The sequence below is a fragment of the Sphingobacterium sp. UBA6320 genome (assembly GCF_002440335.1).
Classification (GTDB): Bacteria; Bacteroidota; Bacteroidia; order Sphingobacteriales; family Sphingobacteriaceae; genus Sphingobacterium.
Genome location: NZ_DJTA01000014.1, coordinates 1 through 91870 on the forward strand (window position 1 = coordinate 1; position 91870 = coordinate 91870).

The window sequence follows — 91870 nt, forward strand, 5'->3', positions numbered from 1 at the left end:
TACGGAATCTTACTCTTTTTTTTGAAGTTTCCTTCGTTGTTTGGAGTGATGCAAAGGTAGAAAAATACCTGATATATGCCAAGTATATGTTGTGAATATTCTTTAAAACGTTTATTTTGAGGGAGAATATTTTTTAATTGACCATTTTAGCTCTTCTTTTTTGCTTGATTTTGTGCCGTTATGTACCCCACTATCCAATAATGTTGGAAGATTTATACTATAAAAGTGCTCCTTTTTCATTAAGATCGTTAAAAATGGATATCCCATATTCCAGCAGATCGTTCGAGCTCCACAAGTGCGGCCGCATTGTTAAAAAGTGTTTCGTAATAATGTTGCTGGATTTCTATATAGGCACGCTGTGCAAGCAGCACTTCTAATAAGCTGGATTCGCCTCGTTCATAACTATAGCGTTTTCCCTTTAAAATAGCTTGAGCATTTTGGAGTAATCCAGTATTAAACTGTTGAAGTTGCTTTTGTGTTGCTTCATATTGATAATAGGCGTTTATTACTTCTGTATGCACCTGAAGTTCGATCTGCTTGTATTGTACTGCGGATTGCTGTTGGGCATAATAAGCTTCTTTCAATTCTCCCTTTTGCTTATTTGAAAATTTTAATGGAATACTGATACCGATGTTGGTTGCTGTGAATGCAGGACTCGGTGCGATCTCATTACGGGCTGCAGCATTGCGGGTTAATCCCGTATTGATACCGAGATCAATGATCCGATTGACGTTTGCCAGTTTTAACATTTTTTGCGAAGCATCTTGATGCTGCAAGGCGTAAAGTAGATCGGAGCGGTACAACTGCGCTTGTTCGATCAAGTCATGCAGATGAAAATTCCTATTGAAGGTTGAAAAATCTCCGTTTGTTGACGTGACGGCTGCTATTCGCTTGCTGCCCATTAGCAAGTCTAAGTTTCCAAGAGCGGATTTCCAATGACCAATGGACTGGATAACTTGATTCCACATGGATGCCGCTTCGAGTTTACTTTGTGTGGCATCTATAGCAGTAATTGCACCTAATTTTTCACGGACACTGTCGGATTTTGCTAATTGATCCAGAGCTTCATAAGAGCTGAGTTGCAGTTTAACGAGTTGTTCCTGATGTAGAGCTGTCAAATAGTGCATGGTAGCTTCTGCTCGCAGACGCTGAAAAAAATCCTGCAATGCATATTGCGCTAATTCCGATTCACTTTTTGCCAGATCTATTCGAGCTTTTCGTTTACCGCCAAGCTCTAATGTCCAATCTAACCCGATATCATAACCATACCCCATTTTCATGTGCTGTTGATCGTTATTGAATAATCCGGTATTGAATGCTGGGTCAGGTATTATTTTAGCCTTTTCAATAGCTGCTTGAGCTATATTAATGTTTAATTTTTCTGCTGCATAGGATAGGTTGTTTTGAGCCACGGCTTCTATATAGTCCGAATAGGTCATTATTTTTTTATGAAAAGTGGTATCTACCACAACTTGAGCCTGAATCGGTGCAAGAGCCAAGAGCAACAAAGTCCAGTAGGTGGATAAGAGTAAATTTTTAACTATGGTCATATTGTTAAGCATGATTTTTATGATTTTTGGTGAAGGTTTTCATACGCTATTTGAGCTGCATTTTTCTTTTCCATGAGGTAGTATAATGATGGCAGCGCATATAGGGTAATCACTGTTGCAAAGAATAACCCATAAACAATTACTGTTGCTAAAGGCCTCTGTACATCGGAACCAATTCCAGTGGCGAGTGATGCCGGTAAAAGACCTAAGATCGCTACAGTTGCCGTCATGATAACTGGTCTAAAGCGGTGTTGTGAACCCATAGTAACAGCTTCCTGAAGTGAATATCCATTTTTCCTTAAGGTATTGAATTGCGTGATCATCAGTACCCCATTCTGGATCGCGATACCAAATAGGGCTATAAATCCTACCACGGACGATACATTGAGGGTCATTCCACGTACATGGAGCGCGAGCATCCCTCCAAAAATAGCAAGTGGTACGACACTCATAAGCAATCCTGCCTGGGCGAAACTCCCAAATGCTCCATAAAGAAGAATAAACATAATCATTAATGCCATCGGAACAATGACCGACAAATGTTGATAGGCGCGATGTTGGTTCTCAAATTGTCCTCCCCATTTTATTTTGATCTGATCATGATCATATCGGATATTTTTTTCTATCGCTAATTGCGCTTCTTTGAGAAAAGACGTCAGATCATTGCCTCGAAGGTTTAGCCGTACGGTTAAGTGTCTTTTGTTCATCTCACGAGCTATCGTACTCTCTCCGGTATGGAGCTTGATCGTTACAATTTGTGCCAAGGGGATCTTCATGCCTGATTCACTTGTGAGCATCAAGGCACCTATTTTTTCAGGTGTATTTCGACTCTCTTCCTGATAACGGCAGATGATATCGTATACTTTTCCTTCTTGATATATTTGTGAAATTGCCTTTCCTCCAATCGCAGTTTCAATAAGCTCTGAAACATCAGCTACATTTAAACCATATTGTGCTATTTTAGTGCGGTCTGCTTTAATTTGTAACTGAGGTAAGGGTGGTTCTTGGTCAATAGCCAAATCCACAGCTCCTTTAACTTGATGTAATGTAAACATCACTTCTTCCGCAATGCGGCGTATCTCTTTGAAATCCTCGCCATATATTTTTACGACCAGTTCACTGTGTGCTCCCGCTATTTTATCCATGACCCCATCGATCATCGGCTGAGAAAAAGCGACATCATATCCGGGCATCTCTGCATATGCGGCTGCTAATTCTTCGATGAGATCAGCCTTAGTCTTACCACCTTTCCACTGTTTATAGGGAAGTAAACCAATGCTGCACTCAAAATGTGAGGGCGTCCAAGCATCTGTGCCATCATCATTTCGACCTGCTTGAACCATCATATAGGTCACTTCATCAAATTGGAGTGTTCGTGTACGTAGTGCATCACTCATTTCTTTTGATCTCTCGACCGTGATACCCGGTGGAAGCGATACTTGCAACCAGATAGAACCTTCGTCCAAGGGTGGAAGAAAATCTTTACCGACGGTAGCGGTGAGCACTAGTGCACCTGAAAATATAATTACCAGAGGAAAAATGACGGTTTTTGGTTTCTTTAATAGTTTTTCGACTTGTCTATGATAGCCTGTTGTCAAATTTGCTAACCATCTATTGTGATATACTTTTTGCGGTTTGCGGTAGACAACGTAAGCTATTCCTGGGATCAGAAACAGCGCCACTAATAATGCTCCAAATAAGGCGTAACCTACAGTAAATACCATAGGGGTAAATAATTTCTTCTCTACACGCTCAAAAGCAAATAATGGGATATAAGCGGTGATGATAATAATGGTCGCAAAAAATATAGGTTTTGCCATTTGCTTGACCAATGAAGCTACACCTGATTCTGTTAACTCTGCTTGCTCATTCTCTTCTCTTTTTTTCAAAATAGCTTCCATCATGACAATGGCTCCATCGACGATAATACCAAAATCAATTGCTCCCAATGATAAGAGATTGGCAGGCACATGGGTAAAATGCATGAGAATAAAAGCAGTCAGCAAAGCAACAGGAATGGTAATCGCAACTAACAATGCCCCACGCCAGCTTCCCAGAAATACGATCAGTACAATAATGACCAACGCCATTCCTTCTAATAAGGTATGCGAAACGGTGTTTAGTGTGGTATTGATCAGATCTGTACGGTCCATAAAAGCATGAATCTGTACGCCATTTGGTAAAATGCTGCTGTTTAGTTCATCTATGGCTTCGTTGACTCCCTCTAAAACAAGAGATGGATTTTGACCTTTTAACAAGAGTACTATTCCTTCAATATTATCCGAGTAATTTGCTCTACGTTTATCTGAGTATCCCAAAGCGCCTTTTCTTTCCAGATTTCCATATTTGATCTGACCGATATCTTTCATGAAAATGGCTGTTCCCTGTTGTGATTTGACAACTATCTGGCCGATGTCTTCCAGTGTTCGGACCAATCCAATTCCTCGGACTACATAAGATTGGTCGCCTCTGTTCATGACACTTCCACCTGCATTGGTATTATTTGCTTCGATTTTATGAACGACTTCGCTTAAGGCAATACCATAGTGCTCAAGTTTCTGCGGATCGATCTCAATCTGAAATTGGGTGGTAATTCCCCCAAAATTGGTGACATCGACAACTCCGGACACTTGTTTGATCCGCGGAATAATAACGAAAGTCTGCAAATCTGTGAGTGCGCGCAAATCATGTGATTTGCTTTCGATGATATAACGAAATATCTCTCCTGTCGGAGAGGTAAGTGGGTCCAGACTGGGCACAGCTTGATAGGGTAATGCTAAGTCCGCCAAACGTTCCTGAATGCGTGTGCGTGCGAAATAATCGTCTGTTCCATCTTGGAAAACGATCGTAACCATAGAGAGACCAAAGGTGCTTTTGCTGCGCATGACATGCATGCCAGGTAAACCATTGATAGCACGCTCTATCGGAATAGTGATTTGTTGCTCAACCTCCTCGGCAGCAAGTCCAGGTACTTGGGTTACAATTTGTGAACTCACATCGCCAATATCAGGGTAAGCTTCAATCGATAATTGTGTCCAAGAGTAATATCCAAAGAAGGTTAGTAGAATAAAAAGTGCCAGAACAAGCCAACGTCTGGCAATGGTGTTGTGAAATATATTTTTCATCAGTATAAGAATCTATGGTGAGCACGGTCATCCGTTTAGCGGATTTTTTTTGCTTGCACGAGATGATATTAATAGGTATCGGTCTGTGTTATGCTATTTTGCATTTAGCAGATAAAAGGCGCCTTCACTGATGATGGTATCACCAACCGTTAGTCCAGATATAACCTGTACTTTGCCGTGATCGGTCATACCCGTCTTGACCGGACGCTTGAGGTATTGATCTTGACCAATCTGCACCAATACGTAACTTTGATCATGGTATTGTAGCAATGATTTTTCGGGAATAAAGATTACATCGGATGCTTTTTCAATAAAATTGACACTGACATACATACCGGGTTTTAACACGCTATCTAAATTTTGACAGGCTACTAGCACCTGAACACTTCTGGTATCTTCGTTTAGGATTTGGTCAATGTGCTCAATGGTTCCTTTTATTTTTTTATCAGGAAAAGCTGCAATGGCAATTTCTGCGATGTCCAGTTTGTTGATGAGGTTGAGATCCTGCTCTTTCACCATTCCGACTACCCAAACCCGATTCAACTCGGCAATTTTTGCACGGGAAGGTTCGTCAGATTTGATATATTGTCCGACGACGATATCGTGGCTAATGACTTGTCCGGCAATGGGTGAACGTACAATCAGGGACTGTCCTAGAACGAGTTTATTGATATCGATCTGGAAGATTTGGAGCGCAGCTCGTGCATTTTCATACTCTTTCTGTGTAATGTCATAGGTTGCTTTAGCTTCTTCTACATCCCGTGCGGTACCGACTCCGTTAGCTTTAAGATCTTGTTGGTGTTTTAAAATTAATGATGCATTTTGAAAGGCTGTCTTTGCCTGAAAGAATAGTTTTTGACTGTCCATAAATTCGGGTGATGCAATTTCGAAAAGCGGCATTCCTGGTTTTGTTTTCATCCCTAATTTGAGGTGTACCGCAGTTACACGGCCTGAAAAAGGAACGGTAATTTCGGCATATTGGTTTGGAATTGCTTTGACTGTTCCGGTGGTGTTCAGTTGCAGCTGATGCAGTTCTTTCTGCACGGTTATGGTCTTTAAGTACGATTTTACTTGAGCCGCTTCGTGGACAAAAATGGTATCACCGCGTAAAGTCATACTTGCTAGCTGTTCTTGATCAACTGGATTGTGACAGCCCAATAGAGGTAATGAAATAAGAGAAATGAAAAGGAGCCTTGTTAAAATGGTGTATTTATTTGTCATTGTTGCTTTCATCGATAAGATCTTTTTTTGATTTGACTTGAACACAAACTTCGTATCACTTCCCTTTTAGGAAGTGCCTATTTTTTTGAATAGGGCAAAGGTGCTGAGTCTATCGATGGTAAGCTGTTAGAAGAACAATAGAAAAAAATTAGAATTTTATTAGAAGGATATGGGGAGGGCAACTATTTTGTAAAACCTCATGTGAGCTTGGTCATTTAGGTGAATCTTTAGAAGAGGAAAGAAGATGAACTATTTAATAATGCCGCAAGGTGATCATGAAAGTAGTTCCCACGTTTTCCTCCGAAACAACCGTTATTTTACTATGGTGCAGTGTAATGATCTTTTCGGTCAGTGCAAGTCCAATACCATTGCCATAAGTATAATCTTTATTTTTGCCACGATAAAATGGGCTGAATAGCTGTGAGAGATCTTGTTCAGGGATTCCGATTCCTTGATCTTTAAATTTTAAGATGATGTTTTTATCTTCAAATAAGACCAAGACAGTACATCGATGCGGACTGGAAAATTTGCAACCATTTTCAAAAAGATTACTGAAGGCAACCTGCAATAAATATTCATTACCATTTACCGAAATTTGATCATCACTTTCGAAATCATCTTCAAAATGGATATCAATTTTATATTCAGGATTTGTTTGTTGAACCTGCTGTCTGGCATCCAATAATACTTCATCGATACGAACGGGCTTAAAAGTGATTTCACTAGGATCATAGCTGGCTTTGGCAAGATCTAATAGGCTGTTGGATAATCGGACTAACTTTTTTGAATCATTTAAAGCATGATGAATCGCTGCTTTATAGTCTGCAATACTGCGTTCTTTAGTTGTTGATAGCTCCAATTCAGCAATAATGGCGGCCAGCGGTGTACGCAATTCATGTGATATGTTTGAAACGAAGTGTTTTTGTGCATCGAATGAATTTTCTAAACGATTGAGCATTTCATTAAATGTATCTGCGAGTTCAGATAATTCATCTTTACTTTGATGGCTGTATAATCGAAGATCAAGATTTGTAGCCGATATATTTTTGGCTTTTTCAATCATCGCTCGTACCGGTTCAAATGCCTTTTTAGAGAAGAAGATTCCCGCTATGAGGATAAACAGAATGGAAATGACAAAAACAAAAATGCTGTTGTGGAGTAGATTGGCAAGTTTACTATAACCATATTCATCATAAGCGGCTGCGGTAACAATATAATTTTTGCCTTCATACCGGTAGGGTAGCCCCACGACTTGCCAGCCCTGTTGATAGAACCTAATTTCTCCTTTATGATTTATCTGATCGATCATCACTTTGGTTTCCTTGACAAAATCAATGTCGACCGCATCGTGATAAAGTAGGTCAAAGTGGGTGTCATAAATAGCAACCTCAACTTCATTCAAAATTTTTCGGTTGTTATGGTAGATATCTTGTAAGATCTTTTTGTCTACATGGGCATTTAAAAAAAGATTTGCTTTAGTAATCGCTTCTTTTCGGAGTAACTGGTAAAATTCGATCTCCCTATTCTCTTTGGCAGATAAGTAAATAATCGTAGCAAACAGTCCTAATATAATCGCTGTGATCAGTGTGAAAAGTATAATCAGCCGGGTTCTTATTTTCATGATTCTGTTTTCAAAATAAAGCCCATTCCAGATTTTGTATGAATGAGTTTGTGATCAAAATTGCGATCTATTTTTTTTCTAAGGTAATTGATGTAGACATCAATAAAATTGGTGCCGGTATCAAAATGGGTCTCCCACACCTTATCGGCAATTTCTACACGAGATAATACACGATCTGGGTTTTGCATCAAATAGGCCAAAAGTTTAAACTCTTTAGGAGTAAGGTTTATCTGCTGTTGATTTCGTTTGACAATCTTGGTATGCAAATTCATTTCAAGGTCTGCATAAGCCAAAATACCACTGATGTTACCGGAGTTTTTTTGGTTTCGCTTTAATAATGCTCTGATGCGAACTAACAATTCGCGCATTTCGAAAGGTTTCACTAAATAATCATCTGCTCCAGCGTCAAAACCCTCTACCTTATCGTCTGTCGTACCAAGGGCTGTTAACATAATGATAGGAAGATCTGGATTTGTTTGTCTGAGGTATTTGCAAAGATCCAGGCCATCCATTTTTGGTAGAATGATATCGGTGATCACGAGATCAAAATGATCTTGTGAAGACAATTTTTTGCCTGATAAGCCATCATAAGCTAAGGTCGTCACAAAACCCTGCTCTTCAAGTCCTCTTTTGATGAGTTCTGCTACACGTTGATCGTCTTCTACAATTAGTATTTTCATGGAACAAGTTGTTTTTTAGCTAAATGATGGTCATGAGTATCATGTTAATACCCTTGAAATTTAACTGATCTTTGATGTATATAAATGATAATCAGGTAATCAAAAAAACAAAGTCAAAATCGATTATTTTGACCTAGATCTACATACCCAAAACTATTTTTATAAATACAAACTTACAATTTATGATGGTATTATCGTAAAATTAGCAGCAGGACAGCTTATCGGGAATGCTATTTGTACGGATTATAATAGACTTTTCTTTCAAACATGCAGGTTTTTATTGTTGATTTTAATGAAACTATCGCTCAATAAAAAAGTGTTATGTAACACATAGTTATTTAAAATTAACTTTTAAGATTTTTTAATTGTATTTATAAAGATTTTAAGCTTAGTTTTACGTTGTTTATTGCATTGACTTAAACATGTGTTTTTTGATGAGCGTGTTTGAAGAGAGCTAAATTACCTATAGGATTGATAGTTGGTGTCGATGTATTATAAATTTTTATTATCGACTAGGGAATTCTCTTTTTTAGGAACTTATATTATATGGAACATCAAATTTTCATGATGTAGGTTAAAATTTTGAAAAAGATATACGTATAAAATTGTAAAGTTTTTTTATCGTTAACATCTTTTGATTATATTCATTATTTTTGAATCTTAATCGAATAATTAACTGTTCCATGGCACTAATATTTAAAGAGGGACGTCCTGTGGTCAGGTTAAGAGCGTTTCGTGCGATTGATGATCCTAAGACTTGTGAGCGTTTTATAGAGGGACATGCACATGTTTTAACAGCTATAGGTGTTAAAAAAGTGACATCATCCAAAAATGATTGGATGTATAACCCTGCAGCTTTTGTTTTAATTGTTGAATCTCTCGATGGGGAAAACGTATATGGGGGCGCCAGAATACATGTTTCTGGAGGATCGCAACCTCTTCCTATCGAGGAGGCAACAGGAAGAATGGACGCTAAGATCTTTGATCTAGTTTGGGATTATGCACAAGAAGGTACAGGAGAGGGCTGCGGATTGTGGAATTCGCGTGAAATTGCGGGTTATGGAATCGGTAGTATTTTCTTAACAAGAGCAGCGATTGCCATTGCACCTCAAATCGGTATAAAATCATTATTTGCACTTTGTGCTCCCTATACGATTAATTTGACAAAATGTGTCGGTTATCGTTTGGAAAGTGGAGTGGGAAATAATGGGACATTCTATTACCCAAAACTTGACCTTTTGGCAACAACCATGATTTTAGATGATGTCAATAATCTAGATTTAGCATCTGAAGAAGATAGACAAGCAATTTTAGAATTGCGTAATAGAGGTAACGTCGTGAGAATCGAGGAATTGCGATCTAAAGAGATTGAGATCCATTATATGCTGCAGTTGGATAATATGGAACGATGGGATTTGAAAGAGGTGATCAAACAGATGTCTAAACAGAAAAATAATGATGAACTTTTTGATGAAAATAATCTGAATATACTTTAATATAACATGTACGAAAAACATTATAATATAGATTATTTAACCGAAACACTAAAATTACTTAGTGGTGTTAAAGAGAAATCTTACGCATTTTTTAAAGATACTCCTGAAGGTGGAACTATTGTTGATCTGGGTTGCGGATCTGGACAGGATGTGCTCAATATGAGCCATATGTTTCATGCCAATAAATTGGAGTTTTTGGGTATTGACCACGATCCTGAAATGATTGCGGCAGGTAATAACGCGATAAAAGACGAGGATAATGTTAAATTTTTGGTTTCGAATGTACTGGAAGTACCATTGCCTGATACAGCTGTCGATGGTGTACGGATGGAACGTTTAGTTCAGCATGTTTCCGATCCGATATCTTTGTTTCAAGAAACGCGACGTATCTTAAAAGATCAAGGAGTGATTGTGATTGTAGAATCTGATTGGAATAGTTTATCATTTTATAACGGAGATAGCAGCACGACCGATAAATTGAACCAATATCTGACAGGAAGAAAAGTAAATAATGGAAAGGCTGCCCAATCCTTATCTGCTTATTTGATGGAAAGCGGATTCTCTGAAATAGCCATCGAAGTGTTTCCATTTGTGTTAAAAAGATATGAAGATGCATGTAAATATCTTTGGATAGATAAAATGATCGATGAGATGTATGCGTTGGATTTGATAGGAGCTCATGAACGAGATCATTTTATTGAAGCCCAAAAACATGCCGATCAATCCGGTTATTTTTCTTGTTCTATGAATATTGTAGTCGTTTCGGCTGTTAAATAGTATGATGTTATTTAGACTGCTATTATTTTTATTAATAGTACCCATCCCTGCATTTAGCCAAATAAAACTGGCTGATCATATTGAGTATGTTACACCAGACTCTAATTTAGATATTTTAAAATTAGAAAGAGAGGTGCAGCCTCAGGAGATCAAAGCGCTTCTTCATGAATTTACACCCAGTAATGCTGCCAATCCAAATCTGGGGATTAGTAAGTTTAGTGTTTGGGTTTCATTTTCAATTCAAAATCTCAGCAAGCGCTCACATTATTTATTAGATGTTGCCTATCCACTACTCGATGATGTCGAGCTATATGATTTGGACGATACAGGCAACCTCCGATCGCTTGGTCATTTAGGAAGTTTCAAAGCTTTTAAGCATCGTACTTATCAAAGTACAAATTATATTTTTGATCTCCACTTAAAGTCCTCGGAAACTAAGCAGTACTTTTTAAGAGTAAAAAGTTCAGAACAGATTATTCTTCCTATTGCTGTGGGTAAACCCGATGTTGTCTGGGAAAGATTATGGAAAGAGAATATTTTATTGGGGCTATTTTTGGGAGTGGTGCTCATCATGGCAATTTACAATTTTTTCTTATTCCTGTCCGTTAGGGATTCGGCATATCTATATTATGTGCTTTATATCTCTTTCTTGGGGCTTACACAGTTAGGAATTGTGGGCTTCAACTTTCAATTTCTTTGGCCCAATAATCCGGAATGGGAATCGATCAGTGTTGTTCTTTTTGCATGCTTGAGTAGTATCGCTGTCTTGTTTTTTTCCAATCAGTTTTTAAACCTACGTACCAACGCACCGATCATTCGTAAGGTGTTGTTTGTGTTATTAGGTTTGTTTCTGCTGAGTATGCTGTTCATGGTTTTTGGCTATCGTCAATTGGCATTTGAGTTGATGCAGATCACCACCTCATTGGAGACAGTTGCTCTATTTATCGCATCATTGTATGTATTAAAGAAGAATTATCTGCCAGCACGATATTTTTTTATTGCATGGTCTATCTTACTGATCGGAGCTTTAATATTTCTTTTGAAAGATTATGGAATATTGCCCTATAATTTGTTTACCAGCAATTCTTTTAGGCTAGCATCCATTATTGAGATGGCTCTACTTTCTTTTGCTTTAGCTTCTCGTATTAATATTTTGAAAAAAGAAAAGGAAATGTCTCAAGCTAAAGAATTGGCCACGTCACTTGAGAATGAACGTTTGATCCGGGAGCAAAATGTCGTATTAGAACAAAAGGTGGAAGAGCGAACAAGTGAATTGATGGAAGCAAATGAGTCCCTGCAAGCCACATTGACCCACTTGAAAGAAACGCAATCACAATTGGTAGAAGCAGAAAAAATGGCCTCTCTTGGTCAACTGACTGCAGGGGTAGCACATGAAATCAATAATCCAATCAATTTTGTAACTTCAAATGTGGCTCCTTTGAAACGGGATATTAGTATGATCTGGGATACATTGGAAGAGGTCGAGCACCTCGCTTTTAATGAAGAGCTCTCTCTGAATGAAAAGAAATCTCGTATCGAGGCATACAAAGAGGAAATAGATCTGGAGTACTTGAAAACGGAAGTTGACTTTTTACTTAAAGGCATGAGCGACGGTGCTAATCGGACTGCTGAAATCGTCAAAAGTCTCCGTATTTTTTCTCGAGTAGATGAGGATACTCTTAAATTTGCAGATATCAACGAAGGTCTAGAATCGACCATGGTCATTCTCAATAGCTTAATACAACAGGGCATCGAGGTAGAGAAAAATTACGGAGATTTACCAGCTATTGAATGTTATGCAGGTAAACTTAATCAGGTTTTTCTAAATATTTTAACTAATGCAATCTACGCTATTAATAAAAAGTTTGTAAATAAACCAGGGGGAACGTTAAAATTAGATACTGGAATAGATGAGGACGATTCTTTTATTTTTATCCGTATTCAGGATAACGGTATTGGAATTCCAGCAAATATTAGAGATAAAATCTTCGAACCATTTTTTACAACAAAAGATGTTGGGGAAGGAACAGGATTAGGCATGTCTATTGCTTACAATACAATTGCCAAGCATAATGGTAAAATTGTCGTTGATTCAGTTATAGGGGAAGGTACTAGCTTTAAATTAATCATTCCTATTCGACAAATTAATTAAGAAGGGGAATGTATTTATAGTAACAAATATTCTTACTTTTGTTAATGCGGTATGCATTGCTATATTATTAGATTATGATTAAAGACATAGAAATATTATATATTGATGATGAATTGAATAACTTATTTGGTTTTAAAGCCAATTTTAGATATAGCTATGTTGTGCACACCGCTTCCTCGACAATTCAAGCTGAAGAAATATTAATTAAAAATCCTAATATTAGGATTATATTCTGTGACCAACGTATGCCAAATGAAATGGGTATCGATTTCTTTTTCCGTATAAAAAAAGAATTTCCAAGACCTATTCGTATTCTACTAACGGCATATGCAGATATGGAAACCGTAATCGACGCGGTAAATAAGGGACACATTTTTCGATTCGTCCGCAAGCCTTGGTTGGAAGAGGAGATGATTTCTTGTATTGAAGAGGCCGATAAGTTTTATGCAGCCAACTCGATGTTGGATATTAAAAATGAAGAACTTGAAAAAGCCTATCATGAGCTAGATAAATTCGCGTATAGTGTAAGTCATGATCTTCGTGATCCACTTACAGGAGTTTTATCAGCTGTCAAACTTGCCTTGCAATTTGATGACATCAATCAAATTCATGAATTGCTGAGGCTAATGGATGGTTCCCTGACTAGGCTTGATTTATATATTGATAGTTTACGCGACTATTATTTGTTGAGGCGTGGAGAATTATTTTTGTCTAGTATCGATTTTAAAGAGCTTTTCAAGGATATTGCTGCATTTTACAATATGTACGTTCGCAATAACGATGTGCAGTTTATAATAAATGTTGATCAAGCGGAAGATTTTAAGTGTGACAAGACTGTTTTAGAACTGATTTTGCATAATTTGCTTTCCAACGCATTTAAATATCAACGCAAGGATAATGAGGATAAATTTGTAAAGTTGTCCGTTAAAGTAGCTGATGGATACGCTACTTTTGTCGTGAGTGATTGCGGAATTGGAATCTCTCCAGAATATATCAATGATATTTTTAAATTGTTTTTTAGGGCAAGTGATCAAGCCGAAGGCATGGGATTTGGGCTTTATAATGTCAAGAGTGCCTTAATGAAACTACAAGGAACAGTTGATGTGAAATCTGATATTGGAGTTGGAACAACTTTTACGATAGTTGTTCCAAGTAAGTAGTTGATGTATAAAAGCTAAGTAATTACTTAAGAAAGTAGTTTTTGACGCAGTAAAAATTCTAATTGTTCATTAGATAATTCCAGTTTTGAATACGTCTCCAGTAAATTCTTGCGTTCAGAATAGATATCATAGGCGCGATTAATGGTTTCGTCTAGTTCCTCTTCGCTCCATGGTTTGTTGAGATAATGAAAAATCTTTCCTTTGTTTACAGCATCTATTACTGCACCCATATCCGTATAGCCTGTTAATAAAATACGCATAGGCTCTGGATCGATGTTGATAATCTCTTCCAATAATTCAACGCCTGTCATTTCTGGCATCCGTTGATCGGTCACAATGACATCAATTTGATTTTTCTTGACAATATCAATGGCTTCAGAACCACTGATAGCAGTGAATATTTTATACTTGAAACGGAATGTCGCTTTAAAAGAAACGAGATTGTTTTCCTCGTCATCAACATATAATACAGTTATTTTGGGTTTTTTATTTTCCATGTTATTTGTTGTCATAAGTAAGAGATCTTAATAAAGTCGCCTTAACAATATATCAATGCTGTTATTATTGTAATAACAAAAGTTTAATACATTGGTTTGTATCCAAATATGCTTATTTATTTTTCAATAATAAATAGCTTTTTCTGTATTTAAACAAACAAGATGTACCTATAGATAGAATAGTTATTTTTATGTATTACAAAGTTAAAGAATTATTTGAATCTAATTTCAATCTGGAGAAGATTCATCAAAAATATTTTTGACCTCATGTAAGAGCGTAGCAGTGTGCATATCTCAATTGAATAAAGGGAGGCAAGGCCACCAAATCGTTTTCATCTTTATAGCGTATCTTTGCTACAAATGCTCTTGACCGACTCTTTATATGAAAAATGGACAAATAATCATAGGCTATGAAAATAGTCTTTTTATAGATTTTATAATCGATAGTAAATATCGTTGGATTCGACATATTCTATTGATAGCAGCCATCATAGGGATTCATTTTTTACCCAATAGTGCCCCTGCAGAGGTCGATAAGGACACGGAGATGTGGAATTTATGGGTCAAATTCATTTCAATCCTCATCCTTCTGGCGCTATTTTATATCAATCATTATATTTTAATTCCTTTTTTCATACTAAAAAGTCGATTCTTAGATTATGCCGGCAGCTTATTTGCCCTTTACACTTTCATATTTTTAAGTATGTTGGTACTAGAAAGTCAGGAATTGCAGTTTATTAAAAAACAGGATCAGTCTCTTTTAAATTGGAAGGACTTTATCGTTTTGATTATTCTATTTACTATTTTTATAGCCGCGGTAAGTAGTGTTAAGTTGTTTAAAATATGGATTGTTAATTTGATTCGGTTTAAAGAATTTGAAAATAATACATTAACCATTCAACTAGAACAGCTCAAAAGTCAGATTAATCCTCATTTTCTATTCAATACACTCAATAATATCAATTTTTTGATTGATGAAAATCCCAAATTGGCTTCAAAAGTTCTAGTGAAACTGAGTGATATTCTGCGAAATCAATTATATTTATCAAAAGGGGAGACGATTGAACTGGGAAAAGAAATCGTGGTATTGAGGAACATTCTCTTTCTGGAAGATATCCGTCGGGATAAATTCATAGTGGATTTTCAGGTTGATAGCGATTTGGAACAGATTCATGTACCGCCCTTTCTTTTTATACCTTTTATAGAAAATGTGGTCAAGCATGGTGCGCATCAAACCATGGAGGGAGGTTTACATGTCCAAATCCAGTTCTCCATAAATAATCAGCATATTTGTTTTACCTGTATCAATTCACAAAAAAAGAGACAACATACAGCAGCGTACGGGGGCCTAGGACTGAGTAATATTCGTAAAAGACTAGAAATCCTTTATCCTCAGGCGTATGATCTACAGATAGATGATGGTGGAGATATATTTAAAGTTTTTTTAAGTATTCCAATAAAAGGTTGATATGGCTAAAGATAAGTTAACGATAAAATATATTGTCATTGAGGACGAACCCTTGGCTAGGAGGGGGCTGGTGAAATTATTAAAAGAGTATGACTGCTTGGATTGTATGGGTATGTATAGTAATACAGAAGATGCCCGTATGATCATGGAAGGGCAGCAGATCGATTTGGTTTTTTTAGATATTCATCTGCCAGAGGAAAGCGGATTGGAGTTCGCAAAGCTTGTGCCGGCACCTGTCCAGATTATATTTACGACAGCCTATCCCCATTATGCTTTAGAAAGTTACGAATTGAATGCTTTAGATTATCTTTTAAAACCTATTGCCGAAGACCGTTTAAAAAAAGCTGTGGATAAAGTGATCAACTATTTTCAAAAAAATGTCACAGAGCAGGATGTCTTGCCAGAGACTGATCATATTTTTGTAAAAGCTGATCGTAAACTGTTTCGATTGGAATTGATTGAAATCCAGTATATTGAAGCCATGAAAGATTATGTAATGATTCATACAAAACATAAAAAATTAATGGTAGCCATGAATATAAAGACTATTTGTAATCAATTGCCCGGATCTGACTTTGTTCGGGTCAACAAGTCATTTGTTGTCAATTTGAATAATATTGAGAGCGTGGATAATCACTGGGTCACTGTGGCTGGTTTTGAGATGCCCTTGGGAGCTAGCTTTAAAGAGAATTTGTTAAAGCGTATTGAAAAGCACACTATTAATCGGTAATATGGGAACAGAGGAGGATGTTAAATGCCTAGAAGTATAACGGATGCTGACTCTGAGCTATAAAAACAAAGGAAATCTCCACTATGAAACCTCCTTTGTTTTATTAGAAATGGGTCAACCCACCCTTATGCTTTTGCTTGAATGGGTTTGTGCACTAAAATAACCAAATACATATGGGCTAATATTTGTTGGGGGATTGCTAGGGGTTATGCCTGCACCAGCAGATTGTTGCATGAGACTATACCAATACTGATAGACGTTTCTATCCATCCCGATCATCTCGACACGAATTTTATCTCCAGAAACAATATCGACATCTTCCTTGGGTCTTAATGTTATGCTAACTTGATTTCCATTGTTAAAATCGTCATTTACAGCATAGATATCATTGATTTGCTTCTCATTGACAAAAAGGATAAATCGATACTGATTAATTTGATCTTTTGGATCCTGGTAGAATACTTTTATATTCCGTGTATCTTTTTCTCCGAATTTAGGCTTTTCTGCAGCAATCGAATCTAGTGTTACCACTTGAGGCATCTGCGATATCGCCGTATATTTATTTTCATTAACATGAACTTCAAAACTGTAGGTTTTGCCGGGTATTCCTGTAAATGATTTTGCAATATAGGTGCCTGCACTCGTCTCGCTAAATACAAATTCATTTTTTTCATCATCCCGGACAATAACAGTAGCACCTGACACTGCTGGATAGTTGTTGCGATCTGAAAATGCGATATTTTTACTGAGCTTGATTTCCTGTTGTTCATCAGTATTGTTAATGGTACCTTCAATGACAAGCTTGCCTATATCATCGTCAACTTGAATATCAATGACTTTTTCACAAGAAGTCGCTAAAATAAAAAGCATCAGGATAAGCGAATATGGAATATATGTTTTCATGTTTGTTCTGATTTAAGATTAAAATTTAAAATTCCAGGTAACAGAAGGAATGGGAACTCCAAAAATACTGGTTTGAACAGCTTCCGTTGCATGAGGCACATTTTTGCTATCTTTGAATGTAATGCGATATGGATCTTTTTGTGCATATACGTTGTAGACGCCAAATGTCCAGCTCGATTGGAAGTATTTACCAGGCTTGCCTTCATACGTAGCTGCTATATCTAGACGGTGTGTGGGAGGTTGGCGATATGCATTTCTTTCTGAATAAGAATAGGTAGTGTGACCACCGACATGATATTTACCTGTCGGATAGGTTACGGCTTTACCAGTTCCATAAACAAAATTGCTGGAGAATGTCCATTGGTCATTATATTTGTAGATAGCCACTAAGGATAGGTCATGTGTCCTGTCATGGGTGGCAGGGTAATATCTGCCATCGTTGATTTCCTCAAATTTACGTTCCGTCTTGGACAAGGTATATCCAACCCATCCATTAAACTTTCCATATTTTTTCTTTAGAAATATTTCGGTACCATAAGCTCTACCAACGCCATATAGTAATTGGGATTCTACATCTTGATTGACGAGCAATTGTGCGGCATCTTTATAGTCGATTTGATTTTGTAGATTTTTATAGTAAAACTCTGCTGAAAATTCATAGGTGTTGTCCTTGAAATTTCTAAAATATCCCGCAGAAACCTGATCTGCAATTTGTGGTTTGATATTTTTACTGCTCATGACATACAGATCTGTAGGACTTGAACTCGTCGAATTTGTTAATAAGTGGATGTTTTGTGTGTTTCTATTGTAGGATGCTTTGATGGACTGCTGCTCATTGAGCATATAGCTTACACTGAAGCGGGGTTCTAAATTGAGGTAGTTCTGTACGACTTCGCCTGAATGGTACTTTTTGGAAACCGTGATATTACCTGCAGCATCATAGCTGCTGAAAGTGCCCGGTCCGACAAGCAACATCGAGCTTAAACGTAAGCCATATAGCATACTGAGTTTATCGTTTAATTTCCATTCATCGCTTATATATGCCGCCATTTCATAACCATAGCGATGTTCTACATGTTTGTCGTTGAAGCTCGAACTTGCAGTTGTAGTAATATCTCCAGGAGCAATATCATGCCGTGTTGCTTGTAAACCAAATTTTAAGTTATGGTTGTATGCCGCATAATATTGAAAATCTTGCTTGAGATTGAGGTCTGTAATTTTTGAAGTCGCTTTAAATCCATCATTGCGATCTAGTCCTTCAATGACATAGTTATAATTACTGTAGATGAAAGACGTATTTGAGAATAGCTTGTTGTTGAATACATGGTTAAATCTTACTGTACCTGTTGCATTGCCCCAGTTGGTCCCAAAGATATCCTGCAGTCCCAGTACATCTTTACCAAAATAACCAGAAAGATAGATCGCATTTTTATCGTTGAATCTGTAATTGGCTTTTGCGTTGATGTCATAAAAGTAGAGTGTACTTTTGTTGATGGTTGTATCTGATGAGGCTTTGAGAAATAGATCTGCATACGTGCGGCGTGCAGATATCATAAATGATCCTTTATCTTTTATAATCGGTCCTTCAACTTTGATCCGAGAAGCAATCATTCCTATGCCACCTTGGACCGTTATTTTTTTATTATTTCCTTCATTCATTTTTATATCTAGGACCGAAGACAGTCGACCTTCATATTCGGCAGGCATGCCACCTTTGTAAATACTGACATCTTTAATGGCATCTGAATTAAAGGTGGAAAAGAATCCTAATAGGTGAGAGGCATTGTATACAGTCGCTTCATCCAATAAAATTAAATTTTGATCCGAACCACCTCCACGAACGTAAAAGCCGGTATTGCCTTCTCCAGAAGTTTTTATTCCGGGCATGAGCGTGATACTTTTTAAGATATCTTGTTCACCCAATACCACTGGCAACTGATTAATCTGGCTCATATTGAGTTTTTCAATTCCCATCTGTGGAGATGAAATGTTTTTATTGTTTTTTCTGTTGACAGAAACGACTACTTCATCTAATGTAGATTGCGATTGCAGTGCAATAGGTAACACCATATCGCTATCTAAGGATACGGTATCTGTAAAGGTTTTATAACCTATATAAGAGCCGACGAGTAGGTATCGTCCTGATGGAGCTGAAACAGAATAAAAGCCATAAGAATTGCTTAAACTGCTTGATTGAGGTAATTCTTGTAGTCGGACCGTAGCACCGATCAGTGTTTCGCCGCTTGAGACATCTGTTATTGTCCCCGATATCGTATATCTCTTTTGAGCAATGGATAGATGCGAAAGCGATATAAGAAGGAATAAAAAAGATATTGATTTTAACATTTTTCGAATTTTCTACGAAAGTAGCCCTTTCGTGCAGTCCCATATTTTTTATTATAGGAATGCTGGTAGATATTATAGGAACCTATGATTTTAGGCTGTTTTGTTAGCGTTTGAAATGATAAATGAGATTTGTTTTTCTCTTCTTTCGAATCCCAAATATCTTTAAACAAAAAAAGCTAATCTTGCGATTAGCTTTTTATTGTGATCCCGCTGGGATTCGAACCCAGGACCCATACATTAAAAGTGTATTGCTCTACCAGCTGAGCTACGGAATCCTTTCTTTTTGGAATGTATTCCTTTTTTGAAAGTGATGCAAAGATAGAATTTCTATGCACATACTCCAAATAATTTTTGAACTAAACTTTTAAGTGCCTAATACACCGATATATTTATTTATATAGCGGTCACGATCTCGGGATTTATACTGTTGTATATAACGCGGATGCTCTAGAATTGTCAATTTTTCAAACAACTGCTCTTCTTTGTTTATTTTTTCAATAAATGTTGCATTTTTTTTCCCTAATACAAATGCTTCACTGGTATCTAGACCTAAGCTTATATGTTTTTTCAGCGAGGTTATCATAAAGGGTTTAACCAGTTCAAATAGATTTTTATCGTCGTAATAATTGGCGTTGATCCATTTGTTCTCTTTTGTTCTTCTGACAATGGCTAGGGGAAAAGGTGAATTGATATAATATTGTTTGTAAAAAGCTTGTGCGCCTCCAAATTCTGCGATCATATCGTAAAGGAAAACAGATGAAATTTCATGTGTGTGTGCCGATCTCATTGGAATACCACAAATGTGTTCCAAACGTTTGGTGTCCGTAAATGGTACTCCAGTGACACCAGCACCATGACGACTCGGATTAATGCCAATGATGAATTTACGACTCGATGTGTCGTTGTAATAGGTATGGTAGAATTGTTGCATAACGACCAAAGTTTCCGGATTTCCTAAATAAGGATTTAATACTTGAAAATCAGGGGGAAGATCACCTTGATACTGTAATTGTTTATTGAAGTCAATAATTTTTTCTGCTAAAGTTTTAGTGGTAACCATACAATGACGTCGCTAATTTTTTAATTTACAAATTTATTTTGTTCTATCGTTAAAGGATATTCAATTCAGTCCATGATAATCTTCTCGATCCCTATCTTAAGAGCAGTACACTTAAGCCTAGATGGCTTAAACATAGAGGATATCATATGATGTTGTATTAAAACAACAAAGCCGATCGAAAGATTGGCTTTGTTTGTCATTTTACCTGCTGTGTTGTGCATCAGGATTTTAATATTTTACCCATATGGGGGTAGGGGCAATCTGATTTTGATATCTAGTCTTTAATACTGTTATAAAACAATTTTAGTTCCTGTAGCCAATTTATTGTTTTTTGCAAATACACCACATAAATGGAATAACAATCGGGCACCTACATTACCATCCCAATCATCTTCTCCTGGTGCAACTTCAACCAAATCAATACCCACGATATTTTTATCGCTATTGGCCAATTTGCTCAACAAATAAGTTGCTTGCTCATAGGATAATCCGCCCGGTACAGGAGTTCCTGTATTTGGACAGTACCAGCGTTGTAAAGCATCGATGTCAAAGCTGACCGCTACATGTTGAGGTAGCTGCGCTAAGATTTCATCACACTGATCTTTCCATGTCTTTCCTTCAAAACTGTTCGCTTTTAAATCGGTATCAGTATATACTTTAACTTTATTCGAACTTTTTACAGCTTCCAATTCACCTTCACTGAAATCACGAATACCAACTTGAACGATTTTTTCGATCTGAGGAAGCTGAATAGCATTGAACATAATAGAAGCATGGGAGTATGTGAAACCTTCGTATGCATCGCGTAAATCCATATGCGCATCAAAATGTAATATGCCAAATGAATCGTGGTTTGCAGCTAAAGCCTGATAATATCCTAATGGGGTCGAATGATCACCACCTAAAAGAATCACCTTCTTGCCTTTATTCATCCAATATAAAGCACGTTCTTTTACTTCGTCATTGAATTGCTGTGAGGCTTTGTTAATCTCTTCTAAGTTATTTTTTAATTCGGGGATGCTATCGATATCCTCACCATTTTCTAAAGCCTCTATAATCGGTTGGGCTAGATTTTTATATTTTTCACTGTTTTCTAACCAGTGCTCAGGAGCCTCGTCCATGAAAATTCCTAATTTCCATAAATCCGGAAATTCTTGATGCAATAAATCTACTTGAAAAGAAGCATTTAAAATAGCATCAGGACCATTGCTAGCGCCACTACCGTAGCTGACGGTCACTTCCCAAGGTGCTGGTATGACGATAATATCACTTTCTTCTGCTGTAAAAGGAAGTCCATATATGCTTGAATCTGGTAAGCCAGGTTGTGATGGATCGAAATTTTCAATTTTTGTTTGCTTTGTCGACATGTTATGAATCACTAGTTGAACTGCAAATATAAAAAACTTAACTGCGTTAAAAAAAGATATGTTGACCGAGTATGTTGGCAGTAAATGAAAAAGAAAGGTTCAGTAATTTAGGGTACCTTTGCGGTCTACTAAAAGTATAAGAAATAAAATGGCAGAACAACGTATCCATATCTGGGCAGGAACATCAACTAAAACAGAAGATCAATTTTACAAATATTTTGATCAAAGCAAGTTTATTAAAGATTATCATCGATTTAAAACGGATGAAACTTATGCTAGAAATGCTCCTGACTTTAACCTGAGATCCCAGTTCAGTAAAGCAATTGACAAGCAGTACTATTACGATGTCGATTGGATCACCGTTTACTACAGTCGCAAAAAAATGAGCTTTCAGGCAGCCATTGAAGAACTACCGATATGGAATGACCAAACAGAAGTGGAGATTTATCAAGCATGCGTGGATAAAGGAATATCAACGGTAAATGCGATATTATGTTATGCCGATGCAGAACTTATCATAGACAAACCGCTCGGTAATTATAACGATATGATCTATATTGGAAGTTTCAACGTACCTGCATAATACATACCATAATCAGGATCAAAATAATGATGTATTGTATCTGTTTTGAATTCTGGTAGCCATCAACAAAAAAGCTAATCATAGGATTAGCTTTTTTTGACTTTCCATTTTTGGTGAAAGCAAGATAATTCCTACAGATGATGATGCTTTTTCAAGATCATATTTTCAAAACTTCAATCTAATCATCACTATTCATAAATTTTTCTAGTTCTTGAATAGACTCAAAACGATCTAAAAAACCTTGGAAATAAGTAGACCACTCATCATTCATGCCTGGATCCTCCTTACTTTCTTCTGTATTTGTAACTTGTCGAATTAATCTGCATTTTAACATATCAGGTGCGGCATAGGACATCATATGGGTCTGGGTTTCTGACCATACTCCTCCTTTATTCATCCATGTATAACTGAGGTTATTGCCTACAATCATCGTCATTTCTTTAAGAAAGTCATACTTCTCAATTTTCTTGTTATCAACATTGTAATTGTATCGGGTAGCAGTACCGTTGGATATCCTTACAATAACGGCTAATTTACTGTCTTTGCTATTTTTTAGCACTCCAGCCCAAATTCCTTCGTAAGAATTAGGAGTGGCAACATGTTGTCCTCTTGCAGTTAAGAAAAAGACAGCGCAGATGAGCACAAGTAACCATCTACAATAGTTGGGAGTTTTATAGATGGCGTTGAAATATAACCGTAATTTCTTCCTTTTTAAAAAAATACGGTGAAATCTGTTTTCAGAAATCAAGTCAGTTGAAATTGCTGTTTTCATAGGTAATCAAGTTTAATTGTACAATGAATAGGTCCTGAATTATCAATCCTCTTTGTCCGAATCTCATTTGTTTGGCTAACTGTTTTATTTGAGATTCCTATTTTTTACTCCTACACTCATAAAATTAAGGAGAAAGAACAACAGAAAAAATACTCCAATAGGAGTATATTACATCGAAATATAGGATGAATGGCTGTTGAAGACTACCTCTGAATGGGAATAAAAAATGCTCTTTGTAGCCTGATTACTCAAAAAGAAAAAGGCCTTAAATCTTCCGTATCCCGAGCTATAGGTACTCCATCGGGATCTAGAATCATCGATTCCTGAATAGCGGTTTTGTGTAGGGTAGCTCCGCTTGCAATCACTTTATATCCATTTTCATACTCAGTGAAATAGCCGCAAGGAAAAGCGTAATAGCCATTCGGTAGAAGAACCCGTGATTCATGTTGGAATCCCCAAGCGATTACTTTTTGATATAGGATATAGTGTTTAAAAGCTTCATCGTAAGTCATATGATGGATTTTTATGCACGCTGTATTATAAAATTTATTTGTCGTCCAACGTTAATTGCCAAATAATGATTTCCCTCTAAAATCCAGTGTTTGAAGTGTGACATCACTACCACTAAAATTTGCCATTCGTGTTAATTTTTCCCGCATTTCAGTACTGTAATCTGATAAATATAAAGTGATACTAGGCGCAGAATAACTTTCATCATTTGTATTTAATGTTACATAACCTTTTTCTTTGTCTGTTAGACCTAACATTGTTTTCTTAATATCGGACCAATACATTTTAACTTCATATTTGTCACCGTCATTTCGGGTTTCTGCCCGAATAAAACTATCGGTCATTTCTACCGTGAAATCCTCGCTGCTATAACCGCTAGGATTAACCATCGTAATATATTTCTTATGCTTATTTAGCCATTTTAGTGTTTCTTGTTTATTTTGAGCACTTACGCTTAAAAGCATAATAGAAAATAAGAATGTGAATACGTATTTCATAATTTTTAGTTTATAAGGTTTAATTTTTTATTGCCCGTTTCTTTTAAGTCGTCAACGAATGGAGTGCCATATTTTAAAAAGATCAATCTTTATCTCCTCATCTGTAGTACTGAATTCTTATTTCGGTTTATTATCGTGGAGAAGTATATACAGAGCAGTTTGGCAATTTTTCCTCTATTTTGATAATCTTTTCCAAGATAGCATCTCTGTCCGAATCGTCGTCTTCATCGTTCGGGGACACATAAAGCTCCTTTAATTTATTGAGGTTAGTCAACGCATCTACATCTTCCAATCGGATTTTCGTCTTCCAGACATCCAGGTATTCCAGATCGGTTAGTTTATTGATATCTGGCAAGCAGGCTTTGGTAATTCCTGCATGCTTCATCAGCGTTAGGGTTTTCAGTTGTTTAAAATCACATATGAATTTAATCCCAACATCCGTAACCTTTGTTTCTTTTAAATAAATATGATGAACAATGGAAACTTTTGCGGCAATCATACCGATGTATTCATCATCAACATCCATATCGTCAATCGCGGTAAAACCAGGCAACTCGAGAGGGATATGTTTGGAATCCGTGATGTGTCTAAAGTGCCACCAAAAATGTTTTTCTGCTCCTTTGAGTTTCATATCACCTTTTTATTGTTTTTAATTTATTTGACCAAAATGAATAGCTCGAGAATAAATGGTGATTGCAGGAGGTCACTAAGATAAAGTCTCATAGCGTAAACTCGACTTAAGATACCTCTACAAGTTCTTGAAATAATTCCTCTAACGTATCATAAATCTCATAACCATCATCTCCTTTCATCATGATATACATGACGACCATATCTGATTGGTCTCGACTGGTTTTACCACCTTGAACACTCGTTATATCTACACTATTATCGTCGAGTGTGAGTGCAAATAAGAATGCTTTGTTGCCCCGTTTTTTATCAAGCTCATCGTTCAAGCTTATTTTTTCAATCTTTGACGGATCAAAAGAATAGGTAAGAGTTAGATTCTCATAACCACTTCCCCAAGATGTCACACTGGTAAATGAAACCCATCCTTTCTTACTGGAATGTGCTGCAAAATTCATGTAAGTATGAGTAATGTGCGTAGGACTGTTTTCGCTGGTCATTATGCGAACGTTTTTTACATTTTGAAGCAGGTCATTGATGTTTTTAATGACCTCTGATTTGCTTTGCGCAAAAAGGTTGAAGGAGCATATAACCAATAGGAATGCCAATACTTTAGATTTCATAATGTTTAGATTTATTGATCTCAGATGTAATTACTTATGTTAATCAATCCTAATTGTCAAACTGAATAAGTTCGTTGATGTAGTATCACTTTTCAGATCTAACTTGATGCGGATATTTGTTTTCTCTAGGTAAATTAAAACAAAATTAAAAACAAAGTATAATGGATAAAATACCCCAAAAGGAGTATTTTTATTGGGCAATAAGAATAGCGTGTTATCATAATTTATTATAAGGGATTATTTCTATAGCTAATATCGATTTAACGATATTAAATCAATCCCTGCAGTGTGCATTGGTTGATGAGTTGCGTAATGTTTTTGCAATCTGTTTTTTCAAGAATATTTTGACGGTGTTTTTTAACCGTAATGGTCGCGATAAATAATTTTTCTGCTATTTCGCTGTTGCTCAACCCTTCGGCGATAAGTTTCAATATTTGTATTTCTCTTTTTGAAAAAGAAGCTAAAGCTTTTTCCGGAAGGCTCATATTTAGGAAAGAGGGTTCTCCATTGAGACCAATAAGAGATATCTTTCGTGTATTTAAGCTGCTCATATGATCAATTCGCGTATGGATGTTAAGCGATTTACCCGATCTTCCATCTGTATCGATGCTGAGCATGATTGCTTGATGATTTAATAAAACATATTCCCCATTTTTCATTCTGCTTCTGAAGCTATAATTCATTTTGTAACTGAGTAGTTTTTCTGTTGCAATCCGTTCACGAAAAAATCTATTAATAAAGGATTCCGCATTTGCTACAAAATCAACATCATCCGGATGAATGGTAAGCAATATATCATTGAACGTGACTACCGCCGGATCAAGACCATGAATCCCTTCAATATCACCGTTTACGTGTGATAAAGACATATCATAAAAATCTATCACATAATAATAAAAAGGTCCTGTACTGATTACAGCATTGGTGAGATTGTCAAAACCAATCATAGGGTAATCGGTGTTTTGATGTGCTCTGGTTTCCAGCCAAATGTTATGCAGTTTTTGTAGATCGGTAGTCATGGCTTGCGGTTCAATGGTTTTGTAGTATAAATTAAAAGAATAAATTTCATTTTTCAATACGCTTTTGAGAAAAAACTGGATCAAAGAAATATTGCCTGTCGAAGTAGCTTAACTTTGGCGATCGGTTCTCGCACAAAGCAGATCTAAAAAAGGACAGGTGTTATTTACTTTTGAATACACCCATCAACTTGTATAGCATATCGAATATATTTCGAATACCTTTTCTGTTGGCTAATTCTTCTTGCATAACTACTTCTAGTGCGTCCAATACTTTTTTACAATCGGCAATAGTGACTTGGGACAATTCTGATACTTTTTCTAGTGTTTCTTTTTTGTTCATTTTGTATTGATCTTAGTGACCTTACAAAATTATCGATCTCATAAACGTATTTTTGAAATACGAGACAGAACACTGGTTTTCTGCGATGAAAACCGATTCTTTTACTTGTAATTATCTTGAAATTGTAGAAATAGACGAAAACAAGCTTTTTTCATCTGCTAGAGTGGGGACGGCAATTTCCACATATGATCGTCGAGCTATCTGGGATCGAATACGGTCAACCTTTCTTTCGAATGCTATTGTCTTTAAACAAAAATACGGACCTTGTGAGTCACTTTTCTGATGATCCAAATATGAGGCTAATATCAACTCTTAATTCGTGGTCACGAACGATCTGATATTTTGTTTGATCGCCACATGTAGTTATTGAATGGGATAGGATGATAAGGCTCAATATTTAAGTGTGACATTTTTTTAGACTTTAATTGATATTATTTGAAATTTTATTTGGTAAAAAAACAAGGTAAAATTTCATTTATTTTTTTTAAAGTGTTAATTCATATTCCATGTCGTTGTCTTCTAAATCTACGACTTTTATAAATTTAAGACGTTCAAGTAACTTGATTGCTTTGAGATTTTCTTTTGATGTAATGGCCCAAATGCGTGTTAAGCCTATTTCTTTTAGTCCAAAATCAATTGCCAGCTGCATTGCGTTTGTCATAAAACCTTGTCCGCGAAACTGCGGTAGCAACACACAACCTAATTCGCCTTCGCCTTGATCAAGCCCTCGATAGTAACCGCAAGTTCCTACAATTTTATTAGTTACATGATCTATAATACCCCGATGTATGGAATTTCCCTGTCGAATATCCTCATCAATTTTTTCTTGCATAACAACTGCCATTTCAAATGTTGTTGCCTGAATGCCATCATAAAACGAAATATCCACAATGTCTTCAACGTCAGTGGGCATAATCTGGCGTAACGATATTTTGTCGTCTTTTATAATGGGGTAACTGTGATACGGAAGTACTTTCATTTTAGTGTTTTAGAATAACAGTCCATTTTTTTTAGCTTATTCAATGATTTTTTATATCTGCTTTGGAGAGGCTATGAACTGCTAATCATTGCTCTTTCCAGTACCGATATTTAATATTTATTTTAAGATCTGGTATTTTTACAGCCTTTCAATTTTCCTTGTAGCGATGGCGCTCGATATAATCTGTCGGACTGAGCCCATACATCTTCTTGAATAAGGTCGTGAAATGCGTCTGATTTGTAAAACCAAGGGCATAGGCTACCTGAGATATATTCATTTTTTTCTCCAACAACAGTTTTTCAGCTTGCTGTAATCTGATATTACGAATAAACTCGCCGGTAGAAATACCAGTCAGTGACTTCACCTTACGATGAAGTTGTACACGGCTCAGCCCCACTTCGTCCGCGAGAAACTGCACATTGAAGTCCGAGTTATCCAGATATTGGTTGACCGTTTTGAGTATACGTTCCATCAGCTGCTCATCGCTGGATTTGAAGCTGATCGTTTTTATTTTGCCTTCCTGCTGCTGGGCGCCCGAGAACTTTCCCTTTACTTTCATGCGATTTTTGATAAGATTGCGCACAACAAGGTGAAGTTCATCGACCATAAAGGGCTTCGTCAGATAAGCATCTGCTCCTAGTCCAATACCCGCCAAGCGGTCTTCCTGATTAGTTTTTGCAGTCAGTAGGATCACCGGGATATGGTTGGTTGTGCTATTATCTTTGATTTTTTTGAGCAAAGTATAGCCGTCCATGCACGGCATCGCGACGTCGGAGATAACGAGGTCGGGCTGCTCGGCAAGGGCGAGCTGAAACCCGTCGCCACCATGTTCGGCAATAAGTACTTGATAAGCCGAAGAGAGTTCGTGATGTAGAAACTTCAGGATGTCCCGGTCGTCATCTATAATGAGAATCTTATAGTCTTTTTTTGGATTGTCAGTTTTCCTAGATAGCACATCAGCAGAAATGCTTTTAAACGCTTCTTCAGACCGAAGGGCACCAATTGGTCCACATATCTCGATGTCTTCCTTTTGCAGGTGTTTAGTGCCCATCGGAAGACTGATCACAAAACGGCTACCGTTGTTGTCTCTTTTGTTTTCGGCATGTATCGTTCCACCATGCAGTTCGACCAGCACCTTGGTCAGATGTAAACCGATGCCCGAGCCTTGTCTTTGGTAGTTTGTACCGGCGGCGGACTGGTAGTATCGTTTGAATACATGTCGGATATCACTTTTGGCAATACCGGTACCAGTATCGCTCACAACAAGTTCCAATATTTTACGTTCCTTTTCCAGTTGCTGAACAGCCAGCGAAATTTCAATCTGCCCGCCATTAGGTGTAAATTTAAAAGCATTGGAGACAATATTGTGCATGATTTTTTCAAAACTGTTCACATCTACCCAGAGAGGGATATCGCTGGAATCGCTGTGCACCAAAAGCTGGATCTGATTGTCCAGAGCCTGATCCCCAAATACGCTGATCACCTGCTTGATATAATCCACCGCATTGACACGGGCAAACTTGAGGTTCAGGTGCCCACTTTCCAGCTTTCGGATATCGAGCAGCTGGTTGACCAGATCAAGGATTCGCTGCGCATTGCGATTCATATTTTGCAGCGTGGATCTGGTCTGCGGATCAGCGGCATTTTTCATGAGCTTGTTGATCGGGCTCATCACAAGGGTAAGGGGCGAGCGGATCTCATGAGACACATCGGTAAACAGCTGTAGCCGTAAGGCCTGCAGGCGCTCCAGCCGCCGCTCGTGCAGGTATTTCATAATGAGGAATAAGAGGCCGGCCGCTAATATGAAGTATACGAAATAGGCCGTAGTACTCAAATACCAGGGCGGGAAAATATGTAGCGTCACCAAGAGACTTGGTGAATAAACACCAAGTTTGCAGGCGCGTATTTCGAGCTCATGCTCGCCAGGGGATAGGTTGTTGTAGGTGATCAGATTGACACCTGGCAACGTAGCATTCCAGCTTTTGTTAATTCCCTTGATGCGGTATTCGTAGCGGACATTTTCGGGACTGTTGAAGTCCATCGTGGACAGCTCAAAAGTAAAGCTGTCGTCATTGCTATGGAAAAAGAACTCATTGGCGGCGATAAGATCGTTTTGATAGATGACCCTTCCGCTGGGGGCCATACCGGGCTTAATCGGCTGATTTTTGACATACAGATTGGTGATCATCACGGGGTGGGAGTATGTATGCAACTGTATTTTTTCGGGAAAAAATGATGTAATCCCTTGCCTTCCTCCATAGTATACTTTTCCTTGCGTATCCTGAAAGTGTACACCACGGTTGTAGGATCTATCAACCAATCCGTCCCCAGTATAGTAGTTGACAATTTTTTCGGTCTTGGGATTCAGGCAATTGATACCTTTGAAGGTGCTGCACCAAATGTTCCCTTGCTGATCCCAACCTAAGCCAGCTATAACATTGCTGGACAGGCCGTTATTGGTAGTGTAAATGTTGATCGATCCTGATTTTTTGTTGATCTGATATAGGCCGTTATAGGTACCTGCCCAGATATTGCCTGATCCGTCCTCTAATAAGGAGAGCGTAATCTGTTCGGATAGCCTATTAGCTGTGTATTGCGCAGGGAAGCTATTGTCGTCTGGGTCATAACAGCTCAGACCTTTATGGTGCCCCAGCCAGATGAGACCATCCTTATCGCACAAAACAGTTGAAATCCAATCGTTAGCTAATGTGCCTTTTTTTGAATTGCTAATATTCATGCTATAATTATGCGAGACTTTGGTCTCGAGGTCATATTCAACAAAACCCGAACCGAAAGTAGCGATGTAAACCTTATTGTTTTTGCCGAAGGCAAATGATTTTACTTGTCTTTTTTGGCAGATATTCAGATATGAGGACCGCCCTGTGCTGGGGTCAATCTGCCCCAATCCATTGTCATAAGAGCTGAACCAGATTGTTCCGTCCGCCGCAGTTTCCAGTTTATTGATATCCTGCACTGCATTTATTTGCTGGTGTGAGATGCCCTGAGGGTCAGTTTTAAATACGCCTTCGTTCTCTACGCCATACCAAATATTTCCTTGCTGGTCCCGCGTGATCGCGCTGATCATATTTTGAGCTGCTTTCTCCCGGCTTAGGATACGCCAAAACTCAAACTGCTTGCTCTGTACGGGAATAAAAACCAGGCCCCGCTGAAAGCAGCCGAGCCAGAGATTATTTTCTCGGTCCTGCAGCAACGTGCGTATCCGTCCATTTCGGTAATCATTGTCCAGATTAGGCAGCTCAGCATGTGCCGCAATCAGCGGAGTTTTTTCCAGATCCAGATACCAGAGGCCATCCCCCTCGGTCGTGATCAGCAGATGATTTTTGCTTGCTTTGGAAAGCTGGATCTCCGTAACAGTAGACCGGAGCTTTTCCTTGAATTCTACAGCTTCGAATGTATTTTTTTGCGGATCATGTCGGCCGATCTTCGACGGCGATGCGAATACCAGTTTGCCGTCAGCCTGCTGTATGATGTCGTAATTGCCGCCTTTAGGCATGGGGAGTAGGTCGGAAATAACACGCTTCACCTGCTTCTGGTCGGTAGAAACCTGAGAGACGCCCACGCGGTCAATGGCCACCCAGATGACATTGTCGCGGTCTTCAAAGATGCTGCGGGCAAACATACCACCCACCAGTGCATTGAGGCGTGGCAATGATACGGCCTGTTTGCGGTTTACTTGGATAGCGAAGATTCCCCAACCTGATGTGGCTACCCAGATCTGACCGTCTTTTTTATGAATGATATCCGTAATGTGGGGCGCGATCTGATCTGGAAAATTGATGCGTACAAATTTGTCGCTGTTTTCATCATAATACTGTAAGCCGTTGTTGCAGCCTACCCAGAGCTTTTTATCACGGTCCAGATAAAGGATGATGATATTGTTGCTGGATACCGAAGTACTGTCTTGCACATCATGAAGATATTGTACAAAACGAGTTCCGTCAAATTTGTTAAGCCCGTACTCGGTGCCTGTCCAGATGTAGCCGTGTTTGTCCTGACTGATACTGTTGGTCAGATTGGAAGAGAGTTCACCAAAGCCATAATCCCTATTGTCATAGATGCGCGTCGCTTGTCCGTGTACATAGAGTACAAAAGCAAATAATAATATGACTGTCGAAAAAAAATCCCTCCGCATTGGTTTTATTGGTTTATTCTGTTGAAGATACATATTATCGCGCAATCCTGAAAAGAAAAAGGAAGGCTTCGGTAATGAAATCGCTGCTTTTAGCGGTTGTGAAACAAATTGAAATAAATATGAAACATCACCGATTAGTGCCGTAACAAAGCCCAAAAGGAATGTAACATACATATATGCTGCTACCTGTAAGGATGACTAATTTTAAATTCCTGAAATGTGGTAATATCATTTGTCCGTTAATGTTACTGTAACACGATTGGCAGGGCTGCTGTATGGTACTGAATTCAGGTGAGCTAAAATACCAATTCTAAATATTGTAAATAAGATTATCATGTTATTTTTGAATAAAACTGACTGGTCTGCTTTTAGGATCTGTGCAAGCTTTTTGATCGGTCGCGGTCATCGTAACATCCTATTGGTCGCAGTGCTGATCTACTGTTTTTCGGAGACTGCTCACGCTATGCTGCGCAGCACAGCTGATACTGCCGCTACAGGCTTTGTGGTGCAGACCGCACAGCCCGGTTATCTTTCCCTGGTTAAGGATGGCGTGCCGCTACCCATGCTTGTCGATCCACAGGATCACAGGGGGGTACTGCGTGCTTTCGATAATCTAAAAAAAGATTTTGTGCGGGTCACGGGCAACAGCTCCCATCAAAAAGGGAGCGGTCAGTCCAAAATAATTATCGGCACCTACGGCCGCTCGGCTCTGATCGACAGTCTCGTGCGTAAAGGCCTTCTGGACAGCAAAGAGCTGGCCGGGAAGCGTGAAAAGTTTGTGATGACAGTGGTCAAACAGCCGCTTCAGGGAGTTGAATCGGCTCTGGTCATCGCCGGTAGCGACAAACGTGGCACGATCTACGGAATTTATGAACTTTCGGCCCAGATTGGCGTATCACCCTGGTATTATTGGGCAGATGTACCCGTGCGCAAAGCGTCGCAGCTGTATGTAAAGCCTGGAGTCTACACGCAGGGGGAGCCAAAGGTCAGATACCGCGGCATTTTTCTGAACGATGAAGCGCCGGCATTGAGTGGCTGGTCCAAGGCAACATTCGGCGGATTTAATGCGGATTTCTATGAAAAGGTATTCGAACTGCTACTGCGTCTTAAGGCCAATTACCTTTGGCCAGCGATGTGGGGGAGCGCATTTTATGATGATGACCCTAAAAACGGGGGGCTGGCTGACGAAATGGGTATCGTGATGGGTACTTCGCACCACGAGCCGATGGCGAGGGCACAAGCGGAATGGAAACGCTACGGAAAAGGTGGCAGCTGGGACTATGCTAAAAATAAAGCCGGACTACAGGATTTCTGGCGAGGCGGTATGGATCGAGCGCGAACCTGGGAGTCTATCATTACCATAGCCATGCGCGGTGACGGTGACGAACCCATGAGCGAAAAGGAGAATGTAGGACTACTGGAACAGATTGTCAGGGATCAGCGCCGTCTGATCGCTTCCGTTACAGGCCGACCTGCTGCCGAAACGCCACAGCTCTGGGCCCTTTATAAAGAAGTACAGGACTATTACGATAAAGGTATGCGAGTGCCAGACGATGTGACGCTGCTGCTCTGTGATGACAATTGGGGTAATGTCCGAAAGTTGCCAGAACTGGATGCCAAACCCCGAAAGGGCGGTTATGGGATGTATTACCACTTTGACTATGTGGGTGCCCCCCGCAATGCTAAATGGATCAATGTGTCCCAGATCCAGCGTGTATGGGAACAGATGAATCTAACCTACCGACATGGAGTAGACCGCATCTGGATCGTTAATGTCGGTGACCTCAAGCCGATGGAGTTTCCCATTTCATTTTTTTTAGACATGGCCTGGGATCCAGACAGGTTTAACGCAGGCAACCTTATGGCTTATACGTACGACTGGTGCCGGCAGCAGTTTGGTGAAGCCTATGCGGCGGAAGCCGCCGGAATGATCAACCGTTATGCCAAATACAACCATCGGGTTACACCCGAACTACTGAATGATAAGACGTTTAGCCTGATACATTATAACGAATTGGACAGCGTAGTCAACGACTATAAGACGCTAGCCATGGAAGCCTCGCGTCTCCATTACCTGCTACCGGATTCCTTGAAAGATGCATTCGACCAGCTCGTGGCTTTTCCAATCAATGCTTGCGCCAACTTGTATGAGATGTACCATGCCAAAGCCATGAACGACTACTGTTATGAGCGGAATGATCGCAGGGCAAATGACTGGGCCGACAGGGTAAAGGCCTGCTTTCGGCGTGATTCGCTTTTTACCGAACACTACAACCATAGCATCGCCAAAGGCAAATGGGTACACATGATGGATCAAGTACGCATCGGCTACAGCAGCTGGAATGAACCGGCGAAGGCAATCATGCCCAACGTTCGCTATTTGTCTGAGCCCGTCGCTGCTCCTGCAGCCAAGGTGTTTATGGAGACGGATGGTTACATAGCCATGGAGGCAGCGAGCTATAGCGCAGCAAGCAGTGCTCCCGGGGTGGAGTGGACGGAGATCCCAGATTTGGGAAAGACGGTATCGGCTATGACAACATTACCACCCACGGTCAGCCTGGGAAACAATACTGCCCTAGAGTACAAAATCCGTGTGAAAGAAAAGCGGCAGGCAAAGGTCATCGCATTATTTTCTCCTACGCTCAATTTTAATGGAAACAGAGGATTGCGCTACGCAATTTCCATTGACGGAGGGCCCGAAACGCTGGTCAACTTTAATGGACATTACAAGGGCGAGCTGGGGCAGTGGCAGGCACGCCGCATCATCGAAAGTGTTTCGTTGCACAACTTGCTACCGGGAGACCATACCCTCAAAATCCGCTTTTTGGATCAGGGTATCGTGCTGCAGCGCTTACTCATAGACCTGGGAGGACTGAAACCCTCTTACCTCGGTCCGAGGGAGAGCGCAGCGTTAAACAGCCGCCATTAGCGCGTCGCCAGTACCTAATTTTTATATATAGATGGTTAATACCCCTGCCCCGTGTCTAACAGTAGACATCGGGGCATGAATGGGTGTGGCAACCGAAAATTCGACGATGCGCTTGTGAATAACAATATCAATCAACAGCACGTGTTTGCTTCCTACAATAAAGATGTACGGTAAGATCAGCATTCCACGTGTTGCGGGACTGATCTACCGCAACATTTGTGGATAAACTTGTGGCAGAACAACGCCTGTAGCTAGACCTCAGTAATGGGGACAGCAATAGAGCTTATGTCGGAAATACATAGCACAAAGGCTTTCAACTCTCCTTCAATCGAGCTATGATCAACACTGTAAATGGGTGGAAATAAGAGGTAAGGTTTTAAAAGTCTACGAAACATGTTTTACAGATATTTTCTCCCAAAAATAATCCGCCCAGGAATTAGTGATAATTCTGGGCGGAAAGGATTGATAATGGAGGGATGATATGACTGATTTGTTATTCTAAATTTGTTAAGGGAACAAGCCTGAAGTTCGCCAGGTACATCTGGAAATTCTTTACGGCTTGTGGCGTATGGCCATCTTCGTTGAGATCGTAATTAACATAGCCCACTAAAGACTCGAAGCCATTTGTTTGCAGTGATGTCGAATAGTCTTTTAGCGAACTCATGGCTAGAGTTGGAAAGTCGCTAAATTTGAGTGTGATCGTTTTCCACCCATTGTCAAATTTAAACGGATTTAATTCGACACCGCCCGAAACTAATTTTTTCCATTCCCATGCTGTAATATTATAGAGATAGGCATAATTCACGCCACTTCTATTTTTATTCATTTTAAACGGAATAGCACCTGATATCCATGGTGACGGCATATAGAGTTCAAATTGTATCGCAAGATTTTCAATCGAGGTGGTTCCTTTTATATCGCCATTTTTTTCAATCAATGTGTTGAAAGCTTTATAAGCGTAAAATTTAAAGAAGTTACCGCTTATACCATTGTTTGCTGCTACAGGTATATCTGTTTTTGTAGCTGGGATAGCAATCACGTTTTCTGGATTGTGTTGAAGGCCTGTCAATGCTGCAATATCTGCTGGATTTGAGTAGATTCTGATCCCGTTATTGCCACCAGCAACCATGGCCTCTTCAGTAAAAGTCTTTAGAAAAATTCCATTCTGGAAAAACATATAAGGAGCTGACGAATATCGTTCATTATCGATATCAATTGTAATACGTCCATATTTTTGTCTATCGATGTTTTCTGGAACAATTACTTGTAAGATTGAATCATTGGCCGATCTTATGGTTCCTTTTGTTGAATCAGGAAAGGTGATGACACTAGCCTCTTTCAGATTTTTCCCATAGATCTCAATAACATCTCCAGCATAGGGCATGGTATAGGATATTCCACTGATCGATGGAATTTTATCTGGATCTCGAAAAATGAATCCCTCAAAACTGGTTTGACCTGTTGCGGTAACAAGCTGGATGGTGTTCAAACGTGTTTGGTCCGCGACGTCACTACCTGTCGGTATGGTCTCTGGGACGTTGATGATAATGTCAGTGTCGGTCACGTAAATAGGTATAAAAGGTACCTGCGTTCCGTTAAAATAGACGCGCTGTAGCCCAGTAAAACCATTGCCGTGAATACGTATCCAATTATTAAAAAAAATAGAAGATATCTGGGTGGTTTCTGTATTTCTGCTGTGTGACCAGATACCTGTCACCTGTATGCTGCTGCTAGATGAATCTTTTTTGCATGAAAAAAAACTATAACATATCAGCGCTAAGATAAATATATATGTAATTCTCAAATTTCTCATATCAAATTAGTTAAAGTCATAATTTATGGGAGCTGAGGTCAGTTCAGGATCGGTAGTTACATCTGCAGATGGATAGGGCAAACACCAAATATTGGAGGTTGCACCCACTGCATGCACATAAGATCCTGCTGGCAAGTTATGTACCACGGCCTGGGGTTTGTAACCACTCTGGGCGCGAGGAGAGTTTGTCCAGCCTTTGCCTGTCGGATAGAGTAGAGGATCGTACGTATAAGCCCAAGAGGCATAATTGGTAAAAGGGGTTTCCGCATCGCTATCTTTTAGCTTATTGTTTAGAAAGTTGAGGACCCAGTCCATGTCGTAAAAAGATCTTCTTTTAAGATCAGTCCAGTAGATCGTCTCATAAAAAAACTCCAGCCTTCTTTCCGTAAATAAGTTGTCTCGGGTAATAGTGGTTGCAGGTACGAAGTTCTGGATATTTTTGCTGAACGCTCTTTCCCTCACTTTATTAAAGTAAGCTAGCGCGACTGCATCATTAGTCTGTTGTTGTTTTCCGAGGGAAGCCTCAGCGTACATAAGATAGATTTCGGACATCCGTAACATAGGCGATACTAAACCAGTATTGCCTTGAACGGCTGCACCATCGGTGTCTTTACTACTGCCGACGACGAATTTTTTTAGATTGACTTTCGTTTTACCGCTAGGTACAGTCCAGCTTCCAGCGCTTAAGTGAGTTCCTATATAATTGTAATTCTGTCCAGGAACCGCAACACTTCCTCGCATTCTGGCCACTGCACCATCATCAACAAAAGACTTGAGCATATCATAGGAAACAAATATCGTCCCGCCTCCATTCAAGTTGCCTGTTAACTCCCTATTGTAGGCAAGATCATTCAATGGACTCGTATATCCCCATTCAGTAATACCAGGTATAAATTGAATGCCAAATAGTGTTTCCGAATTATTATTGTTTTGAGTTCGCCACAGTTGTTCAAAATCGGGCAACATGGAATAATACCCGCCTTCAACCACTTGTTGACAGAGTTTCTTTACCTGTTCGAAATAGTTATCTGCCAATCCGCTGTTGCTTCCTGCATTGTTCCGGCTTATATAATCGTTTGAGAAATGGTTGCCCATCGCATAATTTGCTGCCATGAGGTATATCCTTGCCAGCATCCCACGCGCACTATCTTTGGTCACTCGCCCTTTTGTATCGGCATCTTTGAGGTATTCGGATGCAAATATCAGGTCGTTAATGGCGTATTGCACCACATCTTCAAAGCGATGTGGTGGTGTCAAGGGATTTAATGTATGGTTTCGGGGATCGTCTATAATGGGTACATCATGCCATAAGTTGGCAAGGTACCAGTAAGCAGCTGCACGCATAAAACGCGCTTCAGCTTCACATGCTTTTGCCTCCGATTCGTTTACACCATTCTCTATCGCTGTCTTCACATAATCATTGATGATGTAATCAGCTTGGGTAATCACAAGGTATAAAGATGCCCAGGAGTTTGCGATATTATTGTAGTTGGCAACTTCAGAGAATAGGGCTGTTGTTATCAATTCACCTGTCACCCCGTCAACATATAAATTACCAGCTCTGGCTTCTGTAATTTCTCGTACTGATGTGTTGGTGGTATACCATGGTCGACAGTATAGAAATGCTGTTGCGCCACGTAAATCTGCTATGTTTTTAAATGATTGTGTTGCCTGCTTCTGTGTTTCTGATGTTACATCAAGGTATTTTTCGCAACTGGAAAAGCCTAATAGAGCAGCGCAGGCTAATGGAATATAATAAAATGCTTTTTTCATGATCAAATCGTTAAAAAGTGATGTCTAAACCTAATGTATATGTACGTGGTGAAGGGACAAAACCGCCGTCAACGCCGTAGCGAAGCATACTTTGACCCGAACTGGAGCCCACCTCCGGTGTATATCCTTTATACTTTGTGAAGATGAACACATTTTGTAGATTAGAATACACACGGATATTATTGATATTATACCTAGACAGGAATTTGGTCGGAAACCGATAACCAAGTGCAATATTCTGTACTCTCAGGAATGTGCCATCTTCTACAAAGCGGTCACTAAATATGCTATTTTGGGCATCTCTGACGGATATGCGTCCCAATTCTGGATCTGAGCCTGGTAACACGTAAGCATTCCATACGTTCGTGTTTTCTGCATTACCGTCGTGATAACCGATTTTTGCATAATTGGCAACATCTTTTCGGACGTTGCTATAAGTTCTGGGGTTATCCAACGAAGTCCTTAAAATATTAAAGATTTTATGTCCGAAGGAACCATTCAAAAATACGGTGAGATCAAAGTTTTTATAATTGAATGTATTGTTAAACCCAAAGGTGAATTTGGGCAGCGGGCTTCCAATCAATGTCATATCGGCGTCGTTGATGATGCCGTCCTGATTCAGATCTGCATACAGGATATCACCCACATAGGTAGAAGTTGCCAGTCCTTCATTATTGACAATATCACCGATTCTATTTTTAAAAGTCGCAGTGATCACAGTGCTAGTTCCGTCACCATTGTCTTTCAGATAGTCGCCAGCAGTGTTGATGCGGCCAACCTGTTTGTATCCGTAAAATTGCGAAATAGGCTGGCCCTGCATGGTCTGTGTGATGATGTTGGTTCCATTGGAATAATCAATCTGCTGGATTGTCGCTGTAGTGGTATTCATCCGGGTCACCTTATTTCGATTAAGGGTAAATACCAGTCCACTTCGCCAATTGAAATCTGGTTTTTTGATGTTATGTGTATTGAGGGAAAACTCAATTCCTTTGTTTTGTATAGCACCAATATTATAATAAGGAGGAGCAGCAGAACCAGGAGTATTGCCACGGGTACCAGTAAATGAGGGTAACGACAAACGAAGCAGTAGATCATCTGTGATTTTGTTGTAAGCATCAAAAACCAGTTCGACACGTCGTTTTAAAAAACTCAGGTCAAAACCTACATTCCAGGATCTTGTTGTCTCCCATGTGATATTTTCGTTCGGAATATTTGAAGTTGAATAACCGACACCCCAATTGTTGGTGAGGGTATTAGCCAAAATGGCCTGATAAGCAAAAGCGTCTACATTGGCATTTCCTACAGCGCCATAGCTTACTCTAAATTTGAGATCATCAATGGTGTTTTTCAAAGGAGAGAAAAATCTTTCCTGAGATACTCGCCATGCGAGCGCTGCCGAAGGAAAATTTCCCCATCTATGACCTCTTGCGAAATTGTGCGATCCATCTCGCCGAAATGTGGCTGTAAAAAGGTATCGGTCATCATAATTATAGGTACCTCGCGCCAGGAAAGAAACCCGTTTAGTTTCATTGGAATTCCCCGCATTCGAATCATACTCTGCGTCCCCAGCGTCGAGACCAGGGAGCTCGCTTGAGCCATATTGGCGCTCACCCATTAAAAATTCATATCGGGTGGCAATGACTTCATGCCCGAGCATTAATGTTGTTTTGTGCTTTTTACCGAAATCTTTGTTGAAATTAAAAAGGTTTTTGAGTGACCAGAAGGTATTGAAGGATTTCTCATGCCTGGTTTCGGCGTTGGATTTGATCGAAGCGCCAAAAGCATAAGCCGGTAAAAACTGCTGATAGTTATTTGTATTGCCTTCGCCAGTAAGCTCGGATCTAAAATTCATCCATGTCGTGGGTTTAAATTCCAGATAAAAATTTCCTCTTCCTCCAAATTGAGTACGATTACGTTGGTTGAGCTGTGCAATTGCCAAAGGGTTTGAAAATCCCAGATTATTGGCATCGTATTCGGAAGAAGGTCCTCCAAATGTGCCATCGGCGTTGCGAACAGGGATGGATGGTGTTTGAAGCAGGGAGCTTCCTACAACACTCCATGATGAAACTGCCGTAGCTTGCTTGGTGTAATTTCCATTGAGTACAGCTCCCATTTTTAACCAAGGACGTAATTCGGTTTCCTGATTCAACCGGAAAGTGAATCGCTTAAAACCTGACCCGTAGATCATTCCATCTTGATTGAGATAACCAGCCGAAACTGCATAATTGGAGATCGTGTTTCCGCCTCTTACAGCGATATCATAAGTTTGTAGATTCCCCACTCGATAGAGTTCGTCTTGCCAATTTGTTCCCTCGCCTAAGTACTCTGGGTGAGCAAAGTCTGTACGATGGCCATAGCCGAGCACATCGGAGAAAGCATTGTGGTGTACAGCATACTCCCTTAGGTTCATCATTTTTATCTTTTTTGGGAGCTCTTCCAAACCATATTTTGTATTGAAATTGATAATGGGACGAGCATTTTTTCCCTTTTTCATGGTGATAATAATGACACCATTTGCGCCCTGGGCCCCATAAATCGCCGAAGCAGATGCATCTTTAAGCACCTCGATACTCTCGATATCATTTGGGTTTATCCCTGCAAGTGCATTCACGTCGTTATTACCTGTCTGTCCGCTCATAATGACTCCATCGACGACGTAAATAGGTTCATTCGTACTGTTGATCGAGTTTATACCCCGGATTTGAATAGAGCTTCCTCCACCCGGAAGACCTGAGTTGGATGACATTTGCAAACCTGCTATTCGCCCCTGAAAGACCTGATCTATCGTCGTGGGTACCGATTGCTGTATACTCTCTGAGCTGATGGACGAAACAGCACCAGTAAGATCACTTTTTTTCATGGTACCATAACCCACGTTGACGACGACTTCGTCAATTTTCCTCGTGTCCTCTTGTAGAATAATGTCGATCGTCTTACGATTTGAAATCGCTACAGTGATGGATTGATAACCTACACTCGAAAAGCTCAGATTTGCATTTTTTTGTGCTCTTATTGTATAAAATCCATCTTTGTTCGTCTTGGTTACCGTACTGGAATTTTCGATTCCTACTGTGACGCCGATTAATGGCTCGCCTAATGTATTTTTAACGGAGCCCTCTATCTGTGTACTTTGTCCAAATGCATACACACAAGTAGACAGAAAGAGAATGATTAATAGTTGAATTCTCATAATTTAAATAGGTTAGCTTGTTGTTCAGATTTTTCTTTCTGAAAAGAATCTTGTCTTCGATCTAGTTTCTAAACCAAATTATTACTGGTATAAGAAACGACGTTAATTTGTGATGCACCATATTGCAATCGATTGTCAACAGCTGTCAAAAATCGGAATGGTACAGTTCGTCGGAGCATAGGAATTAATATTCCCGCATTTGGATTTTTCATAACTTTATTAGAATTTATAATTGGTTTTAGGACTATTACTTTGACATGTGTCGAGTGCTACAGCCCTTATGATTATAAATGTCGTAATAACATTTTAAAACTGAAATATCTCCTTGTTTCATAAACATTGTTTTTTGTTACATCGCTTTTAACTCACTGTTACACAGGTGTAAAATGTGGTTGGAAATTCCACTTTATAATTTTCGGTGATATGTCCAATCTTGTCTAAGATACCAACAGCGGTAGTAGCATGTCGATTTCAAATCGGTCTTTTAGTAGTTAGTTCAGTGTTAATTAATTTTTTACAGATGTCGGCAGCGGACTCGCTAGCAGAGACGGGAAGGCGCCGAAGCACTTTGCCATAGCCAGGGTAGGGTCAGTATTTTATCGGGTCAAAATACCGCGCATTAAAGGGAATAACATGAAGCATTTTTTAATACCCGTTTCTGATAATTTAAACTATGTACCCAATAGGAGACCATTCTTTGGCTATCGTTCAGTTACAAAGGAGTTTCGAAGTCATTTCAAAATGATTCATTTCATATCTTAAAATATGACTTTTATCAGCTATTTAATATATTCAGACATTTTCCAAGGATATTAATTTTTTTAAATATTTATTTTTGGTTTTGCTTCTGTTGAAAATTATTGAGAAAAGCATTAATAAATAAATTAATTTTTGATCAGTATAAACCTGTATTACCGTAAATAACTTAAACACTGAATATGCTACATAGAATAAAAAAAGGAATGCTCATCTTATTATTGTTGTTTATGACGCAAATTGTCCATTCTCAATGGAAATTCCAGCACACGGCGTACTTTTTTATAAACTAAGCCGAATACAGTAGTTCTAACCTAATTGAGCTTATAAAGTATAATAAAATATAAATCTAAAAATATCATTAAAACCAATTGACCAAATAAATGATGCGCTATTTACTCATATTGATTCTGACAGCAACTTTAACAAGGCTATTTGCTCAAAATCCAATTATACAGACTACCTACACCGCCGACCCGGCACCAATGGTTTACAACGATCGACTTTATGTCTATACGACACATGATGAAGATAAATCCACGTGGTTCAATATGAACAATTGGCGCGCTTATTCGACCAATGATATGCTGAACTGGACCGATCATGGTAAAATACTTTCATACACCGATTTTGAATGGGCCAAAGGAGATGCTTGGGCCGCACAATGTGTGGAGAAAAATGGTAAGTTTTACCTTTATGTTCCGGTTATCTCCAAGCTGAACAATCGTGGTGCGATAGGAGTCGCAGTTGGTGATAGTCCTTTGGGACCATTTTATGATCCATTGGGTAAGCCACTCGTGCAAAGTGAATGGGGAGATATTGACCCTACCATTTTTATTGATGAGGACGGGACAGCCCATATGTATTGGGGTAATCCAAAATTGAAGTATGTGCAATTAAACGAAGACATGATATCTTACACAGGACAGATTATTGAGGTACCAATGACAGAGGAAGCGTTTGGAAAAAGAAATGACAATCCGGAACGCCCGACCAAATATGAAGAAGGCCCGTGGTTGTATAAGCGTAAAGAGTTGTATTATTTGTTTTGGCCAGGCGGGCCGCTTCCCGAGTTTATTGGTTATTCCACCAGTAAAAGCGTAAAAGGTCCATGGAAATACGGCGGTATTGTTATGCCTGCAGAAGGTGGATCATTTACTAACCATCCCGGTGTTATTGACTTTCGCGGTAAGACGTATTTCTTTTATCATAATGCGGGCCTCCCGGGTGGAACTGGATTTACGCGTTCGGTATGTGTACAAGAATTAACATTTAATACCGATGGAACTATTCCACAGGTTTCAATGAATGAAGGGATAAAAAAGGCTATCGCAACATTAAATCCGTATGAGTTGACTCAAGCAGAAACCATTGCGTGGTCAAAAGAGGTAAAATCTTATCAAAACAATAAAGTAGGCGTATTTGTAAAAGCCAAAAAAAGTGGAGCTTTTACTGCTGTTAAAAATGTTGATTTTGGTCATGAAGGAGCGGCATCCTTTTTTGCACGGGTAGGAACGACTCATAACAGCGGTGTCGAAATGCAGATTCGATTAGGATCAGAAAATGGTCAGGTTGTGGGTTCTGTTAAAATTCCATTGACTGGAGGCGATGATCGTTGGGCAGCAGTTGACATCTCCTTAGAGAAAAAATTAAAGGGAATACATGATCTTTATTTTGTTTTTCTGGGTAAAGCTCCAGAAGATATCATGTTTTTTGATTGCTGGAAATTTGAGAAATGATGGTGATTTTTATCAATCATTTTTAATGCGGCACTTTTTCTTGAAAAAAAGGCTGTTGAAGAGGATTTGTATAAGTATGTAACATTAGAATCCCTAACATCTTTAAACAGAAAAAGGTCGAACCCATCCCAACACTTCTGTTCTCATCCCATTGGATACAAAAAAAGCTTCACACTCTGTGAAGCTTTTTTTTGTGATCCCGCTGGGATTCGAACCCAGGACCCATACATTAAAAGTGTATTGCTCTACCAGCTGAGCTACGGAATCCTTTCTTTTTGGAAATAAATCCGTTTCTGAAAGTGATGCAAAGGTAGAAAAAATAGTGATATGTGCCAATTTTTTAAACAATTTATCTTAGATTATTTTGTTACTGTTTGGTAATGAAATAATTAATTTTTTATTGCCCTATTTTTTCGCATGTATCATTCTTGGGTTTTGTTGCATATCATGATATAATTCTACCATTTTAAACCCTTTTTTACGAAGCATATCAACTGTTTCATCCCCATAATATTGATTAATTTCAAAATATAGATCCCCATTGGCCGTTAAATGTTTCAACGCGAATGAAGCGATTGTCTCATAAAATAGTAAGGGGGCAGTTTCTTCCACAAAAAGTGCAAGATGTGGTTCAAATTGCAATACGTTGGGATGCATTTCCTCTTTTTCTTTAGGTGTGATATAGGGAGGGTTGCTAACAATGATATCATATTGTTGCGATTGAAAAATATATTCCCACTCTAAAATATCAGCATTGACAAAGTTAATAGGGGTATCCAATCGCTGTGCATTGCGTTTAGCTGTTGCTATTGCTTCTTTAGAAATATCTAATGCGGAAATTTGAGCTTCTTGTAGATGTCTTTTCAGTGAGATCGGAATGCAGCCCGATCCAGTGCCGATGTCGATAATGCGCAATGGCACCTGATCTTTGTGATTGCGGATAATCATATCGACCAGTTCCTCTGTTTCTGATCGAGGAATCAATACAAAAGGATTGACTTCAAAAACTTCACCATAGAAATCGGCTTTTTTCAAGATGTGCTGTATGGGTTTCTGCTTCACTAGGTCATGTAGAATATGTGACATACGTAAGCTTTGATCTGCTGACAATACGAGATCTTTATTTAAACTGTACTGCATTCTGGAAAGTCCTAAAACATCTTCAATAACGATATAGAAGATGTTTTTAATTTCTTCTGCGTCATAAAATGTAGCGAGATCTTTTTGGAACAAGCTGTCGTAGGTTTGTAAATTTTCCATTCCTCAAACTTAGATAAATTTGTTTTATTTACCATAATAATTGCAATAGATGGCAAACAATTATTCCTTCAAGTCTTTTTATAGAGCACTCAAGTTGTTGTACAATGAGCGTTATTTGGTATCTGTATGGACAATTATATGATCGTTAAAAATTCGCTATAAATCTTGTGTTTTCTGTTCTAGTATTGTTTTGATACTTTTGTGTATGAATATGCAAGAAAGCTACATGCGCAGGTGCTTAGAATTGGCCATTTTGGGAGCAGGTACTACAAGTCCCAATCCAATGGTAGGTGCGGTTATTGTCTGTGAAGATCAAATAATTGGAGAAGGCTACACCTCACCTTATGGTGGAGCGCATGCAGAAGTAAATGCTATTCAGCAGGTATTGGACCATTATGGAGATGATGCAGCAGCAAAATTAAGACAGTCAATTTTCTATGTCAGTTTAGAACCTTGTGCACACTTTGGTAAGACGCCTCCGTGTGCAGATCTCATTGCAAAATATAAACCGCAAAAAGTTTATATCGCCTGTTTGGACCCGTTTGCTCAAGTAGATGGAAAAGGTGTGGAAATTTTGAAAAATGCAGGTGTGGAGGTCGAAGTAGGGCTTTTGAAACAAGAAGCGCTATGGTTAAATCGCAGGTTTTTTACACGCGTTCAAAAACATCGTCCCTACGTCATTCTCAAGTGGGCAGAAAGTGCTGATGGCTACTTAGGAAAAGAAGGTGAGCAAGTGTGGATTAGCAATGCAGCGAGTAAGCAATTGGTTCATAAATGGCGAGCAGAGGAAGATGCAATTTTAGTTGGGACCAAAACCGCATTAGTCGATAATCCAACTTTGACTGTGCGCGAATGGCAAGGGAAAAATCCGAAACGGATATTGATCGATAAATTACTGACTGTACCAAAAGAAGCTGCGATTTTTAACGATGAAGCTGAAACCATCATCTTCAATGCCGTTAAAACGGAGTGGTCTGGTCATAATAAATATATTGAATTGGAAAATTTTGACTGGTATTTACCACAAAATATTTTATATCAATTGTACCTGATGGACGTTCAATCGATCATCATAGAGGGTGGGGCGAAGACATTAGCTTTATTTATTGAAGCAAATCTTTGGGATGAAGCCCGAGTAATTAAAAGTACCAAAAACTTAGGAGAAGGAATCAAGGCACCTCACCTGCATGGAATATTAAAAGAAAGTGTACAAATTTCAGATGACGAATTGAAAATATTACTTAATATGTAAATTCAGATTATTTGATTATCTTTAGGTTATGACTATTCCTGAAGATCTTTTGCAATTCATATGGAAGTTGCGTCTTTTTCAGACAGACCAATTAAAAACCGTTCATGGTGATCCTATTCATGTTGTACAGGTGGGGGAGCAGAATAACAATGCTGGCCCTGATTTTTTATTTTCAAAAATCCGAATCGGAACAGTCGAGTGGACTGGAAGTGTCGAGATTCATATGCGGGCATCAGATTGGTTTTCACATGGACATCATCGTGATCCTCAATATCACAATGTGATTTTACATGTCGTGTGGGACGATGATCAAGACGTATATTATAAAGATGGCTCGCTGATACCAACATTTAAATTGGCAAACTATGTTTCAGAAAAATTGCTGGACCAATATCAACGTCTGATGGAAGGGCAGCGGTGGATTCCCTGCGAAAATCAACTTCATCAATTGGATGCTTTCAAAATCGAACATTGGATAGATCGTATGGCGATCGAAAGGATGGAAGAGAAGTCCCAGGCGATTTTGGTTCTATTGGAACAATTTGACGGGGATTGGGAAAAGACTTTTATTGTTTGGCTGTTCAGAAGTTTTGGATTTAAAGTTAATGCAAAAGCATTTGAAGCATTGGGTGAACAAGTTTCTACTTTATTAGTGCAGAAATATAGACGTGATGCCCTTAAAATAGAAGCCATGATCTTTGGGCAAGCGGGTTTGTTAAATACAAATTTTAATGAAGAATATCCCCTAAAGCTACAACAGGAATACAATTATCTAAGAAATGCACATGATTTAAAAGAAACTCATTTTCCTTTGTTGTTTTCAAGGATGCGACCGCATAACTTTCCTACTATACGTTTAGCGCAATTGGCCAATTTATTGCAACATGATCGCATGCATCTCCAAGAAATTCTAAAGATTGAAAAACTGAATGATTTTAGAGTGCTAATGGATCAGATTCAAGTGGCGACGTACTGGAAAACTCATTTTAATTTTGGAAAACAATCTTCTTTGATCAGCAATCATCGACTCAGTACAGTAAGTCAAAATATAGTGATCATAAATGCTTTCATCGTATTTACCTTTTCCTATGGAACATATATGGGACTCGAAGAGTTCAAAGAGAAAGCAATGTATTGGTTAGAAGAATTGCCTGCTGAGAACAATAATATCATCGATAAATTTGAACAAATGGGCGTATCATGTTTACATGCAGCACACTCTCAAGGATTGCTGCATATTAAAAATAGATATTGCGATTTCAAGCAATGCTTAAGTTGCGGTATAGGTCTGGAACTGTTGAAAAGATAGTCTAAATTTCCTTCAGTATTTCTGCAATATCACCGTAACCTTTTGATGCGGCTAAATCTGAAGCAGTTTTATTATTCATATTTTTTAATTCGATGCGCGCGCCATTTTCCAGAAGTAATACAATTAATTCAATATTTCCCTGTTGGGCGGCCAGATGTAGTGCAGTCTGACCATTGCTCGGTATACTGTTGACATCGGCACCAGCTTCTATAAGCAATTTACTGATGGCATTATTTTTATTTAAAAGGGCGATCTGTAAAGGATACAAACTTTCTTCATTTTGTGTAGGAATGTCTGGATCGGCTTTGTGTGTCAGTAAAATTCGGACAGCCTCTTCTTTATTAAAATGTGTTGCTAAGGCAAGTGCAGAATAACCATGTGTTGAAATTTCATTCACAACCGTAGGCAATTGCTTAATCATAGCCTCTATGTAATTGTTTAAGCCCGCAGCAACTGCTTCATGAATATTTAAACCTTGGTTATGTTGCAGCAGCACGCGTATGATTTGAGGTTTATGAAAATAACAGGCTAATAATAATGGCGAAATCCCATGACTGGTCTCTTCTAAGATTAAATCGGGATTATTGGTTAATAGTAAATCCAAATCCCTACTATTTCCAGATTCGATGTATTGTTCTAATATACTTAAGCTCATTTTTTCGTATTATACGGTCTTATCGGACTCTAAAATAGAAAAAATATATGATGGAAATCTGGATTTTAAAAAAAATATCAAGATTAATTTAAGCGTCAATCGCTGTGATCGAGCAATTATTTGCGCTCGATCGTGGACTTTTTTAACCTTCTTATTTTCAAAATGTAGCCTTTAAGCCTCATCTGTGGAGACGTAGCTACAGTACGCCCCTTTTTTAATAAAATTCTTTTGAAATATTCACACGAATGGTATATTTGTATATGCTCATCCCAAGAGCAGGTTTTTCATAGGTAGATGTAGGGTCGAATATTCCTTATTCGACCCTTTTTTATAGCTTTGTTTTTTAAAAGGAAATTATGTCTAGAAAAATTGTAGTGGCGATAACAGGAGCAAGCGGTTCCATATATGCTAAAGTTCTGCTCAATCGGCTGGTGGAATTAAAAGATCAGATCAGTGAAGTCGGAGTAGTCATGTCCGATAATGCGAAGGTGGTATGGCAAGAAGAATTGCAAAATCAAGATTATAATCAAATACCATTTAAATTTTACAGCAAAAATGATTTTTTTGCACCTTTTGCATCCGGTTCAGCACGTTTCGATACCATGATCATCTGTCCGTGTTCTATGGGCACATTAGCGCGTATTGCGCATGGTATTTCTTCCGATCTGACCACACGTGCAGCAGATGTGATATTGAAAGAAAGGCGAAAATTAATATTAGTGACACGCGAAACACCTCTAAGTCAAATTCATATTCAAAATATGAAAATTATTACAGAAGCTGGTGGCGTTATTTGTCCTGCATCACCTTCATTTTACAGCATGCCAAAGACTTTTGATGACTTAGCAGCTACAGTGGTTGATCGCGTACTGAGTTTAGCAGGTTTTGATTTTAATCATTATCAATGGGGAACAGAATAAGGAAGCGTGGTACGAATATTTTCTAAAATTCAATGCAAAATCGATACTATTTTGTAACTTTGTTCTTTGAAATGAAGCAGTCTAAAGCGACACGTATTAAAAATCATCCTTCCTCTAATTTTCAAAGAGAAAACTTTCTATTTTTATTGAATTCCATTACAGAAAAGATGTTGTTATGCTTTAAAACTTCGAGTACTTACTATTCAAATCCAATAAATTTCAATTTCTTAAACATATGAAAAGCGTATTAATTACTTCTGTAAAAGTGGTTTTGCCAGGAAATGAATTTGATCAACAGGTGGTTGATGTGTTCATTGAAAAGGGAAAGATTTCTAAAATTGCAAAATCGATTGAAGTCGCTGATAAAAATATAGAAATATTTGACGGTACAGGAAATGTACTTTCGGTCGGTTTTTTTGACCTAAATGCCAACTTTGGTGAACCGGGATTAGAAACAAAAGAAGATATCACTTCTGGATCAGCTGCAGCTGCAGCAGGAGGGTTTACGGCAGTTGCTGTCATGCCCAATACTGAACCAGCTATCCAGAGCCGCGCTGAGGTTGCTTTAATTGTGAATATTGCAAAGGGTAATTTGGTGGATGTGCTGCCCATTGGAGCTGTGAGTAAAAATCGCGACGGACATGAAATGGCCGAACTGTATGATATGAAACAGACTGGTGCTATTGCATTCAGTGATGGTAATAGAAGTATGCAGCAAGCAGGATTAATGAGCCGAGCATTATTATATGCAAGAGGATTTGGAGGATTGATCATCGCCCATGCCGAAGATGCATCGATGGCAGGTGGCAATAAGATGAATGAAGGCGTCATGAGTACATATTTAGGTATGAAAGGCATCCCTAATCTTGCCGAATCATTAATGGTTTCGAGAGATTTATACCTTGCCGAATATGCCGAAGCACCCATTCACTTCACTTCAATCAGTACAGCGGAGGCAGTGGATTTAATTAAAAAGGCAAAAGGAAAAGGTATTCAAGTGACGTGCGATGTCGCTGCTCATCAGCTTGTATTTACGGATGATGAAATCGTTGATTTTGACAGTAATTATAAAGTAAGCCCGCCATTGCGCACCAAAGCAGATGCTAAAGCGTTAATAAAGGGATTAAAGGATGGTGTCATTGACGCTGTTGTGTCGCAACATACTCCACATGAAATTGAATTTAAAAATGTTGAATTTCATATCGCCAAAAATGGTATCATAGGATTGCAGACCGTTTTGCCGCTGTTGATCAAAGCTGGATTAAATGAGCAACAGATAGTTGAAAAATTAGCTGTAAATTCACGTCAGATCGTGGGCTTGACTGTGCCACAGATCAAAGAAGGCGAAGCTGCAAATCTAGTATTATTTAATATGAATGAAAGTTGGGTTTTTGATCAACAATCAAATAAGTCCAAATCAAGAAATAGTCCTTTATTCGGAAAAGAGTTAAAAGGAAAAGTTAAATTAGTGATCAATAATGGTCAAATCATAAAAAATGCTTAATAATGGAAGCGAATATTAAAGCGGCTGTTGCTGCAGGGATTAACACCTACGGTAGAGTAGATAACATCGAAACAAAATCAGAATTTCTAACAAAAGTTGAAACCGTTTTTGATACTGATGGAAAATATATCGATAAATTGGCTTTGTTGGACGAAGTATTTGATGACTATCCACTATTCGATGAATTGAGAGAAGTGTATGTCGATCTATTATTGATGAACTTTTTCTCTACAGATATCCAAAAATTGGAAGATGATTATTTAGAATCTGAAGAATGGGAAAAAATCGAAGATGAAACAATTGATCGCGGTACAGAATTGTTGAACATCTTTTTGTATTTACGTGAATGTAAAGATGATGAGATTGAACCAGATTTGGATGACTATTTGAAAGAATTCTTATTGGTTGATGAAGATGAATTCCAAGATGAGCATGAGATCTACGAAGACATCATTGCCAATCAGATTTTAGTAGAGAGCACGTATGCTGAAATTGCAAAAACAGCAAAAACAATCAATCCTTCTAGCGAAGTGTATGAATTGTTTTATGCAGTTTTAAGCTTCTTTAGTGAAATCAATCCAAAAGATGCTCAGTTTCAAGAATACGAAGCTCAGAGTGAAAATAAAGCTTTTGATGCTGCACTATATCAGATCATAACTCAGTTTTATAAAGGATAATGGAAGTTGGCGTAGACAAAAATAGTAAGATTACAAGCATTGTATATGGTGTTGTCTTAGGCGTGATTTCCTTTGTTTTGGGATTATGTTCGATCTACATCGTGAGACCATTGGCAGGATCGTCTCTTTTACAATTTACCAATCCGTTTTTTAACTTCATTTTATTTGTAGGTGTTACGGTTTTATTAACGTTCTGCTTACGTAAGAAAATGGGCGGGATATGGGACTTTAGTAAAGCATTAAAATGTATTTATATCATGCTTGTAATTAACCATTTAGTCGCTTCGGTAAGTACATTTTCTTATTTGGCATATGTCGAACCTACGATTCAAGAAGAGAATTTTCATGTCATGATGAATGCACGGATTGAAAGTATGGAGAAAAGTACAAATTTTGCTAGTGAAGAGGAAAAGCAACAAACGATAGATGCAAGCATCGAACAGATGGAGAAAGATAATGAATCGGTCGCTACAATGACCCTAGGAGCACGCGTGAAAGGTTTTGTAATCACCTTGTTGCCTTATTTTCTGTTTGCCCTATTGTTGGCTGCTTTGACAAAAAATGGTCAAAAAAGTATCGGTAATCCAACAGTTTAAAGGAATAAAATTTAAAAAAATCAATACGTTAAGGTGTTGTCTTATAGACGATACCTTAACTTGTTTATAAAGCAAATATATTGACAATGATCAACGTACATATGGATATTTCAGTTGTTGTTCCTCTTTTTAATGAAGAAGAGTCTTTACCAGAGTTGACCTCGTGGATAGATCGAGTGATGGCTAAACATCAGTTTTCTTATGAAATTATTTTAATCGATGATGGAAGTAAGGACAAATCATGGGCAGTCATCGAAGATTTAAAAAAGGACAATAATAATATTTCTGCCATCAAATTTAGACGTAATTATGGAAAGTCAGCAGCTTTAAATGTTGGTTTCGCAGCCGCACAAGGAGATGTGGTCATTACGATGGATGCCGATTTGCAGGATAGCCCTGATGAAATCCCAGAATTGTACGATCGAATCATGAATAAAGGTGCTGACTTAGTTTCAGGATGGAAGCAGAAACGTTATGATCCCCTAACAAAGACATTACCGACCAAGCTATTCAATGCCGTGACGAGAGGAATGTCTGGAATTGATAATCTACACGATTTCAATTGTGGATTGAAAGCATATCGTAAAGATGTTGTAAAAAATATTGAGGTATATGGTGAAATGCACCGTTACATTCCTGTGATCGCCAAATGGGCAGGTTTCACCAATATCCAAGAACAAGTGGTGCAGCACTATCCACGCAAATACGGTACAACTAAGTTTGGAGCTGGACGTTTTGTGAAAGGTTTCTTGGACCTATTGTCCATCTTCTTTGTTGGGAAATTTGCGAAACGCCCGATGCACTTCTTTGGAGTTATGGGTGTCGTAAGCTTTTTATTAGGTCTCATGATTACCCTCTATCTGATCTGTCATAAATTGATGAGTATAGCTTCAGGAGCGCCATTTCGCGACATTACCGATCAACCCTTGTTTTTCTTGTCATTGACCGCTATTATCATTGGTACTCAATTATTTTTGACCGGTTTTTTAGCTGAACTTGTTTCCCGAAATAGCACAGATCGTAATAATTATCAGATCGAGAAAGTCATTTAATTAACGGGTATGCGTATTGTTATTTTAGGTTCTGCATATCCATTGCGAGGGGGAGGAATTGCTTCATTTAATGAACGATTGGCGCAACATTATCAGCAATTGGGGCATGAAGTAGATATTTATTCATTTTCGCTGCAATATCCTAACTTTCTGTTCCCAGGTAAATCACAGTTTTCAGATGAACCTGCTCCAAAAGGCTTGCGCATTTTTTCAAAGGTGAATTCGATCAATCCTTTTAACTGGATCAAAATAGGTCTTGAGTTGAAGAAAGCAAAATATGACCTCTTGATTGTGCGGTTTTGGATGCCATTCTTTGGACCGTGTTTAGGCACGATTCAGCGTATTGTACGTCAAAATAAGCACACAAAAGTCGTGTGTATCGCTGATAACATCATCCCTCATGAACACCGGATGGGAGATGAGCTACTGGCAAAATATTTTTTAAATGCAGTGGATGGTTGTGTGACCATGAGTAAAAGCGTACTCAAAGATTTAAGAGCGATTAAACCCAAACTACCAGCAGTCTATACCCCGCATCCCTTATACGATAACTACGGACCTTCTATCAGTCTTGAACAAGCACGAGCAGAGTTGAAGATACCTGTAGCCGAAAAGGTTGTCCTTTTCTTTGGTTTTATCCGCCAATATAAAGGATTGGATATGTTGCTAGAAGCTTTAGCAAAAAATGAATTGAAACAAATGAATGTCAAGCTGTTGTTGGCAGGTGAGTTTTATGGTGATGAAGATTATTATCAAAAATTAATTGAAAAACATCAGCTTCAAGATCGCATATATCTCCACACCTCTTTCATAGCCAATGATGCTGTAGGCACATATTTTTGCGCCGCAGATGCTGTTGTATTACCTTATCGATCGGCGACCCAGAGTGGTATAACACAAGTAGCCTATCACTACGATGTTCCCATGATTGTTACCCGTGTGGGGGGGCTACCTGAGTTGGTGCATGATCAGGTGGTTGGAAGTGTTGTCGAACCTAATACGGAAGAAATAGCGAAGGGAATAGTGGCATTTTATCAAGATGATAAATGCGATAGATTTCGTGAAAATATTAAAGTCGAAAAGAAAAAATACAGCTGGGATACCTTTGGAAAGGAAATACTTCGATTAGGAGAGTGATTTTTAATTTTAAAAATTACTATATTTGAATATAAGGGCGCATAAATTGAGGAGAAATTGGTAGCATTTACACAAAGTAGTTTAGATAAGATTGAAGATCTTTTTAAAGATCAGGGATATCGGGTGAGGTATGAGAAAGGAACATTCAAAACAGGAGCGTGTGTCTTACAAAATTCACATGTAGTGGTGGTGAATAAATTTTCGAATTTGGAAATGAAAATTCAATCTTTGATAGCCATCTTAAATGATATTGACATCGATGAGTCACGAGTTAATGAGAAGCATACCGCCATTTATACACAAATTGCTAAACTAAAATCTAAACGTTGAAAATCAAATTTTTAGGAACGGGGACTTCACAGGGTGTACCTGTAATCGCTTGTCAATGTATTGTTTGTCTATCAAATAGTCATTTTGATAAACGCTTGCGTTCTTCTATTTTGATTCATTATCATGACCGAAATATTATCGTTGATACGGGGCCTGATTTTAGGTATCAGATGCTGCGCGAACAAGTTATGCATTTGGATGCCATATTAATGACCCATTCACACAAAGATCATATCGCGGGTCTCGATGATGTTCGTGCTTTTAATTTTAAACAACAATCTTCCATCGATATTTACGGAACACCGGTGCTTCATGAGGCCTTGAGACGCGAATTTTATTACGCATTCTCGGGAGCGCAGTATCCAGGTATTCCAAGATTGGAATTGGTAGAAATAGAAGCGTTAAAGCCATTTTCTTTATTCGATAAGGAGATTTTACCCTTAGAAGTCATGCATTATCAAATGCCAGTTATGGGTTTTCGAATCGATGATTTTGCGTATATAACTGATGCCAAAACGATATCAAGCGCAACAAGAAAAAAATTAACAGGGCTGAAAGTCTTAGTGATCAATGCTCTACAAAAAGAAAGTCATATTTCCCATCTGACTTTAGGGGAGGCGATCGAATTTGCACAGGAGATAGGTGCTCAAAAAACCTATTTAACACATATTGGCCATCGCATGGGCTTACATCAAGATGTATCACAAGAGTTGCCCCAACATATTCACTTAGCCTACGATCAGCTTGAGATTGAGTTATAGGGAAGAATAGAAAAATCCATTACATCCTATTGGCAATGCTTTACATTTTTAAATAGATTTGAGCAATTTCTAAGTCTTCAGGATAAGTAATTTTTATATTTTTATAATCACCCATTACGATTTCAATCGCATGGCCAAGTTTTTCTACTACCGAAGCATCATCCGTGAATGTTGTTTCCTCTTCTTGCTCATAAGCACGTTCTAACAAACAAGCTTCAAATATCTGTGGGGTTTGGACCAACCAAATCTGATTGCGATCAATCGCCTGGGTGTTTGTGCCTTTTGTCATCCGTACAGAATCTGTCGAAGATCTGGCAACAATAACAGCTTTTGATTTTTTTGCCTTTTCAAAAGCCAGATCAATGGTAGACGTTTGGATGAGTGGTCGGGCACCATCGTGTATGGCAATTGCAGATCCATTTAAATCAGGAAGCATTTTTTTAATAAAAGCAATTCCTTTTTTTACCGTTTGAAACCGTGTTTTTCCACCATAGCTAATGGAGTGCGGGATCGTGAAGTGATATTGTTTGCAGAGAGACTTCCAAAAGTCCTCCATTTCAGAGTCGATCGCAATAATAAGGTGAGGTTTTGTTTCACTTGCATAAAATTTTTCGATTGTATGCATAAGCACAGGCTTGTTTTCTAAAAGCAAGTATTGCTTTGGCAGATTAGACTGCATACGGCTTCCTTTACCTGCGGCTACTATTAAAACGAAGTTTTGATCCATCACAATTTGGTGTCAATAAGGGAATATTGGAAATAAAAAACGTGGATAAATAGCCTACTTATCCACGTTAATCTTTTTATGAAGTTGATTAGATAATCAACATGGCATCGCCATAGCTATAGAATCTATATTTTTCTTTTACAGCTTGTTCATATGCGTTCATCACATGCTCATATCCTCCAAATGCAGCAATCATCACTAACAAAGTAGACTCTGGTGTATGGAAGTTGGTAATCATGGAGTTGGCAATACTGAAATCGTATGGTGGATAGATAAACTTACTTGTCCAGTCATTAGCCGGTTTTAGGTGGCGATCCGCAGAAACCGCAGATTCGATAGCACGCATAGAAGTGGTACCAACAGCACAAACCCTTCTTTTTAGATCGATCGCTTTGTTGACCGTTTTTGCAGCTTCTTCCGTAATGATGAACTGCTCAGAATCCATTTTGTGTTTCGTTAAATCTTCAACTTCCACTGTTCTGAACGTTCCTAGACCAACGTGTAAGGTCACCTCTGCAAAATCAACACCCTTTAATTCCAAGCGCTTCATCAACTCGCGGGAGAAGTGAAGACCAGCAGTTGGAGCAGCGACAGCACCTTCGTTTTTAGCATAGATCGTTTGGTAACGGAATTTATCCTCAGGAGTAGCTTTACGTGTGATGTATTTTGGAAGAGGTGTTTCTCCTAAAATCTCAATATTGCGACGGAATTCTTCATCCGTACCATCAAATAAGAAACGGATAGTACGTCCACGAGAAGTGGTGTTATCAACAACTTCAGCGACTAATAGATCATCATCCCCAAAGTAAAGTTTATTACCTACACGGATTTTACGAGCGGGATCAACCAAAACGTCCCATAAACGAAGTTCTTTGTTTAACTCGCGTAACAAAAATACTTCGATAGTAGCACCTGTTTTTTCTTTGTTACCATATAAACGTGCTGGAAAAACTTTTGTATTATTTAAAATCATGACATCTTTGTCATCAAAGTAATCTAATACATCTTTGAAAATTTTATGCTCAATTTTACCAGTGTCGCGGTGTAAAACCATTAAGCGTGATTCGTCACGATTTTCAGTTGGTTCAGACGCCAAAAGAGACTCTGGTAAGTTGAATTTAAATTGAGATAACTTCATCTTTAATATTGATATTTTAAATGATTGCCTGTATATGTATTTAAGTTCCAAATAACAGACTTATCGGAACATAAATAAGCATACAAAGGTAGGTAATTTTTTAGTTAAAAGGGTGTTTCTTTCGGTATTAAATTGATTAATGAATTCATTTTGACATAAAACCAAAACTAAATTGTATTTTAGAACCTGAATATGCTAGTTATAGGTCTCATAAAAGAAAGTGCGAAATTCGCATTGTCAGCATTAAAAGATAATCGTACACGAACGCTATTGTCCTTATTAGGTGTAACGATAGGTATTTTGACGATCATTGGCGTTTTTTCTGCTGTCGATACGCTACGGAATAATATCGAAAATTCGGTAAAAAAGATCGGATCCAATACTTTATATATCGAAAAATGGCCGTGGACAGGGGGACCCGATTTCCCTTGGTGGAAGTATCTGAATAGACCGGAACCGAAATATGAAGATTTTCTTGCACTTAAGGAACGGATTACCACTGCCGATAAAATAGCCTATATCATCAATATCGGTGGCTCTACTATTAAATATAAAAATAATAATGCCTCTGGGGTGATGATTTCTGCAGGTACCCAAGACCAATATAACATACAAAATTTCAATGTTGAAAAAGGAAGATATTTTGTGGAAAGCGAAACTCGTGCAGGGGCGTTGGTAGCGGTATTAGGAGCTACTATTGCCGAAGGACTGTTCCCTAACAGCGATCCGCTAGGCAAATATGTCAATATGTTGGGGCGAAAAGTCCAAGTGGTCGGTGTTTTGAAAAAAGAAGGAGAGGGCGTTTTGATCAATACTTCGCCCGATAATAGTGCCTTTATTCCTTTTGAGCTCGCCCGAAATTTAGTCAATTATGATAATTTTTCTCCGAGCATTGCGATTCGGGTTCTGCCAAAATATTCCTTAGCAGAGGCAGAAAGTGAAATAAAAGTACTGATGCGTTCTATACATCGTATAGCACCACAGCGCGAAGATGATTTTTCTATCAATCAAACCACTATGATTACTTCACAATTGGATAAATTGTTTGGTATTGTTAATTTGGCTGGGTTTTGTATCGGTATCTTTTCCGTTTTAGTTGGCGGATTTGGTATCGCAAATATTATGTTTGTGAGTGTCAAAGAGCGTACCCATATTATTGGCATCCAAAAGGCTTTAGGAGCTAAAAACTTTTTTATACTATCTCAATTTTTGATCGAATCCATTATACTGTGTTTATTAGGAGGGGCTATTGGTCTCTCGATTGTATTTTTAATAACCTTGTTAGTAAAATTAGCAATCGGAATGACGATTGTCGTGAGTTTAAAGATGGTATTGTTAACCGTATTAATCTCCACATTAATAGGCTTGATATCAGGTATTGTACCAGCTTTGATGGCGTCAAGGCTAGATCCTGTAGAAGCAATACGTAGCAAATAAGCTATAAAATGAAAATAGTTTACTCTTTAATGTTTTAAGTAGTGAGTTTTTGTGTTATTTATTGTAATTTAAGTTCAGCTTAAACTGATTAAATTATTTAAAGAATAAATGCTATGGGAGACTCCATTAAAAAAGAGGAATTTGCAAGTGAATTATTAGGTGACGAGACATCCGATGGTACTGTTCACCATGTTAATAACCCTGTACTAGACCTACCGACTATAGAGAAAAAGTATCTGGCTCGAGTCAGATCCTACAGCAAAGATCGGAATACATTTTACTTTACTGATGGGGTCGCAAAAGTCGAAATACGTATTGTTTCAGATGAAATTATTCGTGTTCGTTTAGCACCACAAGGTTCTTTTTTGGATGACTTTTCCTATGCCGTTATCGATACCGATCAACATGCGGTATCCTTTTCTGTAGATGAGGATGAAACCAGTTTTTATGTAAAAACAAATAAAGTGATTTGTGCGATTCGCAAAGCAGACTTTTTGGTTTCATTTCAAGACTTATCCGGTAAAGTCTTTAGTGCCGATGACAAACCCATGCATTGGGAAGAAAATCCTGATTTTGGAGGCTACTATGTCTACTGTAGTAAAAAAGCACATGAAGATGAAGCATTCTTTGGTTTAGGAGATAAAGCCACGAATCTTAATCTGCGCGGGAAACGTTTTAAAAATTGGAATTCTGATACCTATGGGTATGCTTTTAATCAAGATCCTCTTTACAAAACAATTCCTTTTTATATTGGTGTGACGGGGGGTGAAGCATATGGTATTTTCTTTGATAATACGTTTAGGACATTCTTTGATTTTGCTTCTGAAAATAAACAACGTACGAGTTTTTGGTCTGAGGGGGGAGAGATGCAATATTATTATATCCATGGACCCAATATGATGGATGTAGTAAAACGTTATCACAGCATTACGGGTACCCATTTTATGCCTCCGCTCTGGGGTATCGGTTATCATCAATGTCGTTGGAGTTATTACCCGGAGCAAAATGTAAGAGAAGTTACAGCTGAATTTAGAAAAAGAGAAATTCCTTGTGATGCCATTTATTTGGATATTGACTATATGGATGGATACCGCTGTTTTACTTGGAATAAACAATATTTTCCAGACCCTAAAAAAATGATTTCAGACTTGGCTGCCAATGGTTTTAAAACTGTAGTCATGATCGATCCCGGAATTAAGGTCGACGAAAATTACTGGGTATTTAAGGAAGGTCAGGAAAATCGGTACTTCTGTCGTCGTGGAGATGATTATTTTATGGAAGGTTTTGTATGGCCAGGAAGATGCCAGTTTCCTGATTTTACAAACCCAAGTGTAAGGGAATGGTGGGGCACTTTGTACAAAGGCTTGGTGGATGATGGTGTGGCTGGATTTTGGAATGACATGAATGAACCAGCCGTATTTGGAAGAGGTACTTTCCCGGATGATGTCCGCCACAATTACGATGGATACCGAGGATCTCACCGTAAAGCCCATAATGTATATGGTATGCAAATGGTTCGATCCACTTATGATGGCTTGAAAAAACTATATAAAAATAAACGCCCGTTTACGATCACTAGAGCAGCATATGCTGGCACCCAACGTTATTCATCCGTATGGACAGGAGATAATATTGCGACATGGGAGCATTTGCGTATAGGACTTCTTCAGTTACAAAGACTGTCTGTGTCAGGGTTATCTTTCTGCGGAACAGATATTGGAGGATTTACGGGTGAACCGGATGGTGAACTATTTACGCGTTGGATGCAATTTGGCGTCTTTTCTCCATTTATGCGTGTGCATTCTGCAGGTGATACGCGTGATCGCGAACCTTGGAGTTTTGGACCAGAGTGGGAAGCAATATGCAAGAAATTTATTGAAATGAGGTATAAGTTATTGCCTTATATCTATACGGTATTTTGGCAGCAACATCGTTACGGCGAACCGATATTAAGACCGATCTCTTTGGTTGAACAACATATTCCGAAAAATTTAATTCGGGAAGAAGAATTTTGTTTCGGTGATAAAATTTTAGTTTCACCAGTATTAAATCCGGGTCAAAAAAATAAAGTGGTTTACCTACCGGAAGGAGACTGGTATTATTATTTCAATTTACAACCATACGCAGGTTCGCAGGAGCATACGATCGATACACCTTTGGATGAGATGCCTATTTTTGTTAAAGGTGGAAGTGTCATCCCAGAATATCCCGTTATGCAATATACCTTTGAGCACAAAATAGATGCACTGAAACTCAATGTATATTACAGCAAGGGCAAGTTTGACTCGTACATCTATGCAGACCATGGTGATACTTTTGCTTATGAACAGAGTGTCTATGCTGAAAAACACTTCCTGGTAGAAGGAACTGACAATAGTCTGGTGATATTGCAACAAGTAGAAGGGCTGTACAATGAAAGGTTCGATGATTATAAAATCTATTTAGTAGGAATTCCCTTTGAAATAAAAACAATCAAAGCAGATGGTGTCGAAGTTAGCCTGTCAAAAGATGAATTGGGCAACGAATACGTTTTGATAGAAAAAGATTTTAGAAATTTAATTATAGCATAATTTACGATTATTAAACCTCATCGAATCATGGGTCACCCAGTAGAAGTTTTTTCGTTGCTTACAGCATTTGATGTATCCTTATTTAGGGCTGGAAGACATTATAAATTGTATGAGAAATTTGGTTCTCATGTTGTTGAACACGGTGGCAATTCTGGTGTTTACTTTGCCGTTTGGGCTCCCAATGCCAGTGCGGTTTCGGTAACAGGAAATTTTAATGGTTGGAATCCACAAACCCATGGATTGCATGTACGTTGGGATGGCAGTGGTATTTGGGAAGGTTTTATTCCTCATATCGGTACTGGAGAGGTCTATAAGTACCATATTCAGTCGACCAACGGCGAACGATTGGAAAAAGCAGATCCTTTTGCTCTGATCTGCGAATTACCCCCAAAGACTGCATCCATTGTCGGTACAACTTGGTATGAATGGGAAGATTCCAGTTGGATTTCGCAGCGCGCTGAATTCAATAGTTTGGACAAGCCGATGTCTGTTTATGAAATGCACTTAGGATCGTGGCAGCGCGACCCAGCGGATCCTGAACGGTTGCTGTCCTACCGTGAAATTGCAGACCGGTTGGTCCCCTATATCCTAGAGACAGGATTTACGCATGTCGAGTTTTTGCCCGTTATGGAACATCCTTTTTATCCTTCTTGGGGATATCAGATAACCGGATATTTTGCTGCATCATCTCGCTATGGAGGGCCTCAAGATCTGATGTATTTGATTGAATCACTACACCGAAATCATATCGGTGTGATTCTGGACTGGGTTCCTTCGCATTATCCTGGTGATGCACATGGATTACATCGTTTTGATGGCAGCTGTCTTTACGAACATGAAGATCTAAGAAAAGGATTTCACCCAGACTGGAAATCGTATATCTTTAATTACGGAAGAAATGAAGTACGATCTTTTTTGATCAGTAATGCGCTCTTTTGGTTAGATCGCTATCATGTCGATGGACTGCGGGTAGATGCAGTTGCCTCCATGCTTTATTTGGATTATTCCCGAAATGAAGGAGAATGGGAAACGAACGAATTTGGGGGAAGAGAAAATCTTGAAGCAGTTCACTTTCTCAAAGAACTCAATGAAGCTGTATATCATCATTATCCTGATGTACAGACGATAGCAGAGGAATCGACGTCATGGCCAGGAGTGAGTAAACCAACATTTGCAGGTGGCTTAGGCTTTGGAATGAAATGGATGATGGGATGGATGCATGATACCCTAGATTACTTCAAAGAAGATCCGATAAATCGGAGTTATCATCATCATAAATTAACTTTTGCGACGGTGTATGCCTATCATGAAAATTTTATGCTGCCTTTGTCACATGATGAAGTTGTACATGGAAAACAGTCTCTGTTAGACAAAATGCCAGGTGACGAATGGCAGAAATTTGCCAATTTGCGAGCTCTATATGTATATATGTTCACATTAACAGGTACAAAACTGTTATTTATGGGCGACGAATTTGCACAGACGGCAGAGTGGAATGAAAATAAATCCTTGGATTGGCATTTGTTGGAATATACACCCCATAGCGGTATGCTTAAATTTATCAGCCGATTAAATCATACCTACAAAAACCAGCCTGCGCTATATCAAAGAGCGTTTGTAGAAGAAGGGTTTCAATGGGTTGAACAGGGCGATGATAAAAATAGTGTGTATGCTTATCTCCGAAAAGGATATGAAGAAAAGGATGATTTATTGATCGTCTTAAATTTAACTCCTGTGGTGAGACAAGACTTTCGTGTGGGGGTTCCGAAGAATGGAATCTGGGAAGAAATTTTGAATTCGGATCAACGGGATTTTTATGGAAGTGGTGTAGGTGATCCAGTATATAATTCTAGTACAGTACACTGGATGGGTTTTGATCATTCCATAGTGATGACATTGCCTCCCTTGGGTGGCCTCATATTAAAACGAAAAGCATAATGAAAGTAATACATCTAAGTGTCGAATGTTTTCCTGTAGCCAAGGTTGGGGGATTGGCAGATGTAGTAGGCGCTTTGCCAAAATATCAACGTAAGCTGGGAATTGATGCATCTGTGGTGATGCCTTGGTACGATCGAAAATTTACGCAAGAAAATAAATTTGATCAGATTGCTATGGGTTCTTTCTATCAGGGATCGGAACAGTTGCATTATGAAATATGGAAAGAAGCAAGTGATCAACTTGGATTTCCCTTGTATCTCATCCGAATACCTGGTAAGTTAGATCGGGAAGAGGTGTATTGTTATCCAGATGAGGCGGAGCAGTGGCTGTCTTTTCAACATGCATTTTTACATTGGTTAAAAGCAGATCAGATCATGCCCGATTTGATCAATTGTCATGACCATCATGTTGGATTGGTTCCTTTCTTACTAAAATATAGTCATGACTTTCAACAATTTTCATCTGTAAAAACACTTTTTACAGTTCATAATGGACAGTACCAAGGTTGGATGAATTGGAATAAGGGAATTTTGATGCCAAGTTTTGATACGTGGCGATGGGGACTGCTGGATTGGGATGGTCTGATCAATCCAATGGCGGCGGCAGTTAAATGCTGCGACGCATTTTCTACGGTATCAGAAGGCTATTTGAAAGAATTGTTTGTTGATGCAAATGGATTGCAAGATTTATTTAAGGCTGAATCTCAAAAAGGTTATGGCATCGTGAACGGTATCGATACTGAATATTGGAATCCAATGTTGGATACGCTAATTCATACTCATTACGATTCTACTTCAGTCAAAAAAGGTAAGTATGAAAATAAAAAAGCCTTATGCGAGCAATACAAACTAGACTTTTCACTGCCTTTAATGTCGTTTATTGGTCGATTTGCTATTGAAAAAGGAGCAGATTTATTAGCAGAAATAATTGCTCAACTTTTAGGAAAAGTTAAGGCTAAAATGAGTATATTTATTTTAGGCTCTGGAGATCAAGATATACAGGCTGCATTGCAACAGGTCATGGGAAAATACCCGCAACAGTTAGCCGTTTATTTTGGTTATAACGAATCACTAGCACATCAGGTATATGCCGCAACAGACTTGTTGTTGATGCCTTCACGTGTGGAGCCTTGTGGATTAAACCAATTATATGCGCTTCAATACGGGACAATTCCTGTCGTTAGAGGGATCGGCGGTCTCCGAGATACCGTAATTGATATACAAGAGCCTAATGGTTATGGAATTGTATTTCCTGAAGCACGTGTTACCGATGCAACCGAAGGTGTGATCAGGGCTTTAAAAATTGTTGCGCAAGCCGATTTATTATCAGAAGTGAGAGATAAGGAAATGAATTTGGATTTTTCATGGCATAAGTCGGCTCAAAAATACTTGGATTTGTACACTAAATTATTGAATTAATATGTCACACAAAGTAGTCTCTATTGTTTTGGGGGGAGGGCGAGGTACTCGTTTGTACCCTTTGACGGAACAGCGCTCAAAACCAGCTGTACCAATTGCAGGTAAATACCGTTTGGTGGATATTCCGATTTCGAATTGTTTAAATTCTGGATATAATAAAATCTTTGTGCTGACACAGTATAACTCGGCATCTTTAAATAAGCACATTAAAAATGCATATAATTTCAGTATTTTTAGTAAAGGATTTGTAGACATCTTGGCGGCAGATCAGAATAATGAAGGTGATCGTTGGTTTGAAGGAACAGCTGATGCAGTGAGAAGAACCCAAAAGAATTTGTTGAATGTCGATTATGACTATGTGCTGATATTATCAGGAGATCAATTGTATCAAATGGATTACGCCGCGCTAGTCGACTTTCATGTGAAAAACAAGGGCGATGTCACGATTGCTACAATACCCGTAAGCGCTAAGGATGCAACGGGATTTGGCATACTCAAATCTGATGAAAATAATATCATTACTTCCTTTACCGAAAAACCCAATAAAGAAGAATTGGTAAACTGGAGCTCTGAAGTTTCCGAGGAGATGGACAAGCGTGGACGTCATTATTTAGCTTCTATGGGCATCTATGTTTTTTCAAAAGGGATCTTGGCCTCTTTGTTAAAAGAAAATCCAGGAATGGATTTTGGAAAAGAAATCATTCCGGAAAGTATCGATTCTAAAAATGTACTGAGTTACCAATTTGATGGATATTGGACAGATATTGGTACTATAAGTTCTTTCTTTGAAGCAAATATTGGTTTAACAGATGATGTTCCCGATTTCAATCTTTTTAATGAAACAGTGTATACGAGAGCGCGCATGCTGCCTCCCTCCAAAATATCGGGAACCACATTAAATAATACAATCGTAGCAGATGGATGTATTCTCAACGGGGATAAAATTCAACGCTCGCTGATCGGTATTCGTTCCCGTATAGGCCATGGCACAGTCATTAAAAATACGTACATGATGGGTAGTGACTATTATGAGCAATTGGAAGATGTATTAGAACTAGGGAGCACCCAAGCACCTCCACCTGTAGGCGTTGGTGAACGTTGCTATATCGAAAATGCAATCTTAGATAAAAATTGCCGTATTGGCAATAATGTCAGGATAAAGGGAGGAAAGCATCTGAAAGATGGTGATTTCGAGACCTATGCCGTTTGTGATGGTATAGTAGTGGTCAAAAAAGAAGCCGTTATCGTAAATGGTGTAACGATTGGATGTTAAGTTAAATTTCTAATTAAGGTAATTAACCCTGATTAATTACCTTAATTCTATCAAGTGCTGATCATGATTTCGGACTGGAAAAATACCACCTATAATTTGGTTCTAATATTGCTGTTTACATATAGTTGTATGTTGATGGGCGAGATCACATGGCGATATCGAAATTTTGAATTAGATGCTTCATTTTTACAAATTAAGCAAACCGAGGTTACACAGATTAGTTGGTATAAATATGCCTTTTATATCCATGTCATCTCTGCTGTGCTAGCATTGCCAGCTGGATTTACACAATTCAATAAAACTATATTAAGAAATTACCCCCGCGTACACCATGTACTGGGTTATCTGTATGTTGCTATCATTTTAGGTTGTGCAGCACCTTCAGGTTTTCTAATTGGCATGAAAGCAAATGGTGGACTTATAGCGCAAATTGCGTTTACCGTATTAGCCTGTTTATGGTTTTATTATACGCTCCAGGCTGTCCTAAGAGCAAAGATTGGAGATTTCAAAGCGCATAAAAATTTTATGATCAGAAGTTTTGCATTGACATGTTCGGCATTAACTTTGCGCTATTGGAAGGTCATATTAGTATATTTTTTTCACCCTAATCCCATGGATTTATATCAGCTAATTGCCTGGTTAGGTTGGATTCCAAATCTACTACTAGCAGAATGGATTATTAACCAAAATAAATAAGATGAAAAGACTTTTTTTTGCAGTGCTTGGATTTGCCGCACTCGCTTCTTGTCATAACAAAACGAATAAGAAATCTTCAATCCCAACTGATTCAGTTGCAGCTGTTGTTGAAAATGAGATTCACAAAGAATTGTATGGGAATTGGGTAGGTGACTTTACTGTCGATGAAAAGGTCTCCGAAGAAATTCTTCAAAATAAGGGAGAATTTCCAGCTGGATTTGATTACAGTCCTAAAATTAATTTGACAATCAAACGCATTACTGCCGATACGGTAATTGGTCAGAATGTCGTGAAAGGCAATTTAAGGCCATTGGTCGGAAAAATCGAAGAAAACGGAAATGTGATATCATTTATCTTGGATGAGCCAGGTGATAAAAAATCTGATGGACGATTTGAATTTAAATGGAAAAACGATACGCTGGTCGGATCCTGGACCGCTTTTGATCAAGGAGTACATGTTAGAAAGCGTAATTTTAAACTGACGAAAAAGCAGTTTGTATATAATGCCAACCTCATGTTGCCCAATGATGAGCATAGTGAACCATTAATAGATTGGTATGCCTCAAAAAAGGAAACTCAGACAGTTGAAGATGGTGACACAACGTATACCTACATCAATGATCTGTATCGGGCAGCATCTCCAGCAGTATTTAAATTGAATGGTTCAAAAATGAAGTTGACAGAAGGAGATTTGAAAAATCTCAAGAAGTTGGATTTAGAGATTATTCGAAATACAATTTTTGCGAGACACGGCTATGCTTTTACCAAAATTAATGTGCGTCAATTCTTTGATCCTGTAGATTGGTATGTGCCAGTTTCTAACGATGTAACCAAAGAGCTGTCAAAATTGGAACGGGATAACATCGCTATATTGACACGTTTTGAAAAATATGCTACAGATAATTACGATCAATTTGGACGTTAACTATGTTAATATTTCTGGATAATGGTGTATATCGTATAAAAATTATCTAAGTTTGATATCTAAATTTTAAGCATTGAGCACTATCCTAATCATCGACGACGAAGATAAGATTCGTACATTACTCGCTAGAATAATTACACTTGAAGGCTACGAGGTATTTCAGGCATCAGATCTCAAAAAAGGACTGAAACGATTGGAAGAGCAAGATATTGATGTTGTTATTTGCGACGTCAAATTACCCGATGGGAGTGGCGTAGACAGCACAAAAGTAATCAAGCAGAAATACCCTTGTCTTGAAATTATTTTGTTGACAGCATATGGCAATATACCCGATGGTGTGCAAGCTATGAAAAATGGTGCTTTTGATTATATAACGAAAGGAGATGATAATAGTAAGATCATCCCCTTGGTATACAATGCTAGTGAAAAGGTTGCATTGGCAAAACGGGTGCAACAGCTCGAAAGACAGCTTGGTGATCGTTTTTCTTTTGATCAGATTATAGGTAAATCTAAAGCGATCTTGAATGCTATAGATTTGGCTAAAAGGGTTGCTGTAACAGATACAACCGTGTTACTGACCGGCGATACGGGTACTGGAAAAGAAGTTTTTGCGCAAGCAGTACATCAGGCCAGTAGCCGCAGTAAATTTAATTTTGTTGCCATCAACTGTGCGGCATTTAGTAAAGAATTATTAGAAGGTGAACTCTTTGGACATAAGGCTGGTTCTTTTACTGGCGCGATGAAAGATCAAAAAGGACTTTTTGAAGAAGCGAATAAAGGAACTATTTTTTTAGATGAGATTGGAGAGATGCCAATCGAACTTCAAGCTAAGATATTAAGGGTTTTGGAAACTGGTGAATTTCTGAAGATCGGTGAAACAAAAGTAACAAAGGTCGATGTACGTATTATTGCGGCTACGAATCGAAATTTAGAACAAGAGATCGCCAATGAACACTTCCGAAGTGATCTTTTTTATCGTCTTTCGGTATTTAGTATCTATTTGCCAGCATTGCGAGAACGTAAACAGGATATTAGATTATTGGCTCATCATTTTACTCAGATATACTCTTTGCGCGCAAAAAGAAAGGAAATACAGCTTTCCTCTGAATACATTACCGCATTGGAAAATCATGATTGGAAAGGAAATATTCGAGAACTTAAGAATTGTATTGAGCGGAGTGTAATCTTATCTGATACCGATGTTCTTGGTGTAGAAACACTTCCGTTTGCTAATTTAACTGTTGCTACTGGAGCAAAAATGTTATCTGCTTTCTCCATGGCTAGTGTAGAAAAATTACATATTCAAAAAGTACTGCAACATACGCAGGGCAATAAAGCTGAAGCGGCTCGTCTGTTGGAAATTGGTATTGCAACACTTTATCGTAAGATCGAAGAGTATAAATTAACCTGATGAATATGACTTTTTTATCTATTGACTCGGACTCGCCGATGGATCATCAGACGATCAACTAGAAGTCAAGTTTACGCTTATCCATCCCTTGAGGATATGGATAATCTCTTATTAAATCTCGAAAAAACATTGTTTAAGTTGTTTAGGCCTACTTTTTAAGTATTGTTAGCTTGCCAATAAGTGTAGCTCGTATAAGAGGATATTCGAGTTTTCTTCATACTGAATAGATGCTTTATTCATACTTTATAGAGCATAAATCCGTGTTAAGTCCGTGGTGAGTCCGTGTTAAGTCCACTATTACGATACTTTCAGCATGATATCATTATTTGTTGACCCTGCTTACAGGTATCAGATATCTTGCATTACTTCCTTATTTGTATTGCAGCGTAGGAGCATAGAGTAGATATGAAAACTCCACATCTTCTATAGTCGCGCATCGTATTTATAGAATTAAATCCTTCTATTATGATATAGAGCCTATCAAAATGATAGGCTTTTTTGTTTCTATTTTTTCACCGTTTTACGCTAACCTGTTGTTTTCTAGGTTTTTGGTTTTGTTGCCTTTGACTTGGAATAAAATTGGCATCCTCCATTTCCAAAATGAATACTCATGTTAAATTCAAAATGGAAAAAAATCAGGCAGTACGACCGGTACTGGAAGTGCGGAATCACGCAGGGACTATTGAAACTTGCCTTTGTTGCAATTGTAACTTTTGCAGTAGTAAAATTTGTAGATATCCTAAGTACATAAATTAAGTAGATATGATAACCGTAGTAATGTTACTGGTCGGTGTGATCTGTTTCGCACTGTTTTTTAAATCGATTGACTTTTTTGATCAGATTTAATATAAAACCAGCAGGTAAGTGATCTTGGTCGATCGCAAAAATAATTTCGTTGAGCTCTCTCCAGATATAATAAAGAAGTAATAAGATGAAATCAAAGATGATCAGCACACTGGAAGAATGGCTGCCAGAATCCCGTAGTTGGATTTCGGATCAAGAACTAGGAGACGATACGATAACTGATTATATCGTATTGCGGAAATTAGCAGAAGAGTGTTTAAAAAAGATAAATTCAGGAAATGAGTATGAATATGCGGATGCAGGGGAGATTGCAAAAGTGGTGAATTTGATCTACCAAGGAGGGAATCAATACATCCGTAATGCGATCGAAAATGAATTTCTGACGAAACTATCTACAGAAGAAAGTCCAGCAAGTTTAAAAAAGCATTTAGACATACTGCCTAAGGAATTGAGGAAGGAATATCTAAAAACGATATTAGAAAATTAAAATTAAGAAAACGATGATAGGATTACTTGTAGTAGCGGTAGGCGTGTTTGCATATATCGTATATGTATTACTAAAGCCTGAACAGTTTTAAATCGTCAAACTGTGAATGAAATTATATTTAAAATTTAATTATGAATACAGAAATTATAGCCATAATCGTCATGTTTCTTGGCACGATTGCTTTAGCAATTCCTTTAGGAAAATACATTGCCAAGGTTTATGCAGGAGATAGGACCATTTTTGATCCGGTTTTCAATCCAATTGAAAGATTATTTTATAAGCTAACAGGTATTGATCCAAAGGTTCAAATGAGTTGGAAGCAACATATGGTTGCACTGCTTAGCATCAATATGATCTGGTTCCTGTTGGGGATGCTGATACTGATGGGACAGGGAAGTTTGCCTTTAAATCCAGACCAAAACCCGAGTATGACAGCAGATCTCGCATTCAATACCGTCATCTCTTTTGTTGTTAATTGTAATTTGCAACATTACTCTGGTGAAACGGGGGTGAGTTATTTGGGACAGTATTGGTTGATGTTTTTACAATTTGTCAGTGCCGGTACAGGTATGGCTGCTGCAGTTACTCTTTTTAGAGCTTTTAGAGATAAAACAGCTACAGATCTAGGCAATTTTTATGAATATTTTATAAAATCCTGTACACGGATTTTACTTCCTTTATCCTTTGTTGTGGCGATCATACTTGCTTTTCAAGGAACGCCTATGACGTTTGAGGGTAAGGATACCATGGTGAGTCTGCAAGGAGATACAGTGGAAGTCTCACGTGGACCTGCTGCAGCATTTGTAGCCATCAAACATATCGGCACAAATGGTGGTGGTTTTTTTGGAACCAATTCGGCTCACCCCTTTGAAAATCCGACTTACCTCAGTAACATGGTCGAAATGGCTGCCCAGATGATCGTCCCATTTGCCATGATCTTCGCTTTCGGTTACTTTATTAAAAGAAGAAAATTATCGTGGATGATGTTTGCCGTGATGACCGTAGGATTTTTGCTATTGGCAATTCCAAATATCAAAATGGAAATGGGAGGTAACCCTGCTCTAACAAGTATGGGGATCGATCAGTCATTGGGTGCAATGGAAGGAAAAGAAATCCGAATTGGTGCAGCGACATCTGGATTCTGGAGCATTGTGACGACCGTGATTTCAACTGGATCTGTCAATTCCATGCACGATAGTTCGATGCCACTTTCCGGAATGAATGAATTACTGGCGATGATGATCAATAGTTTTTATGGAGGTGCAGGTGTCGGTATTCTGAACTTTTTTATCTTCATTATTCTGGCCGTATTTATCAGTGGCTTGATGGTCGGACGTACGCCTGAGTTTTTAGGTAAAAAAATAGAAGCTCGAGAGATGAAAATCGCGATGATCATTGCATTGATTCATCCCTTTCTGATCTTAATCAGCGCCGGTTTAGCAACAGCATTTCCTGGACAGGGAGCCTCTACATTAAACAATCCTGGATTTCATGGATTTAGTGAGATCTTATATGAATATACTTCTTCGTCGGCAAATAATGGGAGTGGATTTGAAGGTTTAGGGGATAATACACCTTGGTGGAATATCAGTACAGGTATCGTTTTAATCCTATCACGCTTCTTGCCGATTATAGGGCCTGTAGCAATTGCTGGTTTGTTGGCTAAGAAAAAGTTTATTCCTGAAGGGGAAGGTACTTTGCAAACAGATACGGCAACTTTTGGGATTCTGGTATTTACAGTAATCATCATCGTGGCAGCATTGTCATTTTTCCCTGCCCTGACCTTAGGTCCTATTGCAGAATATTTTTCTATGCGTTAATCTCACTTGAATGGTAACGGATCGGTGGCCTGTATCGTAAAAACGATCATTGCCATCGTCCATATAAATATTTAAAAATGAATAAGAATCAATCATTATTTCAGAGTGACATGTTATTGCAAGCTTGTAGACAGTCTTTCGTGAAATTGAACCCCAAACTGATGTTTCGTAATCCCGTGATGTTTACGGTAGAGATCGGAACTTTTGTGATGCTCATCGTCAGTTTATGGATATTGACAGGAGAAACATCACAAGGTAGCTTTGGTTATAACTTCAGCATATTTCTGATTTTATTGCTTACCCTGCTATTTGCCAATTTTGCTGAGGCTATTGCCGAGGCAAGGGGAAAAGCACAAGCGGACAGTCTGCGTAAAACAAGAGAAGAAACGCCAGCTAAATTGGCAGATGGAAAGATGATTTCTTCCTCACAATTGGTTAAGGGAGATGTTTTTATCTGTGAAGCGGGCGATATCATTCCTTCCGACGGCGAGATTGTTTCGGGGTTGGCAACAATAGATGAAAGTGCGATTACGGGGGAGTCTGCTCCAGTGATCCGCGAGGCTGGTGGGGATAAAAGTAGTGTGACAGGTGGTACCAAGGTACTGTCCGATAAAATACTTGTAAAAGTAACGACTGAACCTGGTGAAAGTTTTTTGGATAAAATGATCGCTTTGGTAGAAGGGGCAAGCCGGCAGAAAACACCAAATGAAATTGCATTGACTATTCTTCTGGCAGGTTTCACTTTGGTATTCATTATCGTGACCGTGACGTTAAAACCTTTTGCAGATTATGCACAGGCTCCTATCACAATCGCTGCATTTATTTCACTATTTATTTGTTTAATACCCACTACCATTGGCGGGTTATTATCTGCAATTGGTATCGCCGGTATGGATAGAGCTTTGCGGGCTAATGTCATTACCAAAAGTGGAAAAGCTGTAGAGACTGCAGGAGACATCGATGTTTTATTATTGGATAAAACAGGTACGATTACCATTGGTAATCGTAAAGCGACAAATTTCTATCCAACTCGAGGCATAGCCGCTGATCGTTTGGTTAAAGCTGCTGTATTAAGTTCAATGAGTGATGAAACGCCTGAAGGCAAATCAATTATTGAGCTAGCGGGTATTGATCCGATGGCATTCAAAATCAATTCACCGATTTTTATCAAGTTTACCGCAGAGACGAGAAGTTCGGGAATTGATTTTGATCAGACCCGAATCCGTAAAGGGGCGACAGATGCGATCCGTAATATCGTTACGCAGGCCGGAAATGAATTTCCAGCAGATATAACCGATCAGGTTACTAAAATTGCTCAAAATGGAGGTACCCCGTTGGTCGTCTGTGAGAACGAAATTGCGTTAGGAGTCATTGAGCTGCAAGATGTGATAAAACCCGGTATTCAAGAGCGGTTTGAACGTTTACGAAAAATGGGAATCAAAACAGTTATGGTAACCGGAGATAATCCATTGACGGCAAAATATATAGCTGAAAAGGCCGGAGTAGATGATTTTATTGCTGAGGCCAAGCCAGAGGATAAGATGAACTACATTAAGATGGAACAAGCTAATGGCCGTCTGGTTGCGATGATGGGAGATGGGACCAATGATGCTCCTGCATTGGCTCAGGCAGATGTGGGTGTTGCCATGAACAGTGGGACGCAAGCGGCTAAGGAGGCAGGTAACATGGTTGATTTGGATAATGATCCTACGAAATTGATCGAAGTGGTGGAGATCGGTAAACAGTTATTGATGACCCGTGGTACGCTTACTACTTTTAGTATTGCAAATGATGTGGCTAAATATTTTGCGATCATTCCAGCTTTGTTTATCACGGCTATTCCTGCGTTGCAGGGATTAAATATTATGCAGTTACATAGTCCTGAAAGTGCCATCTTATCTGCAGTTATATTTAATGCACTAATTATTCCATTTTTAATACCATTGGCTTTGAAAGGAGTCGCATACAAACCGATTGGTGCAAGCGCACTGTTACGTCGCAACTTGCTCATCTTTGGTGTAGGTGGTATTTTGGTGCCTTTTGTCGGCATTAAATTGATCGACCTGATTGTATCCTTATTTATCTAAAAAACAAAAATATGAAAAAGCATATATTACCAGCGATAAAGCTGACTCTTATCCTAATTGTTTTTTTTGCGGTGATCTATCCTTTTGCCGTTTGGGCCATTGCACAGGTAGCTCCCAACAGCGGCAAAGGTGAAATTGTCACTTTTAAAGGCAATACTTATTACAGCAACATCGGTCAGTCCTTTACAGACGATCAATACTTTTGGTCCCGACCTTCTGCCGCAAATTACAATGCAGCAGGTTCTGCAGGTAGTAACAAAGGACCGTCGAACCCCCTTTACCTTGAAGAGGTAAAGGGTAGAATAGATACCTTTTTGGTACATAACCCAGCCATCACTAAGGCCGAAATACCAGCTGATCTGATTACGGCTAGTGCGAGTGGTCTGGATCCACACTTTTCAGTACAGGCGGCACGGGTTCAAGTAAAACGTATTGCGAAGATCCGAAATATACCTGAAGCCGAATTGAGGACACTAGTCAATGAGCAAACCGAAAAACCATTATGGGGATTGTTTGGTCCAGCAAAAATAAATGTACTGAAATTGAATATTGCATTAGATGAATTAGCTGCAAAATAATTTTATATGAAAAAATACATCATCAGTTCCATGCTATTGCTTGGAAGCATCCATATTTTGCAAGCACAAGAAAACGTTGAAGTCAAAAAACCGTTAACAATTAGTGGTTATGTAGAAGTGTACAGTCAATACGACCTTTCTAATCCTAAAAACAACACAAGACCTGGGTTTGTATACAGCCATCATCGTAATAATGAGGTGAATCTAAATCTTGGATTGATTAAATTAAATTATGAAACCGATCGAATTAGGACTAACCTTGCAATTGGCGCGGGAACATACATGAGTGCAAATTATGCTGCTGAGCCTGTAACGTTGCGGAATATCTATGAAGCAAATGTTGGCGTCAAGATCTCAGAAAAGCACAATCTATGGATCGACGCTGGTGTTTTGCCCTCCCATATTGGATTTGAAAGTGCGATCAGTAAGGATTGCTATACTTTAACTCGAAGTATCGGAGCTGATAATTCTCCTTACTTTGAAACTGGAGCTAAACTATCTTATACAACGGATGATGGAAAGTGGATGATGAGTGGATTGATTTTAAATGGCTGGCAGCGCATTCAACGCGTAGATGGAAATAGTACACCTGCTTTTGGTCATCAATTAACCTATAAACCTACCGCCGGTATCACCTTGAACAGCAGCTCATTCATAGGTAGTGATAAAGCTGATTCAGTTCGTCAGATGCGGTATTTCCATCATTTTTATGGACAGTTCCAACTGGATGATAAATGGATGCTTATAACTGGTTTTGATATGGGAGCTGAACAGAAGGAAAAAGGAAGCAGTCGTTATAACACGTGGTTTACTCCTGTTTTAATTGCTTCATATAAACCGCATGATGACCTGGCTATAGCGATACGAGGAGAATATTATCAAGATAAAAAAGGCGTGATGATCAGTACCGGAACCGCCAATGGGTTTCAAACATTTGGTTATTCTGCTACGTTAGATTATGCGGTTTTCTCGAATTTGATCTGGCGAACAGAGTTAAAGAGACTACAGAGTAAAGATGCTATTTTTGTAAATCGAAATGATTCTTTGGAGAAGCATAATATGCTTGCAATTACTTCTTTGGCATTGCGTTTTTAATTAAATCAATTTTTTTTCCTGCTGTATTGTTCATTTACGATACAGTAGGAAATTATATAAAAGGATTTATGGTATATGGAAGAAAGAAAAGATGCGGAACATTTCTTGAGCTTGATCAAAAAATCAAGGAAAGGAAAATTTAAACTGTATATCGGTATGAGTGCCGGTGTGGGCAAGACTTATCGTATGTTGCAAGAGGCACATATGCTTCTGCATAATGGGATCGACATTAAAATAGGTTATATTGAGACGCATAATAGAAAGGAAACCCACGCCTTGCTAGATGGACTGCCGATGATACCGAGACGTAAATTGTTTTATAAGGGAAAAGAACTTGAAGAACTAGACGTGCAGGCGGTTATTAATTTGCATCCGGAAATTGTTATTATTGATGAACTTGCACATAGCAACATCGAAGGAAGTCTCAATGCCAAGCGTTGGCAGGATGTAATCGATATCTTGGATGCAGGGATCAATGTGATCAGCGCAGTTAATATTCAGCATATTGAAAGTTTGCATGATGAGATTAAAGATATTACGGGGATCGATGTACAGGAGCGAATACCGGATAGTGTACTTGGATTAGCCGATGAGGTGGTCAATATTGATTTGACTGCAGAGGAATTGATCAGCCGCCTGAAAGAAGGTAAAATTTATGATCCCGCTAAGATTGAAATGGCATTGGCCAATTTTTTCAGTAGCGATCATATCCTACAATTGCGTGAATTGGCTTTAAAAGAAGTTGCTTCGCAGGTGCAAAGAAAAGTTGAAACGGAGGTCATTCATCATAAATATGTAAAAAAGGAACAGTTTTTAGCCTGCATTAGTTCAAATGAGAAGACGGCTACCATTGTGATTCGTAAAACAGCAAGGTTAGCAAACTATTATAATAGTAAATGGTTTGTACTTTATGTACAGACCCCTAAAGAAAGTGTTGCTAAAATAGCCTTGGATAAGCAAAGACATCTGATTAATAATTTTAAATTAGCAACAGAATTGGGGGCAGAGATTATAAAAGTTAATCATAGTAAAATCGCGAAAGCAATTATTGAACAATGTGAAGCTAGACAGATAACCACCGTGTGTATCGGTAAACCTCATTTGGGATTGATCAAAATAATTTGGGCAACAAATACTTTTAATACGCTTCTCACGAAGCTTTCTAACGAAAAAATTGACCTTATAATTCTTTCATAATGCGTATAAAAACAAAATTAACCTTTGGCGTCGGGTCGCTGTTTCTCATGATCGTACTGTTGGTTGTGGTGAGCGGTTGGTATGTCAATCAGTTAAAAAGAGATACCAATAATATTCTTGTCGCAAATTATAATACTTTGCAGTACGCGCGCAATATGTTGTTAGCACTCGAGGAATATACTGTCGATCCCGCTGCCATACATGACTTTAAGGAAAACTTGGAGAAACAGAAGCAGAATGTTACTGAGATCGGGGAGGTCCAGGCAACGGATCAGGTGGAAAGACATTTTTATCAATTTGTGAAAAATAAGGAAGATGTAACGCTGCTTTCAAAAATCAGAAAGGATATAACGGAATTGATGCGGCTTAATATGGAAGCGATAGAACGGAAAAGTGATATTGCATCTATAACAGCAGAAAAAGCGATTGCAGTCATTTCCATTAGCGGGACCTTGTGCTTCTTAATTGCTTTTGTCCTCATCATCAACCTCCCTTCGAATATCGCCAATCCTATAAAGGAATTGACCGAGAGTATTAAACAGATAGCAAATGAAAATTATAAAAAGCGTATCCATTATGAAAAACGGAATGAATTTGGGGAGCTTGCAAATTCTTTTAATACCATGGCTGAAAAACTTGAAGAGTATGCGGAAAGTAAACTCGATAAGATATTGAAAGGGAAAAAACGAATTGATACGCTTATTAACAAGATGCATGACCCTGTCATTGGTATCGATGAGCAGAAGATCGTGTTGTTTGCTAATGAAGAAGCGTTGAAGATAATCGGTTTACAAAGCGATCAATTGATTGGTAAACAAATACAAGATGTAGCAGTCACCAATGATCTGGTGCGGGATTTTATTAAAGATCTATTTCAAGATGAGAAGAAACGAGAATCTGCTCTTCTCAAAATCTATGCTAATGGTAAAGAAAGCTATTTTGAAAAAGAAATCGTGGATATCGATATCGTACCTACCGGAGAGACAGATTCACAATTTATCGGACAAGTTATCATGTTGCGCAATATCACACAATTTAAAGAAATGGATTTCGCCAAAACTAATTTTATAGCGACCATTTCACATGAATTAAAAACACCTATTGCGTCGATAAAAATGGGTTTACAGCTTTTAGAAAATAAGCAGATCGGCGTGCTCAATGATGATCAAAGTAACCTGGTGCAAAGTATTCGCGATGATACAGGAAGATTGTTGAAAATTACGGGTGAACTCTTAAATATGACGCAGGTTGAAAGTGGGACTATTCAGTTGAACGTGGCACCTACAAACGTGAGTGAGCTGGTGGAGTATGCCATACGCGCAACAAAATCCATGGCAGAACAAAAACATTTAGAATTGCGCCTACAAATGGAAAATAATCTACCGGATGTACTTGCTGATAATGAAAAAACGGCTTGGGTATTGACCAACCTATTGTCGAATGCTGTTCGTTATTCTTATGAAAACTCTGCTATATTTATTATTGTTGAGTCGACCCAGGATAAGGTGAGATTTGCCGTAAAAGATGCGGGACAGGGGATAGAAGAACAATATATGGACAAAATATTTGAACGGTACTTTCGTATCCCTGGAACAAAGAAGGAAGGTACGGGGTTAGGGTTGAGTATCAGTAAAGAATTTATCGAGGCACAGGGAGGTACCATTACCGTACAAAGTGAATACGGTTCTGGTAGTGTATTTTCATTTACATTGAATCGTACAGATGTGGATAATCCAAGAATGGGATCATGAGCGGTTTTTGGGGATACGATCAGGTCAATAAAAAAGCTGTCTCTTAACTTTGGTATAAGAGACAGCTTTTTTTATAGTGCGTCAAGGTTTACGCTAATTTGCCTAATGCCTCCTTAATGCGTTTTAAAGCTTCTACTAAACTTTCGTCTGAAGCAGCATAAGATAGACGTATATATTTGTCATTTCCAAATGAATCACCACCTACTGTAGCAACATGACCTACGTTTAATAAGTATAGTGCTAAGTCGGATGAGTTTTTGATTATATTTCCATTTTCATCTTTTTTTCCGAAGAAAGAACTGATTTCTGGGAAGAAGTAAAATGCTCCTTCAGGTAAATTTGTTTTAACACCTGGAATTGCAGCTAATAAATCATAAACCAGTTGACGACGACGAGCAAATGCTTCTTTCATTTTATTCACAGATGCTAATCCTTGCTCATAAGCAACGATACCTGCACGTTGTGATATCGAACATGTTCCCGATGTCGTTTGACCTTGTAATTTATCATTTGCAGCAGCGATCTCTTTATTGCAGGCGATGTAGCCTAATCTCCAACCTGTCATCGCAAATGCTTTAGAAAAACCATTTATAATGATGACACGGTCTTTGATACTGTCAAATTGAGCGATAGATTCGTGTTTGTCTACAAAATTGATATGTTCATAGATTTCATCTGATAAGATGAAAATCTGCGGATATTTTTCGAATACTTTTGCCAAAGCAGCTAACTCATCTTTACTATACACCGTACCTGTCGGGTTATTGGGTGATGAGAACATGAATAATTTTGTTTTCGGTGTGATCGCAGCTTCAAGTTGCTCTGGTGTAATTTTAAAGTTGTTGTCGATCTCAGTATTGATGAAAACCGATTTTCCTTCCGCTAAAACAACCATTTCCGAATAGGAAACCCAGTACGGTGTAGGGATTATGACCTCATCTCCTGGATTAATAAGCGTTAAAATAACATTTGATAAAGATTGTTTTGCACCAGTAGAAACTACGATTTGAGAAATATCATAATCCAGATTATTTTCAATCTTCAATTTATTCACAATAGCCTGACGTAATTCCGGGTATCCCGGAACAGGAGAATAACGTGTCCAATTTTCGTCTAAAGCTACCTTAGCAGCTTCTTTAACGTGGTCAGGAGTATTAAAATCTGGTTCGCCAACACTTAAGCTGATAACATTAACGCCTTTAGCGGCTAACTCACGACCAAGCTTAGTCATTTTAAGCGTAGCCGACTCGGATAAATTGTTTATCCTATCTGATAAATATGATTGTGTGCTCATGGTAAGACAAAGATATTATTTAGAATGCAAATAATGCCTTAATTTCTTGAAAAAAGACAAACGATTGTTTCTTTTTTACAAAAAATATGTAAAATCTTATCGAGATTTGATTACTTCTAAAAATAAGTTTTTGTTTAGATGAGCGGTTAGCACTCCTTAATTTATGGACAAGCTCGATGATCGCATAGCAACCTACAACATGTTATCAATTTTTATGAGTTTTTTTACTTCAGATCGAATCCTTATTTTAGGGCGGTATATCAAATGAACATGTACGACAGTATGTTGAAAAGATCGCTGGGATCAAACTAAAAAGGAAATCGTAGCGTTATATGACTACCTTTGTCGCGAAAAAAACAAATAATATGATGTCTAAGCAAAAAAGATTAGTTCTACTGTCCTTACTAACGGGCTTGGGACTAATGATAGTCAAATTTGTTGCCTATTTCCTCACTGCATCAAACGCGATCTTTACAGATGCAGCAGAGAGCATAGTCAATGTCATTGCTTCTAGTTTTGCTTTTTACAGCATTTATTTAGCTGCACAACCCAAAGACCACAATCATCCTTATGGTCATGGTAAAGTTGAATTCTTTTCAGTTTTTTTAGAAGGAGGATTGATCTTTATAGCGGGCTCCGTTATTTTAGTAAAAGGATTTTACAATATCTTTTTTCCTTCTACTTTGTCCAATCTTGAAGAGGGGATAGGTCTGGTAGCGGTTACTGCTTTGATTAATTTTATCATCGGATTTTATATTATGAAAAGGGGGCGTGCATTAGGCTCACTTACTTTGGAGGCTGATGGTAAGCACTTGCAAGTAGATGCATATAGTACAGTAGGTCTAATTATCGGTTTGATGCTCATGAAATTGACTGGATTAGCATGGATCGATATTGCGATTTCTTTTGTGCTCGGCAGTTTTATCTTGTACAATGGATATAAATTGTTGCGCATGTCGATAGGTGGTTTGATGGATGAGTCCGATCTGGATCTCGTAAAAGAAGTGGTTCAAGTATTACAGGAAAATCGGCATGTCGATTGGATTGATATTCATAATTTGAGGGTTCAGCGTTATGGCAATGAATTGCATGTAGACTGCCATTTAACATTGCCTAATTACTATACGCTTGATAAGGTGCATGATGATATATCTACCTTAGATAAAATGGTGAATACAAAAATGTCCATAGATACTGAATTTTTTATTCATGCCGACCCGTGCCTTCCGGAGTGTTGCAGTTATTGTCAGGTAAAGGATTGTCCTATACGCTCCCAAGCATTTACAGGTCAGATTGAATGGCGGGTAGAAAACGTAACTGCCAATCGAAAACATTTTTCATCCTAGAAGACTAAAGGACAAAATTATGTGCATAAATTAGGTTAGAGCTTAGCTTAAATGTCTGTCAAAAAAAGTATCTTTGCTTTTTAGAAACGATTTTTAAAAATCCTATATGAAGCAAATACGTAATTTCTGTATCATCGCACACATTGATCACGGTAAAAGTACATTAGCCGATCGATTATTGGAGTATACCAATACCATTACACAACGTGAAGCGCAGGCACAATTACTAGATAATATGGATTTGGAACGTGAACGTGGTATTACCATTAAGAGTCATGCTATCCAAATGAACTATATACAAGACGGAGTAGAGTATATCCTGAATTTAATTGATACTCCAGGACACGTCGATTTTTCTTACGAAGTATCACGTTCTATTGCTGCCTGTGAAGGTGCATTATTAATTGTCGATGCATCGCAGGGGATACAAGCACAAACAATTTCTAATCTTTATCTCGCATTGGAGCATGATTTGGAAATTATTCCAATTTTAAACAAAATGGATCTTCCTGGTGCTATGCCAGAGGAAGTGAAAGATCAAATCATTGATTTAATAGGCGGTAAACGCGAAGATATTATTCCGGCATCTGGTAAGACAGGTCTTGGTATTCCTGATATTTTAAAAGCAATTGTAGCACGTGTTCCTGCACCTGTAGGTGATCCGGCAGCTCCATTACAGGCTTTGATTTTTGACTCTGTTTATAATTCTTTCCGTGGTATCATGGCCTATTTTAAAGTTGAAAATGGCGAGATCCGTAAAGGTGACAAAGTAAAATTTGTGGCTACCGGAAAAGAATATACTGCGGATGAGATCGGAACCTTGAAATTAAATCAAGTTGCGAAAGATGTGGTCAGAACAGGGGATGTTGGTTACATCATCTCAGGAATCAAAGAAGCACGTGAGGTAAAAGTGGGTGATACCATCACCCATAAAGAAAGACCGTGTGATGGCGCAATCCAAGGATTTGAGGAAGTAAAACCGATGGTTTTTGCTGGTATTTACCCTGTTGATACCGAAGACTATGAGGAATTGCGTGAATCTATGCACCGTTTACAGCTGAACGATGCTTCTCTTGTGTTTGAACCAGAGTCTTCAGCAGCCCTAGGTTTTGGATTCCGTTGTGGATTCTTAGGTATGCTGCATATGGAGATTATCCAAGAACGTCTTGAGCGTGAATTTGATATGACTGTGATCACGACAGTACCAAACGTATCTTATAAAGCTTATTTGACAAAAGATAATGAAGAAGTCCAAGTTCATAATCCATCTGATTTACCTGATCCAAGTAAATTAGATGCTATTGAAGAACCCTATATTAAAGCTAATATCATTACTAAATCAGATTTCGTAGGTCCGATTATGTCCCTTTGTATTCAGAAACGTGGGGCCATCATCAACCAATCTTATTTGACATCTGATCGTGTTGAATTGGTGTTTGAAATGCCAATGGGTGAGATTGTATTTGATTTTTATGATAAATTAAAGACTATTTCTAAAGGTTATGCTTCTTTTGATTATACGCAGATCGGATACCGTCAATCGGATTTGGTGCGTTTAGATATTCGTTTAAATGATGAGCCTGTCGATGCACTGTCCTCTTTGATCCACAGAAGTAATGCTTATGATTTTGGTAAGAAAATTTGTGAAAAATTAAAAGAATTATTGCCTCGTCAACAATTTGAAATTCGTATCCAAGCATCTATTGGAATGAAAATCATAGCACGTGAGACCATTTCAGCATTGCGTAAAGATGTAACAGCAAAATGTTACGGTGGTGATATTTCGCGTAAGCGTAAGCTTTTGGAAAAGCAGAAGAAAGGTAAAAAACGTATGCGTCAAGTAGGTAACGTTGAAATTCCGCAATCGGCATTCATGGCAGTATTGAAATTAGATTAGAAATTAAAAAATCCTATTCCTATAAAAATGAATTTATTAGACGGTAAACTCGTATCAGCTAAAATTAAAGAAGACATCAAAAAAGATGCAGCTGATTTTACAGCGAAAGCTGGACGTAAACCTCATTTGGTGGCTATCTTAGTTGGGAACGACGGCGGAAGTGAAACTTATGTGGCGAGTAAAATGCGCAATTGTGAATTAGTAGGTTTTGAGTCTACTAATATTCGTTATGATATCGATGTGACAGAAGAACAGTTGATTGCAAAAATTCAAGAAATCAATGCTGATGAAACTATTGACGGTTTAATCGTGCAGTTGCCTCTTCCAAAACATATCGATCCTGATAAAATCACGGAAGCAATCGATTACCGTAAAGATGTCGATGGTTTTCATCCGATCAATTTAGGTAGAATGCAGCGTAATCTACCTTGTTTTATTCCAGCAACACCTTATGGGATTATGTTGATGCTGGATTATTATGGCATAGAGACCGCTGGAAAACATGCTGTAGTGGTAGGAAGAAGTAATATTGTTGGTTCGCCAATGAGTATTCTTTTAGCCCGTAATTCAAATCCAGGAAACTGTACTGTTACTTTAACACATAGTCGTACTCAAGATCTTAAGACCGAAGTTTTACGTGCTGATATCATCGTTGCTGCAATCGGAAAGAAAAACTTTGTTACAGCAGATATTGTGAAAGACGGCGCTGTTGTTATTGATGTAGGTATCAATAGAGAAAATTCAACTGAAACGAAATCTGGCTTTAAGCTTTATGGCGATGTGGATTTTGATCAAGTGGCACCTAAGGCTTCATGGATCACACCTGTACCAGGTGGGGTGGGCTTGATGACTATTGTTGGTTTATTGAAGAATACTTTGGAAGCTGCAAAAGGAACCATATATCCAAGATCATAATTGGCATAAATATTGATTGGTTAAATCTGTTAACCAAAAAAATATAGAAATGAAGAAAATTGCATTTTTAGCATTGTTCGCAGGAGTTTCATTAACTTTTGCTGCTTGTAATAACACTCCGAAAGAAGATAAAAATAGTGACGGAGAGGTCACAGTAGGTGAAAAGCTGGATAATTCTTTAGATAGCTTGGATAAACATACGGATGCTGCTGCTGCTGAAGCGAAAGCTAAATATGAGCAAGCTCAACGAGATCTGGACGCAGCGATTGCTAAAGGAGACAAAAAAGCTGAGGAAGCTGCTCGTAAAACGGTAGCAGAAACAAAAACTGCTTGGGAAAAATTCACTGCAGGGACAGCTAAAGTAGCGAACGATGTTGAAGAAGGTGTTAAAGATGCTGCTCACGCAACAGGTAACGCGATTGATAAAGCTGCTGATGCTACCGCGAAAGCTGGAAAATCTGCGGTTGAAGGTACTAAAGATGCGGCTAAGGCTGTAGGCGAAGGTACTAAAGATGCGGCTAAAGCTGTTGGTGATAAAGCCAAAAAAGTAGGTGAAGCATTGAAGAACTAAATCGAAGTAAGATTTTAATAAAAAAGCCTTTCAGAATTTCTGAAAGGCTTTTCTTTTGATTTGAAATTTTTAATTTTCTCTTCGGACAGTAACCGCATTTTTATGGGCGTGAAGTCCTTCTAATTCGGCTAATATCTCTACAGTGGGGCCAATATTGACCAAACCTTCTTCACTGATATGTTGAAAAGTTATCTTTTTGACAAAGGAGTCAACAGAAACACCTGAATAAGACCTCGCATAACCTGATGTTGGTAATGTATGATTGGTTCCTGATGCATAATCTCCAGCACTTTCGGGAGTTAAGTGTCCTAAAAATACCGAACCTGCATTCAAAATAAGACGAACTAGACGTTCCCATTCATCCGTTTCCAAAATCAAATGTTCCGGAGCGTAATAGTTACTAAAGGCAAGAGCTTCTTGCATATCAGCGACTAGTACCGCGTAAGAGTTGTCGATGGCTTTACTCGCTAATTCAAAACGTGGTAAAACCGCTAATTGCTGCTCTAACGCTAGATTGACAGATTGAATAATATCGATAGAAGTGGCGACCAGTACGGCTTGACTGTCTGCACCATGTTCAGCTTGAGCTAACAGATCAGCTGCAACAAAAGCAGGAGTTGCGGTTTCATCTGCAATCACTAATACCTCCGAAGGGCCAGCGGGCATATCGATGCTGACATTGGCCATCCCTTGAACGATACTTTTCGCTTTGGTTACAAATTGATTGCCTGGACCAAATATCTTATCTACTTTTGGTATGGTTTCCGTACCAAATGCCATTGCCGCTATAGCTTGCGCACCTCCTACTAAATAGATACGCTCTATTTTTAACAATTTAAGGCAGTAGGCAACAAAGCCGTTGATCTTACCACTTTTTTGAGGTGGAGAACAGACAATAATTTCTTTGCAACCTGCAATTCGTGCCGGCACACCCAGCATTAATAATGTACTTGGTAAGACCGCCGATCCACCAGGAATGTAAAGACCAACTTTTTCAATAGGGCGAATTTCACGCCAGCATTTTACACCAGTAGTCGTTTCAACAACACGCTCACGCTTCACTTGTGAAGAATGGAATTTATGAATGTTTTGAAAGGCAATCTCTAATGCCCGTTGTTGATCACGATTGATCGTTGATGCTAATACATCAATATCATCCGCATCAAGATAAAGCTTCTCTAATTCAACTTTGTCAAATTGATAAGCATAATTAATTAAAGCTAGATCTCCATTCTGACGTACTTCTTGAATAATATCCAAAACCGTATCCTGAATGGCATGTGAAGGATCTGTATTACGCGTGGTTAACGTTTGCAGTTCAGCAGGTGTTAACTTGGCATACTCGAAAGTTTTTAGCATCATAGATTTTTTTAAAGCGAAAATCGTTCTTTTTTTACATAATAATTTTCTCAATCGGCATCACGACAATTCCTTGGGCACCAGCAGATTTTAATTTGTTGATCTTGCCCCAGAAATCATCTTCTGAGATAACCGTGTGAACAGCAACCCAACCTTCTTCAGCTAAAGGAACAATCGTTGGCGATTTTACACCATGTAACAAAGCAGTAATAGTAGGTAGATTTGTTTTCTCCACATTGAGAACAACATATTTTGTTTCCTTCGCCAATAAGACAGACTGAATCCTTTGCAAAAGCTCCAACAGTATCTCGTTGTCTTCTAATCCTGGACGGCCAATCAGAATAGCTTCGGATTTTCGGACATCAGCAAATTGTTTAAGACCATTGTTTTTTAATGTTCCACCAGTGGATACAATATCGCAGATCGCATCACTTAACCCCAAACCTGGAGCAATTTCAACAGAACCAGATATCATCTGAATATCTGCTTCAATGCGATATTCGTCTAAGAACTTCTTTAAGATAACAGGATAGGAGGTTGCAATTGATTTTCCGTTTAGATCTTTTAGATCTTGAATGTCGCTGTCTTTTTGAACAGCCAATTTTAACATGCATTTTCCAAAACCTAATCGTTGCAAATAATTTACTTCAGATTCGGTTTCATCAATGACATTTTCACCAACAATTCCAAGATCAGCAATGCCCTGCTCTACATATCCTGGGATATCATCATCGCGAAGAAAAAGAATTTCTAATGGAAAATTGGAAACGGTTGTTATTAAAGAACTTTTATAGTTTTCGAAGTCAAGACCACAGTTTTTAAGTAATTGAACTGATTTTTCGTTTAATCTACCCGATTTTTGGATAGCAATTTTAAGATTTTTCAAAGCTTTATAATGTTAGCTGTAAATTATTAATATATAGAAATCAAACACAAGGGAAAAAATGCTTCACGTAGAAACACACTTATTACATATCGCCGCAATGGCGATGATGCATATGAAAGTGATGTACGTGAGCAAAAATCATGTTTGTATTAATAATGAGTCAAAAATAAGACTTTGTTAATAGAAATCAAATTAAAATAGCTATTAATTGCTAAAAATAAAATAGAGATACCTCAAATATGGCATTAATGTATTCAAATCCTGTTACTGTTCTATATGATTTTAAAAAGTAGAACGGTATTAGAGAGTGCTTTTTTCTATGTTACCTGTTAATTTAGCTTAACGTGCTGGTTGCAAATATGCCAGTGCACAAGATTATTACATAAGGAAGTCAATTATAATTTTATAGTCTCATATTTAATATTAATTTTAAATCTCCCAATTTGAAACAATATTGGAGATACATACAACCGAAAATAATAACTATCACATGAATTTAGAAAATCTAAATCGTCGTTCTTTTCTAAAGAAAACAAATACTATGGTCTTGGGTACTGCCTTAGCTGCTTCAAGTCTAGACTTGTACGCGAATAATGCTTCGAAGAAAATTAAAATCGGACTTGTAGGTTGCGGCGGTAGAGGAACGGGCGCAGCTTCACAGGCGTTGCGGGCAGATCCAAATGTCATCATTACGGCTGTTGCCGATATATTTCAAGATCAAATTGATCTATGTCTTGATTCTCTAAAACAAATTTCTAAAGATCAAGTGAAAGTGGATGATAGCAATATCTTTTTGGGTTTTCTAGGCTTTCAGAAATTGATGGATACCGATGTGGATGTGGTATTGCTCTGTTCTCCTCCAAATTTCAGACCTGATCATTTGGAAGAAGCAGTGAAAAGGGGCAAGCATATTTTTTGTGAAAAACCGGTGGCTGTTGATATTCCCAATCTGAAAAGAGTTTTTGAAAGTGTCAAGCTTGCAAAAGATAAAAACCTTTGTCTGGTGAGTGGTTTTTGTTTTCGCTATGCGACACCAAACCGCGAGATTTTTCAAAAGATCAAACAAGGTGATGTCGGTGCTATACAATCCATTTCTACATTTAGGTTTGGAGGGGAATTGTCGCATAAAGAGAGGCAGGCAAACTGGTCTGATCTGGAGTATCAATTGCGAAACTGGTTTTATTTTCAAAGATACTCAGGTGATTTGATCGTAGAGCAAGCGATCCATAGTGTCGATATGATGGCTTGGGCATTGGGTGATATTGTTCCCAAGACTATTATTGCGACTGGTGGAAGACAGTCTCGTGAACAGGATAAATTGGGTAATGTATTTGATCATATGTCCATCGAATTTGATTACGGTAATGGATTGAAAGGTTTTCACTCCTGTCGCCAACAGAATGGTACCGATTCAAGAAATACGGTAGAGGTGATCGGAAAGAATGGGCGTGCAAACTTAAATATTCCTTCTAATTTTGAGGTGTATGGTGATAAAGCCTGGAAATTTACGGGAAGGAATAACAACATGTACCAAACTCAGCACGATGAGCTTTTTGAAGCCATTCGCAATAAGAAAGTGATCAATGATGGGCAACATCTTGCTAACAGTACGTTACTTGCAATTTGGTCTAGAGCAGCTGCATATACTGGAAAAGCAATCACATATGAGCAGATCATGCAATCAACTGAAGTATTAGGACCGACATCTACGGAATATCATTGGAATATGCAGGCTGATCATCGTGCGATTCCCCAACCTGGAAAAACCCCGTTTGTATAAGTTATGGAGAAATTAATTAGGATTTTAGTTGTAGGATGTGGTAATATGGGTGCTTCTCACGCACGTGCTTATCATGATCTTGCTGGATTTGAAATTGTTGGTCTGGTGTCTCGCGGAGCGAGTAAGACTTCGTTAAATAAAAAGCTAAGTTCGAGCTATCCTGAATTTGATGATTTTGAACAGGCTCTTCTAGCAACTAAGCCGGATGCTGTATGTATTTCAACCTATCCTGATACACATGAAAGCTATGCCATTAAAGCTTTTGAAGCAGGTGCTCATGTTTTTATCGAAAAACCTGTCGCAGATACGGTTTTAGGAGCGCAACAGGTGATTGACGCGGCATCAAGGTGTCGAAAAAAGCTAGTGGTAGGCTATATTTTGCGGTATCATCCGTCTTGGGAAAAATTTATTTCCATCAGTCGCACGTTGGGTACACCCTTGGTCATGCGCATGAATTTGAACCAGCAGAGTCATGGATACATGTGGAATGTGCATCGTAATCTGATGGATAGCTTAAGCCCGATCGTCGATTGTGGTGTGCATTATATCGATGTGATGTGTCAAATGACAGATGCAAAACCAATCCGTGTTTCTGCGATAGGAGCTCGGTTGACTACCGATATACCAGAAACAAACTATAATTATGGACAGCTCCAGTTGCATTTTGATGATGGTTCTGTGGGATGGTATGAAGCAGGTTGGGGACCTATGGTGAGTCAGACCGCTTTTTTTGTTAAAGATGTATTTGGACCTAAAGGGTCTGTATCTATCGTGCCTCAGGAAGCTGTGAAAGATGGCGTTTCGGACTCTGTAGAGGCTCATACCAAAACAGAATCTATTCGTGTTCATCATGCCGATATTGATGAGAATAATGAGTTTTTAAAAGCGGATGAATGGATTAGGCTTGAGGATGAACCTAATCATCAGGATTTATGTAATCGCGAACAGTTGTTTTTTCAAAAAGCAATTATTGAAGATCTGGATTTAACCAAACAATCTGAAGATGCGTTAAATAGTCTGCGTATTGCATTTGCCTGTGACGAAGCTGTAAAAACAAAGAAGGTCATTGATTTATCATGAAACTGTTGTGAAAAGTAGATCAGAAAATCGTATTTAAATAGGATTGTATAAAGATGCTGGATATGATCAGTAAAATTAACTTCGCTATTTTTGTTTAAATCAACAAAAACAAACTAAATCAGTTAAATAATTTTTTATTGCAAAAGATAGGTCTTTTTGGTCTGTCTTTTGTTGTTTACGAGCTATATTTGTAAAGTATGAAAAAGTTGGTTCATGTTGTATTTCTAACTATATTATTATCCCATTCGGCAATTGCTCAGGATAAAGTGTGGCAAATGAAAGTAAGTTTTAAGGGACAGATAGCGCTAGAAGAATTAGAGAAATCAGTACCCGAATTTGCGGTCGATTTTTATGAACCTTTTATAAAGGGGGGAGCTGCTGTTAAGGAAGTAGCTATCTATGCTTCTTCATCGAAAATTAAATCTGTAGACAATCTGGGGCATATTTTAATTGCCGATCGGATTCAAAAACAAGAGTATTCTTTTACCAAAGGTGATGATTTATTGTCTCAAGATGATCTGTCAATTGATTATCCATTATTAAAAGATCCAAAAACTGTTGAGGATGCCTATCTTACTTTAGAAAACGAGGCTGAAAAGGAAACGATAAATGGTATAAGTTGTATAAAAGCAAAGTTGAAGGTTATTGATCCCAATGCCGGTGAAGTAACCTTGCTCGTCTGGTATGCTCCTGAGTTGCCAAGTTATTACTTAAGTAGTTTACCTTTCTTGATCAATATCCCGGGGGCGGTCTTGAAATTAAATGATCAGGTTCATCAAGAGTTGGGGTTTGAAGTGTCCGACTTGAAAAAACTGACCGATTTAAAGGAATTTGAGTTACCCCAAGATGTGAAAATCGTAAAACTATCTGCAACGGAGGGAAGTAATCTGGAGGATGCGAGTGTCTTTCAAGATGCTTTTGAACTGAAGGCTCCTTTAAAATGGTTTTCACAGCAGAATGTAGCGTATGGCGACGAACATTTATTTGGTGTGAAAAAAAACGATGGTACTGTTGTACAACCTGCAACTTTTTATTCGATTGATGTGCTGAATAAGAAAAGAGCAATCGTTTCGGATAGCAGTAGTCTTTTTTGGATCATCGATGAGGAAGCGAAGAAAATAAATCAAGTGGGATTTGAAGTGCTGTATCCTGTCAATGATGAAAATATGGTCTATGCGATAGATGATCAATATGGAATTATTAACGCAGCAGGAGTTTCTATTATTGGTGGTTTAAATAATATCAGCAATTTTGTAGGATCATATCTTTTATTTTCAGAAAATAATAAACAAGGACTGTTGGATTTCAATGGAAAGGTGGTGCTTAAGCCTACTTTGGATTTTATAGATACAGATGATCAGGGAAATATTCTGGTCAAGGACTTAAAGGTGAGCCCAGAAGTGCAGCAATATTCGCTAACAGATTTCCAGGCAAAGTACCTGAAATAAGTAGAAAAGTAATTCTTATCCTAAAAAAGGCGA

73 protein-coding genes and 2 tRNA genes are annotated in these 91870 nt (G+C 38.4%); 43 read left to right on the plus strand and 32 right to left on the minus strand.

Annotated elements, in window-relative coordinates; translation table 11 throughout:
* Window positions 1–248: 248 nt before the first annotated feature.
* The 5 genes from B3P23_RS08290 to B3P23_RS08310 all read right to left on the minus strand — a co-directional run bounded on the left by B3P23_RS08290 (window position 249) and on the right by B3P23_RS08310 (window position 8197).
* Window positions 249–1550, minus strand: coding sequence for a TolC family protein (locus B3P23_RS08290; protein ID WP_293925341.1), 1302 nt, complete (start codon window positions 1548–1550; stop codon window positions 249–251).
* A 17-nt stretch (window positions 1551–1567) separates the two neighbouring features.
* Window positions 1568–4675, minus strand: a complete 3108-nt coding sequence (locus tag B3P23_RS08295; protein ID WP_293925342.1) for an efflux RND transporter permease subunit — start codon at window positions 4673–4675, stop codon at window positions 1568–1570.
* A gap of 93 nt (window positions 4676–4768) precedes the next feature.
* Window positions 4769–5908, minus strand: coding sequence for an efflux RND transporter periplasmic adaptor subunit (locus B3P23_RS08300; RefSeq protein ID WP_293925343.1), 1140 nt, complete (start codon window positions 5906–5908; stop codon window positions 4769–4771).
* Window positions 5909–6149: 241 nt separating this feature from the next.
* Window positions 6150–7517: a sensor histidine kinase gene (locus tag B3P23_RS08305; protein ID WP_293925344.1), complete on the minus strand. Its 1368-nt coding sequence runs from the start codon at window positions 7515–7517 to the stop codon at window positions 6150–6152.
* Window positions 7514–8197 carry a response regulator transcription factor gene (locus tag B3P23_RS08310; RefSeq protein ID WP_293925345.1) on the minus strand — a complete coding sequence of 228 codons (684 nt, stop codon included), beginning with the start codon at window positions 8195–8197 and terminating at the stop codon, window positions 7514–7516. The genes B3P23_RS08305 and B3P23_RS08310 overlap by 4 nt, the downstream gene beginning before the upstream one ends.
* A 683-nt stretch (window positions 8198–8880) precedes the next feature.
* Here B3P23_RS08310 and B3P23_RS08315 point away from each other — a divergent pair.
* The 4 genes from B3P23_RS08315 to B3P23_RS08330 all read left to right on the plus strand — a co-directional run bounded on the left by B3P23_RS08315 (window position 8881) and on the right by B3P23_RS08330 (window position 13782).
* Entirely contained in the window at window positions 8881–9693 is an 813-nt protein-coding gene (locus B3P23_RS08315; protein WP_293925346.1) for a hypothetical protein, read from the plus strand.
* Between the two features lie 6 nt (window positions 9694–9699).
* Window positions 9700–10470 carry a methyltransferase domain-containing protein gene (locus B3P23_RS08320; RefSeq protein WP_293925347.1) on the plus strand — a complete coding sequence of 257 codons (771 nt, stop codon included), beginning with the start codon at window positions 9700–9702 and terminating at the stop codon, window positions 10468–10470.
* 1 nt (window position 10471) lies between these two features.
* Window positions 10472–12622 (plus strand): sensor histidine kinase, encoded by a 2151-nt coding sequence (locus B3P23_RS08325; protein WP_293925348.1) that lies wholly within the window; start codon window positions 10472–10474, stop codon window positions 12620–12622.
* Between the two features lie 74 nt (window positions 12623–12696).
* On the plus strand, window positions 12697–13782 hold the full coding sequence (locus B3P23_RS08330) for a sensor histidine kinase (protein WP_293925349.1): 1086 nt from the start codon (window positions 12697–12699) through the stop codon (window positions 13780–13782).
* A 26-nt stretch (window positions 13783–13808) separates the two neighbouring features.
* Here B3P23_RS08330 and B3P23_RS08335 read toward each other — a convergent pair whose 3' ends face one another.
* The gene (locus tag B3P23_RS08335) at window positions 13809–14279 is read right to left on the minus strand and encodes a response regulator (RefSeq protein ID WP_248754335.1); all 471 of its coding nucleotides are present in this window, start codon (window positions 14277–14279) and stop codon (window positions 13809–13811) included.
* Window positions 14280–14661: 382 nt separating this feature from the next.
* On the opposite strand from B3P23_RS08335, the gene B3P23_RS08340 reads away from it, so the two are divergent.
* Together B3P23_RS08340 and B3P23_RS08345 are read left to right on the plus strand one after the other, a co-directional pair.
* Complete coding sequence (locus tag B3P23_RS08340) at window positions 14662–15747, plus strand: sensor histidine kinase (protein WP_293925350.1); 1086 nt, start codon at window positions 14662–14664, stop codon at window positions 15745–15747.
* A gap of 1 nt (window position 15748) precedes the next feature.
* Entirely contained in the window at window positions 15749–16477 is a 729-nt protein-coding gene (locus B3P23_RS08345; RefSeq protein ID WP_293925351.1) for a LytR/AlgR family response regulator transcription factor, read from the plus strand.
* Between the two features lie 114 nt (window positions 16478–16591).
* Here the strand turns inward: B3P23_RS08345 and B3P23_RS08350 are convergent, their stop codons facing one another.
* From B3P23_RS08350 to B3P23_RS08370, 5 genes are all read right to left on the minus strand, one after another.
* Entirely contained in the window at window positions 16592–17380 is a 789-nt protein-coding gene (locus B3P23_RS08350; protein WP_293925352.1) for a DUF4249 domain-containing protein, read from the minus strand.
* Between the two features lie 18 nt (window positions 17381–17398).
* Complete coding sequence (locus B3P23_RS08355) at window positions 17399–19726, minus strand: TonB-dependent receptor (protein WP_293925353.1); 2328 nt, start codon at window positions 19724–19726, stop codon at window positions 17399–17401.
* A 202-nt stretch (window positions 19727–19928) separates the two neighbouring features.
* Window positions 19929–20001 (minus strand) — tRNA-Lys (locus B3P23_RS08360).
* 89 nt (window positions 20002–20090) lie between these two features.
* The gene (locus tag B3P23_RS08365; protein ID WP_293925354.1) at window positions 20091–20786 is read right to left on the minus strand and encodes an SMUG2 DNA glycosylase family protein; all 696 of its coding nucleotides are present in this window, start codon (window positions 20784–20786) and stop codon (window positions 20091–20093) included.
* Between the two features lie 290 nt (window positions 20787–21076).
* On the minus strand, window positions 21077–22153 hold the full coding sequence (locus B3P23_RS08370) for an agmatinase family protein (RefSeq protein WP_045756209.1): 1077 nt from the start codon (window positions 22151–22153) through the stop codon (window positions 21077–21079).
* Between the two features lie 148 nt (window positions 22154–22301).
* Between B3P23_RS08370 and B3P23_RS08375 the strand changes: the two genes are divergently transcribed.
* A complete protein-coding gene (locus B3P23_RS08375; protein WP_293925355.1) occupies window positions 22302–22736 on the plus strand; it encodes an immunity 22 family protein in 435 nt (144 codons plus the stop codon).
* A gap of 178 nt (window positions 22737–22914) precedes the next feature.
* Here the strand turns inward: B3P23_RS08375 and B3P23_RS08380 are convergent, their stop codons facing one another.
* The 9 genes from B3P23_RS08380 to B3P23_RS08420 form a co-directional block, all read right to left on the minus strand.
* Window positions 22915–23508: a hypothetical protein gene (locus B3P23_RS08380; protein ID WP_293925356.1), complete on the minus strand. Its 594-nt coding sequence runs from the start codon at window positions 23506–23508 to the stop codon at window positions 22915–22917.
* A 248-nt stretch (window positions 23509–23756) separates the two neighbouring features.
* Window positions 23757–24020 carry a hypothetical protein gene (locus tag B3P23_RS08385; RefSeq protein WP_045756212.1) on the minus strand — a complete coding sequence of 88 codons (264 nt, stop codon included), beginning with the start codon at window positions 24018–24020 and terminating at the stop codon, window positions 23757–23759.
* A 51-nt stretch (window positions 24021–24071) separates the two neighbouring features.
* On the minus strand, window positions 24072–24515 hold the full coding sequence (locus tag B3P23_RS08390) for a hypothetical protein (protein WP_248754329.1): 444 nt from the start codon (window positions 24513–24515) through the stop codon (window positions 24072–24074).
* Window positions 24516–24645: 130 nt separating this feature from the next.
* Window positions 24646–25146, minus strand: coding sequence for a hypothetical protein (locus tag B3P23_RS08395; RefSeq protein ID WP_293925357.1), 501 nt, complete (start codon window positions 25144–25146; stop codon window positions 24646–24648).
* Window positions 25147–25252: 106 nt separating this feature from the next.
* Window positions 25253–25765 carry a hypothetical protein gene (locus B3P23_RS08400; RefSeq protein WP_248754327.1) on the minus strand — a complete coding sequence of 171 codons (513 nt, stop codon included), beginning with the start codon at window positions 25763–25765 and terminating at the stop codon, window positions 25253–25255.
* A 269-nt stretch (window positions 25766–26034) separates the two neighbouring features.
* A complete protein-coding gene (locus B3P23_RS08405) occupies window positions 26035–26784 on the minus strand; it encodes a LuxR C-terminal-related transcriptional regulator (RefSeq protein WP_293925358.1) in 750 nt (249 codons plus the stop codon).
* Between the two features lie 160 nt (window positions 26785–26944).
* Window positions 26945–27124, minus strand: coding sequence for an HU family DNA-binding protein (locus B3P23_RS08410; protein WP_045756216.1), 180 nt, complete (start codon window positions 27122–27124; stop codon window positions 26945–26947).
* 484 nt (window positions 27125–27608) lie between these two features.
* Window positions 27609–28103, minus strand: a complete 495-nt coding sequence (locus B3P23_RS08415; RefSeq protein WP_293925359.1) for a GNAT family N-acetyltransferase — start codon at window positions 28101–28103, stop codon at window positions 27609–27611.
* 148 nt (window positions 28104–28251) lie between these two features.
* Window positions 28252–32430: a two-component regulator propeller domain-containing protein gene (locus tag B3P23_RS08420; protein ID WP_293925360.1), complete on the minus strand. Its 4179-nt coding sequence runs from the start codon at window positions 32428–32430 to the stop codon at window positions 28252–28254.
* Window positions 32431–32590: 160 nt separating this feature from the next.
* Between B3P23_RS08420 and B3P23_RS08425 the strand changes: the two genes are divergently transcribed.
* A complete protein-coding gene (locus tag B3P23_RS08425; protein WP_293925361.1) occupies window positions 32591–35185 on the plus strand; it encodes a glycosyl hydrolase 115 family protein in 2595 nt (864 codons plus the stop codon).
* Between the two features lie 493 nt (window positions 35186–35678).
* On the opposite strand, the gene B3P23_RS08430 is transcribed toward B3P23_RS08425, so the two are convergent.
* The 4 genes from B3P23_RS08430 to B3P23_RS08445 form a co-directional block, all read right to left on the minus strand.
* On the minus strand, window positions 35679–36998 hold the full coding sequence (locus tag B3P23_RS08430; RefSeq protein WP_293925362.1) for a glycan-binding surface protein: 1320 nt from the start codon (window positions 36996–36998) through the stop codon (window positions 35679–35681).
* 6 nt (window positions 36999–37004) lie between these two features.
* Complete coding sequence (locus tag B3P23_RS08435; protein ID WP_293925363.1) at window positions 37005–38771, minus strand: RagB/SusD family nutrient uptake outer membrane protein; 1767 nt, start codon at window positions 38769–38771, stop codon at window positions 37005–37007.
* Window positions 38772–38781: 10 nt separating this feature from the next.
* On the minus strand, window positions 38782–41961 hold the full coding sequence (locus tag B3P23_RS08440) for a SusC/RagA family TonB-linked outer membrane protein (RefSeq protein ID WP_293925364.1): 3180 nt from the start codon (window positions 41959–41961) through the stop codon (window positions 38782–38784).
* Window positions 41962–42029: 68 nt separating this feature from the next.
* Window positions 42030–42173 carry a hypothetical protein gene (locus B3P23_RS08445; protein WP_293925365.1) on the minus strand — a complete coding sequence of 48 codons (144 nt, stop codon included), beginning with the start codon at window positions 42171–42173 and terminating at the stop codon, window positions 42030–42032.
* A gap of 927 nt (window positions 42174–43100) precedes the next feature.
* On the opposite strand from B3P23_RS08445, the gene B3P23_RS08450 reads away from it, so the two are divergent.
* Window positions 43101–44456, plus strand: a complete 1356-nt coding sequence (locus B3P23_RS08450) for a glycoside hydrolase family 43 protein (RefSeq protein WP_293925366.1) — start codon at window positions 43101–43103, stop codon at window positions 44454–44456.
* 194 nt (window positions 44457–44650) lie between these two features.
* Here B3P23_RS08450 and B3P23_RS08455 read toward each other — a convergent pair.
* Together B3P23_RS08455 and prmC are read right to left on the minus strand one after the other, a co-directional pair.
* Window positions 44651–44723 (minus strand) — tRNA-Lys (locus B3P23_RS08455).
* A 138-nt stretch (window positions 44724–44861) separates the two neighbouring features.
* Window positions 44862–45716, minus strand: coding sequence for a peptide chain release factor N(5)-glutamine methyltransferase (prmC, locus tag B3P23_RS08460; protein ID WP_293925367.1), 855 nt, complete (start codon window positions 45714–45716; stop codon window positions 44862–44864).
* Window positions 45717–45921: 205 nt separating this feature from the next.
* On the opposite strand from prmC, the gene ribD reads away from it, so the two are divergent.
* Both ribD and B3P23_RS08470 read left to right on the plus strand, forming a co-directional pair.
* A complete protein-coding gene (ribD, locus tag B3P23_RS08465) occupies window positions 45922–46968 on the plus strand; it encodes a bifunctional diaminohydroxyphosphoribosylaminopyrimidine deaminase/5-amino-6-(5-phosphoribosylamino)uracil reductase RibD (RefSeq protein ID WP_045752945.1) in 1047 nt (348 codons plus the stop codon).
* 28 nt (window positions 46969–46996) lie between these two features.
* The gene (locus B3P23_RS08470) at window positions 46997–48277 is read left to right on the plus strand and encodes a DUF2851 family protein (protein ID WP_293925368.1); all 1281 of its coding nucleotides are present in this window, start codon (window positions 46997–46999) and stop codon (window positions 48275–48277) included.
* Window position 48278: 1 nt separating this feature from the next.
* On the opposite strand, the gene B3P23_RS08475 is transcribed toward B3P23_RS08470, so the two are convergent.
* Window positions 48279–48932, minus strand: a complete 654-nt coding sequence (locus B3P23_RS08475; RefSeq protein WP_248754314.1) for an ankyrin repeat domain-containing protein — start codon at window positions 48930–48932, stop codon at window positions 48279–48281.
* Window positions 48933–49288: 356 nt separating this feature from the next.
* Between B3P23_RS08475 and B3P23_RS08480 the strand changes: the two genes are divergently transcribed.
* The 8 genes from B3P23_RS08480 to B3P23_RS08515 all read left to right on the plus strand — a co-directional run bounded on the left by B3P23_RS08480 (window position 49289) and on the right by B3P23_RS08515 (window position 55909).
* On the plus strand, window positions 49289–49852 hold the full coding sequence (locus tag B3P23_RS08480) for a UbiX family flavin prenyltransferase (RefSeq protein WP_248754313.1): 564 nt from the start codon (window positions 49289–49291) through the stop codon (window positions 49850–49852).
* 235 nt (window positions 49853–50087) lie between these two features.
* Window positions 50088–51356 (plus strand): dihydroorotase, encoded by a 1269-nt coding sequence (locus B3P23_RS08485; RefSeq protein WP_045752941.1) that lies wholly within the window; start codon window positions 50088–50090, stop codon window positions 51354–51356.
* Window positions 51357–51358: 2 nt separating this feature from the next.
* A complete protein-coding gene (locus tag B3P23_RS08490; RefSeq protein ID WP_045752940.1) occupies window positions 51359–52033 on the plus strand; it encodes a hypothetical protein in 675 nt (224 codons plus the stop codon).
* Window positions 52033–52629: a DUF4199 domain-containing protein gene (locus B3P23_RS08495; RefSeq protein WP_045752939.1), complete on the plus strand. Its 597-nt coding sequence runs from the start codon at window positions 52033–52035 to the stop codon at window positions 52627–52629. Before B3P23_RS08490 ends, B3P23_RS08495 begins: the two co-directional genes overlap by 1 nt.
* Before the next feature lie 101 nt (window positions 52630–52730).
* The gene (locus B3P23_RS08500) at window positions 52731–53681 is read left to right on the plus strand and encodes a glycosyltransferase family 2 protein (RefSeq protein ID WP_045755310.1); all 951 of its coding nucleotides are present in this window, start codon (window positions 52731–52733) and stop codon (window positions 53679–53681) included.
* 9 nt (window positions 53682–53690) lie between these two features.
* Window positions 53691–54818, plus strand: a complete 1128-nt coding sequence (locus tag B3P23_RS08505; RefSeq protein WP_248754311.1) for a glycosyltransferase — start codon at window positions 53691–53693, stop codon at window positions 54816–54818.
* A 57-nt stretch (window positions 54819–54875) separates the two neighbouring features.
* Window positions 54876–55148 (plus strand): hypothetical protein, encoded by a 273-nt coding sequence (locus B3P23_RS08510; RefSeq protein WP_045752937.1) that lies wholly within the window; start codon window positions 54876–54878, stop codon window positions 55146–55148.
* Window positions 55145–55909 carry an MBL fold metallo-hydrolase gene (locus B3P23_RS08515; protein WP_293925369.1) on the plus strand — a complete coding sequence of 255 codons (765 nt, stop codon included), beginning with the start codon at window positions 55145–55147 and terminating at the stop codon, window positions 55907–55909. The genes B3P23_RS08510 and B3P23_RS08515 overlap by 4 nt, the downstream gene beginning before the upstream one ends.
* Window positions 55910–55949: 40 nt before the next feature.
* On the opposite strand, the gene B3P23_RS08520 is transcribed toward B3P23_RS08515, so the two are convergent.
* Both B3P23_RS08520 and queA read right to left on the minus strand, forming a co-directional pair.
* Entirely contained in the window at window positions 55950–56636 is a 687-nt protein-coding gene (locus B3P23_RS08520) for a 2-C-methyl-D-erythritol 4-phosphate cytidylyltransferase (protein WP_293925370.1), read from the minus strand.
* A gap of 88 nt (window positions 56637–56724) precedes the next feature.
* Entirely contained in the window at window positions 56725–57774 is a 1050-nt protein-coding gene (queA, locus tag B3P23_RS08525) for a tRNA preQ1(34) S-adenosylmethionine ribosyltransferase-isomerase QueA (protein WP_045752934.1), read from the minus strand.
* Between the two features lie 192 nt (window positions 57775–57966).
* Here queA and B3P23_RS08530 point away from each other — a divergent pair, with 192 nt between their 5' ends.
* The 17 genes from B3P23_RS08530 (at window position 57967) to B3P23_RS08605 (ending at window position 79261) form a co-directional block, all read left to right on the plus strand.
* The gene (locus B3P23_RS08530) at window positions 57967–59211 is read left to right on the plus strand and encodes an ABC transporter permease (protein WP_045752933.1); all 1245 of its coding nucleotides are present in this window, start codon (window positions 57967–57969) and stop codon (window positions 59209–59211) included.
* Window positions 59212–59324: 113 nt separating this feature from the next.
* Window positions 59325–61781, plus strand: coding sequence for a glycoside hydrolase family 31 protein (locus tag B3P23_RS08535; RefSeq protein ID WP_094773535.1), 2457 nt, complete (start codon window positions 59325–59327; stop codon window positions 61779–61781).
* 27 nt (window positions 61782–61808) lie between these two features.
* On the plus strand, window positions 61809–63719 hold the full coding sequence (gene glgB / locus B3P23_RS08540) for a 1,4-alpha-glucan branching protein GlgB (protein WP_293925371.1): 1911 nt from the start codon (window positions 61809–61811) through the stop codon (window positions 63717–63719).
* Window positions 63719–65137 (plus strand): glycogen/starch synthase, encoded by a 1419-nt coding sequence (locus B3P23_RS08545; protein ID WP_349681559.1) that lies wholly within the window; start codon window positions 63719–63721, stop codon window positions 65135–65137. Before glgB ends, B3P23_RS08545 begins: the two co-directional genes overlap by 1 nt.
* 1 nt (window position 65138) lies before the next feature.
* Window positions 65139–66410 carry a glucose-1-phosphate adenylyltransferase gene (locus B3P23_RS08550; RefSeq protein ID WP_045752930.1) on the plus strand — a complete coding sequence of 424 codons (1272 nt, stop codon included), beginning with the start codon at window positions 65139–65141 and terminating at the stop codon, window positions 66408–66410.
* Window positions 66411–66473: 63 nt separating this feature from the next.
* The gene (locus B3P23_RS08555) at window positions 66474–67106 is read left to right on the plus strand and encodes a DUF2306 domain-containing protein (protein WP_045752929.1); all 633 of its coding nucleotides are present in this window, start codon (window positions 66474–66476) and stop codon (window positions 67104–67106) included.
* Between the two features lies 1 nt (window position 67107).
* Complete coding sequence (locus B3P23_RS08560) at window positions 67108–68031, plus strand: YARHG domain-containing protein (protein WP_045752928.1); 924 nt, start codon at window positions 67108–67110, stop codon at window positions 68029–68031.
* Window positions 68032–68104: 73 nt separating this feature from the next.
* The gene (locus B3P23_RS08565) at window positions 68105–69442 is read left to right on the plus strand and encodes a sigma-54-dependent transcriptional regulator (RefSeq protein ID WP_293925372.1); all 1338 of its coding nucleotides are present in this window, start codon (window positions 68105–68107) and stop codon (window positions 69440–69442) included.
* 610 nt (window positions 69443–70052) lie between these two features.
* A complete protein-coding gene (locus tag B3P23_RS08570; protein ID WP_260946097.1) occupies window positions 70053–70193 on the plus strand; it encodes a hypothetical protein in 141 nt (46 codons plus the stop codon).
* Between the two features lie 180 nt (window positions 70194–70373).
* On the plus strand, window positions 70374–70733 hold the full coding sequence (locus tag B3P23_RS08575) for a DUF7674 family protein (protein WP_248754303.1): 360 nt from the start codon (window positions 70374–70376) through the stop codon (window positions 70731–70733).
* A gap of 13 nt (window positions 70734–70746) precedes the next feature.
* Window positions 70747–70824, plus strand: coding sequence for a K(+)-transporting ATPase subunit F (gene kdpF, locus B3P23_RS21465; RefSeq protein WP_414713137.1), 78 nt, complete (start codon window positions 70747–70749; stop codon window positions 70822–70824).
* Between the two features lie 40 nt (window positions 70825–70864).
* Entirely contained in the window at window positions 70865–72553 is a 1689-nt protein-coding gene (gene kdpA, locus B3P23_RS08580; RefSeq protein ID WP_293925373.1) for a potassium-transporting ATPase subunit KdpA, read from the plus strand.
* A 77-nt stretch (window positions 72554–72630) separates the two neighbouring features.
* Window positions 72631–74640: a potassium-transporting ATPase subunit KdpB gene (gene kdpB, locus B3P23_RS08585; protein WP_094773537.1), complete on the plus strand. Its 2010-nt coding sequence runs from the start codon at window positions 72631–72633 to the stop codon at window positions 74638–74640.
* Window positions 74641–74651: 11 nt separating this feature from the next.
* Window positions 74652–75218, plus strand: coding sequence for a K(+)-transporting ATPase subunit C (locus B3P23_RS08590; protein WP_094773538.1), 567 nt, complete (start codon window positions 74652–74654; stop codon window positions 75216–75218).
* A 6-nt stretch (window positions 75219–75224) separates the two neighbouring features.
* Window positions 75225–76313 (plus strand): porin, encoded by a 1089-nt coding sequence (locus B3P23_RS08595; protein ID WP_293925374.1) that lies wholly within the window; start codon window positions 75225–75227, stop codon window positions 76311–76313.
* Between the two features lie 75 nt (window positions 76314–76388).
* Window positions 76389–77510 (plus strand): sensor protein KdpD, encoded by a 1122-nt coding sequence (locus tag B3P23_RS08600; RefSeq protein ID WP_293925375.1) that lies wholly within the window; start codon window positions 76389–76391, stop codon window positions 77508–77510.
* On the plus strand, window positions 77510–79261 hold the full coding sequence (locus B3P23_RS08605; protein WP_293925376.1) for a HAMP domain-containing sensor histidine kinase: 1752 nt from the start codon (window positions 77510–77512) through the stop codon (window positions 79259–79261). The genes B3P23_RS08600 and B3P23_RS08605 overlap by 1 nt, the downstream gene beginning before the upstream one ends.
* Window positions 79262–79349: 88 nt before the next feature.
* On the opposite strand, the gene B3P23_RS08610 is transcribed toward B3P23_RS08605, so the two are convergent.
* Window positions 79350–80555 (minus strand): pyridoxal phosphate-dependent aminotransferase, encoded by a 1206-nt coding sequence (locus B3P23_RS08610; protein ID WP_248754298.1) that lies wholly within the window; start codon window positions 80553–80555, stop codon window positions 79350–79352.
* Between the two features lie 368 nt (window positions 80556–80923).
* On the opposite strand from B3P23_RS08610, the gene B3P23_RS08615 reads away from it, so the two are divergent.
* The 4 genes from B3P23_RS08615 (at window position 80924) to B3P23_RS08630 (ending at window position 85284) form a co-directional block, all read left to right on the plus strand.
* Window positions 80924–81901, plus strand: coding sequence for a cation diffusion facilitator family transporter (locus B3P23_RS08615; RefSeq protein ID WP_293925479.1), 978 nt, complete (start codon window positions 80924–80926; stop codon window positions 81899–81901).
* A 106-nt stretch (window positions 81902–82007) separates the two neighbouring features.
* Window positions 82008–83798, plus strand: a complete 1791-nt coding sequence (gene lepA / locus B3P23_RS08620) for a translation elongation factor 4 (RefSeq protein ID WP_045754396.1) — start codon at window positions 82008–82010, stop codon at window positions 83796–83798.
* 27 nt (window positions 83799–83825) lie between these two features.
* Window positions 83826–84713 (plus strand): bifunctional 5,10-methylenetetrahydrofolate dehydrogenase/5,10-methenyltetrahydrofolate cyclohydrolase, encoded by an 888-nt coding sequence (locus tag B3P23_RS08625; RefSeq protein WP_293925377.1) that lies wholly within the window; start codon window positions 83826–83828, stop codon window positions 84711–84713.
* A gap of 49 nt (window positions 84714–84762) precedes the next feature.
* Window positions 84763–85284: a hypothetical protein gene (locus tag B3P23_RS08630; RefSeq protein ID WP_293925378.1), complete on the plus strand. Its 522-nt coding sequence runs from the start codon at window positions 84763–84765 to the stop codon at window positions 85282–85284.
* A gap of 69 nt (window positions 85285–85353) precedes the next feature.
* On the opposite strand, the gene hisD is transcribed toward B3P23_RS08630, so the two are convergent.
* Entirely contained in the window at window positions 85354–86643 is a 1290-nt protein-coding gene (gene hisD, locus B3P23_RS08635) for a histidinol dehydrogenase (RefSeq protein ID WP_293925480.1), read from the minus strand.
* A gap of 34 nt (window positions 86644–86677) precedes the next feature.
* On the minus strand, window positions 86678–87529 hold the full coding sequence (gene hisG / locus B3P23_RS08640; RefSeq protein WP_045754398.1) for an ATP phosphoribosyltransferase: 852 nt from the start codon (window positions 87527–87529) through the stop codon (window positions 86678–86680).
* A gap of 490 nt (window positions 87530–88019) precedes the next feature.
* On the opposite strand from hisG, the gene B3P23_RS08645 reads away from it, so the two are divergent.
* The 3 genes from B3P23_RS08645 (at window position 88020) to B3P23_RS08655 (ending at window position 91837) form a co-directional block, all read left to right on the plus strand.
* Complete coding sequence (locus B3P23_RS08645; RefSeq protein WP_293925379.1) at window positions 88020–89309, plus strand: Gfo/Idh/MocA family protein; 1290 nt, start codon at window positions 88020–88022, stop codon at window positions 89307–89309.
* Between the two features lie 3 nt (window positions 89310–89312).
* Window positions 89313–90389: a Gfo/Idh/MocA family oxidoreductase gene (locus B3P23_RS08650; protein WP_293925380.1), complete on the plus strand. Its 1077-nt coding sequence runs from the start codon at window positions 89313–89315 to the stop codon at window positions 90387–90389.
* Window positions 90390–90586: 197 nt separating this feature from the next.
* On the plus strand, window positions 90587–91837 hold the full coding sequence (locus B3P23_RS08655; protein WP_293925381.1) for a hypothetical protein: 1251 nt from the start codon (window positions 90587–90589) through the stop codon (window positions 91835–91837).
* Window positions 91838–91870: the final 33 nt, after the last annotated feature.

Coding starts and splice junctions, on each gene's coding strand:
- B3P23_RS08290 (WP_293925341.1), bottom strand. CDS start 1,550: ATGACCATAGTTAAAAATTTACTCTTATCCACCTACTGGACTTTGTTG.
- B3P23_RS08295 (WP_293925342.1), bottom strand. CDS start 4,675: ATGAAAAATATATTTCACAACACCATTGCCAGACGTTGGCTTGTTCTG.
- B3P23_RS08300 (WP_293925343.1), bottom strand. CDS start 5,908: ATGAAAGCAACAATGACAAATAAATACACCATTTTAACAAGGCTCCTT.
- B3P23_RS08305 (WP_293925344.1), bottom strand. CDS start 7,517: ATGAAAATAAGAACCCGGCTGATTATACTTTTCACACTGATCACAGCG.
- B3P23_RS08310 (WP_293925345.1), bottom strand. CDS start 8,197: ATGAAAATACTAATTGTAGAAGACGATCAACGTGTAGCAGAACTCATC.
- B3P23_RS08315 (WP_293925346.1), top strand. CDS start 8,881: ATGGCACTAATATTTAAAGAGGGACGTCCTGTGGTCAGGTTAAGAGCG.
- B3P23_RS08320 (WP_293925347.1), top strand. CDS start 9,700: ATGTACGAAAAACATTATAATATAGATTATTTAACCGAAACACTAAAA.
- B3P23_RS08325 (WP_293925348.1), top strand. CDS start 10,472: ATGATGTTATTTAGACTGCTATTATTTTTATTAATAGTACCCATCCCT.
- B3P23_RS08330 (WP_293925349.1), top strand. CDS start 12,697: ATGATTAAAGACATAGAAATATTATATATTGATGATGAATTGAATAAC.
- B3P23_RS08335 (WP_248754335.1), bottom strand. CDS start 14,279: ATGGAAAATAAAAAACCCAAAATAACTGTATTATATGTTGATGACGAG.
- B3P23_RS08340 (WP_293925350.1), top strand. CDS start 14,662: ATGAAAAATGGACAAATAATCATAGGCTATGAAAATAGTCTTTTTATA.
- B3P23_RS08345 (WP_293925351.1), top strand. CDS start 15,749: ATGGCTAAAGATAAGTTAACGATAAAATATATTGTCATTGAGGACGAA.
- B3P23_RS08350 (WP_293925352.1), bottom strand. CDS start 17,380: ATGAAAACATATATTCCATATTCGCTTATCCTGATGCTTTTTATTTTA.
- B3P23_RS08355 (WP_293925353.1), bottom strand. CDS start 19,726: ATGTTAAAATCAATATCTTTTTTATTCCTTCTTATATCGCTTTCGCAT.
- B3P23_RS08365 (WP_293925354.1), bottom strand. CDS start 20,786: ATGGTTACCACTAAAACTTTAGCAGAAAAAATTATTGACTTCAATAAA.
- B3P23_RS08370 (WP_045756209.1), bottom strand. CDS start 22,153: ATGTCGACAAAGCAAACAAAAATTGAAAATTTCGATCCATCACAACCT.
- B3P23_RS08375 (WP_293925355.1), top strand. CDS start 22,302: ATGGCAGAACAACGTATCCATATCTGGGCAGGAACATCAACTAAAACA.
- B3P23_RS08380 (WP_293925356.1), bottom strand. CDS start 23,508: ATGAAAACAGCAATTTCAACTGACTTGATTTCTGAAAACAGATTTCAC.
- B3P23_RS08385 (WP_045756212.1), bottom strand. CDS start 24,020: ATGACTTACGATGAAGCTTTTAAACACTATATCCTATATCAAAAAGTA.
- B3P23_RS08390 (WP_248754329.1), bottom strand. CDS start 24,515: ATGAAATACGTATTCACATTCTTATTTTCTATTATGCTTTTAAGCGTA.
- B3P23_RS08395 (WP_293925357.1), bottom strand. CDS start 25,146: ATGAAACTCAAAGGAGCAGAAAAACATTTTTGGTGGCACTTTAGACAC.
- B3P23_RS08400 (WP_248754327.1), bottom strand. CDS start 25,765: ATGAAATCTAAAGTATTGGCATTCCTATTGGTTATATGCTCCTTCAAC.
- B3P23_RS08405 (WP_293925358.1), bottom strand. CDS start 26,784: ATGACTACCGATCTACAAAAACTGCATAACATTTGGCTGGAAACCAGA.
- B3P23_RS08410 (WP_045756216.1), bottom strand. CDS start 27,124: ATGAACAAAAAAGAAACACTAGAAAAAGTATCAGAATTGTCCCAAGTC.
- B3P23_RS08415 (WP_293925359.1), bottom strand. CDS start 28,103: ATGAAAGTACTTCCGTATCACAGTTACCCCATTATAAAAGACGACAAA.
- B3P23_RS08420 (WP_293925360.1), bottom strand. CDS start 32,430: ATGTATGTTACATTCCTTTTGGGCTTTGTTACGGCACTAATCGGTGAT.
- B3P23_RS08425 (WP_293925361.1), top strand. CDS start 32,591: ATGTTATTTTTGAATAAAACTGACTGGTCTGCTTTTAGGATCTGTGCA.
- B3P23_RS08430 (WP_293925362.1), bottom strand. CDS start 36,998: ATGAGAAATTTGAGAATTACATATATATTTATCTTAGCGCTGATATGT.
- B3P23_RS08435 (WP_293925363.1), bottom strand. CDS start 38,771: ATGAAAAAAGCATTTTATTATATTCCATTAGCCTGCGCTGCTCTATTA.
- B3P23_RS08440 (WP_293925364.1), bottom strand. CDS start 41,961: ATGAGAATTCAACTATTAATCATTCTCTTTCTGTCTACTTGTGTGTAT.
- B3P23_RS08445 (WP_293925365.1), bottom strand. CDS start 42,173: ATGAAAAATCCAAATGCGGGAATATTAATTCCTATGCTCCGACGAACT.
- B3P23_RS08450 (WP_293925366.1), top strand. CDS start 43,101: ATGATGCGCTATTTACTCATATTGATTCTGACAGCAACTTTAACAAGG.
- prmC (WP_293925367.1), bottom strand. CDS start 45,716: ATGGAAAATTTACAAACCTACGACAGCTTGTTCCAAAAAGATCTCGCT.
- ribD (WP_045752945.1), top strand. CDS start 45,922: ATGAATATGCAAGAAAGCTACATGCGCAGGTGCTTAGAATTGGCCATT.
- B3P23_RS08470 (WP_293925368.1), top strand. CDS start 46,997: ATGACTATTCCTGAAGATCTTTTGCAATTCATATGGAAGTTGCGTCTT.
- B3P23_RS08475 (WP_248754314.1), bottom strand. CDS start 48,932: ATGAGCTTAAGTATATTAGAACAATACATCGAATCTGGAAATAGTAGG.
- B3P23_RS08480 (WP_248754313.1), top strand. CDS start 49,289: ATGTCTAGAAAAATTGTAGTGGCGATAACAGGAGCAAGCGGTTCCATA.
- B3P23_RS08485 (WP_045752941.1), top strand. CDS start 50,088: ATGAAAAGCGTATTAATTACTTCTGTAAAAGTGGTTTTGCCAGGAAAT.
- B3P23_RS08490 (WP_045752940.1), top strand. CDS start 51,359: ATGGAAGCGAATATTAAAGCGGCTGTTGCTGCAGGGATTAACACCTAC.
- B3P23_RS08495 (WP_045752939.1), top strand. CDS start 52,033: ATGGAAGTTGGCGTAGACAAAAATAGTAAGATTACAAGCATTGTATAT.
- B3P23_RS08500 (WP_045755310.1), top strand. CDS start 52,731: ATGGATATTTCAGTTGTTGTTCCTCTTTTTAATGAAGAAGAGTCTTTA.
- B3P23_RS08505 (WP_248754311.1), top strand. CDS start 53,691: ATGCGTATTGTTATTTTAGGTTCTGCATATCCATTGCGAGGGGGAGGA.
- B3P23_RS08520 (WP_293925370.1), bottom strand. CDS start 56,636: ATGGATCAAAACTTCGTTTTAATAGTAGCCGCAGGTAAAGGAAGCCGT.
- queA (WP_045752934.1), bottom strand. CDS start 57,774: ATGAAGTTATCTCAATTTAAATTCAACTTACCAGAGTCTCTTTTGGCG.
- B3P23_RS08530 (WP_045752933.1), top strand. CDS start 57,967: ATGCTAGTTATAGGTCTCATAAAAGAAAGTGCGAAATTCGCATTGTCA.
- B3P23_RS08535 (WP_094773535.1), top strand. CDS start 59,325: ATGGGAGACTCCATTAAAAAAGAGGAATTTGCAAGTGAATTATTAGGT.
- glgB (WP_293925371.1), top strand. CDS start 61,809: ATGGGTCACCCAGTAGAAGTTTTTTCGTTGCTTACAGCATTTGATGTA.
- B3P23_RS08545 (WP_349681559.1), top strand. CDS start 63,719: ATGAAAGTAATACATCTAAGTGTCGAATGTTTTCCTGTAGCCAAGGTT.
- B3P23_RS08550 (WP_045752930.1), top strand. CDS start 65,139: ATGTCACACAAAGTAGTCTCTATTGTTTTGGGGGGAGGGCGAGGTACT.
- B3P23_RS08555 (WP_045752929.1), top strand. CDS start 66,474: ATGATTTCGGACTGGAAAAATACCACCTATAATTTGGTTCTAATATTG.
- B3P23_RS08560 (WP_045752928.1), top strand. CDS start 67,108: ATGAAAAGACTTTTTTTTGCAGTGCTTGGATTTGCCGCACTCGCTTCT.
- B3P23_RS08570 (WP_260946097.1), top strand. CDS start 70,053: ATGTTAAATTCAAAATGGAAAAAAATCAGGCAGTACGACCGGTACTGG.
- B3P23_RS08575 (WP_248754303.1), top strand. CDS start 70,374: ATGAAATCAAAGATGATCAGCACACTGGAAGAATGGCTGCCAGAATCC.
- kdpF (WP_414713137.1), top strand. CDS start 70,747: ATGATAGGATTACTTGTAGTAGCGGTAGGCGTGTTTGCATATATCGTA.
- kdpA (WP_293925373.1), top strand. CDS start 70,865: ATGAATACAGAAATTATAGCCATAATCGTCATGTTTCTTGGCACGATT.
- kdpB (WP_094773537.1), top strand. CDS start 72,631: ATGAATAAGAATCAATCATTATTTCAGAGTGACATGTTATTGCAAGCT.
- B3P23_RS08590 (WP_094773538.1), top strand. CDS start 74,652: ATGAAAAAGCATATATTACCAGCGATAAAGCTGACTCTTATCCTAATT.
- B3P23_RS08595 (WP_293925374.1), top strand. CDS start 75,225: ATGAAAAAATACATCATCAGTTCCATGCTATTGCTTGGAAGCATCCAT.
- B3P23_RS08600 (WP_293925375.1), top strand. CDS start 76,389: ATGGAAGAAAGAAAAGATGCGGAACATTTCTTGAGCTTGATCAAAAAA.
- B3P23_RS08605 (WP_293925376.1), top strand. CDS start 77,510: ATGCGTATAAAAACAAAATTAACCTTTGGCGTCGGGTCGCTGTTTCTC.
- B3P23_RS08610 (WP_248754298.1), bottom strand. CDS start 80,555: ATGAGCACACAATCATATTTATCAGATAGGATAAACAATTTATCCGAG.
- B3P23_RS08615 (WP_293925479.1), top strand. CDS start 80,924: ATGTCTAAGCAAAAAAGATTAGTTCTACTGTCCTTACTAACGGGCTTG.
- lepA (WP_045754396.1), top strand. CDS start 82,008: ATGAAGCAAATACGTAATTTCTGTATCATCGCACACATTGATCACGGT.
- B3P23_RS08625 (WP_293925377.1), top strand. CDS start 83,826: ATGAATTTATTAGACGGTAAACTCGTATCAGCTAAAATTAAAGAAGAC.
- B3P23_RS08630 (WP_293925378.1), top strand. CDS start 84,763: ATGAAGAAAATTGCATTTTTAGCATTGTTCGCAGGAGTTTCATTAACT.
- hisD (WP_293925480.1), bottom strand. CDS start 86,643: ATGCTAAAAACTTTCGAGTATGCCAAGTTAACACCTGCTGAACTGCAA.
- B3P23_RS08645 (WP_293925379.1), top strand. CDS start 88,020: ATGAATTTAGAAAATCTAAATCGTCGTTCTTTTCTAAAGAAAACAAAT.
- B3P23_RS08650 (WP_293925380.1), top strand. CDS start 89,313: ATGGAGAAATTAATTAGGATTTTAGTTGTAGGATGTGGTAATATGGGT.
- B3P23_RS08655 (WP_293925381.1), top strand. CDS start 90,587: ATGAAAAAGTTGGTTCATGTTGTATTTCTAACTATATTATTATCCCAT.